Source organism: Brotonthovivens ammoniilytica (genome assembly GCF_025566885.1).
In the GTDB taxonomy this organism is placed as follows: Bacteria; Bacillota; Clostridia; order Lachnospirales; family Lachnospiraceae; genus Brotonthovivens; species Brotonthovivens ammoniilytica.
Map to the genome: position 1 here is coordinate 2,501 of NZ_JAOQJQ010000010.1, position 90,720 is coordinate 93,220.

The following is a 90,720-nucleotide window of genomic DNA, read 5'->3' on the forward strand; positions in this document are numbered from 1 at the left end:
TATATCTTATCATTTATAAAGTGCTTTGTCAACAACTTTTTTTATTTTTTTCTGACCTTCGAAGTGTTTTTACATTTCTCGCGGTCAGCTTGATTATAATAGCATGAGCCTCCTCCTTTGTCAACCATCTTTTAACACTTTTTTTACACTTTTTTCCTTTTCTATAGATATTGGGGTGCAAAGCATTCTGCACCCCAATATCTATTCATCAGCTAGAAGATCCATGAGAATATTTCCAGCAGTATATTATGATTATATAGTATACTTAAAAATGAATTTTCTTCTATAGAACTGACAAGCACCTTTCCTATTTCCGTTCCGCTTATCATAGTAATGAATAAAAACAGCAGCCATACAACTATAAACCCCTGAAACGCCCCTGCAAATATACCCAAAAATCTGTTTATTCCTTTGATAATTGGAATCTTATTCACTACATCCGTGGCTTTGCCTATGATCCACACAATAATAACCGCCAAAAACAAAGCAAGCAAAAACGCAAGAATAGCAACAATAATATCCGCCATCTGATTACCGGCCTGTTGATAGAAACCAGTTTCCTCTATACTGCGCTGCGCCTTTTGCACTCCATCGCCAAATATGTAATCTTCTAAAATACTAGGCAGATGGATTCCCGCTTCATCTAAAGTCTCCTGCTGTCCCTGCGCGGTACTGTCTACTGCCCCCTCCATAGAATTTTGAATTTTATCCGCCCATTTATCAGAAACCGAAGTATAAATCTTTGTATTTTCCTTCAGAAACTGACTGACATGAGGAGTTGCATAACCTACCAGTACAATCAGAAGAATAATTGCCACAAGAGAATACAACACCCGCAGGAATCCTCTGTTAAATCCCCGAATCATGGCAAACACAATAATTATAAGAACAACTACCAGTAACCAGTTCATTTATCTGCTCCTTAACGTGCACTGCTGAATATTTTACATTTTATCTGCTGTGTTTCTCCTTCCAGCATAAGAGAATAATTCCTAAATCCCTTTCTGGACAGAACATAGTATAAATTTTCGTCAAACTTGGAAACAAACTTTCTTATGCCATGAAGAGTATATATTTCACATTGACTGTTATTTTGTACACAGATTTCATGATTGGACAGAAAATATATTTCATCATAATTAATACCAAGCTCCGCGTCTGTAACCTGCGCTCCCTTCATATCATAGATCATCATTTTACGCTTATTATCATTTTCTTTATCAGAGTATACATAGCCAAAATACGAATTGTCATAAAACACACTTTTTATTTCTTCAGATACTTTTATCGTTTTCTTCTCTTCCGGTTTTTCACTTCCCTCAAAAATCATAATACCACTGTCTCCAAAGGCCAGCATTCTGTTGTTATTTACAAAAACAATCTCCGGAATTACATTCCCTGCATAGGAACACGTATTTACTATATTATCTATTTCATTCTGTCCTACTGAACCAAAGTTGTAAAATGAAATCGTTGTCTGTACACTTCCCTGGCTTACATCCAAAATAGAAACTGCTAATTTCTGACCATCATTAGAAAGTGCCATATCCATAGGATATCCACTGTTTTCCATATGAAGTGCACCCTCGGCAAGACAGTCCCCTTCTTTATTATATAATGCAATATATGACGCGCCTTCACTTTTCATCAGAACAGCGATAGTCCCCTGGTTGGCCACCTGTATATTCTGAATCTGCATATTTGTCTCCACAGTTCCCTTAAGACCACTTGTATTTAGAACATATACTTTTTGGCCGCCTTTATCAGCAAATGCTACATATTCTTCGCACTGAGCCATCAATGGCTCCTGCATTTCAAAAGTCTGATTCCAGATCAGGTTATTTTTGATATCTGTATAAAAAGCTCCATCGTTACTGTATTTTAAAATATTCCCATTAAACTGTATGAATTTTGCAGCCTCAGTATCTGACCTTTCAATGGTATTTACCACCCGGTATTTGCTATATGTTTTCACCTGGAAAAATATATAAACCACCGCAAAAACAGCGATACAGCAGGCCGCTATTACAGCGGCCTGCTTTAACTTCTGCTTCTTATGCTCACGAACCTTCTGCTCTATTTCATCCCAGTCTATCTTCACTTCATGTAAAAATCTGTTTTTTTTATCCGACATTTTTCCCTCTGTATTTTTATTAAACTTTTATCATCCTGACAAACAGCATCTAATAATCATATCCCCGCAGGCTGATATGGCATATTATAACACGACATTTATATATTTAAAATGAAATTCACATATTCTTAAGGAAGCTTCAATTTCTGTCCCTCATATATAACATCCACATTTCCAATCCCATTTGCGGCACAAATAGAATCAACCATAGCATCTGTTTTATATAGTTTCCGGCTTATAGTTACGAGGCTGTCGCCCTTTTTCACTATATAATACCCCTGGTTTAAGGCTTTCTGGCTTTCAGAAAGAACCTTCTGGCTGTCTGCTGCTTTTGTCTCATCCTCCTTATCTCCCGCGGAATTCTTTGCTGTATTGTCTGCCTCTGTGTTATTTGTGCTATTTTTATCAGCGTCTTTTTTCTGTGAATTATCTTCTTTATTATCACTGTCTCCCTCGTTATCTGAGTTTGACCCCTGCTGATCTGTCTGCTGCTGTTCCTCTATGTCTTCGTTTCGGTCCTGCCAGGCAGCTGTCTGATTATGATTTACATCCTCTTCTGATAAATTCTTCGAACTTTCGTCTGTTCCGCTGGATAACTTTTCTTCCTCCTGACTATTATCATTTTCCGTTTTGTTGGTTCTGTTTAAAAGATTTCCTGACATCGTCTGTATTGTCTTCTGAAAATTATTCAGATTCTGATAATCTCCTATCTGAGTAATTCCTGTCGCCGTTACTACAATTAAAACCGCCGCACAGGCTGCATAGATAAATTTCTGCGGTTTCTTTTTTTCACGCAGCTTATATTCTTCCCCGGAAGCTTTTGTTTCATAGGCAGTCCTGTGTTTTGGCAGCGGCCGTATCACCTCTGACGTTTCTGAGGCTTCTGACACTTGTCCACCTTTCTCCCGAATTAAAAACTCCTGCATCTGTGGATTTTTTTCATAATAAATATAAAATCCATCCAGGCTTCTTAGGGCATTCTGCTCCCACACATAAACCCCGAATTCATCTTCCAGTTCATCTTCATATACAAATGCCAGGGATATCGCAGAATCTTTTTCAGCATAATAATGCTTAATTACACTTTGCACATGGGAATCCTGCCCGCTGCACCGGACATACCAGCCAACAATTACCAAATCCGGAAAATGTTCTCTAATTGTTTCTAAAATCTGCCCCTCGGCGCCCTCATAAAAAACAGAGAAATCACAGGCCGCTGCGCCATTTACAAATGTGTAGCGGCATTCTTGGTACACCTCATAGCGCCCTAACAGCACTGCCGCCTGCAGTGTATCTTCTTTGTGCTTTTCCTTTAAAAATGTATGTAAATATGTATAAACATAATCTTCTATGTAAAATTTGTGTTTTTGTCCCGGAGTTCCCATCTGCCTGATGTTCTTTGGCAAACTAAATGTATCCTGCACCTGATTCTGTTCTGTATTATCCGAAGTTTCCGTTTTTATTTCTGTCATAATCGCACCTCTTCTCTGCATAACATTATAAGATATTCAAAAAATATCATACTTTTTCTGCCGTTTTTGCCGTTTTATGAAAGAAGAATTCGCAGTTTCTGACAAAAGAATCAAAAAAGGCCGTCGTTAAATAACGACAGCCTTTCTATTTTGCCTGATTATATAAATGCTTTTACTTTTTTGTAGATACTTTCTGCATCCAATTCATATTTTTTAATAAGCTGTGCCGCCGGTCCTGATTCACCAAAGCGATCATACACACCTATTTTCATTACTTTTGCCGGCGCATGTTCACTGAGACAGTCGCATACAGCACTTCCAAGACCGCCAATTACGGAATGCTCCTCTACTGTTACAACTTTCCCGGTTTTATTTGCTGAAGCTATAATCAATTCCTCATCTAAAGGTTTAATTGTATGAATATTAATTACTTCTGCAGCTATCCCGTCTTTTGCCAGCATTTCTGCAGCTCCCAAGGACTCATTTACACAAAGTCCGGTTGCAGCGATCGTCACATCTGCGCCTTCCCTGAGCACAATCCCTTTACCGATTTCAAATTTATAATCTTCTTCATTATTAATAACCGGAATCGCCAGACGTCCAAAGCGAAGATATACGGGACCTTCATATTCATAAGCTGCCTTTACCGCCGCTTTTGCCTCCACATCATCACAGGGATTGATTACAACCATTCCCGGAATTGTACGCATCAGCGCAAGATCCTCATTACACTGGTGCGTTGCACCATCTTCACCTACAGAAATCCCCGCATGTGTTGCCCCGATTTTTACATTTAAGTGAGGATATCCAATGGAATTTCGCACCTGTTCAAATGCCCGGCCCGCAGCAAACATTGCAAAAGAACTCATAAATGGCACTTTCCCGCAGGTGGCCAATCCGGCTGCAATGCCTGCCATATTGGATTCTGCAATTCCACAGTCTACATGGCGGTCTGGAAATACCTTTTTAAACACGCCTGTTTTTGTTGCTCCTGCAAGATCGGCATCTAAAACCACCAGATCTTCATGGGCTCTGCCCAGTTCAACCAAAGCATTACCATAGCTTTCTCTCGTTGCAATTTTCTTTACTTCTGACATAATGCTTCACCTGCTTTCTGTAATTCTTCCATTGCATTGGCAAATTCCTCATCATTTGGAGCCACCCCATGCCAGCTTGCTTTATTTTCCATAAAGGAAACACCTTTTCCTTTTACGGTTTTTGCGATAATTGCTGTTGGCATGCCTTTTGTGTCCCGCGCTTCTTTGAATGCTGCCGCTATCTGATCAAAATCATGACCATCTATATTAATTACATGAAAATTAAATGCTTCAAATTTTTTATCAATGGGATACGGGGAACACACATCATCTACATTTCCGTCAATCTGCAGCCCATTATTATCTACTATTACAACAAGATTATCCAGTTTCCTGTGCCCTGCAAACATAGAAGCTTCCCAGATCTGGCCTTCCTGGATTTCACCATCGCCGCACAATGCGTAAACACGGTAATCTTTTTGATCCATTTTTCCCGCAAGGGCCATCCCAACTGCTGCTGACAGTCCCTGGCCAAGAGAACCGCTGGACATATCTACTCCCGGAATATGCTTCATATCCGGATGCCCCTGTAAATAAGAGCCCACATGACGCAGAGTTTCCATATCTTTTACCGGAAAATAGCCTCTGTTTGCCAATGTTGAATATAGTCCAGGCGCTACATGCCCTTTAGATAATACAAATCTGTCCCTGTTCTCCGCTTTTGGATTGGCCGGATCAACGTTCATCTCTTCAAAATACAGATATGTAAAAATATCTGCAGCGGATAAAGATCCACCCGGATGCCCGGATTTTGCGCTGTGTACCCCTGTCAGGATACCTTTCCGAATTTCCACAGCAGTTTTTTGTAACTCTAGTTTTGTCATAAGAAAGTCCTTTCTCACATATTATTGTGCTTTATACCTCTATACAATATCACTTAGCCCCAGTTAAAAGGAAGCCCATTTTACAGCTCAATCCGTCCTTCCAGTGCTCTTAAAAGCGTAACCTCATCAATATACTCCAAATCACCGCCAACCGGCACGCCGCTGGCAATCCTTGAGACTTTGATGCCTGTGGGTTTAATCAGCTTGCTGATATACATGGCCGTTGTCTCACCCTCCAAACTGGAGTTGGTAGCAATAATGACTTCTGTCACATCCCCCTGCAGACGTTTCATCAGTTCTTTTAATTTAATATCATTTGGGCCTATTCCAAGCATCGGTGATATAGCTCCATGGAGTACATGATATACGCCATCATATTGTCCCGTCTTTTCATAGGCCGCCAGGTCCCTGGCATTTTCCACCACCATAATTGTTTTATGATTACGGCCGGAATTTTTACAGATGGGACATTCTTCATCATCTGTTAATGTACAGCAGGTTTTACAGTAACGAATATTATTTCTGGCCTCCTGAATCGTGACTGCCAGGCGGTCCGCCCTTTCTTTTGGCATATTTAGAATATGAAACGCCAGACGCTGCGCCGATTTATTTCCGATTCCCGGCAGTGAGGCCAGTTCTTCAATCAGCTGTGAAATCTGTTTACTGTAATAATCCATTAGAACGGAAATCCTCCGCCCATACCCCCAAGGCCACCAGTGATCTTTGACATAGACTGCTGTGAAAACTCTTCAACCTGACGCAGAGCCTCATTGGTAGCTGCCATAATCAGATCTTCCAGCATCTCAATATCATCAGGGTCTACTACTTCTTCTGCCAGCTTTACTTTGACCACTTCTTTTTTCCCGGAAACAGTAACTTCCACTGCTCCGCCTCCGGCAGAGGCTGTAACTTCCTTTTCTTCCAATTCTTTGGTTGCCTCTTCCATCTGACGCTGCATCTTCTGTGCCTGTTTCATTAAATTATTCATGTTTCCCGGCATTCCTCCCGGAAATCCTCCTTTTTTTGCCATGTTTTAATCCTCCTGATTACTCTTCTTCATTTTCTATTTCAATACCGGCCGTTCCAAATACATTCATGAAATCTTCCACTGAATGATATTTATTCTGAAAGGCACCGGCTGATTCATCTAGCACCACTTTTAGCTTTACCTGTTTTCCTATTACATTAGTAAATGTATCTTCTATTATTTGCTTATGCTCTTCCATACTGATTTCCTGATAAGCATATTCCCGTTCCCGGCTGAAGGTAAGCACAAGCTCATTTCCATTCCCAGGCTCAAGCCCAACGGCTTTTTGTCCCTCTCCACTGCCTTTGATACCAAGACTGATAGATTTTGCCGGAGATAAGTCCATACGGTATCTTGGATGAAGCTCCAAAAGCATTGTATTCCAATTTACAATCAGTTTCTGTATTTCTTCCGGCAGCGCATCGGGCATCTTTGGCTTTTCCTGGCTGACATTCTGAATATCATTTGCCTTTGCAGGCAGATCAGAGGCCGGCACAATTCCCTGTGCTATCTTCTTTTCAATCTGGGCTATCCGGTCTAACAGTGCATCCTGCTGTGTCTCCATAGCCGGACGGCACAGTTTAATCAATGCAATTTCTATTAAAATTCTTTTCTGCACCGCAAAACGAAGCTGTCCGGATAGATCTGACAGAATACGAATATAGCGCATCAGCACTTCACCGTCAATCATCTGAGACTCTTCCTTTAACAGCATCAGGTTCTCTGACGACATGTCCAGCATATCTTCCATATCATCGGAGCTTTTCATCAGCAGAAGGTTTCTCAGATACCAGGTAAAATCCGACACAAATTGTCCCAAATCTCTTCCCTGAATTACCAGTTCTTCCAAAAGCTCCATAGCCCCTGCCACATCACTTTCCATCACTTTGCGAAGCAGCCTGCTGAACAGCTCTGTATCCACTGCCCCAAGCACCTCCAGAACATGATCATAGGTCAGTTTCTGCCCCAGAAAAAATGCGATACACTGGTCAAGAAGACTTAACGCATCCCTCAAAGAGCCGTCTGCCGCCTTGGCAATATAACGGATTGCACGACCTTCCACTTCTGTGCCTTCCTCATCCATCAGTTCCTGCAGGCGGGCCGAAATTGTGTCAATTGAGATCCTTCTAAAGTCATACTTCTGACATCTGCTCATAATCGTAATGGGAATTTTATGAGACTCTGTTGTAGCCAAAATAAATATAACATAAGACGGCGGTTCTTCCAATGTTTTTAAAAGAGCATTAAATGCACCAATAGAAAGCATATGAACCTCGTCTATAATATATACTTTATACTTGCCTTCTGTAGGTGAATATTCAACCTCATCTCTAATCTCTCTGATATTGTCAACGCCATTATTAGAAGCCGCATCAATTTCAATAACATTCATAGAAGTTCCGGCCGCAATAGCCTTGCAGGATGGGCATTCACCACAGGGGCTTCCATCCACCGGATGTTCACAGTTTACTGCTTTTGCAAAAATCTTTGCAATAGTTGTTTTTCCCGTTCCTCTGGTTCCGCAGAAAAGATATGCATGTCCAATTCGTTCTGCTTTTATCTGATTTTTCAGGGTCGTAACAATATGATCCTGCCCTTTTACATCTTCAAACTCAGCCGGGCGGTACTTTCGATACAACGCTGTATATGACATTTTCTGTCTCCTTCCTGCGCTTTTTTATTACGGCACTGCTATCTGCAGTACTAAATCCTCATATTCTCCGATACAGACAGGTAATTTAATCGCCAAACCTGATTCCAACAGCTTTCGCCTCGTCAATGATCTGGGAATCCGGTTCCACCATCTTTAACTTTCCGGCAACCTCTCCCAATGGCACTTTTTGTGTATTACCATTAACCATTCCTACCATATATCCGTAATCATTATCTAATATAAGCTTAGCTGCCGCTGCTCCCAGCTGCGTACACAAAACTCTGTCATAAGGACACGGACTGCCGCCCCGCTGCATATGTCCTGGTACGGTAACCCTCACTTCGTTTCCAATTCTTTCTCCAATCCGCGCCGCCAGCTCGTAAGACACAGACGGAAATTCTCTTTTTTTCAGCTTTTCCTTATATTCCTTTTTAGAGAGTTTTGCATCCTCTCTGGAAATTGCACCTTCTGCCACCGCAAGAATAGTAAAGCCCTTCCCTGCCTGACTGCGTTTTTCCACTGCTTCTATCACTTTGTCAATACTGTATGGTATCTCAGGAATCAAAATAATATCCGCTCCCCCGGCGATTCCAGCATACAGTGTCAGCCACCCCACTTTATGGCCCATAACTTCCACAATGAAAATCCGGTTATGGGATGCTGCTGTGGTATGGATACAATCAATGGCATCTGTTGCGATATTAATCGCACTCTGAAATCCAAATGTAACATCGGTTCCATAGATATCATTATCAATTGTTTTTGGAAGATGAATCACATTCAGCCCCTCTTCCCGCAAAAGATTAGCTGTTTTCTGGGTTCCGTTCCCCCCCAGAATCACCAGACAGTCCAGATTCAGTTTATGGTATGTATGTTTCATTGCTTCCACCTTATCCACACCATTTTCATCCGGCACTCTCATCTGTTTAAAGGGCTGTCTGGAAGTCCCTAAGATGGTTCCTCCCTTTGTGAGTATTCCGGAAAAATCTGCCGCAGTCAGCAGACGGTAATTTCCATATATAAGTCCTTTATAACCATCAAAAAATCCATACACTTCCAGCTCTTTTAAACTATTGCTCAGTCCCTTTACCACACCGCGCATAGCCGCATTTAATGCCTGGCAATCTCCTCCACTTGTAAGCATTCCGATTCTTTTCATAAGCTATACTCCTTCCGATTATACTATAAATAGGTACATTTTTATGTATCCAGATAACTGTAGATATTATAGTCCATTTTTCATTCTAAAACAATAACAATCAACCAATATCACAATAAGAAGACGCCCCTTTGCAAATGATGATCCACCTGCAAAACAGCGTCTGCTTTTACACCCGTTTTTATTTTGCAAAGAAATCCGGCAGTCAGAATCAGGCTAATAATAACTTGGCGCCCGGCTCCCATCCAGAACTTCTTTTTGAATGCTGGCAATATATTCCACATCCAGCATCTTTTTTAACAGTACCTCCACCCCATAGTCATTTTGACTGCACAAAATAACGGGCAGCACTACCTCTTGATCTACTCCAAGATCTGTCAATTCGCAATAGGCACATTCCTGCAGGGGATATTTATCAATATCCCCCCGCTGTACCAATACATCTATCTCACCTTTGGCAAGCAGTTCCAGGCACCCATGGTAATTCCCGTATTTCCGGATCACATTTTTTCCCTGGCACAGGCGCTCTGTAAGATAACTTTGTTCAATCGCTTCATTATAAATACCTACCCGCGTTCCGTCTTCCACCTTTGGTGTTCTGCCTTTTCTTGCATACAACCGGTAGGGCACAGTATATTTTGCTCCCTCTAAAATAAGTGCGACACTGATTTCCGGATACTTTTCAAGAAACAGTTCCGCCGCCAGTCTTGATGTTATAACAAAATGACACCGTCCGCTGTTCAAAGAATCAATACGCAGACTTGCCGGAACCATATATCCCAGATTAACAGGCAGATCTGTTTTTGCAACGGCCGCTGCCAGTCCGGTATACAGAGAATCATGTATATAGGTGGACGGTGGAGGGGCAAAGCCCACCAGCGGCTTTAGGTCTGCATATTTCCATAGCTTCTCTCTGTTAAGATCTACAATCAGTGTTCCTTTCGGACCATGCTTTTCTATTTGCATACATTCATTTTCCAGAAGGAACTGAATCGCAGTCTGTATCGTCCAGCGTGATACACAAAAACGCTCTGTATATTCTGCGATGGATGTCATAACCTCTCCTTTTGAAAGGCATAGCAAATCCCTGGACAGATTTCTTACCGTAATACCGTTTTTCTGATAAAACATTGATAAATTTGATGACATCACATATCCCTGCGCTTCCCTGTTTATATATCTCTGGGTATATTTTACAGTTATGTTCCCCTGATGTCAAAGCATTACGAGAATTTTAGTCCTTTTGTGTAAAGCGGTCAATTAAAATTGCCACAACTATGATTACACCTGTAAACATCGTCTGGTAATAGGAACTTACCCTCAGCAATGTAAGTCCGTTTGATAAAACCGACAGAATCAGCGCACCTATAACTGCTCCGGCGATACTTCCCCGGCCGCCCGCCAGGCTGGCGCCGCCAATAGCCGCAGCCGCAATGGCCGTCAGTTCAAATCCATCCCCGGCCGCCGCTTCCGCCGAAGACATCCTTCCCACATAGACAATGGCACAAAGAGCACAGCACCATCCCATAACCATATAATTTACACACTTTATTTTCTTTGTATTAATTCCGGAAAGCCTGCTGGCATTTTCATTTCCTCCAACCGCAAACACATACCGGCCATATTTTGTATATTTAATCACCAGCCATGCGGCCACCGCAAGCGCCATCATAAAAATTGCCGGCCAGGGAATCCCGGCATTCCAGAAATTGATCCACCGCGGATCCATTCCCCGTATCGTCTGACAGTTTGTATACACATAGTCAAATCCTCGAAATATACTCATAGTTCCCATGGTCAGTAAAAATTCCGGAAGTTTTAAATAAGCCGCCAGCAGACCATTAATAAGACCACAGGCAGTTCCCGCCAGAAAACATACCAAAACTGCCAGCCATATTTTTTCAAATCCATATTTTACAAGGAAATCTGCTAAAAACATAGCGCAGATAGACATGGAAGCTCCTACCGATAAATCAATTCCGGCTCCCACAATTACAAACGTCATCCCAATAGCCAGGATTCCTTTCAGCGAGGCCTGATTCATAATACTCAGAAGATTGTTGGGTGTCAGAAAGCTGTCTGTTGCAAGGGAAAGAACTACAATCATACAAATCAGCACCAATACAATGCCGGTCAGCCGGTTATTCAGCAGCTTTTTAATACCTATGGCCTGGCCGGACGCCGCAGCCTGATAATTTTTTCTTTCCATCATGATGTACCTCCCATTGCATAATTCAGTATTTTCTCTTCTGTGGCATCCTCCCGGTTAATAATGGCATTCATTTTCCCTTCAAACATCACCATAATCCGGTTGCTCATCATAAGGATCTCAGGAAGTTCGGAAGAGATCATAATAATGGAAACCCCCTGTCTGGTTAAATCGTTCATCAGTTTATAGATTTCCTCTTTTGCACCAATATCCACTCCCCTGGTGGGTTCATCCATAATCAGGATTTTCGGCCCGGTACACAGCCATTTTGCCAGCACTACTTTCTGCTGATTTCCCCCACTTAAATTTTGCGTATGTTTCATGGGATCCTCTGGCTTTACATGCAGTTTCTTCATATACTCTTTGGCATTTTTCAAAATGTCTCTATCAAAAAGCAGTCCGCGCTTTAACCGGTCATAGGAGCACATTCCAATATTGTTCATATTTTTTGCTGTTCCCACAAAACCCTCCAGCTTTCTATTTTCCGGAATCAAAGCAATTCCCTGTTTTATGCTGTCCCGAATAGATTTTATTTTAACCGTATTTCCATTTATTTTTATTTCACCGGAGCGTATCTTATCCGCTCCGAAAATCAATCGCACAGTTTCTGTTCTCCCGGAACCTACCAGACCTGAAAATCCAAGAATTTCTCCTTTATATAAATCAAAACTCACACCGTCCCCTGCAATTTTTCCGGCAGCATCCTTTAGATTCCTTACAGAAAGTGCTATCCCTTCCGGTTTTTTCAGGCTTTCCGTATTAAAAACACTCTGAATCTTTCTTCCGGTCAGCTTGTAAATCAATTCCTCTCTTCCAACGCCTTTAGCAGGCATAGAATCAATGAATTTCCCGTCCCGGAAAATTGTAATCCTATCTGCAATTCTAAAAATTTCTTCCATTCTGTGGGACACAAATAGCAACGCTTTTTTCTCCGCCCGCAGCTTCTCCATGATCACAAACAGCTTTTCTATTTCTTTGTCTGTGAGACTGGAGGTTGGTTCATCTAGAATCATAACATCCGAATTCAGATGAAGAGCTTTGGCAATTTCAACCATCTGCTGTTGAGCAATACTCAGTGATTTTACACTTACACAGCTTTTAAAGTCGGCGTCTACTCTCTTTAACAGTTCATCTGCCTTGCTCTCCATTTTTTTATAATCTATGAATTTCGTAATCGGATTTACAATTTCATCTGCCAGGAAAATATTTTCATATACAGTCATCTCCGGAACCAGCTGAAGCTCCTGGTGAACCATAACAATGCCTTTCTTTCTTGCATACATAGGTGATTCCATTGTTGTCTTTTCACCTTTATAGATCATTTCTCCGGCATCCGGCAGATAAGTCCCGGATATGATATTCAGCACAGTGGATTTCCCGGCACCGTTTTCTCCAAGCAGCGCATGTATTTCTCCCGGATACAACGTCAGCGAAACCCCATCTAGTGCCTTTGTATTTCGAAAACTTTTAGAAATATTTTTTAATTCCAATATATGTTCCATATCACACGTATCCTTTCAGCCGGAGCCGCAGCAAATACGGCCCCGGCATTTCCCCCATATCTATACGCAATATGGTCTGAATGCAGCTATTTTTCCAGATAATCTTCTACATTTTCTTTTGTTACCAGCTCCACATCCGTGGTCACTACCCTTGGTATATCCTGCCCCACAGCGGCTCTGACACAGGCATCTACAGATAATCTTCCGATTAATTTGGGATTATTCCAGTATGTAGCATAAACTTCCCCGGATGCCACAGATGAAAGACCGGCTTTTGTGCCGTCCATGGATACTACATAGCAGTCGTCAATGGCATTGGCCTCCCGCAGCCCTTCATATACACCAAGTCCCAGATCATCGTTATTGCACCAGATAAAGGATACGTCGGGGTTAGCTGTCAAAAGATCCGTTGTCATAGTTCTTGCTGTTGTAGGATTCCATTGAGCCGGAATCTCTTCCACTTTGATATCTGAGTTCTTTTCAATACGGTCAATAAAATAATTTGTTCTTGTCTGTGCCAGTTTTGCTGCCACATCACCCTCAGCTACTGCAACCGTTCCTTTTCCGTCCAAAAGCTCAATGGCCAGATCTGCTGCCATCCTGGCGGTTTCACTATCCAAAGAACCGATAAAGCAGGTGGCATCATTGATCTCACAGCAATAAGCATTAATAACGGGATATCCTTCCCCCACAATTTTTCTTGTAATCTCCTCCAGGCAGGTTTCATTTTCAGGGCTGAAGATATAGGCGCTGTAGCCTGCATTATACAGGGTTTCCGCATTTGTCAGCGTCTGTTCATAATCAGTAGGACCCTCCACATATTCCACAGCGACTTCAATTCCAAGCTCCTGGCACCGTTCTTTTACTCCCTGATTCAGATTAATCCAGTAATCGTTAGATGAGGCCATAGATACAACTCCAATGGAAAAATCTTTGGGAACCATCTCTTTTGTTACTTCCCCCAATTTTTCCTCATAGTCTTTATAATACATGGCATCCGTTTCATTTTCCGCCATCCATGTATAACCGGTAATAATTGAATCACCGTCCCTCGAAGCTTCTTTAGACCCACTAGATGATGTATTTTCGCCGGTTTTACGTTCCTCTGACTGCGTACCGCAGCCTGCCATCAGCGCTGTCCCCACAGCGAAACAAAGTATGATAGATATCTGTCTCTTCTTCATCTTTCTTCTCCTTTTTCTCTTGTCTTTTTGTTCCTTACCAGAAATTCCTCAAATATACTTTTAACCGTACTTTTGTTTTCGATTTAGCCTACCACCTCCACGTTCCCATTTACCACAGTCTAGCAATTTTTCTCACCCCATAATGTACGTTTTAAATTACTTTTATATTTTCAGTATACTATTAAAAGTAATTTTGTCAATACTTTTCAGCATTCAATTCTCCCTGAAAAAAACAAAACAGACCGGGAATCAATCATAGCTCCCGGTCCCTTTTGTTTTTCTGATATTTATTTTTTACCTTTGAAAGGATTGATCACCAGCAGCAGCACGGCCAGCAAAATACATAGAACCACATCCGCCAGCAATATGCTTGTCAGGTTTCCTCCAAGTGCCATCATCCAAAAAGAACTGAAAAACCCTCCCAGATTCATCATCGCCAGCACAATAGATGTACCTGCGCTGATGGTAGACTGGGGTGTGGATATACCAATCCAGCCGGTAAAGGCGGCAAACTGCCAGTTAAATCCAATTCCAATAAGAGCATACCCAAGCCCCATAATCAAACCGGAGGAGCCGGTAAGGATAATATATGCCCCCAAAGCCACAAAGATAAAGGCTATAAAAAATATAAATCTTTTCACCCGCCTAAAAACCATTCCAAAAAGCAGCCCCGCAAACATCCCTGTCACAGAAAATGCGGTAAGAGCGGCCGCGGCGGCTGCAGCGCCGCCTGCTCCGCGTATATCATAAATAGTTGACGCACTCATCATTACGCTTAAATTTACAATTTGAAAGATACAAAGCAGACCACCGATGAACATTACGGTCTTTAAATTTATTTTTTCTCCTGCTTTTTTTTGGACATAGGATTTCTCCTGCTTTATCAGTTCCTCCTTTGGCAGAAAAAATGCCATTACAACTGCCACAATGAAAAATGAATGTCCCAGAAATGAAAGCTGCCAGGATATATCGGCCAGCACACCACTGAGCATCTGAAAAACAATTCCTCCGATATTCATAGAAAATGTGCCGATGCCAATTAAAGCCGCCTGCTTATTCCCTTTAAAATGTGTCATAATAAGCGCATTCCCAAGAGGAGATATTACTCCCAGTGCAAATCCGAATACCAGCCTTACCAGCAGAATACAGCCATAGCTGTCAATCCATACTGGCAGAATCCCGAAAACAAGGCAAAGTAGACTTCCCAAAAGAGCAAGGGTTTTTATTTTCATTCTTTTTCCTGCAGCAGCTCCTGCCGCCAGAGAGCCCGCCACCATACTTAATGTAGCTATGGTCTGTATAAAAGATACATCCCTTCCTTCAAAGTGATCAGCTAACGTTGCCAGCGCCGGTGTAATTGCATTAGATCCAAGCCCCATAAGCGTCAGACTCAGCATGGCCAGCGTTCCTGCAAAACCAGGACTATTTACTCTTTGTTGTACCACCTAAATACCTCCTCCCCAGTCATTGTTCAGCTTTCTTTCTGCAGATATAAATCTGTCCTTCCAAGGGGCTTCTTTGTACAAAGCACCATTAAAACTGCTCCCGCTGCAGAACAGATAATCAAACCGATAAATGTACTTGTAAAGCTTCCTGTTATAGCAGCCAGACTGCCCACAATTACAAATCCAAAGGATCTCACCAGCGTATTTAGAATGAACACAACGGTCCACGCAGAATCAAAATCATAACGTCCCCAGACAGAGGCAGTCATAGATACCGCAAGATTATTGGCACCTCCCATTACACTGGCAAACATAACAATCGCAAGTATCATAGTCCCGGGATTAGGTATCAGTGCAAAGATAACCGAAATAATAAAATATATAAACATGGCAATGCAGGTTTTCCGGCTGCCAATATACTCATCAATTATTCCCCATATAACAGAAGCCGGCATGGCCACAAAGGAAGTAATTCCCATTAAAAATACGGCTTTCGGCGTCTCAATTCCCGCATAATTACACATGGGAATAAAACTGCTCATAATACCTATGGTAAACATAACCAGCACGCCGCCTCCGATTCCCACAAACCATGTTTCTTTGGTCATTAACAGTTTTTTTACTGTCCACGGACTGGACTGCCGATAGAGAATCCCTTCCTGATGCATAGCCTCCACCTTTTCTTTTGTCATACTCTGATCATTATCGGGAAATACACCGCACATTTCAGGATCATTTTTTACCAGCAGCAGACACACAACTGCAAGTATTACAAAACCTGCAGCATACAAGTCAAAAGAGGCTTCAAAGCTGAAATGGTCAATCATAACATTTTGGCTTTTAATATAGGTACACCCCACCATACAGGAACCCAGCGTTACAATTCCCATAGCCAGTCCTTTTTTTGTTGGAAACCAGTTGGCAATTAAAGAGGCCAGGCCGATCTGACAATATGCGCTGGAGGCAATAACACAAATTGTATACCACGCCGCATAGGAAGCAACCGATTCCACCCGCCCCCACATAAACATGGAAAGCGCGCCTACTATACAGCCTGCAAAAATCAGTGTCTTTGGGCCTTTCTTTTTGCACCACCAGCCGAAAAATGCTGCGGCCGCAATAGACAGCAGATTGGCCACTGTGCCGAAACTGTTCAGCACAGATACATCCCACCCATACATCTGGTGATATTCCTCCATAATGACATTCAAAGATGTAACCGGGCATCCGGACCCCACCCAGAATAAAAAGAAACAAAAAATGATAATTCCCCAGCCTTTTATACCAAAATTAAATTTTTTCATCTGAATCCTCCTCCACAAAGTATTCCGGTTCTTTGAAATCCGCTACTCTTTCCAGGGATCTTTCGCCTCCAGATACGCCATATACTCTTCTAGTGTAAAATCATTATATTGATAGGAATATTCTATCTGATCTTCTTTTGTAGGTTTATGCAGCGCATGCATCCTAGAACCCTCAAATGTATCATATGCCTCCGGCGGCTGCGGCCAGAATTTCCGCACCTTGTTAACGTCATACTCCTCACAAAATGACTTCACACGGTCCCCAAAACCTGGCATATCTTCAGGAATAAAATCATCATGAGGCTTCTGTTTTGTAAACGGTTCGCAGGTAGGACACATAATATCAGGCATAACCTGCAGATGCCAGATCTTCCAGTGTCCGTTCTCAAGAATAAAATCTGCCTGGAACTTTCCATACATCCAGTTTGGATCGTATTCACAGGCCGGATCTGCCGGATTGGCTTTGGCCGTCTCAGGACCAAAGGTCTGCCATTCCGCTTTGGCTGTCTTCCCGTCAGCGGCAACCTCTATCAACGGATTGTAGATGGGATGTTCACAATACCATCCTTTTCTGCCGTCCCCGGCGGCTTCCTCATGTCTGGCAATCCCCTCCACATAATTTTCATAAAGCCCTTCCGGACCGTGGTACTGTCCCCACATGGCAATTTCAATAGCCACACCTGGCGTTCTCATAGCAAACTGATCTAGACATTCTCTCTGGCGCCCCCCTGAGTGGTAGTAGTTGTAACGCGCCATTGTATTGGCGATCTCAGTCACTGCCTGGGCTCTGGCAAGCTCATGTTTCGTTATCCTTAGTTCTTTTTCCAGTCTTTCTAAACGTTCTTCAACAGTCATTTGTCTTCCTCCCTGTATTCTTGCATCCCAATGCATTCCATCCGCCAGTTTTGCTTTTAACTAACGTTGTAATAACATCATACCCGCTCTGACAGTTTCTGCATATTGAATAAAAGGGAGATCGTTGTTCCAAAATTTCACGCTGGAATATCAGGTATCATTTCTTGAACCGACGGCTGTGATCTGTTATTTTAATGTTAATTACCTGCATCTTTTTAAACATTACTGACCCAAAAACAAGTACCCTAAAAATCTGATTCACAGGAATCAGAAAGGAGCACATTTTATTATGAATTTTGACCAGCTGGAATATTTTTTAAAATCTGCCAAATACCAGAATCTGTCCCGGGCCGCAACAGAGCTTTATGTCAGTCATTCTGCCCTGAGCAAAAGCATAGCCGCTTTAGAGGCAGAGCTGAATACCCGTTTGTTTATCCGGGATAAAAACACACTGCACCTTACTCCGGCCGGCAGATATCTGGTAGAACAGGGCACCTACATTCAAAAAATATGGCACAATACCAGACAGCAGATTCACTTTGTGGAAAACTCCATCCAGGGCACTATCACCCTGTGTATGCCTCCGCTGTACGAAACTCAAATCTTTGCAACTCTGTCAAAAATCGGAATGGCACACCCGGATATTAATTTTATTTTCAGCCATACAGAACCCTTACGCATTCCCGACATTCTGCAAAATAAACAGGCGGATATCGGTATTGGCTTTTCTTATCTGCTGCCCAAAGATATGGAAGATTTTACATGCAAGAACCTTTTTGAAGATTCCTTTTGTGTGATTGTAAACCCTACGCATCCCCTGGCCTTAAGAGATGTTGTCAGCCTGAAGGATCTGCAGAAAGAATGTATTATCTTTCCCCCAAGAGTCGGCACTATTAATACAGATATGGCACTGCTTGGCAAAATTGTAGAACTGTATTTCCCGAATTATTATAATGCAGACGGACTGGAAGACGTTTTTTTCCAGATCGGTATTAACCGCGGAGTCTCCATCCTCCCCAAAAGTACAATGCTTGGCCGGAATCTGGGCTTTAAACTGCTCCCTATTTCTGATGTGCTGGAAACTTTCTATGTCTGTCTGATCTTTAAAAAGGCAAATAAAAACCCTCTGCTTCCGCTGATCTTAGGCGCACTGCTGTCTACCTTTTCCTGATCTTTATCCGGCCGCTAAAACAGAGGGTGCCCCGCACAGACAGGAACACCCTCTTTAAACTTATGCCAAATCAATGGCCGCATGATAGCCGGTTTCTACTGCGTCCACGATTCTTCCGCTTCTGACGCAGTCTCCTACCGGAACTACATCATAGCAATATTTTTTCATTTCTTCTGTGACGGATGTATCCGCCCGCAGACCAACACAGTATATCACTGTGTCCGCATCAAACAGTATCTCCTTTCCATCTTCACAGACTGCCTTTACTCCCTGGTCCGTGACCTCTGTCACCTTCGTATTCACATGCCCCAAAATAGGCCGCTCTGCCCAGTAAGCCTGCATACCAAAATGATGAAACGGATTGTCCTCCGGTGCAAGCTCCGGTCCCATTTCCAGTACGTCCACCAAATGTCCGGTATTGGCCAGATGCGCACCTACTTCACAGCCCACCAGCCCTCCGCCGATAATTACAACTTTTTTTCCCACCTTTTCCGGCTGAAAGTATGCATCCACGGCATACATAACATTTTCTTTTTGAATCCCCGGAATATCCGGAATTATCGGTTTTGCACCCACTGCCACAATAATTGCATCCGGCTGCACCTTCTGAACAAGTTCCTTGCCGGCCTTTGTATTCATCCGGATATCAATCTCTCTTTTTGACACCTGTCGAATCAAATAGTCCTTATATTTTTTTAGCTGCACTTTAATCGAATCATAATCTGCAAATTTAATGGCTCCGCCCAATTCCGGACTTTGTTCCGCAAGTATGACCCTGTGTCCTCTGTCCGCTGCAGTCATGGCAGCTTTCATGCCGGCAATACCTCCCCCGACGATTAGAACTTTTCTTGAACAGTCAGCTGGCGGTATCAATCTTGTCCGGTGCTCGTGAGCCATATGAGGATTTACCATACATTTTGCCTCAAAAAAGGCCGTCTTATTGGAGCCAAGACAATGATTACATCTTAAGCACGGCACAATATCCTCTTCCTGATTTCTGCGGACTTTATTTGGAAGCTGAGGATCTGCCATCAGCGCCCTGGCCATGGCCACTACATCTGCCTTTCCTTCCGCCAGAAATCCTTCTGCCACCTCCGGTGATACAATTCCGCCCATCACTACAACCAGAGGTTTTACACCGGCTTCTTTCATTGCCTGCGCATACTGAATATTTAAACCTTCCGGCTGAAAACATACTTCCTGGGTCAGATATGCTTTATCCGGTCCGCACCCGGCTGAAATATGTACAAAGTCCATCAGATCACCGCATTCCTGCACAAAGTAAATGCTTTCCTCTATGTTTTTTCCATCCTCACAGTGATCCACCGCTGAAATACGCATTTCAATTAAAAACTCTTCACCACACAATTCTCTGATCCTTTGCAGAATCATCTTTGGAAAACGAATCCGGTTCTGTGGACTGCCCCCCCACCGGTCTGTCCGGCGGTTAAAGTGCGGCGACATAAACTGGTTGATCAGCATTTCATGACCCCCGTGAACCATACACATCTGAAACCCGCAGTCCTTTAAAAACTTTGCAATATTGGCATAATATGTAATGGCATCATCAATCATTTTTTCCGTCATCTGAACAACCTTTACTCCATCAGGACGGATAAATCCCATGGAGCTCATAGGCGGCGTATTGCTGTTTTCTGCCAGACCGGCCATAAACCCCGCATGATTGATTTCTGCAGATGCCACACAGCCATGCTCTTTGATGGCAGTTGCCAGCTCCGTGAACGCCATATCCGTAAAGCAATTGGTAAAATATCGGTTAAAATGTCCTCCGTTATCACCGTATCCTCCCGGACCGGTAATATTTCCCTGAGTCACCTGCGCCGCACCGCCCCGGGCCTTCTCTTCCATATATGCAATCCCCAGATCATTGGGGGCGCCATATGTTACATGGGACAGGGCACACGGCGGCAGAAAAATATGGTTTTTAAAATCAATTCCCTTTACCGAAAAAGGCGCCATTAAATGTGGATACTTTTGTTTTATCATACTCATCCTCCATCTTATTTTGTTTTACAGTAACCGTCTGCATTGGGATGCCTGGTTTTGTATCATCAAAATCTCTGATGGTATGTCTATATGATAAAAAGGTTTCTCCACATTGTAAATTGACAAAAACTGACGGCACTGTTCCTAAAAGAAACAGTCCGTCAGTTTTTCCATAACTTCATACATATCACCTGTAATACAGACATCTGCCATCTTGAAAATCGGTGCCTTTTTATCTGTATTAACAGCAATTATTTTTTACATTCTGGAGGACAAAAAACATATTGACGCATCTTCATATTACTTTTATAATAATAAAGATATTGATTCTGGAGGAGTACCCAAGTGGCTGAAGGGTCTGGCTTCGAACACCAGTAGGTCGGCAGTACCGGCGCAAGGGTTCAAATCCCTTCTCCTCCGCTTTATGCGCTTACAGAACACCAGCATTCTGTAACACTAAAACAGCTGCCGGCAAAAACCGGCAGCCAATTTTTATGAATAATATTTCTTTTTTCTAATAATTACAGCAGCTCCCAACGCGGCGGCAGCTGTAATGCATCCCCAGAGCGCTGGTTTATTCCCATAGTCATCTGTTCTTGGACTTGTATCCTTTTTTAATTTATCTTGTGCGGTCTGATCTGCTCCTGAACCTTCTGACATACCAGGATTCTTATTATCTGACAGCTCGTCCGATGGATGTTTTCCCGGATCTTTCTGATCGCCGCCGGTATTGTCCTCTGGCTGATCTGTTGTCCCCGGTGTTTTATCTCCATCTTCATTTTCTGACGGTTCTTTTTCCGGAACAGTCTCTGTTACAAACTGATACCCAATCTTGGCATCTGCATTTCCTCTAGGCGCAGATACTAAAGATATCTCCAAGCCGCCTTTTAGGTCCTCTTTTGAAATCAGGGTTCCTTCTGTATAAGGCTCTCCTCCCAGGCTCAGCTGATAGCTTCCTTCACCGTTCTGCCCGGCTTTTTCAAAAGATACTGATTCCGTGTCAGAAGAAAGCCGTATCTGTGTATGGTCTGACAAAAGCCTGCTACTGTCTATCAGCCTGCCCTCTGCGTCAAAGCAGTCCATATTTAACATCAGCTCCGGAACTGTTTCCTGATTTTCTGTAAATACTTTGATTTCTGCATTTCCAAATTTCATTCCATTTACGCCAGGTATTTCATAAATATCCTCTGCCACAAGCTCTCCGGTGCCTTCCTCTTCTTGCAGCAGATACGACTGCCCGGGTTCTATGACCACGTCCTGCTTATATGGCAAACCATATAATTCTGATACGTCTTTGCCAAAGCCACTTTCAATATTTATAAAATAACCGTCTCTTCCCTTTACAAATTCAGTTACTGCAAAACGCTCCCCTTTTTTCAGCGCAACAGATTTATCTAGAACGATCGTATGGTAGCCGCCGTATTCCACTGTTTCAATCTGTTCATACACAAGTTGTCCATCCAAAAGCTCCTGTCCGTCACTCAGCTTGTAAATCCGGATTTCCACCTCACTGCCGGGATTTCTTGTTATCGCTGACACTGCCGTCAGGATTTCATCCTGTTCTGACACAAAGACATTTCCCATCCCGATTTTTATATTTACTGGATTTGGTCTAAATAAACTGGCAGTCCCGAGATAATCATATTGATAATTATGGTCATACTCATACAGATCATTTTCCGGCTGGTCTATATGAAACACTGTAAAATCACAAAGAGATTGATCATAGTAGGAAATATAAAAATATCCTTCCTCTCCCCAGTCACTTCCCCAGCTGTTTTTTGCAATCCATGCACCGTCGCCTTCCGGCTTAATGGAGAAATTATCTCTGGAATAATTGTCATCCCATCCCACAACGGAAATTTCATGATTCGCCGGCATATAAGTATTCATATATTGAGAGCTTGTTTCCCCATTCCAATATGTATTTCCCTCAGGCTGGCCCGGAAGATTTTGCTCAGCATTGTAAGACATGTCAATAACGCCGTACTGCATCATCATCTGTTTTATATTGTTCATGGCTGCTGTATCCAGATGATACCCGGTTTTATTTACTTCGTCATCAAACACCGCAGGACCCGGCAGATAATCTGCATTCTGCAGGTGTCCCACAGATTCATTTCTCAGCGCTGCATCTACTGTCCAGGGCGCTTCATAAGGCGCCGCCTCTTCCGGTACGACTCCGCCCCAGGAAGACAGCAGACTGTTTGTCATATCTGCATTTCCTCCTAAATCCAAGCCGTTTTCCACCTGTAAAAGATTCATCCCTTCCCCCTGGTACAGAGAATAAACAAAATGTTCCAAATGAAGTTCAGATAAGTCATCGCTGTTTCCCATATAAGATTCGATGGCCGACATCGCTCCAAAAGTCCAGCAGCTCCCGTAAGGAGACTGGTCTTTTACAGGTGTTACCCGCCCCTCATCCCGCAGATCATACTTTTCCGGCAAAGAAACATATGGCTGAACCATGTGTTTCGGATAATTATAGTAAGACTGGTCAAAACTGCCCGGAATCTTTCCTCCGCTGTAATCCTCTGCAGGCAGTTTGGCAATTTCCAGTTGGAAATCCGGACTGCTTTTTGCAGCCATCGCATGAATCGGAATTAACGAAATTCCCAGAATCGCTGCCGACATCGCCGCAATCATTTTTTTGCAGCTAACATTCTTTTTCATTTACTCAAATTCTCCCTTCTTTGATTTGTCCTCTGGAATCTCTTGAAGACTCATTTATTGTATCATACTCTCTGTTTTTTTAATATTTAATTTTTCTTATTTCCTGTATATTTTTCTTTTTGTCAGTCAAATAAAAAAATTTCTATATCTAATATTTTTCCAAAAAAATTACATTTTATATAAGACTTTATCACAGATAATATAATTTTTTTACATTATAATAGGCCCAACAACTAGATTAAGTCTAATAGTAAAAGGAGAACGGAATATGAAACAGAATATGACAAAATGGGTAGATGATATACTTGCTGCTGATCAGAAAAAAGGATTTCTTGTATTATCATTCCCTGCTATCCAGAAAATGGGCATTACCGTGAAGGAATTAATTGCATCCAGCGATTTACAAGCGGAAGCAATGAAAATTGTTGCTGATTCAACACCGGAAGCTGCTGCTGCTGTCAGCATGATGGACCTTTCTCTAGAGGCAGAAGCCTTTGGTTCTACTGTACACTTCTCTGATGACGAAGTACCTACAGTAACTGGAAGTATCGTTAATTCCGAGGAAGATGCCGACGCTTTAAAGGTTCCGGAACTTGGAGCGGGCCGTACACAGATCTATATTGACGCTATTGAAAAATCTGTAAAGCTGATTAACGACAGACCGGTCTTTGCCGGAGTTATTGGTCCCTTTTCACTGGCAGGAAGACTGATGGACGTTTCCGAAGCAATGATTTACTGTTACGATGAACCGGATATGGTACATACTGTACTGGAAAAGGTTTCTGAATTCCTGATCAATTATATTAATGCTTATAAAGCAGTAGGCGCTAACGGTGTATTAATGGCAGAACCTCTTGCAGGGCTCTTATCACCGGCACTGGAAGAAGAATTTTCCTGTGAATATGTAAAGAAAATTATCGCGGCAACACAGACAGACGATTTTCTTGTAGGCTACCATAACTGCGGCAACTGTACCATCCAGCAGATTGATTCTATCGTACAGAACGGCTGCCGTGTTCTTCACTTTGGCAACGCTATTGATATGTCTGAAATGATGAAACACATTCCTGAAAATATCATTGCAATGGGTAATGTAGATCCTGCCGGCCAGTTCCGCAATGGAACACCGGAATCCGTAAAGGCCAATACAATAGAACTTCTGGAAAAATGCGGTTCTTACAAAAACTTTGTGGTTTCCTCCGGATGCGATATCCCGCCGCTTTCCAGCTGGGATAATATCCAGGCATTCTTCGATGGAATCAACGAATTCTACGGTAAATAAATTTCATTAAATCCGTCTTTTTCAGAAAATATAATCAAGTATACTTAACAAAGGCTATGCTGTTCAAAACAGAATAACCCATATCCTATAATGACACTTGCTTAAAGACCGTGTCAAACTATAAGATATGGGTTACTCCGTTTCCATAAAAGACCTTATATATACCTATACATATTAGATAAAACTTCCTGATTTCCTAAAAAATATCTTTCTCCTGGGCATATACCTTAGGAAGAACTGCCGCCAGATTTGAAAATTCCTTAATATTGTGGCCGAATAAAGCTTTTGGCACAAATTCCGGAATTGCAGCACCTTCCGGAAGACCTCTTACGATCTTGCCGTCCTCCCATTTAAACCCGATCCAGAATCGTGATTCAAACAATACCCCATCCTTGTAAGGATGCCATTTATGTGTCATAGCTGCCGCACAGCTGCTTTCTCCAATAGCGCATACCATAGAGGTACAGTTTTCCGTACCAATAATAGATTCATCATATCCAAAATCCGCCGGTCTTTTAAAACAAAGCTTTAAATATTCCGGTCCCATTCCGATATCTTCCAGGATATAGTGATTTACATCCCATGTTTTCTGATTCATAGGCACTGCCGGATCGCAGACATAATCTGCCCGGTCTGCTTTTGCAAAATAATGATCTTCTGGATCCCAGATTTTATAACGCAGATCGGAGCCTACAGAATGCCATGGAAACCACCAGTCTAACATTTCACTTGTTACGCCCGGCATATATGTAGTATTGCATACAAAACCCGTTCCATCTTCCCGGACACCATAGCCTGTTTTGCAGAATCCCTCAATGTCTCCCTTTAAAAATAAATTTTTATCCTCAATTCCCATTCCTGTTTTCGGATCAGCTGGTCCTGCATTTAAAATATCAATTTTTTCCTGGGGAATTTCAGCCAGTGGCTGCTCATAAAACTTAAAATATGATAATCTTTTTTCTTCTTCACATACGCCTACTTTTTTCATCTGATATATCCTCCTTATAAACTTAAATCTTACCTATGGTTTTATCTTTAATTGCAAAAGCCAGTATCGTCACAACCAGTGATAATATCATAAATACGATAAAGACATTTCGGTAACCTGCACTCTCGTTTCCAATTCCGCTCATCTGCAGCATCATCGGAACAATCAGCAGGGCAAAGGAACGAATTCCAACAACAAGCGGAACCACCAGTTTATTTGCCTGCGGGAAATCATACCGTCCAAAGATCTGAATTACCATTGACGGCATAAGATTTCCAAGTCCGCCCAGCAGACATGCATAAAATACAACGGAAATAATAGAAACAGGTACACTTACTGCTGCAGACCCTACTGCGGCAATGGCCATCATAATTGTCCATAACACGCAGAAAATCTCAACTGCCTTTTTCGTTCCGATTTTCTGATCAATCAATCCCCAGAAGAACGAAGCCGGAATACCAATCACAGAGGCAATGGTCAGCCATAGGACTGCTATATTCTGATCAATGCCAACGATAACCAGTCTCGGTATCATTCGTGAAACCGTACCTACAAGTCCGATAAATAAAAAGCCAAAAATAATTACTATCATCCAGAGCTCTTTTGTTTTAAATAATTTTCCAAAAGAAAAATCACTTTTATAATTATTAATTAATTCCAGATTTGCCTTCTTCTCTTCTTCAGAAATCGGTTCATTGTCAGGATAAGCCCCCGCTTCCTCCGGATAAGCTTTAAACCAGACTGCGGTAATAACCGCCATAACAATACAGATAACTACCATTAAATTAAATGGTGCCGATAATCCCACATTCAGAATCATCCCCTGGAAAACCGCAACCATAATAGCGCTTGAAAAGCACATACCCATGGTGGCCCATCCCAGTGCAATTCCTTTCTTTTTCGGAAACCAGTTGCTCATAATCTGCTGGGTTGCCACCAGATTAATGGTATTTGAAACGGCTGTAATAATCGTTACAATCACTGCATACAGCCCGAAAGAAATGGCTTTGCCGTTGATAAACCAGATTACCGCATAAATCAGTAAAATAATAACTGTGGGCCATTTTACACCTACTTTTGATACAATCTGACCGAAAATCAGAGCCACCGGTATTCCCACAAAACCTCCCACTGCTGAAAATACCAGCAGGGCATTGCTGGAATCTAATCCCATTGCCCCCGCGAAAAATTCTGCCGTTACATTCAGAGTATCCGGCGGAGTGCTGGAAAACATATACAAAAACAGTACATAAATAATAATCAGCCAGCCCATCTTTCCGAAATTACTCTTTGCTGAATTTTGATTCATAGTATAACCTCCACTTTCTCTACATTTCAATACTTTCAATACAATTTCCCCAAATATTTATTGTATTTATATAGATTTTAGTGTATTTTGAATTAAAATACTAATATTTTTTGAGCTATAACTATAACCCTAAAGTTATATAGTTATGTGCAAGGAGGAAAACGATACATGACCCTTAGATCTCTTGAATACTTTCTGGTGGTGGTAAAACATTTGAATATATCCAGAGCCGCTCAAGAACTGTATATCAGCCAGCCTGCCCTGAGCAAACAAATCCGTCTGCTGGAAGAAGAACTCCAGGTAGTCCTGTTTGACCGTGGAAATCATTCATTAACTCTTACTCCCGCAGGTGAGACTCTGCTTTCAGAAGCAAATGAACTGTTTGCCAAACATACACAGCTGGTAAACCGTGTACGTGCGGCCGCTCTTTCTACTCCTGATACGCTGCATATCCACCACATGTCCGGTTCTTTCAATCACCAGCTTCCAGACTGGATCCTTTCCTTTCAGGAAGAGAACAAAAATATTACTGTACAAATTGATAGAAGCTCCCCAAGCCAGATTTTTTCCGATCTGCTGAATGATAAAATTCAGGTAGGTTTTTTGTTATCTGCTGCAACATCCTGCCCAAATCCTCTGCAGACCATAACACTGCATCAGGATCAGCTTGCATTGGCTGTTCCTAAACATCATCCTCTGGCTCACAGAACGGCCATCCGTTTTTCAGAAATAGTAAACGAAACCCTTCTGCTTTTGGAATCTCAGGATGCTCCGTTTCAGCATTCCCTGCTGCCGTTTTTTCTGTACATGAACCGGGGCCAGAGCAAAAACCGTATTCACTATTTAAAGGATATGGAGACCATTGTAGCCCTTGCCCGGGCCGGTTCCGGATTATCCTTTATTGCCAGCGATTATTGTATGAACACCAGGGACCTTCATTTGATCCCCATCTCAGATGCCTTTCCCATCCGGCTGTGCATGACCTGGAACCCATATTCCATGAATAAAAACACAGAATTATTTATTCAGTATATAAAAGAAAAAGCCCCTGATGCCTTTGGAAGCAATCAGGGAACAGTTAAATCCTAATAAGCATATGCCGCAATCTCATGGCAGGATTATGAATAAACAAGTCCCCCGATGATTCCGGCTGCAATGATAACCAGAATGGGATTTATTTTCCACTTACGTATAACAATGAAGGTACTGATAAAAACTGCGACTGCTATCCAGTCCCAGGTCATTTTCCGGCTGATAGTTTCTGTACCTGCAAAAGCCAGAAGAAGAATCGTAGCTGCTGCCGAAATAATCAATCCAAGAGAACTTGCTTTCAGCCCGTTTAATACTTCAAGAATATATTTCGACTGCCGATGCCTTTTAAAAAAACGGTACAGTAATACAGAAATACAGACGCCGGAAATCACACACCCGGCCGTGGCAAAAACCGCTCCCCGGATACCGGCAATCTGTATTCCAATAAAAGTGGAGGTATTCACGGCAAGAGGCCCCGGCGTCATTTGAGATATGGTAACAATATCCGTAAATGTCTGACGGCTTACCCAGTGATAATGTTCCACAACCTGTTCCTGAATCAGTGGAATAATGGCATAGCCTCCGCCGATACTGAATGTTCCTATCTTAAAAAACACATACATCAGCTGTAAAATCTGCCCCATTTATCCCACCGCCTTTTTGTTCGTCATCCATACCCGTAGAATACATACCGCACAGCTGCATAAAAGCACAAGAATCACATTGATACTGGTAAAAAAACTGACTGCAAAAGACAATATCACAAGAAGGTCCAAAATCCTGGATTTCTCTTTTCGAATCATGCGGGTCATATCTACAATAAAATCAACAATTAACGCAGCTACTCCCGCCTGCATTCCTTTCAGCACAGCTGCCACCACTTCATTGGAAATAACAGCTGTATAGCACACGGACACAACAGATAAAATCAGAACAGGAGGAATTACCGCACACACACAGCTAATCAGCATCCCAATCTTCCCTGCCGTCCGGTAACCTGCCAGAGACGCCATATTAACAGCGATAGCCCCTGGTGTTGACTGAGCTATCGCCGCCATTTCCATCAATTCCTCTTCCGAAAACATATGCTTTTTCTCTATAAAATATTTCCTTACCATGGGGACCACTACATATCCTCCGCCAAATGTAAAAGCGCTGATGAACATATTTACCTTCATCAGCCACAAATAAGTTATAATCTTTTCTTTTTTCCTGCTGCTTTCCTGCCTGATCTCTTTCATACCTTTTATTCCACTTCCTTAGTTTTATATCAAATATCATATCACTTGTTCTGTTATCTGAAAAACGATATAATATTCTGGAAGTCATTAGTTTTTTTCATGATAATTATCAGGAGGTTCCCAAAAATGCTGTCACTGCGCCACTACATGATATTTAAAGAAGTATCCTCGACAGAAAATTTCACCAGGGCTGCCCAAAATCTTTATATTACTCAGTCTGCGGTTTCCCATACCATCCGCGAGCTGGAGGAATACACCGGTACACTGCTTTTTGACCGGCTTTCTAAAAAGGTCCGGCTGACAGCAGCCGGTAAGCTGCTGCTAGAAGAGATCACGCCGATCCTTACTGCCTGCAGATCTCTGGAACAAAAAATCCGTCGATTGGATTTGCAGGCCCCCATCAATATTGTATCCAGCATTACTCTAGCCTCTTACTGGCTCCCCGGTATACTAAACCGCTTTAAAACATATCACCCGAATGTTCCCGTATACGTAAACGTGGTCAGTGCGGCAAATGCCCTGCAGGCGCTTCATGAGGGAAATGCAGATCTGGCCCTGGTAGAAGGCGCAACCCCTCATGCCCCCTTTGAAAGCTTTTGCTTTGCCGAATATAATCTAAAAATCCTGTGCGCTCCAACATATTTGTCCTTTGAACGCCCGCCGGCTTCTATTAGTGAATTTTGCAGCCGGCAGCTCCTGCTGCGGGAACCGGGCAGCGCCATCCGGGATGCATTAGACAGTAAGCTGCTCCTTTCCGGCTATAAAGCTCACCCTGCATGGACCAGCGTAAATTCTTCCGCTCTGATAGAGGCAGCAAAAGCCGGTCTTGGCATTACCGTCCTCCCTGAGGTATTAGTAAAAAAGGAGCTGGCTGACAAAACACTGGTTTCTGTTGAAATTAAAGACCTTATTATCCGTAACCAGCTGTTAGCTGTATGGCACAAGGACAAGCATATGACTACGCCCCTCCGGTCTCTGATTTCCTGTATTCATTAATGCTTTCCGCTCATTTAACATAATTTTATACCTGGATATTTTCACAGTCCAGGCCGTAAATTTTCATATCAAACACCCCGGAAACCTTTAACAGACGTTCTGTATTTCTGTAAAAACGACTGCTGAAAACCGCTTCCCCTGCATTTACAAATATTTCTGCACTGGATACATCAATAATGATTCTGAGTTTATCCAGATGTTTAAGCCGCAGTTTTCTGCATGTCCGCCCATAATCTTTATTCAGATACCGAAGCTGCAGACATCCTGCCTTCCACTCCAGACAGAACGTCTGATCGTATTCAAAGTAAAATTCTTCCGAATGGTTATCAACCAGAATATCCGCTGTCCTGGGACACTCCACTGCAGACTCTCCAGAAACACAAACTCTTATTTCTTCCCCTCTAAGCTGCTCTAACTCCCGGACAGGCTCCATTTTCAGCATCCCATCTGCATACTTCAGCTCTCTTGGAATGGTCATACAATGCTGCCATCCATAAGCCACCGTTGGATTACTGTACTCCGCATCAGGCATTCCCATCCAGCCCATTAAAAGCCTCCGCTCCTGTGCCTGAAATGTCTGAGGCGCATAAAAATCAAAACCGATATCTGCCTCTTTGTATTCCCCTAAATATGCCTGGGTCCTGAAATCTCCATATACCAAGAAATAGCCGCTGGAATAAATATTCTGAAACCGGTAAGACTCATGAGAAACACCCTGGGGCGATACCATAAGAATCCATTGTCCATCCAGGCAGAATAAATCCGGACATTCCCACATATATCCTAAAGGCTTCTCTGTCTTTAACGTATTAATATGCCTCCAGTTCAGCTTATCTTCAGATTCCCATACCAGTACCTGCCCGATATCACTTTTAGTTCTGGCTCCCAGAACCATATAAAATTTTCCCTCATAAGCAAATACTTTCGGATCCCGCACATGACAGGTCAAATCTTTTGGATAATCATCATTCCTTAACAGAAGTTTTTCTTCCTGAACTGTAATTCCGTCAAGACTCACTGCTACAGCTGTATTATGCTCCCTTCCGTTCCGGATATAATCATAATCACCCTCAAGCTTTACATTCCCGGTATAATAAAGATACATCTTTCCATGATCAATCAGCGCCGAACCGGAATAAACCCCCCTATCATCCCAGCTGTGTTCAGGATAAAGCATTACCGGACATGACTGAAAATGAATCAAATCCCGGCTTTTATAATGCCCCCAGTATTTATTTCCTCCATTTGCAGAAAAGGGTGAATACTGATAAAAAACATGATATTCTCCATTAAAATAACAAAGGCCGTTGGGATCGTTCAGCCAGCCAACTGGCGGCATTAAATGCAGTTTCTGCCTCCATGGGTCCTCAGCCGCCTGATAGGCGGCCGCCCGTTCCCTTTCTTGAATAGCCTCCTTCCACGCTTCTTTTGTTTTATAAAATGCTGCTGAATCTTCTTTTACACGCATAAAATTTCATTTCCTCATTTACTGATTAATTCTGAACAATGTGTCCTTGGTGCTGATATTTCCAAAGGCCGGTACAGAAATCTCTTTATACATATCGCTGTTGGTTATAATAACCGGAGTTATGATGGGATATCCTTCTTTCACAATAGCCTCTCCATCAAACCTCATCAAAAGCGTCCCTGCCGTCACATGTTCCCCTTCTGAAACCAGCGTCTCAAAATGTCTTCCCTCTAACTGTACCGTGTCGATTCCAACATGAATCAAAAGCTCTATTCCATTATCACAGACCAGGCCCACAGCATGTCCCATGACTACAGATACAACCGCATTGCATGGCGCCTTTACTTCTCCCAAAGACGGCCGTATGGCCGCTCCGGTTCCCAGCATCCCAGATGCAAACGTTTCATCCCCTGTTTCTTCTAAAGATACAACTTCTCCACAAAGAGGTGACGGCAGTTCCAGCACAGCATCCGCTCCGCCGTCCGGCTGTAGTTCTTTTGTATCTTCTGTATTCTTTTCTATATCCGCTGAATCCTTTTTCGTAATTTCTGTCATTGTTTCAAGCTCTGTATCTTCGGAATCCTCATCCTTTTTTTCATCTGGATCAATCAGAGCACGGGGTGTAATGGCCCAAGATACAAAGAACGCCACCCCTGCCGAAATCGCGAACATAATAATATAAGAAAGAGGCATATTTAAACATAACAAAATACCAAAAATTCCGGTTACCCCTGTTCCCGACGCCCCCAGCTGGACAATGGATGCATACATTGCTCCGCATGCCCCTCCGATACAGCCTGCAAGAAACGGCCGGAAAAATCGAAGATTCACACCAAAAATGGCCGGTTCTGTAATCCCCATAAAGGCAGACAGCGCAGAGGGCAGACAAAGACTTTTATTTCTGGCATTTTTTGATTTCACTCCTACAGCAAGGCACGCCGCTCCCTGGGCAATGTTGGCGGCAGAAGCCAGTGGGAGCCAGAAAGTAAGTCCATACATAGACAACTGTCCCAAATCTATAATGGTATACATATGGTGGATACCCATTACAACAGTAGGCGCATAGAGTCCGCCCATTATAAAGGAACCAATTCCAAAAGGTATCGCAATCAGCCATTGTATACCATTTAAAACTCCATTTTCAACGGTGACAAATACCGGTCCGATCACTGCCAGGGTCAGGTATCCGGTAACGAATACGGAAACCAGAGGTGTTACAAATAAATCAAGCATAGCAGGAACAATTTTATGCAGCCGTTTTTCAATCATGCATAAAACCCAGACGGCTATAATAACAGGAATTACATGGCCCTGATAACCTACCAGCTTTATACTGTATAATCCGCCAAAAACCTCCTGCATATTAAGAACTCCCTCTGTAGCAACCGTCCAGGCATTCTGCAGATCGGGATGAATCATAATCATACCTATTACCGCTCCTAAAAACGGATTTCCGCCGAATACTTTTGCCGCGGAAAATGCAATTAAAATTGGCAGAAATGTATATGCCGTATTGGCAAATAACGTAGCAAATACATACAGCGAGCCCGAAGTATTAATATGAATAATTCCACTGTTATTCATAAAATCCAGTGTATTCATAATGCCCATCAGAAATCCGCTGGCAACAATCGCCGGAATAATAGGTACAAAAATATCTCCCAGCATTTTAATAAAACGCTGAAACAAATTTCCCTTAGAAGCCGCAGCCTTTTTAACATCTTCTTTGCTGGACGCCTGTATATCCGCAGCCTTGATAAATTCATCATAAACCTTATTTACCACACCCGTTCCGAAAATAATCTGCAGCTGTCCGGAAGCTTCAAAAACACCCTTTACTCCGTCAACTGCTTCCAGTGACTTTTTGCTGCACTTTTTATTATCCGAAATTACCAGGCGCAGTCTTGTAGCACAATGAGCCGCTGAAATAAGATTTTCTTTTCCGCCGATTTGTTTTAATACCTGTCTGGCCGTATCCTTGTAATCCATTTCTCTTCCTCCCTTATATGATATCGTTCTCATTTATATATAATGATATTACAGCACTACCATCTATATCTTTTCTTTCATATGTGAGATCGTTCTCTTATATTCAAATTATAACAATTAATTTTAATTTGTAAATTTGTATTTTCTACAAATACAGTTCCCTTTATTTATGCAACTTAGCCAAATTTCTTGCTTCTTTTGACAATTTGAAGATTCTGTTTTGGCAAGCCGGCCGCCTGCAATACGTTTCATTTTTCCGGAAGTCCACATCTTTGGGGATCCTTTTATAAAAATATAAAAAAAGAACAAAACCTTACTTTTCGGAATAAGATTTCGTCCTTTTATTGTATCTTTTTAAGCGTCCGCTTTCTTCTGATGCTGTTTTTCCGCTATTTTCTTATTTGGACCAGGTGGAATCTCTCAATTCCAGCCGATGCCCCATTTTTACTTCCTTCAGACTTTCTGTCTGCTCTTTAACCAGTCCCAGAAGCATCTTAGCCGCTTCCATTCCGCTGGTTTTATAAAAATAATGGGCGGTTGTAAGCTTTGGCTCCATTAACCGGCCAATCAGAGAATCTCCAATCCCTGCAACCTGCACATCCTGTGGGATGCTGCGGCCTGTTTCCCGCAGATATAAAACAGCTCCATAGGCAATCTGATCTGTAGCACAGAAAACCGCATCTATCTGAGGCGACCGTTCAAACAGCTCCCTGGCATGTTCATATCCAGATTCCATGGAAAAATCAGCCTCTTCCATATTCTCCGGCGGACAGATTATGCGGCATTCACTGCATGCCTCGCAAAATCCTTCCCGCCGCCGAAAGCCGGCTGCCTGATCCTTTAATGTAACTCCTATATAGCCCGGATTTTTACTTTCCTTCAGCATATATCCTGTCAGCTCATAAGCTGCCCGTCTGTCATCATAATATACACAAGGGTATCCATCCAGCTGCTGAGCTAAAATAACAACGGGAATATCCAGTTCTTTCAGCGCCCTCTTGTGGGCTTTCGTGAAAATAGTTCCCACAAGAATGATACCGTCCACATGATAATTTTTCAGTGTCTGAAAATAATTCAGCTCCTCCTGCTCCTGATTCTGGGTATTTGCCAAAAGCAGCTGATAGCCCGCCTCCAGCAAAACTTTACTGATACCCTCCACCATCCGGCTGATGGAATCAGAATTGATTCTGGGTATGACAACACCGATCACTCTTGTTTTTTTTGTTCTGAGCATCTGGGCCTGCCGGGACGGCTCATAACCGGTCTCTTCAATCACTCTTCTAATAGAATCTTTTTTCTCCTGACTGACATACCCTCCATTTAAATATCTGGATACAGTGGCGCGGGAAACCCCTGCCATTTCTGCAATATCGTTGATATTCATATACATCCACCTCATGCTGCATTTTTCAACATTCTGGCGTTATTATACCATATTTCCCGAAATTGCCAAGCAGGGGAACCAATTATTCAAAAGTATTTAGTTTATAAAGATTTCCATCTTCCGCAAAATTACTCATTTCATATAATACCAGGATATCCGTAATCTTATTTTCCCTGATATCTTTGCTTAATGACCCTCTGTAATATCTCATATCAACCATTATAATCTGGTCATAATCTTCCAGCAGATATGGAATCATGCTATTTGCAAAGGAATCTTTTACTACCATCAGACGTTTTCCGGTCCCGGCCGATGTGTTAATTACCACTTCACCATAATTTCCTCCGAAAAATACTGCATATTTATCCTTTGTTTCCAGCTTCGAGTCATCATAAATACTGTCATATTCTTTTCCGTTATATTCCACTGATACAGACGGAAGATTCTGCGGAAGCTCAATGGTATCCGGTATAGCTGCAGAATCCAGTGCCTTAGAATATAAAGTCCCGTAAAAATCCTTTGTAACCGCTGCTGCCTGGAAACTGTCAAAGTCTTTCACATTAAGTCCTTTTTTCTTACAATACTGCTGATAACCGATATAGGCACCCTGAGCAGTCCAGTGATGATCTGTCCGGTAATAGATATAATCTCCGGATGCAGCTTTTAACTCCGGACGGATATCAATAAATCCGTTTCCTTTCAGTATAGTTTCTGCCTGCTTATACATTCCATCAGAATTATAAAGCATAGCCCCCTGAGGAAGTTTATCACTTAACACCGTTCCCGGGGAGGGTACAATCATCACGGCAGAATCCAGGTCTTCATGTTTCTTAAGAAACTGTTTGACAAAATTAAGATTCTGATTATATCTTGTTGCTGAAATATCTGAATCTTCTATTTTTTCAAAGTAATAATGATCTTTGCCAAGAAAAACACCGCCGATATCATCATAGCCCGCAGCTTTCTTTACTTTTGTAGCTGTTGCAGTCCAAAAATCTCTTTTCACAAACTGATCGCTGAAATAATCCGTCAGTTCCTGCTGAAGCTCCCCGGAAAAGATTTTATCTACAGAAAACTTCGGCCGGGTCTGCAGGTATCGGTTTTCATTCTCAGAGTAAGATTTATCCGGCACTATCAGTATAAATAATCCTGGAAGCGCCAGAGCCGCAAAAACAATTATTATAAAAATCATTCTAATTTTTTTCATCTGCCGCACCTCTTAAAATCTAAAATATAAAAACGGATTATACGTATCCCCAACCAGGAAAGCCAGACTCAAAAAGAGTACTGCAAGGCAAAGTATATTCACTGCCAGCACGCGGTATTTTGCCTTTGCAAAAATTTTCTTTAGGCTAAGCCGCCACAAAATCTTCGGAATCCGGGTAGAACCAATTGCAAGAATTATAATTAATATTATATGAGTACGCCAATAATAGCCGGATAATCCTCCGGCAGCACCGGTTCCGATACCAAACATTGCCTTAAAGAAATTGCCCATAACAGATAAATCTGTATTGGCAAAAATCACCCAGCCCACAACAATCAGAAATACAGAATAAATATGCTGTATCACAGCCGGACATTTTTCCAGCAGTTTTAGCAGAAATAGCTTTTCTATCAATAAAATCACAAAGAAATACAGGCCCCACATAATAAAGTTCCAGCCTGCTCCGTGCCAGAAGCCTGTTAAAAACCATACAATAAACAGGTTGACGATCTGCCTTCCTCTGCCTTTGCGGTTTCCTCCCAAAGGAATATACACATATTCTAAAAACCAGCTGCTCAAAGTAATATGCCATCTGCGCCAGAATTCCGTAATACTTTTAGACTGATAGGGATAGCGAAAGTTTTCCGGGAAATGGAACCCAAAAATCTGTCCAAGTCCCACCGCCATATCCGAATATCCGGAAAAATCAAAATATATCTGAAAGGTATATGCCAAAGCCCCCATCCAGGCAAGGGATGTGCTAAGCTGTCCCATGGAAGAGATCTCCTCCCATACCATTCCGATCTGATTGGCCAGCAGAACCTTTTTTCCAAGGCCCAAAAGAAAACGCTGTGCCCCTCTTACGATGAGATCCAGACTTGTCTTTCTGTCATGGATATCTTTTTCAACATCACTGTACCGTACTATAGGTCCTGCAATAAGCTGGGGGAACATACTAATGTAAGTTGCAAAATCTAAAAGATTATGCTGAGTTTTTACTTTTCTCCGATACACATCAATGGTGTATGATAAAGTCTGAAATGTATAGAAAGAAATTCCGATAGGAAGCGCCAGCTGTAACAATCCAATGGCAGACCCCGTAAGCTCATTTATATTGGAGATAAAGAAATCAGTATATTTGAAAAATCCTAAAATCCCCAGATTTACAACTACCGAAACCACAATTACCACTTTACGGGCACGAAATCTTTCCCTGACATCAAACCATTCCAAAAGCAGTCCGTTTATATAATCAAATACTGTTGAAAACAGCATAATTAATATATAAACCGGTTCTCCCCAGGCATAAAAAAATAAACTTGATATAAGCAAAATTAAATTCCGGAAGCGGCGGGGGCATATAAAATATGCCGCCATCACTACCGGAAGAAACATACATAGAAAAATTATACTGCTAAAAACCATGTTTTCTCTCCGCTATTTTATAACCTTTGCCAGCTTTCCAATCAGGAAATCGCTTCTGGTCATAGATATGTTATTTATAAAAATCACGTCTCCCGCCTTTTTCTCCTTCGCAAAGGATGCAACATCCCCGTTCCAGTAACGGTAATCAATGACATATATGGTCTGGTAATGATCTACCAGAAAAGGAATAAACGCATTTCCAAAGGACTCTTTTACTACTACACAGGAGGAGCCATCTGTAATATCGCTGTTTTTAATGACAGTCATGGGATTATCCCCGGCAATAAATGTACTGTATTTTAAAGATGCACCATAATCACTGACATCATGAATTACATCCCAGGTATACTTCTGTCCGTCCTGTGCAGTTACATCCAAGGATGCTTTACCTTTGGGCAGATAAGCCTTGATAGTATCCGGGGTATTTCCAAGAGCCTTGCTGTTTTTTGTATCTTTGTAAAAGGAACCTAAAAATCCACTGTACTCTACTGTTTTATAATCTGCTAAGGCATTGGGCTTTATGCCTTTCTCATTACAGAACTGCTCGTATGCATAATATGCTCCCAAAGCGGTCCAGTGATGGTCCGTTCGAAAGTAAATGTACTCTGTTCTGTGTTTCATAAGATTATCATATAAATCCACCGATTTTACAGACGCTCCCATGAAGCCATGTATTTTATCCAGCGCCTCAGCCTGATCGCTGCTGCTGATCTTATCTTTCAGATTATCCGGGAACGTAATCCCCACACTGGTGGGTGGAATTAAATCATAGACCGTTGATACGCCTTTTAACTTGTCCGCAGCTTTTGTTACCAGGGACGCGTAATTCTTAGCTGCATTTTCATGGTAATTATAAATTTCAAATCCCTGATTTCCTACCGCTGCCACTCCGCCATATTTTTTTACACTGTCATTACTCTCAATTTTATCATAATCCGGTTCCGGGGTCTTATCAGTTTCCCCGGAATCCGAACCGGAATCAGATGTTTTATCTTCTACATCTGCTGATGTTCCATCAGAACTGTTCGTTTTTTTTTTGCTGTCAGTATCTGCCTTAGCCTGCTTGCCCTCACCATTTAAATATTTCTCAATAATCTGTTTTGCAGTATCCGAATCATCGGAAATACACAGCACTACATATTTATCCTGATCAACAAGAACAGCATTTTCCGCTTTAGCAGCTTCTTCCGGAATATAATCCTCAAAAGAAGAGGTAATATCCTTTAAATGTGTCTCTGCCGCACTTTTATTTTCTTCTGTGGAAGAAGAGTCCTTACCTGTCAGAATCAGAATCTCATCTGATTTACTGCCATCCTCTCCCATATACAGTTCCACATTTGTATCCTTCGCTGCCGCCACCATATAAGATGCTGTGGATGCATCCGCCTCTTTTAAAGTGCCTTCAAAAATTCCACTGTCCTGCAGCTCCTGGGCAAGACTTTTTGTATCCATCTCCACACTTTCTTTTTTGCCGCATCCTGCTGCCAGTCCAACGCATGATACAGCCAGAAGTGTAACACCAAATACTTTTCCTACTTGTTTTGTCATAGCTTGTTCCTCTTATACTTTTCTTTTATTGTAATGCTTTTCTTTAACAATTAGACCACAAAAAAAAGTAAAAAGTTTCATTTTCTACCAACTTCTCCATGATTTAATAATACTTTAAAACAATTGTAATATTTCTTCAACGCATTTATATTATGCTGCAAAAACTTTCTTTTTATTACCTGTCACTTATCTTACAGCAGGTATATTTTTATTTTTCCCACTTATCACATAATGAATTAATCTGATCCGCAAACTGGCTGAGTTCTTTATTGGGACGCCCTTCATTTTTGTGAATCACAGCCATAAGACGCTGACCTGCCGCCAGAAGTCTTGCAAAAATATTGGAAGATGCTTTTGATGCTGATCTTTTTTTACCGGCGGCTTTTCTGCTGCCCGCCGCAATACACACATTACGATTCAGATCATAGCTGTCGCCGCTGTACGGCGCTGTACATTCACATCCGGTAACCTCGTGCAGATGTTTTGCGAACTCGTCACAAACACTGTCCTCTCCATGAACCACAAAAATACGCTCCGGCAGTTTGCTCATGCTCTGAACCCATGAAGTCAGATGGTTCCGGTCTGCGTGGCCGCTGATTCCCGGAAGATTTACAATATCCGCACAGACATGAATCATTTCGCCAAACAGCTTCACCTCTTTCGCCCCGTTTAACAGATGAAAGCCCAATGTCCCTGGCACCTGATAGCCAACAAAAAGAATCGTACACTCTGGACGCCAGAGATTATGTTTTAAATGATGGCGGATCCGTCCGGCCTCACACATTCCGGAAGCAGAAATAATCACAATAGGTTTCTTTACAAAATTTATCATCTTGGACTCATCACTGGATACGGATTTTTTCAATCCCGAAAACTGAATCGGGTTAATACCTTTGGCAATCATCTCTTTTGCATCACTGCCAAAACATGTTTCTGTATTTTTATTGAATATATTCGTCGCCTCCACTGCCAGGGGACTATCTACATATACTTCAAAGTCTGAAAATTCCGGCAGCATCCCCTCTGATTTAATTCTTCTGATATGATACAGCATTTCCTGGGTTCTTCCCACCGAAAATGCCGGGATCACAAGATTTCCGCCTCTTGAAAATGTCTTTTTCATAAGTGCGGCCAGCTCTAGAGCATAATCCGGAGGAACTGAGTGTACTTTGTCTCCATACGTAGACTCTATAATCAGATAATCTGCCTCATCCGGCATCATAGGATCCCTCAGTAATGGTCTGTTCCCGTTACCCAGATCTCCCGAAAAAATCAGCTTAATTTCTTCTCCTTCCTCCCTCAGCCAGATCTCTATGAAGGCTGAGCCCAGAAGATGTCCCGCGTCCTGGAATCGAATTGTAATTTCATCGCAGACAGCAATCTTTTCCCCGTATTCACATGGAACAAAGTGCGTAAGCACCCCCTGGGCATCATTCATATCATACATAGGAACAACTTCCGGTTTTCCTGCCCGGCGGGCTTTTCTGTTTTTCCACTCTGCTTCAAACATCTGTATATGCGCACTGTCCTTTAACATAATATCGCACAGCTGAGAGGTAGCCGTAGTTGCAAAAATCTGCCCCCGAAATCCCCGGGCATATAATAGCGGCAGTAATCCGGAATGATCAATGTGAGCATGGGTGATAAATACATAAGCAATATCCGCGGCATTTACCGGAATTTCCTGATTCTCGTAAATATCCGGTCCCTGCTCCATCCCACAGTCTATTAAAATATGCTTATCACCGGCCTGTAAATAATGACAGCTTCCTGTTACCTCATGAGCCGCGCCAAGAAACTCTATTTTCATAAAAAATCCCCCTTTCCATAATAGGTTGTTATCTGAAATTATTATACTATATCAGCCGCGTAAATATGGTCCCTTTCGTAAATTTATTTTAAAATAGGCACTTTTGTAATCCGCCGCCCAAAGGCCTTTGAAACTGCATTCATCACTGCCGGCGCAGACGGAACTGTTGCTACCTCCGAAATTCCTTTTGCTCCAAAAGGTCCTTCCTCCTCCGGGTCTTCAATGAGAATGATATCATAACGAGGCGTATCTTCTATTTTAGGAAGCCCTAGCTGCCCAAACATTTTCTGAACAGGGTATCCCCGCTCCACTTCGTAACACTCACTTAAAGCGTATCCAATCCCCATAGAGCAGCTGCCCTCAATCTGACCCTCAATGATATGTGGATTGATGGCTCTCCCCACGTCATGGGCAGCGATCATGTGCCTTACTTTCACTGTCTTTTCTGATATTTTTTCCAAAATCACAGCCTGAGCGGTATACGCATAAGTCGGATAATTTCTGTATGCATCTCCTTTTATCTGCCGTGCCTTTCGGTCAGTAAGAGCATATGTCTCAGGCGCCTGATACTGGTATTGCGCGGATACTGCCAATCCTGGCTTCCAGTCTTTCTGAATCAAAAGCCTGCACGCCTCTACAACCGCTCTGCCGCTGTTTAACGTCTGACGCTCACTGACCGCTCCGTAATGCTTGTGCGTCCTTTTAGTATCTCCGTTTATCAGATCTATATCATCTGGACTGCAGATAAGCACCTCACATGCAAGCTGCTTCATAGCCGTACGAAATCCCTGCCCCATATCAATTCCGGTAACCGCAAGAAGGTATCTGCCTGTTTCTAGGCGTGTGATCTTAGCACCCCCGTCGTCAACGGCTCCTTTGCCAACACCTACATTTTTATATCCACAGGCTGCCCCCATAAAAAACTTTCTGTCCGGCCAGTTTTTCTGATATTCTTCCAGCAGTTTTAGGGTCTTAACTTTACAGGCTGCTATGGCATCCTCCATACCCACGCTTTCTTTCAGTACCTGACCGGAAAAAGTCCGATCTCCCGGTTTTAATGCATTTTTCATACGGATATCAAAAACATCTATACCAAGTCTTTTGGCAGCTTCATCAAGAACAGACTCCATGCTGTTGGCTGCCTGATTAATTCCAAAACCTCTAAAGGCACCTCCCGGCGCATTGTTTGTCCGACAGGCCGTTCCTGAAGCTCTGCCGTTTAAAATCCGGTAAGGTCCACCGGCAAAAATAAGAGACTGTTCTAAAACTCCAGGTGTCAGCCCCATATATGGACCTCCGTCTGATGTAAGCCTTGCATCCAGATAACAGATTGTTCCGTCCTTGTAAAATCCTGCTTCATATTCTGTATGATATGCATGCCTTTTATTTGTCATACCCATAGATTCTTCTCTTGATAAAGTAATCCTTACAGAATGCTTTAAAACATATGCAGCTACTGCTGCCGCAGGCTCTATCACCGGATCGCATTTGCTGCCAAAGCCTCCTCCCAGAGGCGTTGCAGTTACCCGGACCTGTTCGGACGAAAGATTTAGTATTTTAGCGATCATGCCCTGCAGCTCAAAAGGAGACTGAGTACATGTATATACATGAATCATTTCATCTGTATAAACTGCTGCTGCCGCTTCCGGCTCCATACAGGCATGTTCTACAAAAGGCATATCAAAAGAATTTTTCACTACAATAATTCCCTTTTCCTTCTTAGCTCTTTCCACATCTCCGGTTTCATGAGACATTCTCGCATAAATCTGACCACAGGCAGCTGCCTCATCCATGGAAAACACTCCAGGCAGCTCTTCAATATCAGGATGAACCTGGCTGGCTGCCGCTCTGGCATGCTCAGGTGTATCTGCCACAACAAGAGCCACGGCATCATAACAAAAACGTACCTTATCCTTACAGAAAACAGGCTGGTCCATTTCAATTGCCCCGTATCCGTTAAATCCCGGAACATCTTTAGCCGTCAGAACCTTTATAACACCCGGAAGGCTCTGCACCTTTCGGCAGTCTATATTTCTGATTCTTCCACAGGGCACGCCCGAAAATACAAAGGCTCCATAATAACAATCCGCTATTTCCAGGTCGTCCGCATAAATCAGCGTCCCATTTGTTTTTTTGATGCCGTCGGTATCCCAGACTGCCTGTCCCACTATATGTTTTGGAACCCATTCCATCCTGGCCCCGTACCTGCCTTTTAAAAAACAGGTTCTCTCAAGATCTTCTAAATCATTGTCCTGGTTTTCTTCCGGATACAACATTTCTGCCGCCCGTTTGACTGCTTTTATAATTTTTACATAACCGGTGCACCGACAGTAATTATGCTTTAGTCCGGCGCATATTTCATCAAAAGAAGGATGATGGCAGCCATCAAGCAGTGCCTTTACTGCCAGCAGCATTCCCGGTGTGCAGAAACCACACTGCACAGCCCCCACATCTAAAAAGGCCCTGGCAATGGGATGAATCCCCTCCGGATATTGTTTGCCTTCTTCTTCTAGTCCCTCTATGGTCAGGATTTCACAGTTGGCTATCTGTTCCATCCTGGTAATACAGGAACGGCGGGGTACACCGTTAATCAGAACGGTGCATGCCCCGCAATGCCCTGTAGAGCACCCTTCCTTTGTTCCTTTTAAACAGGCGGTTCTCCGCAGGTACCAAAGCAGCGTATGCTTCGGAGCAATATCAGCATGTATCTCCTTATGATTTAATTTAAATGTCAGCTTCATGCACTCACCCTTTATTTCCATTCTCAAAACTATCCTGCATTTACCCCCGCAGCAGTCTGAGAATTAATTTTCTCTTGCACATTTATGATATGTTGTTATAATAAACATGTCAACTGACAAGACAGTTGTAAATACATTTTAAGGGAGATCATTTTATGAAACTGAAAAGAGCTGAAAAAATCTGGCTGATCTCAGTCATTATTTTTTTCTTTTTATATAATCTGCCGTTTTTCCCGGCTTATTATCATCCGAAAGCAACAATTATACATATGATCCTGACTATTATTCCACTGTGGACCGTGGTTTATTTTGGTCTGTTTAAAATGTGCCGAATCTTTAAATTAAAGAAAAAAGAGGGGGAATAACTACATGCTAAGCAAACACACCCTCTGGATTGTATTTATTTTATATCTCTGTTTTTTATTCTTTATCGCCAGCTTTGGCAGTCTGTTTCAGAGACACAAAACAAGAAATGCAGAAGACTTTTCCACCAGCGGCGGTACCATCCGCTGGCCCTTTCTTGTTATGACATACATCGCCTCGCTGATGAGCACCTGGGTCTTTTTTGCCGGCCCCGGCGCATACTATCGTGGCGGTTTCGGATACTGGGCCAGCGAGCTTAGTTTTATCTGTCTTTTTCCAGTCATTGTTCATTTTGTTATGAACAAAGTATGGATTATTAACCGCAGCCGGCACTACACTACCCCGGCAGACATTTACTATGACCGCTTTAAAAGCCCTGTTCTGAGATTTATTCTGGCTCTTGTATTTTTAAGTGCTTCTTTTCCAATGGTAACCTCTGTATTAATTGCCATTTCCAAAGCTGCTGAAATCGCAACCGGCGGAAAAATAAATTACCGCTATATTCTTTTAATTATCGGAATTGTGATTGTCGCCTATGTTATGATCGGAGGCTTGAAATCAATCGTAATCACGGATACCATCCAGGGGCTTTTGTACATTGCAATTTTATGGATTATTGTCATTGTCTGTCTGCTGATTGGCTTTAACGGTTCTCTGGGAAATGCGGTCTCCACTGTGTGGGAAAATACCAGCGAATGGTTTTCTTATCCCGGCCCTGATAACTGGGTCCCCTACAGCGCCCGCCTTGGATACCCCTTATGCTGTGCCATTGGATGGACAATTATGCTGCCTCACGTATTTATCCGTTCCGGCTACGCTGGCTCTTCCCTGCAGACCCAGCGCAAACTGATGTTTTTAACACCGGTGCTTCAGGTTATTGTATGGAGCGGATGTATGATTATCGGTCTTGTTGCTATGGGACTGATGCCGGGTCTTAGCACATCCGAAACAGAATACATTATTCCCTATCTGATACAGAATGTGATTCAGAATATTCATCCGGCTGCAGCTTTTATTCTGATGATTGGCTTTTTCATTGGTTCCGTATCAGTAGGTGTAACTACCGCAGACTCTTTTCTTCTTGTTTCCGGATCTATTTTAACAGAAGATATTCTTGTAAATACACTGCATCTGAAACTCAGCGAAAAAGGAAAGCTGACGGCCGTCCGCATTGTAATCGCCTTTATCGGCGTAATTAGTATTTTTATGGCATTAAAGCCGCCGGGACTGATTTTCACACTGATTATGTTTGCCAACGCCATTGTTATGCCGCTGTTTCCAATTCTGGTTATCGGCATCTACTGGAAACGGGCAACAAAACAGGCTGCTATTATCTCAGCAGCCGTGGGCACCGCACTGGTACTGATGACTTATTTCGTATGGAATCTGGGCGGATCCTGGTATGGAACCTTTGGTCTTATAGGAAGCACAGTCTGTATGATCTTTTTCAGCCTTATTACAAAACAGAATCCCGCTGACAGCACCGCATTTTACGAGGCTTTGAAAAAAGGCGAAGAGGAATTTTATGAAACAGAGCCCCGGCAAACTAAGACAGAATCATAATCAAATGCAAAAGAACAGTATCTTACCCAATAAGTAAAAGTGCTGTTCTTTCTATTTATAATTTTATCATTCTTCCACTGCCTGCAAAAACAGCTCTCTCATACTGTCCTTCAATGAAATCCCAAGTTTTTTCATTGTCTGATCCAATGCATCAAATACCGCCGTCATTTTATCTTGATAAGCATTATTGCCCATATGTCCAATACGGATTACTTTTCCTTTCAGTTGGTCAAAGGAACCCGCCAGCATAATCTGATGATCCTTAAGCATCGTCTTAAGAATGGCCGTATCAGTTGTTCCGTCAGGCACCTCAAATACCGTAACTGTATTGGAAAAACCGCTGTTTTGATACAGTTTTAAACCTGCCCCCGTCACTGCCCTCCGGGATGCCTTTGCAATTCTTTCATGTCTTATTAAAATATCTTTATCAGCTGCAATTTGTTCTATCGCCTCTCTCAGCCCATAAATGTCGCTGACAGGCATCGTATATGGAAACCATTTCTCCTTGTAATAGTTTTCAAACACTTTCAGATTCGCATAAAAAGATGCAATTGGTGTCTTACGGCTGTTGATGGCACGTTTAGCATCCTGGCTGACAGTCACAAAGGTAAGGCCCGGAGGAGCCGAAACCACCTTCTGAGAGCCTCCGCATAAAATATCTATCTGCGCATCTGTTACAGATAACGGTTCTCCAAAAGCCGTCGAAACCGCATCTGTTATCGTTAAAATACCATATCTTTTCAGCAGCGGGCAGATAACGGATACATCGTTTAGCATACCGCTTGGCGTATCTCCATGTACAACGGTAGCATATTTAAAATCATGATCCTTTTCCAGGAACTTTCTCAATTCCTCTGCATTTAAAGTTTCTCTTGTATCGGCCGAATAAATATAGGGATTTCCTCCGTACATAGCCACAAAATCAGCAAATCCTCTTCCAAAAATTCCATTATCAAGAACAAGAACCCTGTCAGAAGGTTCTGTCAAAGAGGCACAGGCTGCTTCCAGTCCTAAAATTCCCTCTCCGCCTAATATCAATGTTTCATTTTCCGTATGGAGCAGCCGGCTGATCAGCTGACAGGTTTCCTGGTAAAATTCCACAAACGTCTCATCCAGATCCGGATTCACAAATTCCCGGCTGCGGGCGCTGCGTACAGCTTCCGTAACCTCTGTAGGACCCGGGGTCATCATTTTATACATATTTTTATCCTTTCTGAAAGTGACACCTTCTGCTGGGTATCTTTCTCTTATAAATTACTTTCTGCCTGATTATCTATCAGACTTTCATGCTTCTTTCAGGCCAATTCTCTTTGCCGCCGTATTGAGACGCCCCACAATGGCCAGGGTAACCACAGCCGCCAGGCCAATCTGCAGCAGATTACCCGGTATGGAAGCTGCCGGTGCAATCCAGTTCCCATAAATAATTCCTTCTGCAAGATAATAACCGCCTGCTTTAATCACACATGCCACGGCAATTGCTATCGTATACCAGACAAATTTCTGATGGGAACTTTTTTCGGTAATCCGGCCCACAGCAAATCCCATAAATCCTACAATCACAAGTGTAAAAGGTGCCCATAAAGTCCAGCCGGACAACAGATCAAAAAGCCCCATTCCAACTCCTCCTGCTATCATTCCTGTCCTTTTCCCAAAAATAATTGCTCCCACAAACAAAGGAATATTTCCCAGATGAATCAAACCTCCATTGGCCGCAATTGGCAGCCTTATATTGACGCAGGCAGTAAAGATATATGTCAATGCAACAAAGACTGCTGTTACTGTAATAAATCGAATCTGCTGTATACCTCTCTTTTCTGTTTTTTCCATTTCACAAGCCTTCTTTCTTTTGCTGGAACTTATCCTACTCTCAGAATGGCTTATTTCATATATCCACTTTTCCTGTTTTTAACCAGTCCAGTTTATGTAAAAAAGAATCCTGACACGGCAGGATTCTCCGCCTGCGGCGGGTCGCTTTTGCGACATGACTCCATTCCGCCGCAGTGCGATCAAAAGCGGAGCGTTTTTTGCTCTATCGGAATCGGTACTTTTCAGCTTTATCACAACACGGTATTTCTTATAGCGCAAAAAAGAATGTGCCTTGCACATTCTTCACATAAGTCTTTATTCTTTTTACCGAGCATCCGGCTTTGAGTTAATGGCCACAGACGTTACCTCTACAGTTAACTCAGCCCAGGCACCCTCACGGCACATAGGAGTTTCTGCTTAAGGCTGCTTCATTCCTGACCTGACCTGGTTCACAGAGTCCTATTGCGTAAGACCCAAACTTCGACGCCACTTATAGAGGGCAGCTCTGCAGTCAAAAACCCGGGGCCGGATATCACCCCAACTGTAGCGGACTGTTGGTACAGGGCACCGCTAACGCCCCAGCTGCTCGGAGATTTAAGTATAGCTTTTTTCTGTCTAATTGTCAAATTTTTCTGTTTCTTTTTTAGCCTTTTTCTTTTCTCTTAATTCTTTAAAAAAACTGCTGAGCATGTCTGAACATATCTCTTCTAAAACGCCGCGTATTACTTCTACCTGATGATTAAACTGTCCCATCTGCAGCAAATTCAGCACTGAGCCGCAGCAGCCGGCTTTGGGATTCATACTTCCAATCACAACTTTACTGATTCTAGACTGCACCAGCGCTCCGGCGCACATCTGACACGGTTCCAGTGTCACATACATAGTACAGCCTTCCAGCCTCCAGTCCCCCAGTTTCCGGCTGGCTTTCCGGATCGCCAAAAGTTCCGCATGAGCCAGCGTATTTTTATCTGTATTCCGGCGGTTATATCCTCTGGCAATAATTTTATCTTCACAGACAATCACACATCCAATGGGAACTTCATCAAGCGCCCAGGCTTTTTTTGCCTGCCGGACAGCTTCTTTCATATACTTTTCATGTTTCTCCATAGTATCTCTCTTTCTCGGACATTCTTTCTATAGTATAATGCAGATATGATCAGAAGTAAATTTGAAAGGATGTGATTTTATGACAATCGGTGGACTGCAAAAAACAACACTGCTTGATTATCCCGGAAAGATAAGCGCCTGTATTTTTCTTTCCGGCTGTAATTTCTGCTGCCCTTTTTGTCACAACAGTTCTCTGATTCCAAAAAACATTAAAGGTTTATTTTCTCCTGAAGAAATCCTTTCCCTGCTTGAAAAACGAAAAAGTATTCTGGACGGGGTCTGTATTTCCGGCGGCGAACCTACACTGCAGGAAGATCTTCCCGAATTTATCCGTGATATAAAAAAACTTGGATATTTGGTTAAGCTTGACACCAACGGTACCAACCCTAAAATGTTAAGTTTTTTAATATCAGAAAAACTAATAGATGCGGTGGCTATGGATATTAAAAATTCCAAAGAAAAATATGCCGCAACCTGCGGTATTACAGATCAGGGGCTCCCCTTTCCGGCAATCTTAAGCTCCGTTGAGCTGTTAAAAAATACAACAGATCTATATATTGAGTTCCGCACTACAGTCATCCGGGAATTTCATCATGCATCTGATTTTAAATCTATCGGAGAATGGCTTTTAGGAGCTTCACGCTATGTCCTTCAGCCTTTTAAAAGCTCTGACTCCGTCCCGCTCCAAAAACTTCATGCACCTGACTACACAGATTTAAAATATTACCAAAAGCTGTGCCAAAACTATATACCTTCGGTAAGCATACGGGGAACTTAAATTATACCCAGCCGCCGCCCCTTTTAATTCAGATAACGATACCAGTACCCAAACTCTCCTGTTTTTTGTATACACTGCTCCTGGGTTCTAAATTCTGTGAAACTAAAAATGGACGCCATCACCCGTTCCTGATTCTGAAATACACCCGGGACTCCCAAAAACCAGCGATTCTCGGACTGTATGTAACCCAAAAGAAGCGCTCCGTAATTAAAATATCCATGGAGCAGAAAACTGTTATTTCTCATAAACCAATATTGTTTGGGCAGCTGTTTAAAATCTTTGATATCAAAACGGATAGCACGCACATCCGTATCACCCGAAAAAGGATAAATCTCTCTGTGGGTTTTCTTCAATGCATTCCAGCAATTTTCCATTCCCGCATTTTTTACTGCTGCGGCACCGGCAGACTGTATCTTCAGTTCCTCTTCTCCCGTAATGCTCTCTTCCTTCTCTATCTGTTCTTCCATTATCAGATCAGCATCATCTCCCATGCCTTCCTGTTCACTCCCGCTTTGCTCTATAGGAATTACTTTTTGTTCCAAAGAATCATGCTCTTCTGCTTTTATTTCTTTTTCATCTTTTTGCTCCGATTTCAGTATTTCCTGCTCCATCAGACGTTCTACATTTGAAATTACCTTCTTGTCATTTTGAACCTCTGTCGTTTCTTCCTGAGTATTTTGACCGGGAAATACCCGGATATTGTCCGGTTCCTCTGCCTGCGCAGCCGTTATCTGGGGACGCTCTTTTGTTTCTTCCACATTTTCTTTTTTCTCCGGACGCAGTCTGTTCCAGTCAGTTTTTTCATCATCCCACTGACTGGCAATTAAAAAGTCATCCTGCAGGGGAATAATAATTCCTCTAATTTGAGAAAACTGATACATGGTTCCTCCTACAGCAGCGCCGTCAAAACGAAACACACCATCTGCAGAATGGTTTTTTACCGGCAGCTTTCCTATTGAAATCTGCGGCAGATAGCCCTCTTTTCTGACAAACAGGCATACCTGTATCTCATTGATCTGGCCCGGGCAGTTTTTAATATGAAATTCCATCCTGCATTGATTTTGACGCTGTTCCACCTTCGCAAAACCACAATTTAGCTTTTTCTCATTTTTTTCATATTGAAACAGATACGTTATAAACCTTTTATAATTGGACATACTTCCTCCCGATATAGCTTTCTACAATTTATGATTTTTTCTCTAAAATATGATTTTTTTACTTGACAAATCTATCTTATCGGTTATAATGAAATAGAAATCAGTAATAATTACTATTATCAAGAAAGAGAGAATCATGATTAAACGAAGCAGACAACGGGAATGTATTAAACAGTTTCTTATGGGACGCACAGACCACCCTACAGCGGAAACAATTTATATGCATCTGCGCAAAGAGATGCCGTCTTTAAGCCTTGGGACAGTTTATCGAAATCTTTCTCTGCTTTCCGAGTTAGGGGAAATTCGAAAGATTTCCACTGGCATTGGACCTGATCATTTTGATGGGAATACAGCTCCCCATAATCATTTTATCTGCCAGCAGTGCGGACAATTTTTGGATTTGAAAATGGATAATATCGACCATATCAACGATATTGCCGGAAAAAACTTTGCCGGATTGATTCATGGACACATTACTTATTTCTACGGAATGTGCCCTGAATGTGCAAAGGAAAAAAGTAGTAAAAAAACCAGTTGACATGACTGATTTTTTATAAAACAATAGTAGCATCAATAAATTTTTTATTGAAAAACCAATAGGAAAGGATAAGGATAAAAATGAAAAAATTTGTATGTACAGTATGTGGTTATGTTCACGAAGGAGATGCAGCACCGGATTTCTGTCCAGTCTGTAAAGCACCTGCAGAAAAATTCAAAGAGCAGACAGGAGAAATGTCATGGGCTGCTGAGCATGAAGTAGGCGTTGCAAAAGGCGTTAGCGAAGACATTCTTGCAGATTTAAGAGCAAACTTCGAAGGCGAATGTTCAGAGGTAGGTATGTACCTTGCTATGGCCCGCGTTGCTCACAGAGAAGGATATCCGGAAATTGGATTATACTGGGAAAAAGCTGCTTATGAAGAAGCAGAACATGCTGCAAAATTTGCTGAATTACTTGGTGAAGTTATTACAGACAGCACAAAGAAAAATCTTGAAATGCGTGTAGATGCTGAAAACGGCGCTACAGCTGGTAAATTTGATCTTGCAAAACGTGCAAAAGCTGCTAACCTTGATGCTATTCATGATACTGTTCATGAAATGGCAAGAGACGAGGCTCGTCACGGAAGAGCATTCAAAGGCTTATTAGAGAGATACTTTGGTTAATTCCAAAGCCATATATCATTACATCTAAAAGAAAGAACCATTACACAGGAAAGACTTTTTCCATAAAAATGTGTAATGGTTCTTTTTTACAATTAATCTATTGCCCCATAATCTTATCATGGGGGAGATAGATCAGCTTATCTTGAATTTGCAGGCTCGATATTTACACTCTTTCCTTTAATCTTTGCTTTCTTCATAGCCGTCATTACAGCCGCTCCGTATTCCTTCGGAACTTCCACAAAGGTGTATTTGTCAAACATATCAATGGTGCCCACCAGCTCTCCCGGCATTCCGGATTCACCAGCTACAGCGCCAAGAATATTTCCGGGTTTTACATGGTCTTTTTTTCCGATATTGATGAACAGACGTACCATGCCTTCTTCCGCACCGGTATCCTCAAATTCAAAATTATCCTGCTTTCCTGCCTCTTTTTCCAGCATACCAAGAGCTTCCACCAGAAAAGCCGCCGCAATATCCATAGCAGTATAATCAGAATGATTAACCTGATCTTCAATCATATTAATTGCTTTGGACAGATCTTCTTCTTCAATAATTTGTCCAATGTGATCCATGATCTTCTCGGCTTTTACATTTGTCACATCTTTTGCTGACGGGATGGGCTGTGCAAGTATTTTTGTTTTACAGTAACGCTGGATCTCTTTTAATTTATAAACCTCTTTTCCTTTTACAAAAGAAAATGCACGGCCGGTTCTTCCGGCACGGCCGGTTCTTCCAATCCGATGTACATAATATTCATCATCCTGAGGCAGATCATAATTAAATACCGCTTCCACATCATCCACATCAATTCCTCTGGCTGCTACATCTGTGGCAATCAGGATTTCTGCTTTTCCGTTACGGAAGCTTTTCATTACCCGGTCTCTCTGTGTCTGTTTCATATCACCGTGAAGACCTTCTGCAAAGTACCCTCTGCCCTGCAGCTCACTTGTGAGTTCATCTACCATCCGTTTTGTATTGCAGAATACCAAAGACAGCTTCGGATCATAATAATCCAGCAGACGTGTCAAAATATCCACCTTATCTTTTCTTTTTACATCATAATAGTACTGCTCAATGCTGGGAACTGTCAGCTCTTTCTTTACAACTTTAATGGTAATAGCATCTTTCTGATATTTTTTTGTAATGTCCAGAATTGCTTTTGGCATGGTTGCCGAAAATAACACAACCTGACGTTCTTCCGGAAGGTATTCTAAAACAGTTTCAATATCTTCCCGAAATCCCATATTCAGCATTTCATCTGCTTCATCCAGAACAATGGTATTTACATGATCACAGCGGATAGTTTTTCTTCTCAAATGATCCATAACCCGTCCCGGCGTTCCGATAATAATCTGAGCTCCTCCCTTTAAGGAACGGATCTGTTTGCTGATTTCCTGTCCCCCATATACAGGTAAAATTTTTATACCGTGCATATATTTTGCCAGATTCCTGATCTCATTAGACACCTGAATTGCCAGTTCTCTTGTAGGACATAAAACGATGGCCTGTGTCTTTTTAGAATGAGGCTCTACTTTGTGCAGCAGGGGAATACCAAAAGACGCGGTCTTACCTGTTCCTGTCTGAGCCTGACCGATAACATCCTGTCCACTCATTACTGCCGGTATGGATTTGGCCTGAATCGGTGTAGCCTCCTCAAATCCCATTTCTGTTACTGCCCGCAGTACCTGCGGGTATAATTCTAATTCTTCAAATCTTACTGTTTCCATTTATATTCCTTTCCTTATTCATATCATAGGATAAATTTCCTGGCATATTAAATAAATCATAGTTTCTATGATATAAAAAAAGCGCCCGCCTCCGAAGGAGATTGCGAAACGCTGATTACTATGCTTTATCAAATTCCACCTGCTTATCATATCAAAGAGATGCCAGGAAGTCAAATACTGTTTTTACAACTCCTGTATTCCCATTTTCTGCAGTTCCCATTTCCAGTCATCTTTTTCTGTCAGTCTTTCTTTTTCCCGGCGGGTTAATTTTTTTATCTGCGCCTCTCTTTTCATGGCATCTTCCTTATTTTCATAAAATTCCAGGTAAACCAGCTTTAGGGGGCCTCTTCCTCTGGTGTACTTTGCGCCTTTACCCTGGCGGTGCTGCTTTATTCTTTTCTGAATATCGTTGGTCCACCCTGTGTAAAAGCTTTCATCCTTGCACTTCAGCATATATGTAAAATTCATTATTTCTCCTGTATGTATCCCGGGCCGGCACCGGCCGCCCTAAAGCAGTCCGGTACCGGCTGTTATTTATATAAAGCAATCGACCTAGTTTTGTACTTCACTCATTTTTTGAACACTTCCTGTAGAAATCATTCGATTGCGTATTTTGGTCTTTCTAAAATATTATACACCAAAATGCGCCGATTGTGCCTGTCTTATGGCCAGATATAAAAATCTGTATTATTCCAGAAAGTCCATAGGATCTACAGGCTCTTTATCCTTCATCATAGCAAAATACAGATTACTTCCTTCCACACTGTAATATTTCGTCGGTTCTGTAATATAACCAATAACATCACCTTTTTTAATTTCATCACCTTTTTTGAGCTTTACTTCTTTGAGCTGTCCATACTGAGCAGTGTAGCCGCTGCCAATGTCTACAGTTAAAGTCATCCCCGTATTTTCATTGGTTGATACATCTGTCACCCTGCCGTCTGAAGCGGCCTGTACCTTGGTGTTCACCTGGGCCTGAATAATCAGAGCCGGATTATATTTATACTGATCCAATGTTGCAAAATAAATTGTTTTGTCCATACTGTAGTTCAAAAGCACATTTCCTTTTACCGGCCATGCAATCTTTGTACTTTTGCTGAAAGTTAATTCTTCCTTTTTTTCCTTAGCTTTGGCCGTTTCTGCAGCATTTGAGGCTTCCTTGGTTTTTACGGTTTCTTTTTCCTCCGTATAGGATGCAGTTTCCTTTGTTTCCGGTTCCTTAGCTGCCTCCTTCGAGGCACTCTGATCCTCAGCCATAGTTTCCACCGTTTCCGGTTCCTCTTCCTGCTCTTTTGGCTCTGTTACGATATCTTTTGTCTGTGCCAGCTGTATCTGCTGCTGATTTTCTTTTTGTAAATTTTTATAATAGAGACCACCCATGGCAATAATTGCCGCCAGAGCGATAACGCCGGCAGTCAGATATGATTTCTGTCTGGATCTAATAAATCTTCTGTCATTTTTCATTTCCATCACCATCCGCTTTCACAAAATCTGTTACGGATAGCTTTGCCTGAAATGTTATCTCTTATACAAAAGAATAAAAATTTTCCATTTATTTTTCTTTCATGGCTTCAATCTTTATATCTTTATAGTAATATTTCAAAATCTCTTTGTAATCTTTTCCTTCCTTTGCCATCTGATTAGCCCCATACTGGCTTAAACCCAGACCATGTCCCAGTCCTTTGGTCGTAATTCGCACCTTGCCCTCCAGCTGGGAAAAATAAAAACAGGAGGATGGCAGTCCCAGAACCTCTTTTACAGCTTCTCCATTTAAAACTGTCTTTCCAATCTGTACTTCCGTAACATATCCTGCCTCATCCCTGGTTTTAATTTTCAGCTCTCCCGGCAGCTTTGAAACCTCTACTTTCTCATCCTTTAAAACCTTCTGCAATTTTGAAGCCATCTCTTCTTTTTCTAAAAATGTAACCATAAGATACTGTTCCGATGATATATCCCAGCTGCTCTCTACACTGGACAAATATGTTTTATTTTCCTGGCCGGGTACTTCTGACGCATTGCGGGTTAATTTGCTGCTGACAGCATGATACGCAGCATCTATAGCTTCCCCCTGACTGGTAAGTATTTCTCCACTGGTATCTTCCACACAAAATGTGATTTTCTCCAGGTTTTCCGCCAGATTTTCTGCATTTTCCTTTATTTCCTGATCTGGATCCCGGTATAGGTTTGTCCGAGCAATCACCGCCTGAGCTTTTAGGGCCTCCGTTTCGTCTGTCCCGGACATTTCTTCTGATACCATCTGAATTACTTTTTGTTCAAATTCTGAGGACTCTTTGCTGTCAGAGTGAAAAGGAAATCCTTTTCCTCCCTGAAAATATACAGTAATCAGGTACGGAATAAAAATAATCAAGATCAGAATTGCACCATACAATTTTATTTTTTCTTTCATATTTCACTGTATGATATCCGGATTCAGAATATACATAAAAACAGCAGCCACCTGACGGATTCATATATTCTCCTAGGAAGTAAACAGGTTTTACGATCTTACCTGTCTGCCTGAAAGAACACATATCAGATATCTGCTGTTTTCTATACTATAGTCTTTTTTTAATAAAATTACTGAGAGCTGCAAACTCTTTAAGCGTCAGTGCCTCTCCCCGGATGTTCAGCGGCTTTGAAAGCTCTCCTATGGCACCTTCTATATCCTCTTTTGAAAGCGGAAGATTCAGACCATTTTTCAGTCCGTTCACAAGTGTTTTCCGACGCTGATTAAAGGCTGCCCGGATAATGCGAAACATCAGTTTTTCATCTTCTGCCTGCACAGGAGGGACCTCATGTCTAATCAACCGAATTACCGCCGAACCTACATTTGGCCGGGGCATAAAACAATTGGGCGGAACATTTGCCACAATTTCAGGTTTTGCATAATACTGTACCGCCAGAGACAGGGCACCGTATTCTTTGGATCCCGGCCCTGTCTTCATACGGTCAGCCACCTCTTTTTGAACCATAATCGTAATACTTTCAATGGGTACATGGCTTTCAAACAATCCCATAATAATAGGTGTTGTAATATAATAGGGCAGATTAGCAACCACTTTAATGGGTTTCCCGTGATTTTTTTCCTGTACCAGCTGATTGATATCTACTTTCAGAATATCATTATGAATCACTTCTACATTGTTATAGGCGCTTAATGTATCCTTTAATACAGGTATCAGTGCATTGTCAATTTCCACTGCAGCCACTTCTCTGGCATTTTCACAAAGATACTGGGTCATGGTGCCAATCCCCGGTCCAATTTCCAGCACAAAGTCATCCGATGTAATATCCGCCGCACGAATAATTTTATCCAATACATGGGTATCTATCAAAAAATTCTGACCAAATTTCTTTTGAAATACAAATTTATACTTATTTAAAACCGCAATGGTTTCCTGGGGATTTCCTAAGGTCGCCATCCTTATTCCTTTCTGACTGCTCTAAGGCTGTCCTTTTTCTTCTCCCGCTAAATATCAGGCTGTATCCGACACGAAACAGTCCATACAACGGGATTTTATTTTTCCTTTACCTTGAAAAACAAAGCTCTTGCATTTTCATTGGTTACGCGGATAACGTCTTCCTCTGAAACACCCTTAATTCTTGCAATTTCTTCCACAACATAGGACAGATACAATGAGGAATTTCGTTTTCCCCGGTAAGGCTCAGGCGCCAGGTAGGGGGAATCTGTCTCCAGCAGAATCTTTTCCAGCGGTATATCCTCCACGGTTTCTTTTAATTTTCTGGAAGCCTTAAAGGTTACAACACCGCCCACTCCAATGTAGTATCCCATTTTTACGTATTGAGCCGCCATTTCTCTGGAATAGGAATAGCAGTGGACCACTCCTTTTAAATCCTGATAACAGCTCTGGGATAATATGTCCATAGTATCTGCCGCAGCCTCTCTGGAATGAATAATCACCGGAAGCGCCGCCTGCTTTGCAATATCCAGCTGTCGGCAAAACCAGTATTTCTGCCGGTTGTGTACCTCGGGTTCTTTTCCCCAGTAATAATCAAGGCCGATTTCCCCTACAGCTGCCACTTTGGGATGGGACAGATGAGCCTCTATCCAGCCTGTGCCTTCCTGATCCAGATCCGAAATATCACTGGGATGAATCCCCAGCGCAGCATAGACAAACTCATATGTTTCAGCCAGCTTCAGTGATTTTTCACATCCCTTCATACTGGCCCCCACATTTATAATTGTACCGATTCCATGATCTTTCATGGAAGTAAGCAGCTGGTCTCTGTCTTCATCAAATTTTTCATCATCATAATGAGCATGACTTTCGAATATCATTTCATGTCTCCCTTTTAAGCAATTTCCGCGCCTGACGGCATATCCTTCTCCGGTGTCATTACTGCCAGATTTCCGTTTTCATCTTCCGCGCACAAAATCATTCCTTCTGAAAGAACGCCAGCCAGCTTCGCTGGTTTTAAGTTCACTAAAACCATAACCTTTTTACCTACCATTTCTTCTGCAGAATAGTATTTTTTGATTCCGGAAACAATTTGTTTGACCTGAGATCCTATTTTTACCTGTGAACATAACAGCTTTTTCGATTTTTTCACTTCTTCACAGGCGATAATTTCACCTACCTGAAACTGCATTTTCATAAAATCATCATATTCAATTTCGTCTTTTGGCTCAATATCAATTACTGTTTCATCTGTCTCTTTAACAGCTTCTGCTTCCTTCTGCTCCTTTGGATGGCGCTCCTCTACTCTTTTTAAAACTTCCTCAATGTCCTGACGGGCAAATAAGATCTCCGGTTTTTCTGTGACTTTTGTACCGCTTTCATAAAGACCAAAGGTACTTAATTCCTCAAAATCTCTGTCTCTTCCATTCAGCTGTGTAAAAATCTTTTCCGATGTTTCCGGCATAAAACTCTTTAGCAACGATGTGCCAATACAAATACTCTCTACCAGATTATATAAAACAGTAGCCAGACGCTCCTGCTTTGTTTCATCCTTTGCCAGTGCCCATGGCATTGTCTCATCAATATATTTATTACAGCGTTTAAATAATGCAAATACTTCTGTAATAGCATCTGCTACTCTTAAATGCTCCATTTTTTCTGCTACGCAGTCGACAGTACCTGTTACTACAGATTTCAATTCTTCATCCACAGGTTCAGATACCTGTTTATCCGTCACAATCCCGCCAAAATATTTATTACTCATGGATATGGTGCGGTTTACCAGATTTCCCAGAGTATTGGCCAGATCTGAGTTCATACGCTCTACCATCAGCTCCCAGGAAATAATTCCATCATTGTCAAAAGGCATCTCATGCAGAACAAAATAGCGCACGGCGTCCACCCCAAAAAACTCAACCAGTTCATCTGCATACAGCACATTTCCCTTTGATTTACTCATCTTACCGTCACCCTGAAGCAGCCATGGATGCCCAAATACCTGTTTTGGAAGCGGCAGATCCAGTGCCATCAAAAAGATCGGCCAGTAAATTGTATGGAATCTGATAATATCTTTTCCAATCAAATGCAGATCTGCCGGCCAGTTCTTATTGAACAATTCCGATGAATTACCATCCGCATCATATCCGATTTTTGTAATATAGTTGGTCAGCGCATCCAGCCAGACATATACCACATGTTTTGGTTCAAAATCCACGGGGATTCCCCAGGTAAATGACGTACGGGATACACACAGATCCTGCAGACCCGGCAAAAGGAAATTATTCATCATCTCATTCTTTCTGGAAACGGGCTGAATAAATTCCGGATGGGTATTGATATGCTCAATGAGACGATCCGCATATTTACTCATTTTAAAGAAATATGCCTCTTCCTTGGCCGGCTGCACTTCTCTTCCGCAGTCCGGACACTTGCCGTCCACTAACTGAGACTCTGTAAAAAAGGACTCGCATGGGGTACAGTACATACCTTCATAATGTCCTTTATAAATGTCGCCTTTCTCATACAGTTTTTTAAAAATCTTCTGTACCTGTTTCTCGTGATCCTCATCAGTAGTACGAATAAAATTATCATAGGATGTATTCATCATATCCCAGATACCCTTAATTTCTCCGGCAACCTGATCTACAAATTCCTTTGGCGTAATACCCTGCTCCTGGGCTTTCAGCTCAATTTTCTGTCCGTGTTCATCTGAACCGGTTTGAAAATATACGTCGTATCCTTCCTGTCTTTTGTAACGGGCAATGGCATCTGCCAGAACAATCTCATAGGTATTCCCGATATGTGGCTTGCCGGATGTGTAGGCAATAGCCGTTGTCATATAATATTTTCCTTTACATGTTTTGCACATAATAATTCCTCCTCGTCTATATTTTTGGGCATATTGTGCCTCTATAAAAAAGAATCCTGCCACGGTAGGACTCTCCGCCTGCGGCAGGTTGCGCAAGCAGCATGATTTCACTCTGCCGCAGTGCGATCCACTGCGGAGCGTTTTTTTGCTCTATAGGAATCGGTACTTTTCAGCTTTATCACAACATGGTATTTCCTATAGAGAAATAAAAAATCTCCCGTCCTATAAAAGGACGAGAGAACTGTTCCCGTGTTACCACCTTTGTTCGCTTCAGCCTCACAGCTAAAGCCTCCTTGAGTATCCTAAAATACCCGGCGCTGTAACAGGCGCTCCTGTCAGAACTTATCCTTTTACTCCTCCTGGAATATAAAGGTTCAGTCCCGCCGCTCCAAAGCCATCTTCCATCTGTCATCCCTTCGCTTTTCTCAGCATTTTAAGCGTCTCTGTAAATTTCCGGCAGATGTACTCTCTTCTTCACTGCGTTTTATCGTATATAGAGAAATCGTATCACAGCAAAATTAAAAAGTCAAGGAAGGCGGTCGTTCCCCCATAGGAGAAACAAACATCATTTCATAATCATTAAACCAGCAGGGCACAAATTCCGGTATTCCCCCCTTTAAAGCTGTTAATGCATTTTCTTTTATATTTATCGTCATCTTATTTTTCTCCTTCATTATGCCGCAGCTTTTCTGGCCTCCACACGGTTTACCATTCTATGTACATATGCAATGAAGAAAATAATTCCGGCAGCTATGGGAATTAACATAAATAAAAACATTCCCTGATACCCAAAAACTCCTGCCAGTATTCCTGCAACCTGTGCCCATACAACCTGTGCAAGATTATGTCCAATCTGATGTGTGGAATTAGCCTGGCCAACTCTGTCTGCCGGCGCACGAAGTACGGATATCGACATAATCGCCGCCTGCGTCCCATTATAACCGACTCCCCAGCAGACAGAAGCCAGAATAACAATACCAAGCCCCGGAGCCTTGGCAATGCAGATCACAGAAATAACCAGCAGCGCCACACAACAGTAAAACATTTTATTAATTCCGATCTTTGTAATAATGCCCGACATGAAAAATCTTGCAAATACATTAATAACTGCCCCAACTGTCCAAAACAGCGCCGCTTTTTCAATCCCTCTTTCCAAAAGGCTTACCGTCGCATAGGTCTGACCAATAAAGACGATCTGAAGAATTAAAAAAGAAAGAATAAATCCTGGCAGGGCAGTTTTTTCAAAACCAAAGGCTTTTCTTTTGGGGGCATCCGGATTATTTACCGGTTTTGACGTATTCAATAGAAATATAACTGCCCCGGCAACAGATAACACAGCGCAGGCAATAAACATTGTTCTAAAACCAAATTTTGCAAAAATAGCGGTCCCGGTCTGAGGTCCTGTAAAATATGATAACGCCGGTCCCAAACCATAAAGTGTCATAGCTACAGAACGAATTTCCGGCCGTACAGATGCTGCTGCAATAGACAGAGCCGCATTGATTACGAACCCAAATCCTGCCATCTGTATACATCTTGCAATTGTAATAGAAGCAAATCCTGTGCTCTGCATATATAGAATAAATCCAAGTGCCAGCAGAACCGCCCCCACAGCTCCGCATAATCCATGACGCATTTTATCACACAAAATTCCAAGCAGAGGATAAAGCACCACAACTACAATACCCGCAATAGCTACTACTGTTCCGAACCGCGCCTGTTCAAGGCCAAGAACGCCTACCGCATAAGCTGCTGAATTCGTATTCACCGCCATCTGTGCAGTCCCGCATATAATCATCGCTATTATCATAAGTATAAAATTTTTTCTTAATACTTCTTTCCAGACTTTCATTTTTCTCCTCCTGATTCTTCTGTTATCTGTTTATTAAATATTTCATTTACATTCTGTAATGCCTCTGTATCATTCGCTCCAATCATTTTTTCTGAGACAGCTGTGACTATTATAAAACAGACAACTGTACAAATAATACTGAATACATATAGTCCATCTCTTCCCCATGGTGACCGCAAAAATATAGATACTACCAGGAAGCTGGAGCTGCTGACAGCCATAACAACGGGTGCTATAAGGCGGTTAGCTGCTGCAAAATCCCAGCGCCCAAATACAGTTCCCACCATAGATGGCTGTAAATTAGCAATTCCACCTACACATCCCATCATCCCACAGGCACTGATCCAGATTAAAACCGTACTTTGCTTATGAAAAAGACTTATTGCATACATGGCAAGAACTCCAAGTGCATATATCTGACTGGCTTTTTTAGTTCCCAGTTTTAAGTCCAAAAAGCCAAAAAACCAGCTTCCCGCCAGCGCCGCTGCACCTGCTATCTGAAGCACATGTACCCCAAATTCCTGAGAATACCCCAACGATACACAACGAAGCACAATCTGGCTGACATAGGCCACTGCAGCCATCCAAAGCAGCCCCCATCCAATGCTGATCTGCCACATCTGTTTTGTACGCAGCAATTTTTTCATTGTATAACTGTTCTGATATCGTTTCATTACATGAGTATTTTTAATTAGCTCCTCCAAACCGTTCGGGTTATTATCAGGACAGGTCCCGGCTGCTTCTGGTGTATTTTTTATAAATAGTCTGGCAAACAACGCAATCAGTACCAATACACATCCAAATAATATCATGGTAGCCTCTGACCCTATTCTGTGTATAACAGCCGGAATATAGGGCGACCAGACAATATCAGCCAGTATGATTCCCATTGTGGCCCAGCCAAGAACAATACCTTTCGTTCGTGGAAACCAGTTGTTCAAAAGAGCTGCATTTCCGGCCTGCTGGTAAGCGCATGACATGACTCTGTTTAAGATAATAGTAAAAACAAATACCCCAAAAATTCTTGTTGTCCCATAAAGGGCAAGACTTGCTCCGCCAATTAAAAGACCACATATTATTACAAACCGCGGTCCTTTCTTTACTACGAGCTGTCCAAAAAACACTGTTGCCACAGCGCCAATATAACCCCCATAACTCATAAATGGCAAAAGATCTTCATATTTCCATCCCCGTATTTCTGCAATCATGGGCAGAATCGTATTTGTAGTCCCGGCATTTACACAAGCACAGATTAAAAACAGCACCCCGCCAAAAAGTATAATCACCAATTGTTTTTTCCCTAGCCATTCTGGTTTTTTTACTGTCATTTTTCTGTTCCTCTCCCGCTTTATCCGCTTGAAATTTTATTACTTACTTCCATAAGTTAAAACTGTATCCATCGCCGCCTCTAAAAGTTCGGGTTTTGCCCTGTCCATCCCTCCATCTGTGGAGAAAATATACCCGCCGCCACTGGCACAGTTATCAATTAAATACTTACATGTATTAATTACCTCTTCTTTTGTCCCATGTTCTAACAAATAGGAAGGAAAGCCTCCTTCAATACAGGCTGTATTTCCAAGAATTCTCTTTACTTCTTTCATATTACAATCTTCAATATGTATCACCGTCTTTCCCTTTGGAACCTCTTTTAAATATTCCAGACGGCTGTCATACTTTCCTTCTGTAAAGATATAAGGAACCATATCACAGGCAACAATTTCTTCTATTACTTCCAGCAAATCTTTCCAGTAATATTTTGCATACTGCTCATCTGACATAAAGCCATCCATACCTTTATGCAGCGCAATAAATACCCATTGACCTTTTAAAAACTTTCCCTGTTCACGAATCATTTCTTTCATAATTTTTAAATTTTGTCTGCAGTAAGATAAAATGATGTCCTCATTGTCATATAAATCCGTCAGTGAATCCAGCGTTCCCCGATATATATCGCTGTATCTGTCAAAAGGTACCGCTGCACCGCCTTTATCCAGAACCGGATATCCCATGTTCTCAACCATGTTCTCAATCTCTTTCAGTTTCCCCTTACGTTTCTGTATTAACTCTTCAATTTCCCAGAACTTTCGAATCATCTTTTTTGATTCCGGTGTACTTAATGTGGAAATTACATTTGTCAGACCATTAAATGTTGGATTAATCCTGTTAAATTTCCATTGTTCCATTCCCTCAAACAAAGCTGCCACTCTGGAAAAACCTTTAGTTATCAACCAGCCGGAGAAATCTGTACAAAACTCCTCCATTTCCTCTTCATTCAGCAAGGGATATTCTAGGAACTGGTGGATACTGTCATCATCCACCCGGTGATCCGGTCCACCGGCCCAGGCCAGATTTTTCATACCAAGCTGCTCCCATACAGGTCCCATTCCCACATTATTATTGGCTATCTGAAGCAGCATATCCGGATTATAGTCTGTGACAAACTTTGCAAAGGCATGTCTTGCTTTGTCCATATCATATACAATATCTTTCATAGAGTATCCTGCATGATATGCCAGATAGCCCTGACAAAAAGGCGCCCAGGGTACCCTGTCAGATTCTTTCAAATCAATAGCATCCTGTATTCTCTTTAATCGTTTTTCATAAGTTGACATCTTTCTCCTCCTGTAGTCAAATGATACTTTATATTCTTGCAAATCACATGCCAATATTTCATTTATTTTTTTTTATAAAAAAAGAGTATACCCGCCGGAGAATTTCTTCTCTTTTTGACATACTCTTTCCTTTTCATGAAATATCAAAACTTCAAACCATTAATTTGTTATACCATAATTTCTCATTTTACTGTAAAGGGTATTCCTGGTAATTCCAAGTTCTTTTGCCGTTTTCAACACATTTCCCTCATTAGCCCTTAATCGCTTCTGAATATGTGCTTTTTCTACTGATTTTAATGAATAATCTTCTGGCTTTAACTGTTCCTGACTGTCGAAATTTTGAAAAGCTTCTCTTTCATTTTTTATATCGACTGCCGCTCCTGATCCGATTTTAAAATAATCTTCCAGTACAGCACCGGTTACAGTTTCGTTTGGATAGAGAACAGTCAGCCTTGTAATTAGATGTTTTAACTGCCTTACATTTCCCGGCCAGGAATACAAAAGCAGATTATCTTTAGCAGTCTCTTCCAGCGAAAACCGTGAACCACATTCTTTCATAAAATGCTCTGTTAAAAGGGGAATATCTTCCTTTCGTTCTCTCAAGGGAGGAATATGAATCTCCAGCATGGCCAGCCGGTAATATAAATCCATTCTAAATTTATTTTCAGCACACATAGCCGCCAGATTTTTATTGGTGGTTGCAATAATATCAGCCTGTAAAGGATATACCTTGTCACCGCCTACACGTTCAAACTCTCTTTCCTCCAACACACGAAGGAGTTTGCTTTGCAGCGCAATATCCATGTCTCCAATCTCATCCAGCAGAATCGTACCGTCAGCAGCCTGCTCAAACTTACCTGCTTTTGCGCTTACTGCTCCTGTAAATGCACCTTTTTCATATCCAAATAATTCTGCCTCTATCAGATTATCCGGTATCGCTGTACAATTGATTTTTACAAAGGGCTTTGATCGGTATTTCGTCCGTTCCGAATGAATCGCTCCTGCCAGAATTTCCTTCCCACATCCGGTTTCCCCGATAATCAATATGGAATAATCCGACTTTGCCGCAAGCCGGCACTGCTGGATTACCTTCTTCGCGGCATCCCCTGTTCCCAAAAAATCCTCAAAACGATACCTGCTGAGTACACGGGACAACGTATGATACATTTCTTTATCCTTTGTAGTTCTCCCAAGCTTTGCCACCATATCTTTCAGCATAACAATATCCTGTATAGTAATCGTACACAATACCCCGATCACTTCCTCGTCCTCAAATACGGGAATCATATTACTCAGTGTTCTATGCCCTTTAATATGGACCAGCTTATCCATAGATGCTCTGCCAGTTCGCAGAGTCTCCTCAACTGCAGCTCTAGAATCCTCCGACTGAATAGGATGGTTCAGCCTTTTTTCTGTATTTGGCTCCCACAAATGTCTGGTCTGGCTGCTGGCATACAGCACCAGCCCATTCTCATCTACCAAAATAGAAGGATTGGGAAGTGCATCCATCATATGATCCAGCATTCCACCCCTTGTATGAATTTCTTTCCGGGTTAAATTTAATTTCATTTTAATCCCCTTTTCATCTTTTTCTACAATTCTTCTTGTTTAATTATTACACATGTAATGTTAATTTTCTATACATATGTTTAATTTTTTATCACTATCTGCAAATTATTTTAACCCAACCAAATTCTTTTCAGCTATAAAATTATGGCATGATTTTTGCTTTATATATGATTATCAAAAAATGGAAAGAAGGTATTTTTATATGAATTTAAAACGGGAACTGACCTCTGCAGAAAAAAAGAAACCATATGCAAAATTTTACTTTCAGGACTTACCCGAACCAGATCCAGCCATCATTGATATTTATAAAAGAGGGCCTATGGACTGGAAAGATGCACTTGATCCGGAAAATGTTAATGCTCTGTTAGAGCCCGGATATCATAAAACAGAAACCGGATACTGTCAGATGCCGGATGGTACAGCCTATATTACCTCCTTATACAAAATGCCCGGAGTTACATTGGATATGATTAACTGGTGGTTTGCCTGGCACGCACTGGAAGATCTTCGTTATATGATCTGGTATCCAGGCGCTCACTTTTCTATTTACGTAACAGAAGAAGGGCGCAGAAAAATACTGGATCCCAAGATTCCCCCTGAAGAAAAACACATGAACATTACCCATTCTGTCTGTGAAGATATTATGGGACTTGGCCAGATCCCAAGCCCTCATACAATTCCCTTTGTAGATATGGAAACCCTTGGATTCGACCGGGAACTATACAGGAAAACACCTGGTATTACAGTTATGGGAGCTGTCTCAGATCCCAATGACAGTACTTTAATTCCTGAGCGCCACCGTATTTTGCTGCATTATTTTCGTGAGACAGAAAATGGAGTAGAACTCAGAAGCAGAACCTGGCGGGGCTGCACACTAGTTAACGGAAAAAAAGTTAAAATGATTCCGGATGGGGAAAAAATGGCTGTCGGAAATATTGTCAAACTTACAGAACACTCTTCCAGAGAATACGCAAACCTGGCCAGAATTCTTCCGGAACTCTATGAAATGACAGAAGGAAAATATGAATGATTACTTCCCAATTTATTTCTTAAAATACTGAAAAATGAAAGGATATAAAAAATGAAACAGACTTATACCGCAAATTCCGGTCAGACGTTTACACCGGAGCTGGAATCTGTGTTTACACAAACAGTTCCTTACACAAAAGCCCCTGATCTTCCATCAAAAGAAGGCGGATATCAATTTCATAAGAAATGGCAGGACAGCGACTATATTATGATTGGAAATGACGAAGTAAAATTTTTAGAAGATGTTACTCCACAGATGATCGACTGGTTCTTCGCGAATATGGAAAAAGCGTATTATCTCTGGGCTCCGGGAGAACATCTTGGTTTTCAATGGGAAGCTGCACCAAATGAAGTAGGGTACGAAGGCTCCACCGAATATATTTTTGAAACCAACCATTTCCTTCCGGTCCATATGAAACGAATTGGAATGGAAAACTACCCTTTTACCGAATGTGCGCAGCATTGCTGGATTGCTGATGGTACATTTGGCGATACCGGATATGGAATGCGTCTGATACATATGTATGAACAGATGGAAGGCGGTACCAAATGGATTACTATTAAACTGGCAAAAAAATCTGAGCTGGCATGGATACAAAATTACCGTTCGAAAGCTGATCCCAAGAAAACTCTGGAGCATAACGAATATGAGGCCGGCCGTTTCCGTGATTTTTTACCAGCTATATATGATCTCTGGAAAGATCATCCAAATCCTTACCAGAATATCACGTTTGATCTACGCACCTGTAAAAATTCTGACGGTACCTGGTCCCATGTTTCTGATAACAAACCTATAATATCTCATATCAACAGCAAGTAGTATCCTTTATTTTGCTGCTGTATATTGCCCTCATCCCTCAGGCCCCTGATTACAACATCTCAGGGGCCTGACACGTCGTATTTCCGATTATTCTGTATTTATTACATCCATTTTTCATACCATTCATCTCTGTCCTTTTTATTTACGACAAACTATGACAAACATCTTTATATTTTATGCTATAATGTATCCTGTCAGGTCAAATTGGAAAACTATTCTGCAATTTCCTGATTTGGTCTGACAGGATAAGAACAAAATCATTAACTTCTCCCGGCACATTAAATATCCGGCAGATAGATTTTGAACTATCCATACATAAGGAGGTTTACGTTATGATTTTATATTTTACAGGAACCGGCAACAGCCGGTATACCGCACAATACCTGGCCAAACTGATGGACGATGAAATTGTATGTATTAATGATTATCTCAAACAGAATAAGACAAAAGAAACTTTTACATCTCAGCGTCCTTTTGTTTTTGTTACACCAGTTTATGCATGGCGGATACCAAAGATTATTACGGATTTTATTAAAACCAGCACATTTACTGGCACCAGAAAAATTTATTTTATAATTACCTGTGGGGAAAGTATTGGAAATGCAGAAAAGTACCTGCTAAGACTCTGCAGGGAAAAGCATCTTCATTATATGGGCTGCATGGCAATACAAATGCCGGAAAATTATCTGGTGATGTTTAAAACCCCAACAGCCTCTGAATCTGCAAAAATTATTCAAAATGCTAAATTTCCTATTGAAAAAGCTGCAGATGCCATCAAAAGTGAAAGCACATTCCCCACAAAACAGCCTTCTTTTGCAGGCAGACTAGAAAGCGGTATCGTAAATGATATGTTTTATACATTTATGGTAAAAGCTAAAGGATTTTATGCAACAGATCAATGTATTCAGTGTAAAAAATGTGAATCTGTCTGTCCGTTAAATAACGTTTCCTGCGCCAAGGGACAACCCTCCTGGGGAAACCGCTGCACCCACTGCATGGCATGTATCTGCTGCTGTCCTGTACAGGCTATCGAATATAAAAAATCTTCCATTGGAAAAAACAGATATTATAACACCCTTACTATTGAATAATATTCATTGGAAAATATGTAAGTGTTCCAGAAGAATCTTCAAGCCTATGATAATAAGGATTGCGCCCCCGGCAATTTCTGCTTTCTTCTGGAATCTGCTTCCAAATAGGTTTCCAATAAACACACCAAATATACATATTACAAAAGTCACCAGACCAATGATACTTGCCGCCGGTAAAATAGACACCTGTAAAAACGCAAAGGTTACTCCGACTGCAAGAGCATCAATACTGGTTGCAATGGCAAGCAAAAACAGCTCTTTCACATTTAATACACTCTCCTGTTTCTCTGCACAGCCATCATCATGATCTCTCACCGCCTCAAGAACCGCCTTTGCCCCAAGACAGACAAGCAGAGCAAATGCAATCCAGTGATCTACAGATTCAATATAGGACTGAAATTGTTTTCCCAGCAGCCAGCCGGCAAATGGCATAACAGCCTGAAATCCACCAAAAAATAGTGCAATAATAAAGCAATGCAGTTTATTTACCCTTTTCATTCCAAGACCCTTGCAGATAGATACGGCAAATGCATCCATTGCAAGTCCAATCCCAATGAAAAGTAATTCCAAATACGACATTTTTATCCTCCTGTATCTTCAAAGTTTTTTTACTATACGGTTATCAAGAAAAAAAGTCAAGAACTTTTCCAAAATATATATCAGGCTGTAAAAAATTTTCTACACCCTGACACCGTTAGGCATTCCCAACAAATTTCTGTAATAGTTCAGAATTATTTGACAAACCAAATTTTATCAACTATAATACGCCTATCTGAAGAGAATAAAGTACAAGGCATTGATTGAAACAAGTATGTATCCGTGAAACAAACAGAAAGCTGCCGGCTGATGAGAGGCGCATGGGAAACTGATACAGAATACCTTCAGGAGCTTCGCACCGAACAATTTTTTAGTAGGCTGCGACGGAGCTGCATCCGTTAACATGCATAGGTATTGCAGGATACCTGACAAGGCCGTCAATGTGAGTTGCCGGCGAATTAAGGTGGTAACACGGGATTATGAACTCTCGTCCTTTTTGGGACAAGGGTTCTTTTTTATACAATAGAAACCTTATTTCTTATTGTACAAAAAGGCTCCATAGGAGATGTTCACTTCCATGAAGATGAAAGGTGCCGCAGGCAGCCGCTCTACTGCCGGATATACTAAAACATATTCTTTATTCTTTTACCAAAAATAGGAGGAGAAAAATAACATGACAGTTTATGAAGAATTAGTTGCCCGGGGACTTATTGCCCAGGTAACAGACGAAGAAGAAATTAAAGAATTAATAAATACCGGAAAAGCTGTTTTTTATATCGGTTTTGACCCTACTGCAGACAGTCTCCATGTAGGACATTTTATGGCGCTGTGTCTGATGAAACGTCTTCAGATGGCTGGCAATAAGCCAATTGCACTAATCGGGGGCGGCACCGGTATGATCGGCGATCCATCCGGACGAAGCGATATGCGTCAGATGATGACAGTAGAAACCATTCAGCACAACTGCGACTGCTTTAAAAAACAGATGGAACGCTTTATTGATTTTTCAAATGATAAAGCTATGATGGTAAACAATGCTGACTGGCTCATGGACTTAAATTATATTGAAGTACTCCGCGAAGTGGGACCTCATTTTTCTGTAAATCGTATGCTGACCGCAGAATGCTACAAACAGCGTATGGAAAAAGGATTAAGCTTCCTAGAGTTTAACTACATGATTATGCAGAGCTATGACTTTTATGCATTATATCAGAGATACGGCTGCAATATGCAGTTTGGCGGCGACGACCAGTGGTCAAACATGCTGGGCGGTACGGAACTGATCCGGCGAAAACTGGGTAAAGACGCATACGCCATGACAATTACACTGCTTTTAAATTCCGAAGGAAAGAAAATGGGAAAAACCCAGTCCGGCGCTGTGTGGCTTGATCCGGAAAAAACTTCACCCTTTGACTTTTATCAGTACTGGAGAAATGTTGCAGACGCCGATGTATTAAAATGTCTGCGTATGCTGACATTCCTTCCTCTGGAGCAGATTGATGAAATGGATCACTGGGAAGGCAGTCAGTTAAACACAGCAAAAGAAATTCTGGCATTTGAGCTGACAAAACTGGTTCACGGCGAAGAAGAAGCTGCCAAAGCACAGGAAAACTCCCGGGCCTTATTTACCGGCGGAAATGCAGAAAATATGCCAACTGCCGAAATTACAGAATCAGATTTAAGAGACGGAAAAATTGATATTATGGGTATCTTAGTGGCTTCAGAGCTTTGCACCAGCCGTTCTGAAGCACGACGGGCAGTACAGCAGGGCGGCGTTTCCGTAAACGGTGAAAAAGTAACAGACATCGCTGCCGCTTACACACCGGAAGATATCAATAAAGAAGATTTCGTACTCCGCAGGGGAAAGAAAAAATATAAAAAAATAATTTTCAAATAAAATCTGTTCAAGTCTCGCTCTTGCGAGACTTGGTGCGCGATTAGGGTCAGCTTTGCTGACAACATTCCATTCCGAATCGCTGCACCTCCTGGCAGAGCGTATATCAGCAGCCAACGTAAAAGATCCTCACTGATCAGACTTAATGTCCAACCGGTGAGGATCTTTACTAATGTACAATTCTTCTCCCTGACTTATTTTCTTAAACTCCGGAAGGCTCCAGAATATGTTCATATCCTTCTTCTATTCTTGGACCTGCAAATATATGCTCCCCGCTCTTTCTGTCAACCAGTTCTGCATCACCATATATTTCCTGATGACCTCCTGTGATATATGTATCAGTCCATTCCTGAGGCGGATTGTACGAATCAGCAGTGCGGTCCAGGGTATTACGCTTCAGAGAATAAATATAATTTTCAAATACCGCAATATCCTGTTCATGATTTATCACTGTAATCAGGATCTCATCTTTATGAATCAGCACCTGATATTGTTCCCGGTATGTTCCTGTGATTTCAGAAAGACTGCATACCTTACGTTCCCCTGAACGTTCAAAATCCTCACTGATATAAATATCTCCATCACTGTAGTATACAGGGAATTTGTTCTCTATAAAACCATATAACGTATCTTCTTCCTGTGCATCCGAATCCTGCCATTTATATTCTGTTACATTCCCGTTTTCGGGATTCCAGGTTCTAAATACCTTGCCTTCTTCTACCAGAAATCCAACACTGCCATTATATGCAAAAAGTTCTTCATATCCTTTATCCATATCCGTTTTCAGAACTTTTTGCTCCTTTGTTCCATCAAGACAGTAAGCCTTTACAATAAAATCTTTCTCATATTCCGTCCAGTACATCCAGTCACCAATGATCAGAAGTCTGTCCACAGAAGAATTTTCCATATCAGAAAATACTTCCTCCTGTCCGCTGTTCTTTAAAATCCGGCTGATTTTGTGGTCCGTATTAATAAAGTAGATATCATCCTGATACAAATTAACCCATCCTGCATAATTGGGGGAAAGAAGAGTTATACTTTGATCTGTCTTAACACGACTCATATCCATGCAGTACAATCCCCGATACTCTTTATATTCTTTTCCATCCACCACATCAGAAAAATAAAGCTGATTACCATTCCAGGTATACCACTGACTGCTGTATGATCTGCCCAGCCCTTCATATGGTTCCATATGATTTGTTTTAGAACATATGATTAATAACGCCAGCACCACTAAAATTATAAATACCACTGCACCTTGCATCAGTCTCTTCATATAGACCTCCCTATAAATTAAAATGTTGTTGATTTAAAACGTTACAGCCGCATTTTACAGGACCTGCCTTTGAAAATGATAAACTAATTATCAGGATTCCTTTGTTAATATTTTAGGGGAACAAAAAATATTTATCAATGCATATTCTATATTCCTAAATATATATTAAGAAATGGGAACCTTTATTGAATATAAAACTAAGCTAAACGCAATACCCAAAAAAGAGTTATTGCATCATAGACCAGCCACAATCTATTACACAATAACTCTTTTTAATTTGGATTATTTTATGTTCTGTTATACTTTTCCGCTATAACTATAACGGCGCCTTACTATTACAAAACGGTGTTTCTGCACCGATTTCTGTACCGTAAGTTAAAGGATAGCGCATCCGGTATTTAATAAAACCTCTGCCATACTCATCATCCCGATGCAGAGTGATAATCTCCTGACGTTTTGCGTATGCGATCTCATTAATATAAAGCAAATACTGAATTTCCACCCATTTCGCCATTCCTTCATATATTTCCAGCTGATTTCTGGCTCCATACTGTCTGACAAGCAGCTTATCATTCCAGTTTACATACTGCCAGATATGAGTCAGCTCATGGGCCATTGTGGCCACTGCGGCAATTTTAGGGGAACCATTTTCAATATACAATGAAAAACCGTTTTTATCTCTTCTTGCAAATCCAAGCACTCTTGGATCAAATCCCGGAGACGGCACCAGCCTCATTCCTGTCATTTTAGCTATTTTACTTGCATTTACCATTCGAACAGTCACAGGTATATTCAGATTGATACCAAAAAACGCTTCCATATTCTGATGCACTTTTTTGTACAGGGCAACAAACTGTTCCTGAGTCCGAAGCGCAGAAGAAGCGCATTGCAGACATCTTTCCAGTCCACTGTCCAGCACCTCATATTCCACACCGGTAATAACAGCCGCACAGAAATCACAGTAATGAACCCCTTCTCTATCTGGAAGATAATTATCTTCTATATGCAGAGCATTTTCCTCGCTTTTTCTGGCCTGTTCCAGTGGATTAGAGCCAAGACCAAAACCATCCAGATAAGCAATTGTGCCGCCTACATCAATAGAAGATGGTTCCTGTACGCCTCCAAAAAACAGAAAATTGTGTTTCTGATATGGTGTTTTATTCTCTTCCATCATCTTCACCTTCCTTTTCTGCCTGTGGATCTGTTATCTGAGTAACTTCCTGATCCTGTATCAGCTCCTGCTCTTCTACAACAGATTCTTCTTCTGGCTCTTGTCTCATTTTTTCATGATCTCTTTCTGAATCTGTTTCTTCCGGACTATCCTCCTGGTTCGATTCCTCTGCTCCGGTCTCACCCTCTGAGTTTGACTCCTCTGCATCAGTCTCATCTTCCGGTTTTAATTCCTCTGCTTCGGTCTCATTTTCCGGATTTGATTCTTCCGTTCCAGCCTCAGTCTCCTGTTCAGCTTCTTCTGTTATCTCCGGTTCTTCCTTTTCTGTTTCCGCCTCTTCATCTTTCTTTCTATCCTTCTTTGAAGGTTCCAACGCTTCAGGAACAATTGATTTTTTACGGAAACGTTTAAAGAACAGCTTCACTTTCTCCCAGAACGTATATTTTCTCTGATCTTCAAATACAATCTCAGGCTGTATTTTCTGAGAAACTTCCTGTTCAGGTACTTCATTCATTTTTCCCCTATGCCAGGTTAGATATTCCATGACAAATTCCAGATAACGTTTGATATTTCGTTCTATAGATACCAGCAATCCAAGATCTATTTCACTGTCTTCTATAAAGTAAATAAAATCATCTTCTACATCCGATTCCAGATGGCTTAATAATCCTGAAAGCTTTTCATCCTCTTCTTCCCAGTAGGTAGACATCACATGAATATACGGATAGGTATCCGGATAAATTGAACGAAACATTTCTGATAATACAGTACAAATGGTATTTCTTATTTTTCCGGAAGAGCCCGGAAGCTGAATTTTTAAAATACTCTTATTATGATATCTGCGCACCGGTATCCCATTGATGCTTACAAACTCTGCATGTTCCAGATTATCACAGGCATTCATCTGATAATATCCATGTGTCCGAATCTCAATATCGCTGTACCCCTGTATAATACGGATACTATTAATGGATTTTTCTGTTCCCATTTTTTCATCCGGTATATAATTGGAAAGCCGTACACTCCGTTTCTGACGGTAGTAAATACGATTCACTATATGATCAGCAGCTCTTCGCACCACAACGCCGTTTTGTCCCGTAATATTCATAACCTCATAATACTTGCCTGCATATGAGAAAAACTGTCCCGGAAGAAGAACCTGAAATACATGCCCGTATAATTTAGAAGCGATATAATGCTTATGTCCCTCTTCATCCTCAGCAACATAATAAGCATTTTTCAATCCCTGCATATATGTCTGCATAGCCTCGCTTCTTCCCAGAGTATAATATTTCATATTGACTGTCCTTAAGTGATCATCCGACAGCTCTTCTTTATACAGTACCTTCAAAGCCAGAACCTCTTCTGAACAGTGTTTATGGAACAAATCCTGCAGGGTACTGTACACATCAGATGACTCAATGCCAGCCAGACGCAGTTCTGTTACAATATCCCGCTCTTTTACAGCCTCTTCTGACATCAGCATCAGCAGACGAAGCAGCACGTTTCGCTCTGTTCTTGCATAATCAGGAACAATGGAAGGAATTGCTTTCGCATCACTCTGAAAAGTTGATACATGATCCAGCATGTAATCCCTTAAAAGATACTCTTCAGATATAATATTTATCACGCCTTCTTCTGCTGCCCTGGTTCCAAACAGACGCATGGCCTCAAACAGATTTCGAAATTCATCTTCTACAATCAGAAATTTTGTTTTACTTCTGTCACACTGCCACAGATTCGGCTGAAATTCAAAATGTTCATAAATACTTTCCTGGCTCATGGGCAGCTGCGTATACTTACAGAAATTCTGATAATACTGACCCAGGAACCATTTCATATCACTAACCGGAAATTTTTCACTGCTTAACCAGGTTACTTTTGAAACCTGACTGCGTATCGCTGCCGCGCCAATCTCCGAGCCAACTCCCAGATATCTGGAGATATTGGGCATAATTTTGTGATGCATATAAGGACCGTCAGCCTGCCAATAGATCTCTGATGTTCTTCCCAAAGCTGCTTCCGAAGCAGAAACTTCCGTGATACTTACTTTCAGCAGATGAGACAGTGCATCTACAATACCATCACTGTTTCTGTCACAGGCACAATAAACTGCCGGTACTTTCCTGCCACAACGGTTCAGCAGCAGATGCAGTCCCAGCTGGCCTGACGCCATAACCCGTGACGGTTCAATAAGAAACACCATACTGACCTGGGCCAGCTCTTTTTCCTGCTGCTTTTGCAAGGCCAGATTATGAATTTCTGAAAACTGCATAATACCTACATCCCAGTTTTCAGAATCTTCATTTAATACTTCTGTTTTCCAGAAATTCGAAATATTAAAATATGTAAAAAAGCTCTCATCCAGCCACTGTTTTAAATCCCCTTCCAGGGCATCTCTGCCTGCCACAATCAAAATTTTTCTATGAGCCAGAAGATACCTGGTAAAAACAAAGATCAGGTAATCCGTCAAATCCCTGTAAAATGGATTATAAATTAATACACTTTTTCCTGCGCCAAGATCCAGACAGCTTTTCACATAATGCATATCAATATTTTTTCCCTGGAGCTTTAACTTCTGAAAATAATTTCCGGCATTCTTAAGATTTCTGTCTGTGGACTCCATCATTTCTTCCAGATTTCCAAAGGTAGACACTTCATTTTCTGAGTGGTCCACATAGCGGTCATAAATGATTCTGTCTCCAAACAGATTTTTTAATACAGTACGCAAACCGCTGTAATTGTAAATCCGATAAGACTTCTCATCCTCTCCCAGAATATCTTCGATAAATTCTGTCTTGGTTACACCATTCAGATAAAAAGCAATCTCCCCGATAATCAGAATACCAAAAACCGGATAAAATGCATTACGAAATGCCAGTCCACTGGCACGTGACTGCATAATAATTACAAGAATACAGGAGATTGCAAGGGCCATATAAAAGAAAAAAGTAAAGTAGCTTCTTAAATCCCTCCATTTATTTCGGATAGCCCAGATACCTATTTCTTCCTCATACTGATAAAACGTACCACTGGTATTTTCCATCAGAGCGGTCCGGTTTCCCCATACGCTGTTAAGAATGGCCAAAAGGATTTTCTTCAAAATCAGATAGATAATCAACAGCAGATAATTGGTAAAGTAAAACATACCGCTTCCCAAATGAACACGGCTCAGCAAATCCTTTACCGGTTCAAAAGGAATCACCGTAATCAGAAAATCCAGGAAATGTTCAAATCCCGTCTGAATCCACCCGAATGCTGCTGCCATAACGATACAGTACACAGCTGCAATAACAGGCATTAAAAACTGCCTTCCTCTGTAAGGCCGCTTTAGATTTACCCTGACCAAAAGCAGACACAATAATACAAAAGGAATAATTGCCAGAAGGTTTAGAAGAATTCTCAAAATCATCATGCTTCCTCCCCTCCTCTTTCATAAATTTCCTCACGTACGATATGAAGTTTTGTAACAAACTCATAGGGAGCCGTTAAAATATCGCCGCTTCCATTAATGGATATATTCTGTTCCACAGGATTTGTCTTCATATAATAGATCGGACACTCTGTGGGCATCATATCAAAATCATAATACTCCTCTGAGGCGGAAATAGGCTCTCTTTTTATCTTCAGATCATAAGCTGCACACCACATAGCCATCTGCTCTAAAGTCTCATTCATAGCGTATTTATGCATACGCAGCAGCGCCCGGTGGGATTTTACCGAATCCGAATTATCCTTTGTTCCCTGGATCACAGACTGAGCTTTCATATAAGTACAGATCAAAGATAGATATTCTTCAAAGGTACTGGCAGCCCGGTTAATCCCCGCAACAATCCTCGAAGTCAGAAGATTAAAACTGTGTATGGCCTTTTTCACTCTGCTTCGAAACACAAACAGCACAAGAAATCCAACTGCCGCCAGACATGCTGCAGAAATAACCGCCAGCTGAAGGCTCTTTAAAAATGTAGGTATCCCATCTGAAGCAGCATGGATTAAATATGGAAGAAATCCGCAGAAAAACAGTATTGCTGCGGATAAGCCGGCAATAACTGTAACTTTTCTTGTCATGCGGCCTTCGATTACCTCTTCCACATTTTTATTTACACTCTGCATCTCTTCTTCATAAGCATTCAGGTCCACAATACGCATGGTTTCCGCAGACATAATATCCTCTTCTAACTGATAAACGGATTCCTGGAGCTCCTCAAGCTGTATCTGATCTAGCTCATATTCCAGATCATAGAAGCTGTCTTCTGCTTTTCTTGTGTATTCAGCGGCACGGTCAATGGCCCGCCGGGGTTCTTTTACATAATTTGCAAGATACTTTTTTATATCCTTATATTCATTTTTCCAGAGCTCATCTTCACGTTGAGGACAGTCTTTAGCGAATCCTATCTCTCTTGTTTCTATATAAGCACTTTTTTCATCGTGATTTTCAAAAATAACCGGAACCGGCTGCAGCTGCAGGATTTCTTCATCCGGATCAATGTTCTGCTCCGGCAGTATTTTCAGCGCAGATTCTACTGTTTCCTTAGCCTGGCAGATACGGGAATAGTGATGCATAAACTCTTCCCGCATTTTTTCCTTATCAAACTCACAGGTAATCCGATACAGACGGTACGCCTGAATATTGCTGGCCGGAATCTTATTTCTGGCAAGAGTCAGCACCGTCATCCAAAACTGAAACAATTCTTTACAATACAGTTCATTGTAGATATCTGATACGTCAAAACACATAAAACGGCAGACTTCCGGATAATTATTTCTAAGCCAGAATCTGGAGCTTTCTGTTTCTAACTTACTTGTCCAGATTTCCTTTAAATCCTTTTTATTCAGCTTCCTGCGTCTTCTGCGGATGGATATAATCCAAAGATCTTTTGGTTTCCACAATAATTCATTATATTTTTCTTTCAGAACTGCATGTTTTTTCTGCAGCTCTTTGGAATAATCCATGGTTTCATACTCCACCACATCCCTTTGATCACGCTCTTCTACTGGTTTCTCTACAATATCGTAAACCCCCAGATCCGGATATCCTGCCAGGTGATGGGTCAGTCTGATCAGTGGAATAGGGCTGTCTTCCACCAGAGGAACTTCACGTCCATAGTTGCACGCATAATCATACGGATTGTATTCGTCAAAGATCTCATTTCCATCGGCATCCTCAAAATGTCCGGGGTCATGGAGTATAATAGCTCTCCAGTTATGATCCCCATCTACAGCTTTTGAAAGGTCCGGCAGAGCCGTGTCCAAATCCGGACCTTCCTCATTCCAGTCGCAAAAGCTGATCTCTCCATCTTCCAGGAACGGTATATACAGATTTTTGTAATCACGAAACAATTGCGTCATTTTTTCATTGGCTATAATTACCGTATGCAATTATTTCACCACCTTTACCTTCTTCTTAATACTTGCCTGTCTGACGGGTTTTCTCGATAAATTCTTCGCTTGCTCGCTCTAAGTCATCAGCAATAATCATTGCCTCTTCCAGCATTCCCAGTTTTCTTAAACGGCTGATTGTGATATTTAATGCATCTGCCTTAAAGGAATCAATATTATCCATGCACTCGGTTTCATACCAGCTGTAATTCTTTATAAATGCATGATATTGTTCAATGACAAAAGCTGCAAAATCATAATTCAGTTTCTGTTTCGTACAGAACTGAGCCATGTATTCGTAAATAATATCCAAAATAGCCCGGACAAATTCTTTGCCCTCTTCTTCATAGAAATCTTCAGCCGGAGTAGATACTTTCAATAACATTGCCAGATCGAATACAGACTGAATATTTCCGGAAAATTCTACAAGTTTGAACTTTTCCAGACGGGTTTTCAACAATGTGCGGTCAAAACTGATCTTTTTCAGTTTCTCATATTTAATATCTTCTTCCACACTGTTAAGAATCATTTTTACAACTGTAGGATTAATAGTTAAAGCATCCAGAATTTCAAAGAAATTGTCACAAGGCGTATGATTAGATACAATAAAATCCTGAGTCTCCTCACCAATTGCAATTCTGTAATAGCGCTCATTTTCTACAATGGGGCGATATACAATTTTACCGAAAATCAAACCGAGAATCATTGCTTTGTAAATATTTTTCTCCATCTGTTTTTGGTTGCCCTCATCCAGATCCGGCATCTGGGAAAGCAGGTGCCATTCCCGGTCAAGATGCGGTGTGATAATTTCTCTTGCACCCTTTCCAGGTTTAATCTGATTAATCAGATCGAAATAAGCAGTATAATATTCACCGCCTTCTCTTCTTGCAGTTTCTGTCTGTGCAGGAGGTGCAAATTTAGATAAATCATTGGCTCTGATTCCATAAAGTGCTTCATAGAACAGAATCATATTTTTCTCAATATCATTATCTTTTACACCGCCGTTATTTGCCAGTGTACGATTTACCAGAGCTTCTCTTGCAATATCCCCTTTAATATACAGGCATGGATTATACGCACATGCCCGGATAGGCTGTCGCTGTTCACCAATTGGCGCTTCTATAAACGGAGCCGCCAGTATTTTTGTGGAATTAATAGCATCTTCCACATAACGTTCTGCTTCATCTTTATTAAAGATTTCTTTCTCATATCCTGCTTCTACTTCCAGGGCAGTAATAATGTCAATATCAATTTCACTTCCGTGAGAACGCATCAGCGCATTTCTGAAATGCTCTAAAATAGCTGTGTCAAACAAATCCATAAAGAAGGAATCATTCTTTGGTTTGTCATCGCCCATCATAGCATATTCCCGAATCTTGCTGTAAATTTTATCACACAATTCTCCCGGCAGATCTAGCCCGTCACTGGAATAAGATGCTTTAGCTGACAGCTTCTTTAAACATTTCTGTGAAGCGCAGACATAACGAACCGCATGTCCGGACAAATTGTGATATTTTTTCTCAATAGTTCTGATATTTGCGTCAATCTGTTCTACACGGCCTTCAAATACTGTATAGAATAACTGGAAAGATTCACAGATATTCTGTACATATAAAATAGCTTCTTCTAAAACATTTGCATACACAGCTGCAAAACGATATTCGCTGATAAACTGATAAAATGTATTGAATTTCTTTAATACTTCTTCCTGTTTAGAAGTCAGCTTTCTAAGTTTTCCAAGAATCGGTTTTTTCTCGATCTTATCTGAAATATCATTGTATGTCTCTGTAACATCCTTTGTATCCGGATTATCAAATTTGGTTTTTTCAAATGTAAGAATATATTCTTCTTTTTCTTTTAACTCATTCTCATTAGAAAGCTTCTGCTTCTTTAATGCATCCAATGTCTGATAAAGAAAATATCTGGCAGCATTGGGATGAATAAAACTTCCTGTCTCAGCATCCCGCAGATATGTCTCCAGCTGATGCTTATTTCTGTCTTTTGTAACATTTCCGTTATCTGATTTAAACAAAGAATATGCAATTGTTCTCGCTGTCTCAGATGTACGTTTCACAGAAAGTCCCTTGTAACGCACCAGCTTCATGTATGCATTGGTAAAATCATACTCTCCGTCTACTCCGATAGCACCGATGGCTTCCTCACATTCTCTTTCCTGTTCTTCCACGTCTACCTGAACAGTAGTCAGCATATTTTCCACATGCTGGCGCAAAGCTGCAATGTAATTCTCCCATTTGTCATCTTCACTTACAAGACCATCCTCTGTCAGATTGCAGCATGCATTTTTAATGGCCATTGCAAAAGCATTTTTATTTTCTGCCGCGGAATCAATAGAAGTAATATAATATTTATCCGGCGTAATATTTGTAGCCTGATAACCCTGGCTTCGTTTCTTTTTATTTTCTTCCAGCATTTTGTGGTATTCCTGATCAAATACCAGCCACTGGGTAGAAACGCTTTCCTTTGCCCACTGCAATGCCAGATATTCTTTAATATCTTTAAATGGATATACAAGCATAGCACTTCCGGCACCGCAGTAACGGCTTCTTCCACCTGTCTTGCACAGCAGTCTTACTACATTGTCCTCAGAGGAATTGCTTCGTTTATTCATTGGACCGATAGACTGCGCATAAATGCAGTTTGCAGCGTGTTCTTTATACTGTTCGAAAGAAGTAAGCTTTTTGCCGTCCTTATTCTGAGCGTCAAACAGGAAACAGAAATCATATGGGGTTACTTCATAGGAATCATACTCATCTGATCCGATTCTTGGAACCTCAAATTTCAGATCTCTGTATTTCTCTGGTAAAGTTCCGTCCCCTTTCATTAAAAATGCATCCAGCTCACGCAGTGTAGCATATGCATTACATCTTAAATTATTTCTTTCCGGCTGTCCGGTAATTACTTCATAAAATACTTCCGGCAGAATGAAAAATCCACGCATAATATTTGCACTCTGTTTAAACCGGGTTGTTAAAAAGTTTTTAATGTACATTGCCACCGGAAGGATTAAACCGGAACCGGTACCGCCGGCCAGAGAGCTTACTACAATCACGCGGAGTGCCTGCTGTGCCTGTTCACCTGTCAGCTGATTTAATTCCTCAATTGCTTTATGTAACGGTTCCACATTTCCGGCACGAATTGCGGTGTCCAGAGCCAGTCTGGAGATTGCCCGTACCTGACCTGCTCCTTCAGTCAATGTCTTTTTGTTTAAAATAGGACTTACCGGAAACCATTTATCTTTTGCATGAACATCCTGCTCCAGATATTCTCCTACTGTCATCTTTGTGGATGTCTGTACAGTACGGATTAAATTATTCTCCGCACGAATATCCGCCAGCTCATTTACATCTGTATCAAATACCACAAAACGTATATGCTGTGCCTGTTCCTCATTTACCTGTTTTGCAACACGTTTTACAATGTCTGAGCCTGTTCCCCCAAGACCTACTACTAATGTTGGTGCTAACATAACCTTTTCCTCCGTTTTTACAAATTACATGTATATTTATTTTTTCCAACAATGGCTACAATACTGACATTTGTAGCAACCACTTGTTTTTTTGTGCCTTTTTCAATTACTTCATTATCAAATTTTATCTCTTTTTTGCCTGCATAACGGTTAGCATTGGTAATTTCCATTCTTCCCCGGCTTACAGCCCGTACCTGGAGTTTAGAAAATCCACTGACACCCGGTTTTAAGAACCTGACCTCGCCGCGCTCTCTGCGGTATGGGATAAGAATAGACCAGAATTTTTTCTGGAATGCGCCGTTATACGATTTTCTTTTACCAATTCCATTAGTGGGTACTTCTGTTCCTCCCAGTTTCTTTTTCAAAGATCTTGGAAAACGCTTTTTAAATGGCGGCAGGAATCCAAGAATTATAATAATAACTGCAAGCAGGGCAAGTAATTCTTTCCAGTAGTACATCAGTGGAAGCTTTTCAGCAATAAGTACAGCATTGGAGCTTTCACTTTTTGCCGCCTGTCCTTCATAATTTAATACAGCATTAATCACACAGTCTGCTGTTTCATCACTTAAAGGACTTTCATCCTTATCATGGTCATAAATTACTTCTACTTTGTATGTAGATACTTTATCACCCTTTGTAACTTTAAAGCTTAAACATTTACTGTCAGAAACCAGCCGCAGGTCTGTGGCTTTCCAATACTCCTCTGAAAGAGGTTTTCCCTCCTGCTTTACAGTAATCAGTGCATAACCTGATTTCTCTATAAGATCTTCCTTTTTAAAATTTCCTCCGCCATCCATATTTTCAAGCTGTACCTCATCAATAGTCAGTGGAGGCAGTGGATTTGCAACCTGAATTTTATGCTGTCCTTTTACTACATAGTTACCCGGAAGTTCTATGGAAATATCTGCTGTCAGATCTCCTACCTGAGCATTATATGTTACTGCTTCCCCGCTGCTTTCCAATATTTCTTCTTTATCCCCGTTTTTAATTTTATAGGTAACATGAATATCTTTCATCAAATCTGATTCTATCACCTGCTGAGTAATAGGATCCCGCAGCACAGCTTCAATCTGAACTTCTCCAGGTTCAATAAAATCATTGACATTGATCTCTTCCCCGTTCTGGGTAATAGAGACAGAGGCATCTACTTTCGCTTTATAATAAATCTGTACATTAGACAAGTCAGAAACTTCTACTTTATATTCGCCGGCGCTTAAGGGAACACTGTCATCTGCACTTACAAAGGATGTAATCACACCGCTTAAATTATTGGCTACCTTGATCTTGTCCGCATATTTACTCTGATAATTTGGGTTCGCTTCTGAACTGTATGTAACATCTATTTCAGATTCTTTTTTTACCTCACTGTCCGGGTTTGTCATATTTCCAATACTGATATTTTGTCCCTGAGCAAAGATAATCAGTTCCTCCATAGGAACATCCGTATTTAAAACCAGTGTTTTATCCATAGTCGTTACATGGGTATCGCCGGACAATGTCAGACGTTCACTGATCAGATTACTTATTTCTGTCATACAGGATAAAATATCAGTGCTTTTTTTTGCATATCTGCAGTACAGCCCCTTTTTTTCATCATTCTGAAACTTAGTGACATCATCACCGATGGCAAGATAAATAACTTTCACTCCACTGGATGTAAATTTATCAAAATCTTTTTTGATACCGGTTGCTGAAACGCCTCCTTCAAATTCACCATCTGTAATAATAAATAACCATTTTTCTGAATTTTTATCCTGTTTTTGTAAATCACTATAAGCGGCTTCCACAACAGAATACGGCGTGTCTTTCGCATCCGTTTTCCAGTTATGTACTGCCTTTGCCCTCTCTTCAGCACTCTGGCTTCCTTTCAGAGTCAACCCCTTTTTCCCCTCCAGGCTCATAGGATAAATATTCAGGGTATCATCCGATGATAACATGGTGCTGAAAACCTCCATAGCATATTTGGCCTGACACCATTTATCATAAAATTCAGCTTTGGATGCATCTCCATCACTTTTTATCATACTTCCTGAATCATCATATACAACATTTATATATTTATTTATTTTTTCAGCAGCCTGTACCTTTTTTGGGACATAAAAAAAACTGCCTGTTAAACCAAATATCATTATCAATGATAAAACCAGACAGCCTAATTTTTTGTTCATTTTCAATCCTCCCCGCTTTTGTATAATATAGATAATTATAAACTAATTTAACTGCTAATACAATTCTATTTACTTCCATCTAACATTAAAATATGTCATTTGTTTGATTATTTCCTCAATATATACTGAAATTATTTTAAAGTTACAGTATTTATGTTAAAATGTTGACAAAATCAATAATCGGAGACAAATTATGCGGGATATTAATTTATTTAATTTGCCGGGAGTTTGACAGTTGAATAATAGAAAAATACCTCGCAGGCCTTATAGCGCCTGCATTTTTTTGTCAAATTTTTATGCTTTTATATGTACTTGTTTGTACTAGTGTGGTATAATATAAAAAAAGGAGATTTTCTTATCATGTATATCGCAGTTACGGGTAGTAAAAATAATAAAGACATATATATTTATCAATCATTTCGGAAAGAAAACGGGAAGTCCTCCTCCCGTATCTACAAAAAGCTCGGAAAGTATAATGCTCTCTTAGAACAATTCCATGGCGATGTAGATAAGCTGATGGCATGGGCAAAAGAACAGGCTGCCAAAGAAACCGAGCTTTATAAGCAGCACACAGGGAAAATCGCCGTAGAGTTTTCAAAAACTGCAACTATACCATTGAACGAACGACGTTCCTTCCATGTTGGTTACCTTTTCCTTCAGAATCTTTTTACACAGTTGCGTTTGGATAAAATCTGCAGGGCAATCAAAATCCGCCATAAATTTAAGTATGATTTACATGCGATACTTTCCGATCTTGTCTATGCAAGAATCCTTTCTCACGCAAGTAAACTGGCCAGTTACGAGTATTGCCAGTCCTTACTGGAACCACCAAAATACAGTCTGCAGGACGTTTATCGTTCGCTTTCTGTGATTGCTGAAGAATCAGACTTTATTCAAAGTGAGCTTTATAAGAACTCCAACTTTATTCATCCAAGAAATAAACGTATTCTTTATTATGACTGTACGAATTATTACTTTGAAATTGAAGAAGAAAGTGATTTCAAACGTTACGGAAAAAGTAAAGAAAACAGACCTAATCCAATCGTAACAATGGGATTATTTATGGATGCAGATGGGATTCCTCTTGCTTTTGATATCTTTCCGGGAAATCAAAATGAACAGACAACCTTAAAACCTTTAGAATCTAAAATTCTTCAGGATTTTAACTGCAGTGAGTTTATCTATTGCTCCGATTCCGGTCTTGGAAGTACAAGTAACAGAAGATTTAACAGCCTTGGAAATCGTGCTTATATTATTACTCATTCTCTTAAAAAGATGAAAAAGGAAGATCGTGAAATTGCTCTGAATCCAACCCAGTTTCGTAAAGTAGGATCCCAAAAGTTTGTAGATCTTCGTACACTGGATGAAACAGATGAAGAAGTTTATAACGCGATTTACTACAAAGAAGTACCTGTTGTCACAGGCAGCATGGATGAAACCCTGGTTGTTACCTATTCTCCAAAATATAAAGCTTATCAGCGAAAAATCCGCACCCGACAGATTGAACGTGCAGAAAAGATAATTGCAACCCCCTGTCGCAAACGAAAAGGGAAAAATCAAAATGATCCCATGCGATTCGTCAAAAAAGCTTCCATTACTCCAGACGGAGAGATTGCAGAAAAACAAGTGTATGCTCTTGATAAAGAACAGATAGAAAAAGAAGAAATGTATGATGGGTTTTATGCGGTTATCACAAATCTTGAGGGCAATATTTCAGAAATCATAAGAATAAATAAACAAAGATGGGAAATCGAAGAAAACTTCCGAATCATGAAAACCGAATTTGAAGCAAGACCTGTATATGTCCGAAGAGAAGATCGAATAAAGGCGCATTTCATGACTTGCTACATGAGTCTTCTTCTTTATCGTTTGCTGGAAAAAAAGCTCGAAAATGTTTATACAGCCAGTCAGATCCTCGGGACATTACGTTCTATGCAGATGACACTGTTAAGTACAGCCAGTGGATATATTCCATCTTACACAAGAACTGGATTGACAGACGCATTGCACAAAACATTTGGTTTTAGAACGGATTATGAGTTCATCACTAAAGCTTCTATGCGAACGATCGTTAAAGATACCAAACAGATAAAACCAAAGATATCATAATATAGCACATATCGTTACAAAAAGGGAAACGGCTATGCACCCCATATTTACTGAGGATATAGCCGTTTTTTCACTTTCCAACTGTCAAAGATGGGATTATAAACTAATTTAACTGCTAATACAATTCTATTTACTTCCATCTAACATTAAAATATGTCATTTGTTTGATTATTTCCTCAATATATACTGAAATTATTTTAAAGTTACAGTATTTATGTTAAAATGTTGACAAAATCAATAATCGGAGACAAATTATGCGGGATATTAATTTATTTAATTTGCAGTTAATGGATCTTGAATTATTTTTAAATGTTGCAAGATATGGCAGCTTCACCAAAGCCGGTGAAAGAATGTTTATGACACAGTCTAGAGTCAGTAAAAGAATTGACTTAATGGAAAACGAACTTGGTCTGCAGCTATTTATACGAAATAAAAGAAAAGTAATTCTTACTCCCGCCGGAAGGGTATTAGAACAGCGGCTGGAAAGAATTACAGATGATATTCTTGATGCTCTTCAGGAAGCACATACAACTCAGATGGGAATGTCCGGATATTTAAAACTAGGATTTCTGGAATGGAGTAATCTGCTGTTTATGGATTATCTGGAAAAATTTACTGATCTTAATCCACAAATATCGGTAGATCTGTTTCGGAATAATTTTTCTGAATTAAGAGCCAACCTTTTTACAAATAGAATGGATATTATATTTACAATGTCCTACGACTGTAATGCTTTTACGGAAAAAGAATACTCTATGGTAAAACTGGCGCCTACACATATGGCAGCTTATCTAAACATCAAAAATCCTCTGGCACAAAAAGAAACTCTTTCTGTAAAAGATCTTCAGGCGGAGTATCTGCTGATGCTGGACCGAAAATCTTCTCCGGGATATTGTTCTTATGTTAATCAACTTTTTAACAGCCAGAATATACATCCGCTGATTTCTCATTACAGCCACAGCGGCGGCGAACACATTGGGAATCTGATATTAAATAAGGGAATACTCATTGCCAGTGATCTGTTTATGGGAGACTCCTGGCAGGATCAGATCCGGAAAATTCCTCTGGAAAACACAAAAGTTTATGTAAATGCTATCTGGAAAAAGCAAAATACGAATCCCGCATTAAAACAGTTTTTAAAAGTTATCAATTCATAAAAAGAAAAGGAGAAGCTGTCAATTGTATCATCCATTTCCAATCACTAGATTTCAAAATCTAATTTCGGGAAAGTGACACAATTGCAGCTTCTCCTTTTTTATTATTATTTCTCTGACAGTTATTCCTAATGAGTAAAGAAAAACATCAGTCCAAATAATACGGCTATAACCCAGGTTCCCGCATTCACTTCTTTGATCTTTCCGGTAAATACTTTAATAGCTGTATATGATATCAAACCAAAAGCAATACCATAAGAAATATTATACGTAAACGGCATAATGGCAATGGTTAAAAATGAAGGTAAAGCAATTGCAGGATCATGCCATTCAATTTCCTTTACACATTCAATCATTAATATACCCACATAAACAAGGGCCGCCGCATAAGCACATACAGGCACAAACGCTGCAAGAGGTGAAAGAAACATTGCTATAAAAAACATAACAGCTGTTACTATGGAGGATAAGCCGGTGCGTCCCCCTACTGCTACACCGGATGAAGATTCCACAAATGTTGTAACTGTGGAAGTACCGCAGACAGACCCTACACATGTTGCTATGGCATCTGACAACATCGCCTGATTCATATTTGGGACTTCTTCTTCCCCCTTTTCATTTTTTACAAGCAGATTGCCGCCCCGGCAGGCTCCATATAATGTTCCTATTGTATCAAACATATCCATCATACAAAATGCCAGCGCAGTTGTTATAAATGCAATAACCAGTCCACTGATACTATGACCTTCCACTGATAAATAGGCAGAAAAATCAAATCCTTCCGTAAATACTTTTCCAAAAGACTGCACTCCAAATTCCTGAAATGCTTTCAACGGATTTAATGATACATCAGATAGAAATCCCTCGTAAAATCCTGGAATAGTAAGGCCCAGTAAATAATAAGCTGCTGTGGCACCCAAAATACTCCAGAGAATCGCCCCTTTTACTTTTTTCTTAGCTAGAATACCAATAGATATAATTGCCGCCACAGTAATAAGCAGTGGCATAATACTTTCCCAGTCGGCCGTTCCAAGTAAATTAAAAGAAGCAAGATTTACACCGGTAGATTCATCTTTTATAACCAGCCCTGCATCCTGCAGTCCAAGGAACGCTATAAATAATCCAATCCCCGCAGGAATAGCCTTTTTCACTGCTGACGGAATAGAATCAAAAATAAGACGTCTTAATCCTGTAACTGTTAATAAAATAAAAATGCATCCGTCTGCCAGCACAAATACCAGCGCATTTGCATAACTAAATCCCATACCAAAGCAAACTGTATAAACAAAAAATGCATTAATTCCCATTCCGGAAGCCTGGGCTAAAGGCAGATTTGCCAGCAATCCTATCAAAATTGTACCAACAACTGCAGAAACAGACGTTGCTATATAAATAGCTCCGTATGATACATCTCCTAATTGAGAAAACATTCCGGGATTTACCATCAGGATATATGCCATAGATATAAAGATCGTAATACCCGCTGTTATTTCTGTACGTATTGTCGTATTGCGTTCCTTTAATTTAAATAACTTTTCCACTTAATTCTTTTCCCCTGTTCAAAATATTATAGTTAATATTCTTATTGTCTCAATTTAGCAATAAAATACACTATGAAAATATACTGCCATAAAAAAACAGATTATTCAATTGTATTAGAATTCTCATCCTGCATTTTTCTTCTACGGAGTTCTGCCCGTTTCAAGTAATCCTTTAAAAGAAAATTTTATTCTTTGTGTATCTGAATAGTAAAAAACATTTTTCTGTGGCCTCTTAGAATTACAACTAACTAATTTTATGGAAAAATAAAAAAACCCCAGATTACTCTGAGGTTTATAAAGGCGACAACCAGATTCGAACTGGTGATAGAGGTGTTGCAGACCTTTGCCTTACCACTTGGCTATGTCGCCCTAATCTACTAAATTATACCATTTGTAAATTATTCAGTCAAGAACAATTTACAATGACTCCAACGGGAATCGAACCCGTGTTACCGCCGTGAAAGGGCGATGTCTTAACCGCTTGACCATGGAGCCATCTTCCTTATCCTCTTTCAGTTCCTTTATTTTTAACTGAAAAAACTCCCCGAGTAGGGCTCGAACCTACAACCCTTCGGTTAACAGCCGAATGCTCTACCATTGAGCTATCGAGGATCAGGTACTATCTTATTTCATATACCTTCAAAACTTCATACAGATTTCCGTGAAAGCATTCCAGATAACCACTTTCTTTTCTAAGGAAGTTCGATTCACTAAAACCATTTTCCTTTTTTGAAACCGGGGTCACCTCAAAAGCTTTGCTTTCTCGGTGCCATTTGCTTCGCAAATGCCTTTCCTTCAACCGTTTCCCACAGCTCAGAAAATAACTTTTCTTCCCTGTGCTTCCGGTTTCGGAAACCCGCTTTCTTCCCTTTTTGGTCAAGCCCTCGGACGATTAGTATCAGTCAGCTCCATACATTACTGCACTTCCACCTCTGACCTAT

69 protein-coding genes, 4 tRNA genes, 1 other RNA gene and 2 other annotated features are annotated in these 90,720 nt (G+C 41.2%); of the genes, 16 read left to right on the forward strand and 58 right to left on the reverse strand.

Annotated features, from left to right (window positions below; genetic code table 11):
• Positions 1-212 precede the first annotated feature (212 nt).
• The 16 genes from OCV88_RS15515 to OCV88_RS15590 form a co-directional block, all read right to left on the reverse strand.
• Positions 213-911, reverse strand: a complete 699-nt coding sequence (locus tag OCV88_RS15515; protein WP_158426355.1) for a CvpA family protein — start codon at positions 909-911, stop codon at positions 213-215.
• Between the two features lie 11 nt (positions 912-922).
• Positions 923-2,134 (reverse strand): DUF5711 family protein, encoded by a 1,212-nt coding sequence (locus OCV88_RS15520; protein ID WP_158426356.1) that lies wholly within the window; start codon positions 2,132-2,134, stop codon positions 923-925.
• A gap of 128 nt (positions 2,135-2,262) precedes the next feature.
• Complete coding sequence (locus OCV88_RS15525) at positions 2,263-3,606, reverse strand: LysM peptidoglycan-binding domain-containing protein (protein WP_262591487.1); 1,344 nt, start codon at positions 3,604-3,606, stop codon at positions 2,263-2,265.
• A 158-nt stretch (positions 3,607-3,764) separates the two neighbouring features.
• The gene (locus tag OCV88_RS15530; RefSeq protein ID WP_158426358.1) at positions 3,765-4,703 is read right to left on the reverse strand and encodes a transketolase family protein; all 939 of its coding nucleotides are present in this window, start codon (positions 4,701-4,703) and stop codon (positions 3,765-3,767) included.
• Positions 4,691-5,527 carry a transketolase gene (locus OCV88_RS15535; protein ID WP_158426359.1) on the reverse strand — a complete coding sequence of 279 codons (837 nt, stop codon included), beginning with the start codon at positions 5,525-5,527 and terminating at the stop codon, positions 4,691-4,693. The genes OCV88_RS15530 and OCV88_RS15535 overlap by 13 nt, the downstream gene beginning before the upstream one ends.
• Before the next feature lie 80 nt (positions 5,528-5,607).
• Positions 5,608-6,204, reverse strand: a complete 597-nt coding sequence (recR, locus tag OCV88_RS15540) for a recombination mediator RecR (RefSeq protein WP_158426360.1) — start codon at positions 6,202-6,204, stop codon at positions 5,608-5,610.
• Positions 6,204-6,557, reverse strand: coding sequence for a YbaB/EbfC family nucleoid-associated protein (locus tag OCV88_RS15545; protein WP_158426361.1), 354 nt, complete (start codon positions 6,555-6,557; stop codon positions 6,204-6,206). Before OCV88_RS15545 ends, recR begins: the two co-directional genes overlap by 1 nt.
• A 16-nt stretch (positions 6,558-6,573) precedes the next feature.
• Positions 6,574-8,208 (reverse strand): DNA polymerase III subunit gamma/tau, encoded by a 1,635-nt coding sequence (gene dnaX, locus OCV88_RS15550; RefSeq protein WP_158426362.1) that lies wholly within the window; start codon positions 8,206-8,208, stop codon positions 6,574-6,576.
• An 85-nt stretch (positions 8,209-8,293) separates the two neighbouring features.
• Positions 8,294-9,367 (reverse strand): 6-phosphofructokinase, encoded by a 1,074-nt coding sequence (locus OCV88_RS15555; protein ID WP_158426363.1) that lies wholly within the window; start codon positions 9,365-9,367, stop codon positions 8,294-8,296.
• 216 nt (positions 9,368-9,583) lie between these two features.
• The gene (locus OCV88_RS15560; RefSeq protein ID WP_158426364.1) at positions 9,584-10,516 is read right to left on the reverse strand and encodes a YhfZ family protein; all 933 of its coding nucleotides are present in this window, start codon (positions 10,514-10,516) and stop codon (positions 9,584-9,586) included.
• Positions 10,517-10,601: 85 nt separating this feature from the next.
• Positions 10,602-11,579 (reverse strand): ABC transporter permease, encoded by a 978-nt coding sequence (locus tag OCV88_RS15565; protein WP_158426365.1) that lies wholly within the window; start codon positions 11,577-11,579, stop codon positions 10,602-10,604.
• A complete protein-coding gene (locus tag OCV88_RS15570) occupies positions 11,576-13,078 on the reverse strand; it encodes a sugar ABC transporter ATP-binding protein (protein ID WP_158426366.1) in 1,503 nt (500 codons plus the stop codon). Before OCV88_RS15570 ends, OCV88_RS15565 begins: the two co-directional genes overlap by 4 nt.
• Before the next feature lie 86 nt (positions 13,079-13,164).
• Positions 13,165-14,262, reverse strand: a complete 1,098-nt coding sequence (locus OCV88_RS15575) for a sugar ABC transporter substrate-binding protein (RefSeq protein WP_158426367.1) — start codon at positions 14,260-14,262, stop codon at positions 13,165-13,167.
• A 287-nt stretch (positions 14,263-14,549) separates the two neighbouring features.
• Positions 14,550-15,707, reverse strand: a complete 1,158-nt coding sequence (locus tag OCV88_RS15580) for an MFS transporter (protein ID WP_158426368.1) — start codon at positions 15,705-15,707, stop codon at positions 14,550-14,552.
• A gap of 26 nt (positions 15,708-15,733) precedes the next feature.
• Positions 15,734-17,011, reverse strand: a complete 1,278-nt coding sequence (locus tag OCV88_RS15585; protein WP_158426369.1) for an MFS transporter — start codon at positions 17,009-17,011, stop codon at positions 15,734-15,736.
• A gap of 42 nt (positions 17,012-17,053) precedes the next feature.
• Positions 17,054-17,866, reverse strand: coding sequence for a nuclear transport factor 2 family protein (locus OCV88_RS15590; protein WP_262591489.1), 813 nt, complete (start codon positions 17,864-17,866; stop codon positions 17,054-17,056).
• 289 nt (positions 17,867-18,155) lie between these two features.
• Here OCV88_RS15590 and OCV88_RS15595 point away from each other — a divergent pair, with 289 nt between their 5' ends.
• Positions 18,156-19,037, forward strand: a complete 882-nt coding sequence (locus tag OCV88_RS15595; protein ID WP_158426371.1) for a LysR family transcriptional regulator — start codon at positions 18,156-18,158, stop codon at positions 19,035-19,037.
• Positions 19,038-19,097: 60 nt separating this feature from the next.
• Here the strand turns inward: OCV88_RS15595 and OCV88_RS15600 are convergent, their stop codons facing one another.
• Positions 19,098-21,044 carry an NAD(P)/FAD-dependent oxidoreductase gene (locus OCV88_RS15600; RefSeq protein WP_262591491.1) on the reverse strand — a complete coding sequence of 649 codons (1,947 nt, stop codon included), beginning with the start codon at positions 21,042-21,044 and terminating at the stop codon, positions 19,098-19,100.
• A gap of 331 nt (positions 21,045-21,375) precedes the next feature.
• Here OCV88_RS15600 and OCV88_RS15605 point away from each other — a divergent pair.
• Positions 21,376-21,464 (forward strand) — tRNA-Ser (locus OCV88_RS15605).
• 72 nt (positions 21,465-21,536) lie between these two features.
• Here the strand turns inward: OCV88_RS15605 and OCV88_RS15610 are convergent.
• Positions 21,537-23,717: a C1 family peptidase gene (locus tag OCV88_RS15610; protein ID WP_158426373.1), complete on the reverse strand. Its 2,181-nt coding sequence runs from the start codon at positions 23,715-23,717 to the stop codon at positions 21,537-21,539.
• A gap of 268 nt (positions 23,718-23,985) precedes the next feature.
• Here OCV88_RS15610 and OCV88_RS15615 point away from each other — a divergent pair, with 268 nt between their 5' ends.
• The gene (locus OCV88_RS15615; RefSeq protein WP_158426374.1) at positions 23,986-24,999 is read left to right on the forward strand and encodes a uroporphyrinogen decarboxylase family protein; all 1,014 of its coding nucleotides are present in this window, start codon (positions 23,986-23,988) and stop codon (positions 24,997-24,999) included.
• A 196-nt stretch (positions 25,000-25,195) separates the two neighbouring features.
• Here OCV88_RS15615 and OCV88_RS15620 read toward each other — a convergent pair whose 3' ends face one another.
• Together OCV88_RS15620 and OCV88_RS15625 are read right to left on the reverse strand one after the other, a co-directional pair.
• Positions 25,196-25,987, reverse strand: coding sequence for a DAPG hydrolase family protein (locus OCV88_RS15620; RefSeq protein ID WP_158426375.1), 792 nt, complete (start codon positions 25,985-25,987; stop codon positions 25,196-25,198).
• A 22-nt stretch (positions 25,988-26,009) separates the two neighbouring features.
• Positions 26,010-27,296: an MFS transporter gene (locus OCV88_RS15625; RefSeq protein ID WP_158426376.1), complete on the reverse strand. Its 1,287-nt coding sequence runs from the start codon at positions 27,294-27,296 to the stop codon at positions 26,010-26,012.
• 168 nt (positions 27,297-27,464) lie between these two features.
• Here OCV88_RS15625 and OCV88_RS15630 point away from each other — a divergent pair, with 168 nt between their 5' ends.
• A complete protein-coding gene (locus tag OCV88_RS15630) occupies positions 27,465-28,385 on the forward strand; it encodes a LysR family transcriptional regulator (RefSeq protein ID WP_158426377.1) in 921 nt (306 codons plus the stop codon).
• Between the two features lie 29 nt (positions 28,386-28,414).
• Here OCV88_RS15630 and OCV88_RS15635 read toward each other — a convergent pair whose 3' ends face one another.
• Complete coding sequence (locus tag OCV88_RS15635; protein ID WP_158426378.1) at positions 28,415-28,972, reverse strand: chromate transporter; 558 nt, start codon at positions 28,970-28,972, stop codon at positions 28,415-28,417.
• A complete protein-coding gene (locus tag OCV88_RS15640) occupies positions 28,973-29,569 on the reverse strand; it encodes a chromate transporter (RefSeq protein WP_158426379.1) in 597 nt (198 codons plus the stop codon).
• 126 nt (positions 29,570-29,695) lie between these two features.
• Between OCV88_RS15640 and OCV88_RS15645 the strand changes: the two genes are divergently transcribed.
• Complete coding sequence (locus tag OCV88_RS15645; RefSeq protein WP_262591493.1) at positions 29,696-30,565, forward strand: LysR family transcriptional regulator; 870 nt, start codon at positions 29,696-29,698, stop codon at positions 30,563-30,565.
• Positions 30,566-30,590: 25 nt separating this feature from the next.
• Here OCV88_RS15645 and OCV88_RS15650 read toward each other — a convergent pair whose 3' ends face one another.
• From OCV88_RS15650 to OCV88_RS15685, 8 genes are all read right to left on the reverse strand, one after another.
• Positions 30,591-32,033, reverse strand: coding sequence for a glycoside hydrolase family 32 protein (locus OCV88_RS15650; RefSeq protein WP_158426380.1), 1,443 nt, complete (start codon positions 32,031-32,033; stop codon positions 30,591-30,593).
• A gap of 18 nt (positions 32,034-32,051) precedes the next feature.
• Complete coding sequence (locus tag OCV88_RS15655) at positions 32,052-34,022, reverse strand: PTS sucrose transporter subunit IIABC (protein WP_158426381.1); 1,971 nt, start codon at positions 34,020-34,022, stop codon at positions 32,052-32,054.
• 397 nt (positions 34,023-34,419) lie between these two features.
• Complete coding sequence (locus OCV88_RS15660) at positions 34,420-35,406, reverse strand: LacI family DNA-binding transcriptional regulator (RefSeq protein WP_158426382.1); 987 nt, start codon at positions 35,404-35,406, stop codon at positions 34,420-34,422.
• 82 nt (positions 35,407-35,488) lie between these two features.
• Positions 35,489-36,613 carry a DHHW family protein gene (locus tag OCV88_RS15665; RefSeq protein WP_158426383.1) on the reverse strand — a complete coding sequence of 375 codons (1,125 nt, stop codon included), beginning with the start codon at positions 36,611-36,613 and terminating at the stop codon, positions 35,489-35,491.
• Between the two features lie 12 nt (positions 36,614-36,625).
• On the reverse strand, positions 36,626-38,038 hold the full coding sequence (locus OCV88_RS15670) for an MBOAT family O-acyltransferase (RefSeq protein ID WP_158426384.1): 1,413 nt from the start codon (positions 38,036-38,038) through the stop codon (positions 36,626-36,628).
• A gap of 12 nt (positions 38,039-38,050) precedes the next feature.
• Positions 38,051-39,586, reverse strand: a complete 1,536-nt coding sequence (locus OCV88_RS15675; RefSeq protein ID WP_158426385.1) for a DHHW family protein — start codon at positions 39,584-39,586, stop codon at positions 38,051-38,053.
• A 208-nt stretch (positions 39,587-39,794) separates the two neighbouring features.
• On the reverse strand, positions 39,795-41,396 hold the full coding sequence (locus OCV88_RS15680; protein ID WP_158426386.1) for an MBL fold metallo-hydrolase RNA specificity domain-containing protein: 1,602 nt from the start codon (positions 41,394-41,396) through the stop codon (positions 39,795-39,797).
• An 83-nt stretch (positions 41,397-41,479) separates the two neighbouring features.
• Entirely contained in the window at positions 41,480-44,158 is a 2,679-nt protein-coding gene (locus OCV88_RS15685; RefSeq protein ID WP_158426387.1) for a molybdopterin-dependent oxidoreductase, read from the reverse strand.
• A gap of 134 nt (positions 44,159-44,292) precedes the next feature.
• On the opposite strand from OCV88_RS15685, the gene OCV88_RS15690 reads away from it, so the two are divergent.
• Together OCV88_RS15690 and OCV88_RS15695 are read left to right on the forward strand one after the other, a co-directional pair.
• Complete coding sequence (locus tag OCV88_RS15690; protein ID WP_158426388.1) at positions 44,293-44,502, forward strand: hypothetical protein; 210 nt, start codon at positions 44,293-44,295, stop codon at positions 44,500-44,502.
• Between the two features lie 4 nt (positions 44,503-44,506).
• Positions 44,507-46,063, forward strand: coding sequence for a sodium:solute symporter family protein (locus OCV88_RS15695; protein WP_158426389.1), 1,557 nt, complete (start codon positions 44,507-44,509; stop codon positions 46,061-46,063).
• A gap of 66 nt (positions 46,064-46,129) precedes the next feature.
• Here OCV88_RS15695 and OCV88_RS15700 read toward each other — a convergent pair whose 3' ends face one another.
• The 4 genes from OCV88_RS15700 to tadA all read right to left on the reverse strand — a co-directional run bounded on the left by OCV88_RS15700 (position 46,130) and on the right by tadA (position 48,976).
• Positions 46,130-47,263: a pyridoxal-phosphate-dependent aminotransferase family protein gene (locus tag OCV88_RS15700; protein WP_158426390.1), complete on the reverse strand. Its 1,134-nt coding sequence runs from the start codon at positions 47,261-47,263 to the stop codon at positions 46,130-46,132.
• Positions 47,264-47,347: 84 nt separating this feature from the next.
• Positions 47,348-47,890 carry an ECF transporter S component gene (locus OCV88_RS15705; RefSeq protein ID WP_158426391.1) on the reverse strand — a complete coding sequence of 181 codons (543 nt, stop codon included), beginning with the start codon at positions 47,888-47,890 and terminating at the stop codon, positions 47,348-47,350.
• Positions 47,891-48,196: 306 nt separating this feature from the next.
• Positions 48,197-48,459, reverse strand: an RNA gene (ffs, locus tag OCV88_RS15710) — signal recognition particle sRNA large type.
• A gap of 25 nt (positions 48,460-48,484) precedes the next feature.
• Positions 48,485-48,976, reverse strand: coding sequence for a tRNA adenosine(34) deaminase TadA (tadA, locus tag OCV88_RS15715; RefSeq protein ID WP_158426392.1), 492 nt, complete (start codon positions 48,974-48,976; stop codon positions 48,485-48,487).
• 79 nt (positions 48,977-49,055) lie between these two features.
• On the opposite strand from tadA, the gene OCV88_RS15720 reads away from it, so the two are divergent.
• Complete coding sequence (locus OCV88_RS15720) at positions 49,056-49,754, forward strand: anaerobic ribonucleoside-triphosphate reductase activating protein (protein WP_158426393.1); 699 nt, start codon at positions 49,056-49,058, stop codon at positions 49,752-49,754.
• A gap of 23 nt (positions 49,755-49,777) precedes the next feature.
• Here OCV88_RS15720 and OCV88_RS15725 read toward each other — a convergent pair whose 3' ends face one another.
• Positions 49,778-50,911: a DUF6128 domain-containing protein gene (locus tag OCV88_RS15725; protein ID WP_158426394.1), complete on the reverse strand. Its 1,134-nt coding sequence runs from the start codon at positions 50,909-50,911 to the stop codon at positions 49,778-49,780.
• 136 nt (positions 50,912-51,047) lie between these two features.
• Between OCV88_RS15725 and OCV88_RS15730 the strand changes: the two genes are divergently transcribed.
• Both OCV88_RS15730 and OCV88_RS15735 read left to right on the forward strand, forming a co-directional pair.
• Positions 51,048-51,449, forward strand: coding sequence for a Fur family transcriptional regulator (locus tag OCV88_RS15730; protein ID WP_158426395.1), 402 nt, complete (start codon positions 51,048-51,050; stop codon positions 51,447-51,449).
• A gap of 80 nt (positions 51,450-51,529) precedes the next feature.
• The gene (locus OCV88_RS15735) at positions 51,530-52,072 is read left to right on the forward strand and encodes an NADH peroxidase (protein WP_158426396.1); all 543 of its coding nucleotides are present in this window, start codon (positions 51,530-51,532) and stop codon (positions 52,070-52,072) included.
• Between the two features lie 137 nt (positions 52,073-52,209).
• Here OCV88_RS15735 and OCV88_RS15740 read toward each other — a convergent pair whose 3' ends face one another.
• The 12 genes from OCV88_RS15740 to OCV88_RS15795 form a co-directional block, all read right to left on the reverse strand.
• Positions 52,210-53,799, reverse strand: a complete 1,590-nt coding sequence (locus OCV88_RS15740; protein ID WP_158426397.1) for a DEAD/DEAH box helicase — start codon at positions 53,797-53,799, stop codon at positions 52,210-52,212.
• A gap of 183 nt (positions 53,800-53,982) precedes the next feature.
• Positions 53,983-54,267, reverse strand: a complete 285-nt coding sequence (locus OCV88_RS15745; RefSeq protein ID WP_158426398.1) for a GIY-YIG nuclease family protein — start codon at positions 54,265-54,267, stop codon at positions 53,983-53,985.
• A gap of 219 nt (positions 54,268-54,486) precedes the next feature.
• Positions 54,487-55,269 (reverse strand): M23 family metallopeptidase, encoded by a 783-nt coding sequence (locus OCV88_RS15750; RefSeq protein WP_262591497.1) that lies wholly within the window; start codon positions 55,267-55,269, stop codon positions 54,487-54,489.
• Positions 55,270-55,351: 82 nt separating this feature from the next.
• Complete coding sequence (locus OCV88_RS15755) at positions 55,352-56,206, reverse strand: SpoIID/LytB domain-containing protein (protein ID WP_158426400.1); 855 nt, start codon at positions 56,204-56,206, stop codon at positions 55,352-55,354.
• Between the two features lie 148 nt (positions 56,207-56,354).
• Positions 56,355-57,221, reverse strand: coding sequence for a 16S rRNA (adenine(1518)-N(6)/adenine(1519)-N(6))-dimethyltransferase RsmA (rsmA, locus tag OCV88_RS15760; protein WP_158426401.1), 867 nt, complete (start codon positions 57,219-57,221; stop codon positions 56,355-56,357).
• Between the two features lie 95 nt (positions 57,222-57,316).
• On the reverse strand, positions 57,317-58,099 hold the full coding sequence (locus tag OCV88_RS15765; protein ID WP_158426402.1) for a TatD family hydrolase: 783 nt from the start codon (positions 58,097-58,099) through the stop codon (positions 57,317-57,319).
• Between the two features lie 14 nt (positions 58,100-58,113).
• Positions 58,114-60,087 carry a methionine--tRNA ligase gene (gene metG, locus OCV88_RS15770; protein ID WP_158426403.1) on the reverse strand — a complete coding sequence of 658 codons (1,974 nt, stop codon included), beginning with the start codon at positions 60,085-60,087 and terminating at the stop codon, positions 58,114-58,116.
• Positions 60,088-60,312: 225 nt separating this feature from the next.
• Positions 60,313-60,574: a binding site (T-box leader), on the reverse strand.
• 31 nt (positions 60,575-60,605) lie between these two features.
• A complete protein-coding gene (locus OCV88_RS15775) occupies positions 60,606-60,743 on the reverse strand; it encodes a hypothetical protein (protein WP_262591499.1) in 138 nt (45 codons plus the stop codon).
• Positions 60,744-60,760: 17 nt separating this feature from the next.
• Positions 60,761-61,939 carry an MFS transporter gene (locus OCV88_RS15780; protein ID WP_158426404.1) on the reverse strand — a complete coding sequence of 393 codons (1,179 nt, stop codon included), beginning with the start codon at positions 61,937-61,939 and terminating at the stop codon, positions 60,761-60,763.
• Positions 61,936-63,267, reverse strand: a complete 1,332-nt coding sequence (locus OCV88_RS15785) for an MFS transporter (RefSeq protein ID WP_158426405.1) — start codon at positions 63,265-63,267, stop codon at positions 61,936-61,938. Before OCV88_RS15785 ends, OCV88_RS15780 begins: the two co-directional genes overlap by 4 nt.
• 39 nt (positions 63,268-63,306) lie before the next feature.
• The gene (locus tag OCV88_RS15790) at positions 63,307-64,551 is read right to left on the reverse strand and encodes a uroporphyrinogen decarboxylase family protein (RefSeq protein WP_158426406.1); all 1,245 of its coding nucleotides are present in this window, start codon (positions 64,549-64,551) and stop codon (positions 63,307-63,309) included.
• A gap of 159 nt (positions 64,552-64,710) precedes the next feature.
• Positions 64,711-66,120, reverse strand: coding sequence for a sigma-54 interaction domain-containing protein (locus tag OCV88_RS15795; RefSeq protein ID WP_158426407.1), 1,410 nt, complete (start codon positions 66,118-66,120; stop codon positions 64,711-64,713).
• Positions 66,121-66,322: 202 nt separating this feature from the next.
• On the opposite strand from OCV88_RS15795, the gene OCV88_RS15800 reads away from it, so the two are divergent.
• The 3 genes from OCV88_RS15800 (at position 66,323) to OCV88_RS15810 (ending at position 69,060) form a co-directional block, all read left to right on the forward strand.
• Positions 66,323-67,150: a DAPG hydrolase family protein gene (locus OCV88_RS15800; protein ID WP_158426408.1), complete on the forward strand. Its 828-nt coding sequence runs from the start codon at positions 66,323-66,325 to the stop codon at positions 67,148-67,150.
• A 51-nt stretch (positions 67,151-67,201) separates the two neighbouring features.
• Entirely contained in the window at positions 67,202-67,969 is a 768-nt protein-coding gene (locus OCV88_RS15805) for a hypothetical protein (RefSeq protein WP_158426409.1), read from the forward strand.
• 332 nt (positions 67,970-68,301) lie between these two features.
• Entirely contained in the window at positions 68,302-69,060 is a 759-nt protein-coding gene (locus OCV88_RS15810) for an EFR1 family ferrodoxin (protein WP_158426410.1), read from the forward strand.
• 3 nt (positions 69,061-69,063) lie between these two features.
• Here the strand turns inward: OCV88_RS15810 and OCV88_RS15815 are convergent, their stop codons facing one another.
• On the reverse strand, positions 69,064-69,639 hold the full coding sequence (locus OCV88_RS15815; protein ID WP_158426411.1) for a manganese efflux pump MntP: 576 nt from the start codon (positions 69,637-69,639) through the stop codon (positions 69,064-69,066).
• 208 nt (positions 69,640-69,847) lie between these two features.
• Positions 69,848-70,095: a binding site (T-box leader), on the forward strand.
• A gap of 175 nt (positions 70,096-70,270) precedes the next feature.
• Between OCV88_RS15815 and tyrS the strand changes: the two genes are divergently transcribed.
• Positions 70,271-71,494, forward strand: a complete 1,224-nt coding sequence (gene tyrS, locus OCV88_RS15820; protein WP_158426412.1) for a tyrosine--tRNA ligase — start codon at positions 70,271-70,273, stop codon at positions 71,492-71,494.
• 199 nt (positions 71,495-71,693) lie between these two features.
• Here the strand turns inward: tyrS and OCV88_RS15825 are convergent, their stop codons facing one another.
• From OCV88_RS15825 to OCV88_RS15850, 6 genes are all read right to left on the reverse strand, one after another.
• Entirely contained in the window at positions 71,694-72,770 is a 1,077-nt protein-coding gene (locus OCV88_RS15825) for a hypothetical protein (RefSeq protein ID WP_158426413.1), read from the reverse strand.
• A gap of 316 nt (positions 72,771-73,086) precedes the next feature.
• A complete protein-coding gene (locus OCV88_RS15830) occupies positions 73,087-73,944 on the reverse strand; it encodes a hypothetical protein (protein WP_158426414.1) in 858 nt (285 codons plus the stop codon).
• Positions 73,928-77,356 carry a hypothetical protein gene (locus OCV88_RS15835; RefSeq protein ID WP_158426415.1) on the reverse strand — a complete coding sequence of 1,143 codons (3,429 nt, stop codon included), beginning with the start codon at positions 77,354-77,356 and terminating at the stop codon, positions 73,928-73,930. The genes OCV88_RS15830 and OCV88_RS15835 overlap by 17 nt, the downstream gene beginning before the upstream one ends.
• Positions 77,353-79,320: a hypothetical protein gene (locus OCV88_RS15840; protein WP_158426416.1), complete on the reverse strand. Its 1,968-nt coding sequence runs from the start codon at positions 79,318-79,320 to the stop codon at positions 77,353-77,355. The genes OCV88_RS15835 and OCV88_RS15840 overlap by 4 nt, the downstream gene beginning before the upstream one ends.
• A 25-nt stretch (positions 79,321-79,345) precedes the next feature.
• On the reverse strand, positions 79,346-82,807 hold the full coding sequence (locus OCV88_RS15845; RefSeq protein WP_158426417.1) for a tubulin-like doman-containing protein: 3,462 nt from the start codon (positions 82,805-82,807) through the stop codon (positions 79,346-79,348).
• Positions 82,808-82,824: 17 nt separating this feature from the next.
• Positions 82,825-84,975 carry a vWA domain-containing protein gene (locus tag OCV88_RS15850; RefSeq protein WP_158426418.1) on the reverse strand — a complete coding sequence of 717 codons (2,151 nt, stop codon included), beginning with the start codon at positions 84,973-84,975 and terminating at the stop codon, positions 82,825-82,827.
• Between the two features lie 360 nt (positions 84,976-85,335).
• Here OCV88_RS15850 and OCV88_RS15855 point away from each other — a divergent pair, with 360 nt between their 5' ends.
• Both OCV88_RS15855 and OCV88_RS15860 read left to right on the forward strand, forming a co-directional pair.
• Positions 85,336-87,084, forward strand: a complete 1,749-nt coding sequence (locus tag OCV88_RS15855; protein ID WP_158426422.1) for an IS1634 family transposase — start codon at positions 85,336-85,338, stop codon at positions 87,082-87,084.
• A gap of 254 nt (positions 87,085-87,338) precedes the next feature.
• Positions 87,339-88,241 (forward strand): LysR family transcriptional regulator, encoded by a 903-nt coding sequence (locus OCV88_RS15860; protein ID WP_158426419.1) that lies wholly within the window; start codon positions 87,339-87,341, stop codon positions 88,239-88,241.
• Positions 88,242-88,366: 125 nt separating this feature from the next.
• Here the strand turns inward: OCV88_RS15860 and OCV88_RS15865 are convergent, their stop codons facing one another.
• From OCV88_RS15865 to OCV88_RS15880, 4 genes are all read right to left on the reverse strand, one after another.
• Complete coding sequence (locus tag OCV88_RS15865) at positions 88,367-89,779, reverse strand: NCS2 family permease (protein ID WP_158426420.1); 1,413 nt, start codon at positions 89,777-89,779, stop codon at positions 88,367-88,369.
• A gap of 298 nt (positions 89,780-90,077) precedes the next feature.
• Positions 90,078-90,148 (reverse strand) — tRNA-Cys (locus OCV88_RS15870).
• Positions 90,149-90,202: 54 nt separating this feature from the next.
• Positions 90,203-90,274 (reverse strand) — tRNA-Glu (locus OCV88_RS15875).
• A 45-nt stretch (positions 90,275-90,319) separates the two neighbouring features.
• Positions 90,320-90,391: transfer RNA gene (locus OCV88_RS15880), tRNA-Asn, on the reverse strand.
• Positions 90,392-90,720 lie beyond the last annotated feature (329 nt).

Coding starts and splice junctions, on each gene's coding strand:
- OCV88_RS15515 (WP_158426355.1), bottom strand. CDS start 911: ATGAACTGGTTACTGGTAGTTGTTCTTATAATTATTGTGTTTGCCATG.
- OCV88_RS15520 (WP_158426356.1), bottom strand. CDS start 2,134: ATGTCGGATAAAAAAAACAGATTTTTACATGAAGTGAAGATAGACTGG.
- OCV88_RS15525 (WP_262591487.1), bottom strand. CDS start 3,606: ATGACAGAAATAAAAACGGAAACTTCGGATAATACAGAACAGAATCAG.
- OCV88_RS15530 (WP_158426358.1), bottom strand. CDS start 4,703: ATGTCAGAAGTAAAGAAAATTGCAACGAGAGAAAGCTATGGTAATGCT.
- OCV88_RS15535 (WP_158426359.1), bottom strand. CDS start 5,527: ATGACAAAACTAGAGTTACAAAAAACTGCTGTGGAAATTCGGAAAGGT.
- recR (WP_158426360.1), bottom strand. CDS start 6,204: ATGGATTATTACAGTAAACAGATTTCACAGCTGATTGAAGAACTGGCC.
- OCV88_RS15545 (WP_158426361.1), bottom strand. CDS start 6,557: ATGGCAAAAAAAGGAGGATTTCCGGGAGGAATGCCGGGAAACATGAAT.
- dnaX (WP_158426362.1), bottom strand. CDS start 8,208: ATGTCATATACAGCGTTGTATCGAAAGTACCGCCCGGCTGAGTTTGAA.
- OCV88_RS15555 (WP_158426363.1), bottom strand. CDS start 9,367: ATGAAAAGAATCGGAATGCTTACAAGTGGAGGAGATTGCCAGGCATTA.
- OCV88_RS15560 (WP_158426364.1), bottom strand. CDS start 10,516: ATGTCATCAAATTTATCAATGTTTTATCAGAAAAACGGTATTACGGTA.
- OCV88_RS15565 (WP_158426365.1), bottom strand. CDS start 11,579: ATGATGGAAAGAAAAAATTATCAGGCTGCGGCGTCCGGCCAGGCCATA.
- OCV88_RS15570 (WP_158426366.1), bottom strand. CDS start 13,078: ATGGAACATATATTGGAATTAAAAAATATTTCTAAAAGTTTTCGAAAT.
- OCV88_RS15575 (WP_158426367.1), bottom strand. CDS start 14,262: ATGAAGAAGAGACAGATATCTATCATACTTTGTTTCGCTGTGGGGACA.
- OCV88_RS15585 (WP_158426369.1), bottom strand. CDS start 17,011: ATGAAAAAATTTAATTTTGGTATAAAAGGCTGGGGAATTATCATTTTT.
- OCV88_RS15590 (WP_262591489.1), bottom strand. CDS start 17,866: ATGACTGTTGAAGAACGTTTAGAAAGACTGGAAAAAGAACTAAGGATA.
- OCV88_RS15595 (WP_158426371.1), top strand. CDS start 18,156: ATGAATTTTGACCAGCTGGAATATTTTTTAAAATCTGCCAAATACCAG.
- OCV88_RS15600 (WP_262591491.1), bottom strand. CDS start 21,044: ATGATAAAACAAAAGTATCCACATTTAATGGCGCCTTTTTCGGTAAAG.
- OCV88_RS15610 (WP_158426373.1), bottom strand. CDS start 23,717: ATGAAAAAGAATGTTAGCTGCAAAAAAATGATTGCGGCGATGTCGGCA.
- OCV88_RS15615 (WP_158426374.1), top strand. CDS start 23,986: ATGAAACAGAATATGACAAAATGGGTAGATGATATACTTGCTGCTGAT.
- OCV88_RS15620 (WP_158426375.1), bottom strand. CDS start 25,987: ATGAAAAAAGTAGGCGTATGTGAAGAAGAAAAAAGATTATCATATTTT.
- OCV88_RS15625 (WP_158426376.1), bottom strand. CDS start 27,296: ATGAATCAAAATTCAGCAAAGAGTAATTTCGGAAAGATGGGCTGGCTG.
- OCV88_RS15630 (WP_158426377.1), top strand. CDS start 27,465: ATGACCCTTAGATCTCTTGAATACTTTCTGGTGGTGGTAAAACATTTG.
- OCV88_RS15635 (WP_158426378.1), bottom strand. CDS start 28,972: ATGGGGCAGATTTTACAGCTGATGTATGTGTTTTTTAAGATAGGAACA.
- OCV88_RS15640 (WP_158426379.1), bottom strand. CDS start 29,569: ATGAAAGAGATCAGGCAGGAAAGCAGCAGGAAAAAAGAAAAGATTATA.
- OCV88_RS15645 (WP_262591493.1), top strand. CDS start 29,696: ATGCTGTCACTGCGCCACTACATGATATTTAAAGAAGTATCCTCGACA.
- OCV88_RS15650 (WP_158426380.1), bottom strand. CDS start 32,033: ATGCGTGTAAAAGAAGATTCAGCAGCATTTTATAAAACAAAAGAAGCG.
- OCV88_RS15655 (WP_158426381.1), bottom strand. CDS start 34,022: ATGGATTACAAGGATACGGCCAGACAGGTATTAAAACAAATCGGCGGA.
- OCV88_RS15660 (WP_158426382.1), bottom strand. CDS start 35,406: ATGAATATCAACGATATTGCAGAAATGGCAGGGGTTTCCCGCGCCACT.
- OCV88_RS15665 (WP_158426383.1), bottom strand. CDS start 36,613: ATGAAAAAAATTAGAATGATTTTTATAATAATTGTTTTTGCGGCTCTG.
- OCV88_RS15670 (WP_158426384.1), bottom strand. CDS start 38,038: ATGGTTTTTAGCAGTATAATTTTTCTATGTATGTTTCTTCCGGTAGTG.
- OCV88_RS15675 (WP_158426385.1), bottom strand. CDS start 39,586: ATGACAAAACAAGTAGGAAAAGTATTTGGTGTTACACTTCTGGCTGTA.
- OCV88_RS15680 (WP_158426386.1), bottom strand. CDS start 41,396: ATGAAAATAGAGTTTCTTGGCGCGGCTCATGAGGTAACAGGAAGCTGT.
- OCV88_RS15685 (WP_158426387.1), bottom strand. CDS start 44,158: ATGGAAATAAAGGGTGAGTGCATGAAGCTGACATTTAAATTAAATCAT.
- OCV88_RS15690 (WP_158426388.1), top strand. CDS start 44,293: ATGAAACTGAAAAGAGCTGAAAAAATCTGGCTGATCTCAGTCATTATT.
- OCV88_RS15695 (WP_158426389.1), top strand. CDS start 44,507: ATGCTAAGCAAACACACCCTCTGGATTGTATTTATTTTATATCTCTGT.
- OCV88_RS15700 (WP_158426390.1), bottom strand. CDS start 47,263: ATGTATAAAATGATGACCCCGGGTCCTACAGAGGTTACGGAAGCTGTA.
- OCV88_RS15705 (WP_158426391.1), bottom strand. CDS start 47,890: ATGGAAAAAACAGAAAAGAGAGGTATACAGCAGATTCGATTTATTACA.
- tadA (WP_158426392.1), bottom strand. CDS start 48,976: ATGGAGAAACATGAAAAGTATATGAAAGAAGCTGTCCGGCAGGCAAAA.
- OCV88_RS15720 (WP_158426393.1), top strand. CDS start 49,056: ATGACAATCGGTGGACTGCAAAAAACAACACTGCTTGATTATCCCGGA.
- OCV88_RS15725 (WP_158426394.1), bottom strand. CDS start 50,911: ATGTCCAATTATAAAAGGTTTATAACGTATCTGTTTCAATATGAAAAA.
- OCV88_RS15730 (WP_158426395.1), top strand. CDS start 51,048: ATGATTAAACGAAGCAGACAACGGGAATGTATTAAACAGTTTCTTATG.
- OCV88_RS15735 (WP_158426396.1), top strand. CDS start 51,530: ATGAAAAAATTTGTATGTACAGTATGTGGTTATGTTCACGAAGGAGAT.
- OCV88_RS15740 (WP_158426397.1), bottom strand. CDS start 53,799: ATGGAAACAGTAAGATTTGAAGAATTAGAATTATACCCGCAGGTACTG.
- OCV88_RS15745 (WP_158426398.1), bottom strand. CDS start 54,267: ATGAATTTTACATATATGCTGAAGTGCAAGGATGAAAGCTTTTACACA.
- OCV88_RS15750 (WP_262591497.1), bottom strand. CDS start 55,269: ATGGAAATGAAAAATGACAGAAGATTTATTAGATCCAGACAGAAATCA.
- OCV88_RS15755 (WP_158426400.1), bottom strand. CDS start 56,206: ATGAAAGAAAAAATAAAATTGTATGGTGCAATTCTGATCTTGATTATT.
- rsmA (WP_158426401.1), bottom strand. CDS start 57,221: ATGGCGACCTTAGGAAATCCCCAGGAAACCATTGCGGTTTTAAATAAG.
- OCV88_RS15765 (WP_158426402.1), bottom strand. CDS start 58,099: ATGATATTCGAAAGTCATGCTCATTATGATGATGAAAAATTTGATGAA.
- metG (WP_158426403.1), bottom strand. CDS start 60,087: ATGTGCAAAACATGTAAAGGAAAATATTATATGACAACGGCTATTGCC.
- OCV88_RS15775 (WP_262591499.1), bottom strand. CDS start 60,743: ATGACGATAAATATAAAAGAAAATGCATTAACAGCTTTAAAGGGGGGA.
- OCV88_RS15780 (WP_158426404.1), bottom strand. CDS start 61,939: ATGAAAGTCTGGAAAGAAGTATTAAGAAAAAATTTTATACTTATGATA.
- OCV88_RS15785 (WP_158426405.1), bottom strand. CDS start 63,267: ATGACAGTAAAAAAACCAGAATGGCTAGGGAAAAAACAATTGGTGATT.
- OCV88_RS15790 (WP_158426406.1), bottom strand. CDS start 64,551: ATGTCAACTTATGAAAAACGATTAAAGAGAATACAGGATGCTATTGAT.
- OCV88_RS15795 (WP_158426407.1), bottom strand. CDS start 66,120: ATGAAATTAAATTTAACCCGGAAAGAAATTCATACAAGGGGTGGAATG.
- OCV88_RS15800 (WP_158426408.1), top strand. CDS start 66,323: ATGAATTTAAAACGGGAACTGACCTCTGCAGAAAAAAAGAAACCATAT.
- OCV88_RS15805 (WP_158426409.1), top strand. CDS start 67,202: ATGAAACAGACTTATACCGCAAATTCCGGTCAGACGTTTACACCGGAG.
- OCV88_RS15810 (WP_158426410.1), top strand. CDS start 68,302: ATGATTTTATATTTTACAGGAACCGGCAACAGCCGGTATACCGCACAA.
- OCV88_RS15815 (WP_158426411.1), bottom strand. CDS start 69,639: ATGTCGTATTTGGAATTACTTTTCATTGGGATTGGACTTGCAATGGAT.
- tyrS (WP_158426412.1), top strand. CDS start 70,271: ATGACAGTTTATGAAGAATTAGTTGCCCGGGGACTTATTGCCCAGGTA.
- OCV88_RS15825 (WP_158426413.1), bottom strand. CDS start 72,770: ATGAAGAGACTGATGCAAGGTGCAGTGGTATTTATAATTTTAGTGGTG.
- OCV88_RS15830 (WP_158426414.1), bottom strand. CDS start 73,944: ATGATGGAAGAGAATAAAACACCATATCAGAAACACAATTTTCTGTTT.
- OCV88_RS15835 (WP_158426415.1), bottom strand. CDS start 77,356: ATGATGATTTTGAGAATTCTTCTAAACCTTCTGGCAATTATTCCTTTT.
- OCV88_RS15845 (WP_158426417.1), bottom strand. CDS start 82,807: ATGTTAGCACCAACATTAGTAGTAGGTCTTGGGGGAACAGGCTCAGAC.
- OCV88_RS15850 (WP_158426418.1), bottom strand. CDS start 84,975: ATGAACAAAAAATTAGGCTGTCTGGTTTTATCATTGATAATGATATTT.
- OCV88_RS15855 (WP_158426422.1), top strand. CDS start 85,336: ATGTATATCGCAGTTACGGGTAGTAAAAATAATAAAGACATATATATT.
- OCV88_RS15860 (WP_158426419.1), top strand. CDS start 87,339: ATGCGGGATATTAATTTATTTAATTTGCAGTTAATGGATCTTGAATTA.